The 113,860-nt window shown below is 46.1% G+C and carries 89 protein-coding genes, 5 tRNA genes and 1 pseudogene; 59 read left to right on the forward strand and 36 right to left on the reverse strand.

From position 1 onward, the window contains the following. A partial coding sequence (locus NHN17_RS06840) for an IS66 family transposase (protein ID WP_255041441.1) occupies positions 1–414 on the forward strand: 414 nt, incomplete at its 5' end. Positions 415–557: 143 nt separating this feature from the next. Here NHN17_RS06840 and NHN17_RS06845 read toward each other — a convergent pair. Both NHN17_RS06845 and NHN17_RS06850 read right to left on the reverse strand, forming a co-directional pair. Next, a complete protein-coding gene (locus NHN17_RS06845) occupies positions 558–5,684 on the reverse strand; it encodes a beta strand repeat-containing protein (protein ID WP_255041442.1) in 5,127 nt (1,708 codons plus the stop codon). Positions 5,685–5,942: 258 nt separating this feature from the next. Continuing rightward, a complete protein-coding gene (locus NHN17_RS06850; RefSeq protein WP_255041443.1) occupies positions 5,943–6,872 on the reverse strand; it encodes a hypothetical protein in 930 nt (309 codons plus the stop codon). Between the two features lie 311 nt (positions 6,873–7,183). Here NHN17_RS06850 and NHN17_RS06855 point away from each other — a divergent pair, with 311 nt between their 5' ends. From NHN17_RS06855 to NHN17_RS06910, 12 genes are all read left to right on the forward strand, one after another. Beyond that, positions 7,184–8,443, forward strand: coding sequence for a PP2C family protein-serine/threonine phosphatase (locus NHN17_RS06855; RefSeq protein ID WP_255041444.1), 1,260 nt, complete (start codon positions 7,184–7,186; stop codon positions 8,441–8,443). After that, positions 8,395–8,727, forward strand: a complete 333-nt coding sequence (locus NHN17_RS06860) for an STAS domain-containing protein (RefSeq protein ID WP_255041446.1) — start codon at positions 8,395–8,397, stop codon at positions 8,725–8,727. Before NHN17_RS06855 ends, NHN17_RS06860 begins: the two co-directional genes overlap by 49 nt. A gap of 11 nt (positions 8,728–8,738) precedes the next feature. After that, positions 8,739–9,920: a nucleotidyltransferase family protein gene (locus tag NHN17_RS06865; RefSeq protein ID WP_255041447.1), complete on the forward strand. Its 1,182-nt coding sequence runs from the start codon at positions 8,739–8,741 to the stop codon at positions 9,918–9,920. Between the two features lie 18 nt (positions 9,921–9,938). After that, positions 9,939–10,388, forward strand: coding sequence for an ATP-binding protein (locus NHN17_RS06870; RefSeq protein ID WP_255041449.1), 450 nt, complete (start codon positions 9,939–9,941; stop codon positions 10,386–10,388). Positions 10,389–10,407: 19 nt separating this feature from the next. Then, positions 10,408–12,558, forward strand: a complete 2,151-nt coding sequence (locus tag NHN17_RS06875) for a glycoside hydrolase family 2 protein (RefSeq protein ID WP_255041450.1) — start codon at positions 10,408–10,410, stop codon at positions 12,556–12,558. A 39-nt stretch (positions 12,559–12,597) separates the two neighbouring features. Next, entirely contained in the window at positions 12,598–14,229 is a 1,632-nt protein-coding gene (locus NHN17_RS06880; protein ID WP_255041451.1) for a glycoside hydrolase family 9 protein, read from the forward strand. Positions 14,230–14,244: 15 nt separating this feature from the next. Next, positions 14,245–16,110, forward strand: coding sequence for a glycosyltransferase family 2 protein (locus NHN17_RS06885; RefSeq protein WP_255041452.1), 1,866 nt, complete (start codon positions 14,245–14,247; stop codon positions 16,108–16,110). After that, entirely contained in the window at positions 16,100–17,422 is a 1,323-nt protein-coding gene (locus tag NHN17_RS06890) for a DUF3131 domain-containing protein (RefSeq protein ID WP_255041454.1), read from the forward strand. Before NHN17_RS06885 ends, NHN17_RS06890 begins: the two co-directional genes overlap by 11 nt. A gap of 26 nt (positions 17,423–17,448) precedes the next feature. Continuing rightward, a complete protein-coding gene (locus NHN17_RS06895; protein WP_255041455.1) occupies positions 17,449–18,852 on the forward strand; it encodes a DUF3131 domain-containing protein in 1,404 nt (467 codons plus the stop codon). 20 nt (positions 18,853–18,872) lie between these two features. After that, positions 18,873–20,255, forward strand: coding sequence for a DUF3131 domain-containing protein (locus tag NHN17_RS06900; RefSeq protein ID WP_255041456.1), 1,383 nt, complete (start codon positions 18,873–18,875; stop codon positions 20,253–20,255). Further along, the gene (locus tag NHN17_RS06905; protein ID WP_255041457.1) at positions 20,252–21,472 is read left to right on the forward strand and encodes a hypothetical protein; all 1,221 of its coding nucleotides are present in this window, start codon (positions 20,252–20,254) and stop codon (positions 21,470–21,472) included. Before NHN17_RS06900 ends, NHN17_RS06905 begins: the two co-directional genes overlap by 4 nt. 242 nt (positions 21,473–21,714) lie before the next feature. Continuing rightward, positions 21,715–22,992: a glycosyltransferase gene (locus tag NHN17_RS06910; RefSeq protein WP_255041458.1), complete on the forward strand. Its 1,278-nt coding sequence runs from the start codon at positions 21,715–21,717 to the stop codon at positions 22,990–22,992. Between the two features lie 135 nt (positions 22,993–23,127). On the opposite strand, the gene NHN17_RS06915 is transcribed toward NHN17_RS06910, so the two are convergent. After that, positions 23,128–25,986 (reverse strand): FAD-binding and (Fe-S)-binding domain-containing protein, encoded by a 2,859-nt coding sequence (locus NHN17_RS06915; protein ID WP_255041459.1) that lies wholly within the window; start codon positions 25,984–25,986, stop codon positions 23,128–23,130. 200 nt (positions 25,987–26,186) lie between these two features. Here NHN17_RS06915 and NHN17_RS26120 point away from each other — a divergent pair. Beyond that, positions 26,187–26,294 (forward strand): annotated as a pseudogene (locus tag NHN17_RS26120) (LysR family transcriptional regulator); the annotation flags it as partial. A gap of 29 nt (positions 26,295–26,323) precedes the next feature. Here NHN17_RS26120 and NHN17_RS06925 read toward each other — a convergent pair. Further along, complete coding sequence (locus NHN17_RS06925; RefSeq protein WP_255041460.1) at positions 26,324–26,680, reverse strand: YcgJ family protein; 357 nt, start codon at positions 26,678–26,680, stop codon at positions 26,324–26,326. 199 nt (positions 26,681–26,879) lie between these two features. Here NHN17_RS06925 and NHN17_RS06930 point away from each other — a divergent pair, with 199 nt between their 5' ends. After that, a complete protein-coding gene (locus NHN17_RS06930; protein ID WP_255041461.1) occupies positions 26,880–27,266 on the forward strand; it encodes a DUF805 domain-containing protein in 387 nt (128 codons plus the stop codon). A 311-nt stretch (positions 27,267–27,577) separates the two neighbouring features. After that, a complete protein-coding gene (locus NHN17_RS06935; protein WP_255041463.1) occupies positions 27,578–28,720 on the forward strand; it encodes a hypothetical protein in 1,143 nt (380 codons plus the stop codon). A 91-nt stretch (positions 28,721–28,811) separates the two neighbouring features. Here NHN17_RS06935 and NHN17_RS06940 read toward each other — a convergent pair whose 3' ends face one another. Further along, complete coding sequence (locus NHN17_RS06940) at positions 28,812–30,515, reverse strand: FAD-dependent oxidoreductase (RefSeq protein ID WP_255041464.1); 1,704 nt, start codon at positions 30,513–30,515, stop codon at positions 28,812–28,814. A 177-nt stretch (positions 30,516–30,692) separates the two neighbouring features. Here NHN17_RS06940 and NHN17_RS06945 point away from each other — a divergent pair, with 177 nt between their 5' ends. Together NHN17_RS06945 and NHN17_RS06950 are read left to right on the forward strand one after the other, a co-directional pair. Further along, the gene (locus NHN17_RS06945; RefSeq protein WP_255041465.1) at positions 30,693–31,112 is read left to right on the forward strand and encodes a YeeE/YedE family protein; all 420 of its coding nucleotides are present in this window, start codon (positions 30,693–30,695) and stop codon (positions 31,110–31,112) included. Positions 31,113–31,125: 13 nt separating this feature from the next. After that, positions 31,126–31,551 carry a DUF6691 family protein gene (locus tag NHN17_RS06950; RefSeq protein WP_255041466.1) on the forward strand — a complete coding sequence of 142 codons (426 nt, stop codon included), beginning with the start codon at positions 31,126–31,128 and terminating at the stop codon, positions 31,549–31,551. 63 nt (positions 31,552–31,614) lie between these two features. Here NHN17_RS06950 and cobA read toward each other — a convergent pair whose 3' ends face one another. The 4 genes from cobA to nirB all read right to left on the reverse strand — a co-directional run bounded on the left by cobA (position 31,615) and on the right by nirB (position 36,398). Then, positions 31,615–32,376: a uroporphyrinogen-III C-methyltransferase gene (cobA, locus tag NHN17_RS06955; protein WP_255041467.1), complete on the reverse strand. Its 762-nt coding sequence runs from the start codon at positions 32,374–32,376 to the stop codon at positions 31,615–31,617. A gap of 169 nt (positions 32,377–32,545) precedes the next feature. Then, entirely contained in the window at positions 32,546–33,400 is an 855-nt protein-coding gene (locus NHN17_RS06960) for a formate/nitrite transporter family protein (RefSeq protein WP_255041556.1), read from the reverse strand. Between the two features lie 113 nt (positions 33,401–33,513). Then, the gene (nirD, locus tag NHN17_RS06965) at positions 33,514–33,837 is read right to left on the reverse strand and encodes a nitrite reductase small subunit NirD (protein ID WP_255041469.1); all 324 of its coding nucleotides are present in this window, start codon (positions 33,835–33,837) and stop codon (positions 33,514–33,516) included. 2 nt (positions 33,838–33,839) lie between these two features. Further along, complete coding sequence (nirB, locus tag NHN17_RS06970) at positions 33,840–36,398, reverse strand: nitrite reductase large subunit NirB (RefSeq protein WP_255041470.1); 2,559 nt, start codon at positions 36,396–36,398, stop codon at positions 33,840–33,842. Between the two features lie 386 nt (positions 36,399–36,784). On the opposite strand from nirB, the gene NHN17_RS06975 reads away from it, so the two are divergent. From NHN17_RS06975 to NHN17_RS06985, 3 genes are all read left to right on the forward strand, one after another. Then, positions 36,785–37,042 (forward strand): hypothetical protein, encoded by a 258-nt coding sequence (locus NHN17_RS06975; protein ID WP_255041472.1) that lies wholly within the window; start codon positions 36,785–36,787, stop codon positions 37,040–37,042. Positions 37,043–37,500: 458 nt separating this feature from the next. Further along, positions 37,501–38,676, forward strand: coding sequence for an amino acid permease (locus NHN17_RS06980; protein WP_255041474.1), 1,176 nt, complete (start codon positions 37,501–37,503; stop codon positions 38,674–38,676). A gap of 465 nt (positions 38,677–39,141) precedes the next feature. After that, positions 39,142–39,933 carry a DUF4922 domain-containing protein gene (locus tag NHN17_RS06985; RefSeq protein WP_255041475.1) on the forward strand — a complete coding sequence of 264 codons (792 nt, stop codon included), beginning with the start codon at positions 39,142–39,144 and terminating at the stop codon, positions 39,931–39,933. A gap of 110 nt (positions 39,934–40,043) precedes the next feature. Here the strand turns inward: NHN17_RS06985 and fusA are convergent, their stop codons facing one another. Further along, entirely contained in the window at positions 40,044–42,131 is a 2,088-nt protein-coding gene (gene fusA / locus NHN17_RS06990; protein WP_255041476.1) for an elongation factor G, read from the reverse strand. 841 nt (positions 42,132–42,972) lie between these two features. Here fusA and NHN17_RS06995 point away from each other — a divergent pair. Together NHN17_RS06995 and NHN17_RS07000 are read left to right on the forward strand one after the other, a co-directional pair. Then, the gene (locus NHN17_RS06995) at positions 42,973–43,515 is read left to right on the forward strand and encodes a heme NO-binding domain-containing protein (protein WP_255041478.1); all 543 of its coding nucleotides are present in this window, start codon (positions 42,973–42,975) and stop codon (positions 43,513–43,515) included. Positions 43,516–43,517: 2 nt separating this feature from the next. Continuing rightward, positions 43,518–45,248, forward strand: a complete 1,731-nt coding sequence (locus tag NHN17_RS07000) for an ATP-binding protein (RefSeq protein ID WP_255041480.1) — start codon at positions 43,518–43,520, stop codon at positions 45,246–45,248. A gap of 51 nt (positions 45,249–45,299) precedes the next feature. On the opposite strand, the gene NHN17_RS07005 is transcribed toward NHN17_RS07000, so the two are convergent. Beyond that, positions 45,300–45,755 carry an RNA methyltransferase gene (locus NHN17_RS07005; RefSeq protein ID WP_255041482.1) on the reverse strand — a complete coding sequence of 152 codons (456 nt, stop codon included), beginning with the start codon at positions 45,753–45,755 and terminating at the stop codon, positions 45,300–45,302. A gap of 161 nt (positions 45,756–45,916) precedes the next feature. Continuing rightward, positions 45,917–46,249, reverse strand: a complete 333-nt coding sequence (locus NHN17_RS07010; RefSeq protein WP_255041483.1) for a PBPRA1643 family SWIM/SEC-C metal-binding motif protein — start codon at positions 46,247–46,249, stop codon at positions 45,917–45,919. 277 nt (positions 46,250–46,526) lie between these two features. Here NHN17_RS07010 and NHN17_RS07015 point away from each other — a divergent pair, with 277 nt between their 5' ends. The 11 genes from NHN17_RS07015 to NHN17_RS07065 all read left to right on the forward strand — a co-directional run bounded on the left by NHN17_RS07015 (position 46,527) and on the right by NHN17_RS07065 (position 59,921). Next, positions 46,527–48,308 carry an extracellular solute-binding protein gene (locus NHN17_RS07015; protein WP_373689546.1) on the forward strand — a complete coding sequence of 594 codons (1,782 nt, stop codon included), beginning with the start codon at positions 46,527–46,529 and terminating at the stop codon, positions 48,306–48,308. 2 nt (positions 48,309–48,310) lie between these two features. Further along, entirely contained in the window at positions 48,311–49,396 is a 1,086-nt protein-coding gene (locus NHN17_RS07020) for a microcin C ABC transporter permease YejB (RefSeq protein WP_255041485.1), read from the forward strand. Beyond that, positions 49,396–50,418: an ABC transporter permease gene (locus NHN17_RS07025; RefSeq protein ID WP_255041487.1), complete on the forward strand. Its 1,023-nt coding sequence runs from the start codon at positions 49,396–49,398 to the stop codon at positions 50,416–50,418. The genes NHN17_RS07020 and NHN17_RS07025 overlap by 1 nt, the downstream gene beginning before the upstream one ends. A gap of 2 nt (positions 50,419–50,420) precedes the next feature. Then, positions 50,421–52,013 (forward strand): ABC transporter ATP-binding protein, encoded by a 1,593-nt coding sequence (locus NHN17_RS07030; protein WP_255041488.1) that lies wholly within the window; start codon positions 50,421–50,423, stop codon positions 52,011–52,013. Between the two features lie 233 nt (positions 52,014–52,246). Next, a complete protein-coding gene (zwf, locus tag NHN17_RS07035) occupies positions 52,247–53,746 on the forward strand; it encodes a glucose-6-phosphate dehydrogenase (protein ID WP_255041490.1) in 1,500 nt (499 codons plus the stop codon). Between the two features lie 5 nt (positions 53,747–53,751). Next, the gene (gene pgl, locus NHN17_RS07040) at positions 53,752–54,465 is read left to right on the forward strand and encodes a 6-phosphogluconolactonase (protein ID WP_255041491.1); all 714 of its coding nucleotides are present in this window, start codon (positions 53,752–53,754) and stop codon (positions 54,463–54,465) included. Positions 54,466–54,477: 12 nt separating this feature from the next. Continuing rightward, the gene (gene gnd / locus NHN17_RS07045; RefSeq protein WP_255041492.1) at positions 54,478–55,926 is read left to right on the forward strand and encodes a decarboxylating NADP(+)-dependent phosphogluconate dehydrogenase; all 1,449 of its coding nucleotides are present in this window, start codon (positions 54,478–54,480) and stop codon (positions 55,924–55,926) included. A 509-nt stretch (positions 55,927–56,435) separates the two neighbouring features. Then, complete coding sequence (locus NHN17_RS07050; protein WP_255041493.1) at positions 56,436–57,974, forward strand: alanine/glycine:cation symporter family protein; 1,539 nt, start codon at positions 56,436–56,438, stop codon at positions 57,972–57,974. A 257-nt stretch (positions 57,975–58,231) separates the two neighbouring features. Next, positions 58,232–58,708 (forward strand): GNAT family N-acetyltransferase, encoded by a 477-nt coding sequence (locus tag NHN17_RS07055; RefSeq protein ID WP_255041494.1) that lies wholly within the window; start codon positions 58,232–58,234, stop codon positions 58,706–58,708. Positions 58,709–58,818: 110 nt separating this feature from the next. Beyond that, positions 58,819–59,289, forward strand: a complete 471-nt coding sequence (locus NHN17_RS07060; protein WP_255041495.1) for a hypothetical protein — start codon at positions 58,819–58,821, stop codon at positions 59,287–59,289. A gap of 143 nt (positions 59,290–59,432) precedes the next feature. Beyond that, on the forward strand, positions 59,433–59,921 hold the full coding sequence (locus NHN17_RS07065; RefSeq protein WP_255041496.1) for a 2-thiouracil desulfurase family protein: 489 nt from the start codon (positions 59,433–59,435) through the stop codon (positions 59,919–59,921). A 302-nt stretch (positions 59,922–60,223) separates the two neighbouring features. On the opposite strand, the gene NHN17_RS07070 is transcribed toward NHN17_RS07065, so the two are convergent. Next, positions 60,224–61,327, reverse strand: a complete 1,104-nt coding sequence (locus NHN17_RS07070; protein ID WP_255041498.1) for a phosphoribosylaminoimidazolesuccinocarboxamide synthase — start codon at positions 61,325–61,327, stop codon at positions 60,224–60,226. A gap of 270 nt (positions 61,328–61,597) precedes the next feature. Here NHN17_RS07070 and NHN17_RS07075 point away from each other — a divergent pair, with 270 nt between their 5' ends. Next, entirely contained in the window at positions 61,598–63,967 is a 2,370-nt protein-coding gene (locus NHN17_RS07075; RefSeq protein WP_255041500.1) for an ATP-dependent helicase, read from the forward strand. 89 nt (positions 63,968–64,056) lie between these two features. Here the strand turns inward: NHN17_RS07075 and NHN17_RS07080 are convergent, their stop codons facing one another. Next, positions 64,057–64,986: a carbamate kinase gene (locus NHN17_RS07080; protein WP_255041502.1), complete on the reverse strand. Its 930-nt coding sequence runs from the start codon at positions 64,984–64,986 to the stop codon at positions 64,057–64,059. 631 nt (positions 64,987–65,617) lie between these two features. Between NHN17_RS07080 and NHN17_RS07085 the strand changes: the two genes are divergently transcribed. After that, positions 65,618–66,307: a GNAT family N-acetyltransferase gene (locus tag NHN17_RS07085; protein WP_255041504.1), complete on the forward strand. Its 690-nt coding sequence runs from the start codon at positions 65,618–65,620 to the stop codon at positions 66,305–66,307. Between the two features lie 67 nt (positions 66,308–66,374). On the opposite strand, the gene NHN17_RS07090 is transcribed toward NHN17_RS07085, so the two are convergent. Then, a complete protein-coding gene (locus tag NHN17_RS07090; RefSeq protein WP_255041505.1) occupies positions 66,375–67,616 on the reverse strand; it encodes an NADH:ubiquinone reductase (Na(+)-transporting) subunit B in 1,242 nt (413 codons plus the stop codon). Between the two features lie 226 nt (positions 67,617–67,842). On the opposite strand from NHN17_RS07090, the gene NHN17_RS07095 reads away from it, so the two are divergent. Both NHN17_RS07095 and cydB read left to right on the forward strand, forming a co-directional pair. Next, the gene (locus NHN17_RS07095; RefSeq protein ID WP_255041507.1) at positions 67,843–69,246 is read left to right on the forward strand and encodes a cytochrome ubiquinol oxidase subunit I; all 1,404 of its coding nucleotides are present in this window, start codon (positions 67,843–67,845) and stop codon (positions 69,244–69,246) included. A 10-nt stretch (positions 69,247–69,256) separates the two neighbouring features. Next, positions 69,257–70,255 carry a cytochrome d ubiquinol oxidase subunit II gene (gene cydB, locus NHN17_RS07100; protein ID WP_255041508.1) on the forward strand — a complete coding sequence of 333 codons (999 nt, stop codon included), beginning with the start codon at positions 69,257–69,259 and terminating at the stop codon, positions 70,253–70,255. Positions 70,256–70,425: 170 nt separating this feature from the next. On the opposite strand, the gene NHN17_RS07105 is transcribed toward cydB, so the two are convergent. Beyond that, the gene (locus NHN17_RS07105) at positions 70,426–73,665 is read right to left on the reverse strand and encodes an efflux RND transporter permease subunit (protein ID WP_255041510.1); all 3,240 of its coding nucleotides are present in this window, start codon (positions 73,663–73,665) and stop codon (positions 70,426–70,428) included. Next, positions 73,665–74,783 (reverse strand): efflux RND transporter periplasmic adaptor subunit, encoded by a 1,119-nt coding sequence (locus NHN17_RS07110; RefSeq protein ID WP_255041512.1) that lies wholly within the window; start codon positions 74,781–74,783, stop codon positions 73,665–73,667. The genes NHN17_RS07105 and NHN17_RS07110 overlap by 1 nt, the downstream gene beginning before the upstream one ends. A gap of 197 nt (positions 74,784–74,980) precedes the next feature. Between NHN17_RS07110 and NHN17_RS07115 the strand changes: the two genes are divergently transcribed. After that, the gene (locus tag NHN17_RS07115) at positions 74,981–75,934 is read left to right on the forward strand and encodes a M23 family metallopeptidase (RefSeq protein ID WP_255041513.1); all 954 of its coding nucleotides are present in this window, start codon (positions 74,981–74,983) and stop codon (positions 75,932–75,934) included. 8 nt (positions 75,935–75,942) lie between these two features. After that, positions 75,943–76,281 (forward strand): bactofilin family protein, encoded by a 339-nt coding sequence (locus tag NHN17_RS07120; protein WP_255041514.1) that lies wholly within the window; start codon positions 75,943–75,945, stop codon positions 76,279–76,281. A gap of 78 nt (positions 76,282–76,359) precedes the next feature. Here the strand turns inward: NHN17_RS07120 and NHN17_RS07125 are convergent, their stop codons facing one another. The 10 genes from NHN17_RS07125 to NHN17_RS07170 form a co-directional block, all read right to left on the reverse strand. After that, positions 76,360–77,115 carry a glutathione S-transferase N-terminal domain-containing protein gene (locus NHN17_RS07125; RefSeq protein ID WP_255041515.1) on the reverse strand — a complete coding sequence of 252 codons (756 nt, stop codon included), beginning with the start codon at positions 77,113–77,115 and terminating at the stop codon, positions 76,360–76,362. Between the two features lie 189 nt (positions 77,116–77,304). Then, positions 77,305–77,380 (reverse strand) — tRNA-Val (locus NHN17_RS07130). 48 nt (positions 77,381–77,428) lie between these two features. Further along, positions 77,429–77,505: transfer RNA gene (locus NHN17_RS07135), tRNA-Val, on the reverse strand. 34 nt (positions 77,506–77,539) lie between these two features. Continuing rightward, positions 77,540–77,616: transfer RNA gene (locus tag NHN17_RS07140), tRNA-Val, on the reverse strand. A gap of 20 nt (positions 77,617–77,636) precedes the next feature. After that, a tRNA-Val gene (locus tag NHN17_RS07145) sits at positions 77,637–77,713 on the reverse strand. A 27-nt stretch (positions 77,714–77,740) separates the two neighbouring features. Continuing rightward, positions 77,741–77,817 (reverse strand) — tRNA-Val (locus NHN17_RS07150). A 270-nt stretch (positions 77,818–78,087) separates the two neighbouring features. Further along, positions 78,088–78,876 carry a ParA family protein gene (locus NHN17_RS07155; protein WP_255041516.1) on the reverse strand — a complete coding sequence of 263 codons (789 nt, stop codon included), beginning with the start codon at positions 78,874–78,876 and terminating at the stop codon, positions 78,088–78,090. A gap of 67 nt (positions 78,877–78,943) precedes the next feature. After that, a complete protein-coding gene (locus NHN17_RS07160) occupies positions 78,944–79,204 on the reverse strand; it encodes a DUF5062 family protein (protein ID WP_255041517.1) in 261 nt (86 codons plus the stop codon). Between the two features lie 113 nt (positions 79,205–79,317). Then, positions 79,318–80,421: a DUF3080 domain-containing protein gene (locus tag NHN17_RS07165; RefSeq protein WP_255041518.1), complete on the reverse strand. Its 1,104-nt coding sequence runs from the start codon at positions 80,419–80,421 to the stop codon at positions 79,318–79,320. A gap of 99 nt (positions 80,422–80,520) precedes the next feature. Beyond that, positions 80,521–81,891 (reverse strand): MATE family efflux transporter, encoded by a 1,371-nt coding sequence (locus NHN17_RS07170; protein WP_255041520.1) that lies wholly within the window; start codon positions 81,889–81,891, stop codon positions 80,521–80,523. A 294-nt stretch (positions 81,892–82,185) separates the two neighbouring features. On the opposite strand from NHN17_RS07170, the gene NHN17_RS07175 reads away from it, so the two are divergent. Continuing rightward, entirely contained in the window at positions 82,186–82,800 is a 615-nt protein-coding gene (locus tag NHN17_RS07175) for a riboflavin synthase subunit alpha (protein ID WP_255041522.1), read from the forward strand. A 121-nt stretch (positions 82,801–82,921) separates the two neighbouring features. On the opposite strand, the gene NHN17_RS07180 is transcribed toward NHN17_RS07175, so the two are convergent. The 3 genes from NHN17_RS07180 to NHN17_RS07190 all read right to left on the reverse strand — a co-directional run bounded on the left by NHN17_RS07180 (position 82,922) and on the right by NHN17_RS07190 (position 85,647). Next, positions 82,922–83,125, reverse strand: a complete 204-nt coding sequence (locus tag NHN17_RS07180; protein ID WP_107348212.1) for a CPXCG motif-containing cysteine-rich protein — start codon at positions 83,123–83,125, stop codon at positions 82,922–82,924. A 531-nt stretch (positions 83,126–83,656) separates the two neighbouring features. Continuing rightward, complete coding sequence (locus NHN17_RS07185; RefSeq protein WP_255041524.1) at positions 83,657–84,520, reverse strand: fructosamine kinase family protein; 864 nt, start codon at positions 84,518–84,520, stop codon at positions 83,657–83,659. A gap of 218 nt (positions 84,521–84,738) precedes the next feature. Beyond that, positions 84,739–85,647 (reverse strand): LysR family transcriptional regulator, encoded by a 909-nt coding sequence (locus tag NHN17_RS07190; RefSeq protein WP_255041525.1) that lies wholly within the window; start codon positions 85,645–85,647, stop codon positions 84,739–84,741. Positions 85,648–85,800: 153 nt separating this feature from the next. Between NHN17_RS07190 and NHN17_RS07195 the strand changes: the two genes are divergently transcribed. The 6 genes from NHN17_RS07195 to NHN17_RS07220 all read left to right on the forward strand — a co-directional run bounded on the left by NHN17_RS07195 (position 85,801) and on the right by NHN17_RS07220 (position 92,959). Then, positions 85,801–86,193 carry a RidA family protein gene (locus NHN17_RS07195; protein ID WP_255041526.1) on the forward strand — a complete coding sequence of 131 codons (393 nt, stop codon included), beginning with the start codon at positions 85,801–85,803 and terminating at the stop codon, positions 86,191–86,193. A gap of 7 nt (positions 86,194–86,200) precedes the next feature. Then, entirely contained in the window at positions 86,201–87,652 is a 1,452-nt protein-coding gene (locus NHN17_RS07200) for an aldehyde dehydrogenase family protein (RefSeq protein ID WP_255041527.1), read from the forward strand. Positions 87,653–87,662: 10 nt separating this feature from the next. Next, positions 87,663–88,652: a membrane dipeptidase gene (locus NHN17_RS07205; protein ID WP_255041529.1), complete on the forward strand. Its 990-nt coding sequence runs from the start codon at positions 87,663–87,665 to the stop codon at positions 88,650–88,652. A gap of 130 nt (positions 88,653–88,782) precedes the next feature. Then, positions 88,783–90,372 carry a BCCT family transporter gene (locus NHN17_RS07210; RefSeq protein WP_255041530.1) on the forward strand — a complete coding sequence of 530 codons (1,590 nt, stop codon included), beginning with the start codon at positions 88,783–88,785 and terminating at the stop codon, positions 90,370–90,372. 155 nt (positions 90,373–90,527) lie between these two features. Next, positions 90,528–92,228, forward strand: coding sequence for a hypothetical protein (locus tag NHN17_RS07215; RefSeq protein WP_255041531.1), 1,701 nt, complete (start codon positions 90,528–90,530; stop codon positions 92,226–92,228). After that, positions 92,225–92,959: a DUF3726 domain-containing protein gene (locus NHN17_RS07220; RefSeq protein WP_255041532.1), complete on the forward strand. Its 735-nt coding sequence runs from the start codon at positions 92,225–92,227 to the stop codon at positions 92,957–92,959. The genes NHN17_RS07215 and NHN17_RS07220 overlap by 4 nt, the downstream gene beginning before the upstream one ends. 87 nt (positions 92,960–93,046) lie before the next feature. Here the strand turns inward: NHN17_RS07220 and hutH are convergent, their stop codons facing one another. From hutH to hutC, 5 genes are all read right to left on the reverse strand, one after another. Continuing rightward, positions 93,047–94,579 carry a histidine ammonia-lyase gene (gene hutH, locus NHN17_RS07225; RefSeq protein WP_255041533.1) on the reverse strand — a complete coding sequence of 511 codons (1,533 nt, stop codon included), beginning with the start codon at positions 94,577–94,579 and terminating at the stop codon, positions 93,047–93,049. Between the two features lie 74 nt (positions 94,580–94,653). Further along, positions 94,654–96,348 (reverse strand): urocanate hydratase, encoded by a 1,695-nt coding sequence (gene hutU, locus NHN17_RS07230; protein WP_255041535.1) that lies wholly within the window; start codon positions 96,346–96,348, stop codon positions 94,654–94,656. Between the two features lie 55 nt (positions 96,349–96,403). Next, positions 96,404–97,447, reverse strand: a complete 1,044-nt coding sequence (locus tag NHN17_RS07235) for a formimidoylglutamase (RefSeq protein WP_255041537.1) — start codon at positions 97,445–97,447, stop codon at positions 96,404–96,406. A 10-nt stretch (positions 97,448–97,457) separates the two neighbouring features. Next, the gene (gene hutI, locus NHN17_RS07240) at positions 97,458–98,681 is read right to left on the reverse strand and encodes an imidazolonepropionase (protein WP_255041539.1); all 1,224 of its coding nucleotides are present in this window, start codon (positions 98,679–98,681) and stop codon (positions 97,458–97,460) included. A 257-nt stretch (positions 98,682–98,938) separates the two neighbouring features. Continuing rightward, complete coding sequence (gene hutC / locus NHN17_RS07245) at positions 98,939–99,661, reverse strand: histidine utilization transcriptional repressor HutC (protein WP_255041540.1); 723 nt, start codon at positions 99,659–99,661, stop codon at positions 98,939–98,941. A 397-nt stretch (positions 99,662–100,058) separates the two neighbouring features. Here hutC and thrS point away from each other — a divergent pair, with 397 nt between their 5' ends. From thrS to btuD, 11 genes are all read left to right on the forward strand, one after another. Next, positions 100,059–101,990 (forward strand): threonine--tRNA ligase, encoded by a 1,932-nt coding sequence (gene thrS / locus NHN17_RS07250; RefSeq protein WP_255041541.1) that lies wholly within the window; start codon positions 100,059–100,061, stop codon positions 101,988–101,990. A 3-nt stretch (positions 101,991–101,993) separates the two neighbouring features. Next, on the forward strand, positions 101,994–102,545 hold the full coding sequence (gene infC, locus NHN17_RS07255; RefSeq protein WP_107348196.1) for a translation initiation factor IF-3: 552 nt from the start codon (positions 101,994–101,996) through the stop codon (positions 102,543–102,545). A 96-nt stretch (positions 102,546–102,641) separates the two neighbouring features. After that, on the forward strand, positions 102,642–102,836 hold the full coding sequence (rpmI, locus tag NHN17_RS07260; RefSeq protein WP_036832349.1) for a 50S ribosomal protein L35: 195 nt from the start codon (positions 102,642–102,644) through the stop codon (positions 102,834–102,836). 43 nt (positions 102,837–102,879) lie between these two features. Further along, a complete protein-coding gene (rplT, locus tag NHN17_RS07265) occupies positions 102,880–103,233 on the forward strand; it encodes a 50S ribosomal protein L20 (RefSeq protein WP_107348195.1) in 354 nt (117 codons plus the stop codon). A 438-nt stretch (positions 103,234–103,671) separates the two neighbouring features. Then, the gene (gene pheS, locus NHN17_RS07270) at positions 103,672–104,655 is read left to right on the forward strand and encodes a phenylalanine--tRNA ligase subunit alpha (RefSeq protein WP_107297789.1); all 984 of its coding nucleotides are present in this window, start codon (positions 103,672–103,674) and stop codon (positions 104,653–104,655) included. An 18-nt stretch (positions 104,656–104,673) separates the two neighbouring features. Continuing rightward, complete coding sequence (gene pheT / locus NHN17_RS07275; RefSeq protein ID WP_255041549.1) at positions 104,674–107,079, forward strand: phenylalanine--tRNA ligase subunit beta; 2,406 nt, start codon at positions 104,674–104,676, stop codon at positions 107,077–107,079. A gap of 721 nt (positions 107,080–107,800) precedes the next feature. Further along, a complete protein-coding gene (gene ihfA, locus NHN17_RS07280) occupies positions 107,801–108,100 on the forward strand; it encodes an integration host factor subunit alpha (protein ID WP_255041551.1) in 300 nt (99 codons plus the stop codon). A gap of 292 nt (positions 108,101–108,392) precedes the next feature. After that, a complete protein-coding gene (locus NHN17_RS07285; protein WP_255041552.1) occupies positions 108,393–109,439 on the forward strand; it encodes a succinylglutamate desuccinylase in 1,047 nt (348 codons plus the stop codon). 184 nt (positions 109,440–109,623) lie between these two features. Beyond that, positions 109,624–110,205 (forward strand): sugar O-acetyltransferase, encoded by a 582-nt coding sequence (locus NHN17_RS07290; protein WP_255041558.1) that lies wholly within the window; start codon positions 109,624–109,626, stop codon positions 110,203–110,205. Positions 110,206–110,328: 123 nt separating this feature from the next. Then, on the forward strand, positions 110,329–111,321 hold the full coding sequence (gene btuC, locus NHN17_RS07295; RefSeq protein WP_255041553.1) for a vitamin B12 ABC transporter permease BtuC: 993 nt from the start codon (positions 110,329–110,331) through the stop codon (positions 111,319–111,321). A gap of 38 nt (positions 111,322–111,359) precedes the next feature. Beyond that, positions 111,360–112,121, forward strand: a complete 762-nt coding sequence (gene btuD, locus NHN17_RS07300) for a vitamin B12 ABC transporter ATP-binding protein BtuD (RefSeq protein ID WP_255041560.1) — start codon at positions 111,360–111,362, stop codon at positions 112,119–112,121. 653 nt (positions 112,122–112,774) lie between these two features. Here btuD and NHN17_RS07305 read toward each other — a convergent pair. Then, entirely contained in the window at positions 112,775–113,197 is a 423-nt protein-coding gene (locus tag NHN17_RS07305) for a hypothetical protein (protein WP_255041554.1), read from the reverse strand. A gap of 218 nt (positions 113,198–113,415) precedes the next feature. Between NHN17_RS07305 and NHN17_RS07310 the strand changes: the two genes are divergently transcribed. After that, positions 113,416–113,860 (forward strand): helix-turn-helix domain-containing protein (locus NHN17_RS07310; RefSeq protein WP_255041555.1); only part of this gene is annotated, 445 nt, incomplete at its 3' end.

The following is a 113,860-nucleotide window of genomic DNA, read 5'->3' on the forward strand; positions in this document are numbered from 1 at the left end:
ACACGTCATCGGTTTGAAAATAGAGCCATCGAGTACAGTTGCTATCTCCACCGCATGAACCGACTTCGAAAGTCGTTTGATCACTGGCTTCAAAAAGGCAGTGGCCTGGTTGTTCAGAGATATAAAGGTCGCTGTGAAAAGCTACAAGCCCATCGGCAAAGTCTATGGTTGTTCCTGACCAGCGCTTCTATACCACTAACCAACAATGAAGCTGAGCGACGAATACGTGGTTGTGTCATCCAACGCAAGATTAGCTTTGGTACTACATCTGATGCCGGTGAGAAGTTCAGAGGTCGGATGCACTCGCTTGTTGAAACTTGTAATAAACGAGGCATGTCCACTTTGTCAGCATTGATGGAGATCGTACAGGCTGTTACTGCTCGCCAGCCTTATCCAAACGTATTTAGCTTGTAACCCCTAAATCAAGTACCTACTGGTGAACGCTTACTAATACCGTACCGAAAAAGAGTACGCCCAGTTCTTTGAGTATAAAAAGAGACCCCGGCAATACCGGGGTCTGAATTAAACATTATTGGAATGGTTAGTAGCTCAATAGTCTAGAGCTCAGAGCCATTGAAGCTGATTTCGTCGCTCTCGTTATCACTCCAGATAGTGACCTCTTTACCCTCGTCATTGGAGAAGGTATAGCCCTGAAGTGATGCTGTATCGATATTGCTGGCTTCGTAGGCCGCACGAAGGTCTGCTGACATCTCAGGTGCCTCGGTGGCCATTTCCCAACCGTACCCTTCAAGATCCAACTTACCCGCACCGGTACAGACAAATTGACTATTACTTGTATCGTCTGCCGTGTTATTGGCAAGGATTTTATCGAGACCGACTTTGAGCTCTGCATCTGATGCATCGACGACAACGGCTTCAAGTTCTTGGTATGCCGTTGCGGTCATATCGATGATTTGACCATCACCAGCGCTACCGACTTGTAGCAAGTCAAAGCCTTCACCACCACTGAAGTGGACGCTGACACCATCGGTATTGTCGATATCTTCTTTGTCGAACACCAGAATATCGTTACCACTACCTGCATACAGCTGGTCGAGGCCCGCACCGCCGTCTAAGATGTCATCGCCTTCTTGACCAAACAGAATGTCATCACCAGTGCCGCCATCAAGCTTATCGTTGCCGATACCACCATCAAGGTTATCGTTGTTGCTTCCACCTAGCAGGGTATCATTACCTTCACCACCTGAGAGGGTATCGTTACCTCCGTCACCGATGAGCTTATCGTCACCTTCGGCACCAAACAAAGTATCGTTACCGCCATCGCCATCGAGGGTATCGTTACCCGTTTCACCAAAGAGGGTGTCATCGTTACCGCCGCCTCGAAGCGTATCGGCACCATCGCCACCGTAGAGGGTATCGTCTCCGCTATCTCCCTTCATGAAGTCATTACCGGCCTCGCCACGTAGCAAATCGTTACCTGCGCCTCCGTACATGGCGTCGTTGCCTTCGCCGCCTTCAAGGACGTCGTTGCCTGACTCGCCATAAAGTTTATCGCTTCCGAGCCCTCCTTTCAGTACGTCATCGCCACTACCGGCCTTGAGGGTATCGTTGCCTTCACCGCCTTCTAGGGTATCGATGCCGCCACCGGTAGTAATGCTGTCATTACCTAGACCACCGATAACCTTATTATCACCATCTCCAGCGTTGATGTTGTCGTTACCATCGCCACCTCCAATGACATCATGACCAGAGCCAGCAACAATCACGTCGTCACCTTCACCACCATCGATCACATTGTTGCCTTCGCCTGCATCAATGGTGTCATTCCCGGTGTTACCCTGGATATTGTCATCGCCTGCGAACGTTTCAATTTTATCGTCATCACTGCCACCATCGACAGTGTCGTTTCCAGTACCACCGTAAATAGTATCTTGGCCAGCACCACCTGAGAGAGTGTTGCTGCCTGCTGTTCCGTGAAGTTCATCATCTCCTTCACCGCCGATTAGGGTGTCGTTACCTTCGCCTGCGAAAAGCTTGTCATTACCAAGGCCGCCGCTGATGTGGTCATTACCCTCACCGCCGACCAAGGTATCAGCCCCTTCACCGCCGGAAAGGGTATCATTACCTTCGCCGCCTTCAAGAAGGTCGTCACCGGCACCACCGGATAAATTATCATTACCCGCCGCGCCATACATAGTGTCGTTGCCGCTGCCAGCTGTTGCTGTGTCATTGCCTGCGCCGCCGAATAGGGTGTTGGTTCCCTCACCAAGTTCAATCGTGTTGTTACCATTTTCACCGTAGACAGTATCATCACCAGCACCGGCATCAATACGGTCATTACCTTCACCTGCGTAAAGGGTATCGGCACCACCGCCACCGGTGATGGTATCATCGTCAGCACCACCATAAAGGGTATCGCTGGCTTCACTACCAATGAGGGTGTCGTCACCTTCGCCACCATAAATTTGATGGCTACCACCAGTTGCAGCGGTAAGCGTATCGTTGCCACCTTCACCAAGAACGGTATCAGTGCCATCATCGGTAATGGTATCGTCACCATCACCACCGGCTAGGTAGTCGGCACCTGCACCCCCAATCAGCGTATCGTTACCTGCGCCACCGAACACGCTATCATCACCGTCGCCGGCATCGATAATATCGTTACCTGCACCGGCATCAATGTGATCAGAACCCGCCCCTGCATTAATGGTGTCAGCACCTGCACCAGCGAAGATCTGATCATCTCCTGTACCTGTTGTAATGCTATCGGCATCAATACCGCCGTATACAGTGTCATTGCCTTCGCCAGTATTGATAGTGTTGGCGCCTGACTCACCGTAAACGGTGTCGTCACCTGCTCCGGCATCAATCGTATCGGCCCCAGCACCTGCATAGATGATGTCATCACCGGCATTAGCCATGATGGTGTCGTCACCTGCACCGCCTCCGAGGATATCACTGTCATCGCCACTGATGAGGGTATCGTTACCGTCTTCGCCGTAAAGCTCAGATACACCTGTTCCGCCGTCTAAGATGTCGTTACCTGTGCCACCGATCAGTACATCTTTACCGGCACCCCCTGAAATAACGTCGTCACCTGCATCACCTAAGATAACGTCATCACCTTCCCCAGCGGTGATAGCATCGTTGCCACTGCCAGCTTCTACATAATCATTGCCGATACCTGTATCAATTTTGTCATCACCATCACCGGCAAGAACGGTATCGTTACCTTCGCCAGTGTTGATGTCATCTTCATCGATGCCGCCGTAGACAGTATCAGCGCCATCACCGGTGGTAATGGTATTCTGACCAGCATCACCGAATACGGTGTCGTCCCCTGTACCGGTATCGATTACATCGTTACCAGCGCCTGCAAATACCGTGTCGTTACCAGCGTTGGAGGTGATGGTGTCATTACCTTCGCCGCCACTAAGAAGGTCGTTGTCGTCAGCGCTAAGTAGGGTGTCGTCTCCGTCATCGCCATATAGCTCAGAGACACCTGTGCCACCGTCGAGTACATCGTCACCCGCACCGCCGACTAAAATATCTTTGCCGTCTTCACCAAGCAGGATGTCATCACCGGTACCACCGACTAATATATCGTCGCCGGTGCCACCAGAGACTTTATCATCACCGGTACCAGCCAGTAGGATGTCATTGCCTTCGCCCCCGGACAGTTCATCGTTGCCCGCAGCGCCTTCGAGGGTATCATTACCTTTATTGCCGATTAGCACATCGCTGTCTGCTCCGCCGTGAAGGTAATCATTTTCATCAGAACCCGTTAGCGTATCTTCGCCCTGGCCGCCATAAAGGGTTGAGGCATTAAGGCCAGCGTTGATGGTATCGTTACCCGCTTCACCAAAGAGTTCGTTATTGCCACTGACACCTTCGATAACATCATCGCCATCGCCGGCGTAGACTTTATCGCTGCCTGTACCGGCGTTGATGGTATCATTACCTGCTCCGGTAAAGACCTCATCATTACCCGCACCAGCTTGAATGTTATCGGCACCCGTCCCCGCGAAAATATCATCGTCACCACTGCCGGCTGCTACCGTGTTGTCGCCATCGCCGGCGTAAACAATGTTGTGGCCTTCACCTGCATCTATTTGGTCATTTCCGTCTTCGGCATAAACAGTATCGTTGTCAGCACCTGTGCTAATAACATTATTACCCGTGCCTGCATACACTGTATCGTGGCCATCACCGGTGTCGATGGTGTCGTTACCGGCATCGGCATAAACGGTATCATCACCGGCACCTGTTGTAATTTGGTTATTCCCAGCTTCACCGAAGATGGTGTCGTTACCTTCGCCACCGTCGATGATGTCATTACCGTCTCCGGCATAAACGAAGTCATCACCGGCGCCGGCGTTGATGATGTCGTCGCCTTCATTCGCGTGTAGATTATCGCTGCCAGTACCGCCATCGAGTACATCGCTGCCTTCACCGCCGAATAAGCTATCGTGGCCTTCACCACCAACTAGAACATCGTTACCAATACCACCATAGATTTCATCATCGCCAGTACCGCCATCAAGATTATCGTCACCGACTTCACCGAAGAGCTTGTCATTACCTTCACCACCAGTCAGGGTATCGTTATCATCACCACCGAGAAGAAGGTCATTATCCGCACCACCATCGATAATATCGTCACCGGTGCCCCCCATGATAAAGTCATCACCAGCCCCCCCAGAGAGCTTATCAATACCGGCATCACCATGGATTTCATCTTTGCCTTCATCGCCAGAGATGACATCTTCACCCTGACCACCGAACAGTTTGTCGTCACCAGTACCACCAGAGAGGACGTCATTACCATCATCACCAACGAGGATATCGGCACCGGCTCCGCCTTCGAGAGTGTCATCGCCTAATTCGCCAAGCAGGGTGTCATCACCGTCACCACCATAGAGGGTGTCGTCGCCATCACTCCCCAGTAAGGTGTCATTGCCTTCATCACCATAAAGGACGTCATCGCCGCTACCCCCGATCAATACATCATCGCCAGTGCCACCGTGAAGTGTATCGTCGTTGATATCGCCATCTAAAAAGTCATTGCCTTCGTCACCGAAAATAGTGTCGGAGCCCTGTTGGCCAAAAATAGTATCGTCGCCGCTGCCACCACTAATGGTGTCGTCATAGATGTTGTTGGCGATCACTTCGACAGTGTCGATATCAGAAACAGGATTACCATCGGGATCAACAAGCTCTAAAGATATCAACTCGTCAGAGCTGAATTTGTCACTGTTATAGGTGTATTCCAACACAATTTCACCGGATTCAGTGACCGTAGCTGGAACCTTGTCGACCACGGTACCACTACTATCAACAAGTTGGATAAATACGGCATCGTACGCCTGGCTGGTTGTGAATTTTGCGTTGATTGAGCCAGAGTTATCAACTAAATAGTTACCCAAACGGACACTGTGTGTGATGGTCTCTTCTGGCTCATCAGATGCAGTATACTGGTAAACAGTTTGCGCATTCCCCCAGTTATCATCAGTAGCAGGCTCCGCAGGAGGTTCTTCTCCATACTGCACGTCACCAAATATGGTGTCAGCTCCTTCGTTACCAGAAAGCTTATCGCTGCCTTCACCACCAACAACAAAGTCGTCACCGCCTTTTGCTTCCACTTCATCACTACCGGAAAGTACATCGATGCTGTCATCGCTTTCTGTTCCAGTTACTTTGTCGTCGTACTTAGTCCCTTCCATACTAACCTCACTGTGAATATTGGTAACTCGGTAATAGTTAATCTTTGTACGGCATGATGCATGCCAACTTATTGCTCATACCCATACTAGAAAGTTGATGATATTTAACTGGCTGTTTTTAAATGCAAAAATAGTTTAAGAAAATGAAGTTGTTATGCATTCGAGTTTATATTGTGCTGTAACATCAAGAATAGACGGATTTGTAGGCATTGCTGTATTGATTTTTGCAATGTGCAGCTGCAGATTGCGAAATGTGATTTAGAAAGAGAATGAGTAAGCGATAGTGATTGAGCCGTCTTTGAAGCGGCCTGTATCTTCAGCACGATCAGAGGAATTCCAACGGTTACCAGAATAGTTGTTGTATTGAATGGTTATGGTTCCAGGTCGCCAGTCAAAGTAGCCAAAGCCATAGGTGTAATCAGGGTTCCAAGGCTGTTTTTGCGAACTATCAAAGTAATAAAAGGCTGTACCGTTGATATACCAATTGCCAAAAATGGAGTACTTACAACCCAGGCTAAGGGTTTGGTGTCCCGTCATATAAGAGGTGGTGGCGAGGTCGAAATACTCAGGTGTGTAATTAAAGTCAAGTTGACAGCCAATGGCACCTTCATCGGTAAACGTTAGCCAGCTTTTGACCGGATCCACGACCGGAAACTTCCAGCCCAATGACCAGGTTCCCTGATTAAAGTTGGTGATAGGCTGTTCGTCGGTTGCTTTAAAGCGGTTACCCCCGTAATTGGCGTACATTAGGCTGAAGGTATAAGGACGCCAGTCACTGTAACCAAAGACATAAGTGAAGTCGGGATTCCAAGGCTGTTTTTGTTCACTATCCCAATAGTAATAGAGGGTACCGGAGACAAACCAGTTGCCTAAAATGGTGTATTTGAGTGAAAGGGTCGTGGTCATGTTGGTATTGGCAGGCCCATTGGTTGCGTTGGTCGGGATATTAGCCGCTGGTGTTTCCAGTAAGGGATAGCCGAAACCAAGGTTGCCACTCAAACCATGCAAAAATGACTTGTCTTTGTTTGCTTCCCATTCTTCGAAAGGGAGATCGAATGAGCTTGAGACTCCTTTCCAAATTAAATCCGCTTCTGATGGATCTTTGTCTTCTTCAAATGCTGGGATTTTACTTGAAGGTGTCAGCGAAGGAGAGGAGGGGCCGGGGGCATGCTTGCGCGTTTCACTCATATACTCATCACCCTCGCAGGGCACAGCAAGGCATAGAGAAAAAATTATTAAACTAAAACAACGCAAGCCCATCATCCTTGTGTGCCTATGTATGATCAACCACTAGTAGTGGCCCTTTTTATATGTAAAGTAAATATATTACGAGTAAATATTTGAGGTAACGAACAGAAAAAACACATTTTTTTGTTGTGTCTAATAAACCTTACTAGAATGTAGTTGTACATAAAAGTTATTGCATATCAGTTTTGCTTGTAAAAATTGTTGTGCAACAATATGTTTATGCTTGGGTGGCATCATTTGCGGGTGACGTAATGAAGAAAATCTTATTGGTTGATGATAACAGAACCATGCTTCTATTCACGGATAAAGTCTTATCCAAGCGCGGGTTTGAAGTTATTACAGCCAGTGATGGTATGCATGCTTTGCAAGTGCTGGAGGAGCGTCCAGATATTCAATTTGTGCTGAGTGATTGGATGATGCCTGAAATGGACGGCATTGAATTGTGTTCAAGGGTGAAATCAGCAGATTACGGACGTTACCTGTTTTTCATGTTGTTGTCTGGTAAGGATGACAAAGAGTCGATAGTGAGTGGTATTAATGCCGGTGCTGATGACTTTGTTGTGAAAGACACCCATGTTGATGAGTTGGTTGCTCGTATTCAAGCTGGGTTCCGAACGCTGGCACTGCACAATGAAATAACAAGTAAAAATGATGCCTTAGACAGTGCTTACGCCACCATGAAAAAAGATTTGGAATCGGCTGGTGAGCTATTGAAGAGGTTATTGCCGACAGAAAAGTCCATGTCAGGTGTTGAGCTGAGTTATGTCTCTATACCCAGTGCGCAAATCGGTGGGGATATGCTGGGCTACATGAACTTAGATGAAGAACATGTAGCCCTTTACCTATTAGACGTCGCAGGGCATGGGGTTTCATCGGCTTTGTTATCATTTTCGGTACAGCAGAGCATTGCTGTGAGTTCTGGGCATAGCTCGATAGTGAAAACGGCAATTAAAGATCCGCCCTATTACCGGATAAACCAGCCCCATGAGGTATTAAAGCGCCTAAATGATCAATATCTCAGTGATGAGCAGAATTTACTGTATTTCACCATGGTCTATGCCGTGTTGAATATAAAAACCGGAAAGATGGCGTTTTCCAGTGCCGGCCATCCGCCTTTGGTTTGGCTGCATTCTCAGCGTGCAGATGCTGAATTTATTGGCCAAGAAAGTTTTGTTGTTGGGGCTTTTGACTTTGTTGAATACGAAACCTCCTATATTCAGCTAGAGCCGGGCGATAAAGTGTGGATGTATTCCGACGGGATCACTGAAGCGGAAAAAGGCAGTGAAATGTTTTCGGAAGAAGGTTTTCGAAAGGCGGTGGTTCAATTGAATGAACAGCCAACCACGTTACAAACAGAGTTGTTAGTGAACAGTGTTAGAGATTGGCAGCAGGCTGAGCAGTTTGATGATGATGTCAGCGTGCTTGTTGTTGAATGGAAAGGTAATCCAGAAAGGGAGCAGCTATGCAATATGAAACTATCAACCAAGGTCAATGCACAATTCTTCAAGTAAAAGAAGAGCGCTTTGATGCGAAATTAGCACCAAGTTTCAGGGATGTGGTCGAGAAACTGTCGGAGGATATTGGTAGCCATCTCGTACTGGATTTATCCGAAGTCCGTTTTATGGATAGCAGCGGCTTGGGTGCTGTAATGGCTGTTTATAAAATGCTGCGTGGTAAAAAAATCAGCGTAGTCAATCCACAGCGTGCCGTTAAAGAACTACTGAAGTTAACACGTATGGACAAGCTGATCACCAGTTACGATACCGTTGAAGATGCCGTCGCGACTATGGCGTAAAGGAGTATGGTATGAAAGGAATGATCCTCGCCGCAGGGAAAGGAACACGGGTTAGACCGATTACCCAGATAATCCCTAAACCGATGATCCCTATACTGGGCAAGCCGGTTATGGAATCTATGATTCAGCTTTTTGCCGCCCATGGCATTGATAAAATTGTTGTTAATACTAGCCACTTGGCTGAAGTGATTGAGAATTACTTTGGTGATGGGCATCATTTTAATGTCCAGCTTTCATTTTCTTATGAAGGTGAAATTGTAGATGGCAATTTTGTCAGTAAGGCTCTGGGCTCTGCGGGGGGCATGAGGAAGATTCAGGATTTTTCTGGCTTTTTTAATGAAACCTTCGTTGTTGTGTGTGGGGATGCATGGATTGATCTGGATTTGACCGAAGCAGTAAGGCGCCATAAGCAAAATGGCGGTATTGCGACTATCGTGACACGTGATGTCGATTTGGAAGAGGTATCTAAATACGGTGTGGTTGTTACCGATAATTACGGAAAGGTAACGAGTTTCCAAGAAAAACCGTCAGTAGAAGAAGCGCTATCGACGCAAATTAACACGGGTATTTATATCTTTGAACCAGCCATTTTCGATTTTATTCCTGCTGAACAGGAGTACGATATTGGAAGTGAACTCTTCCCTAAATTGGTCGAAAAAAATGTAGATTTCTTTGCAACCAGTATGGAATTTCAGTGGCTCGATGTTGGTAATATCAGTGATATATGGACGGTAACCAGTGACATCATGAAAGGCAAGGTACCGGGTTATCCCATACCGGGTACACAAGTCAAGCCGGGAGTATGGGTCGGAATTAATACTGTATTTGATTTCGATAGTTGCAATATTACGCCTCCAATTATTATTAGTAGCGGGTGTGAAATTCAACCCGGGTCAACGATTGAAGGCCCTGTTGTGATTGGTGCAAATAGTAAAGTGGAATCGGGCGCAATTATCAAACAGAGTTTGGTGAGTGAATACATCCATGTCGCGTCAGCAGCCTTTGTTGAAGATAAAACAGTGTTTGGTGACTACTTCATTAGCCATGATGGGTACACACAATCGTTAAGTGAGTTGAACGCTGTAAATATACTCAATGACAGGCGTCAAGTGCAGCCAATGATGGGCGCGATAGGCAGTATTTCGACGTATGTACCCTCTGCACCTGATGAAGAGGAACAGATTCTTAACTAGTTAAGTGGGGCTTACCTGATGGATTTAGTCACTGAGCGGTTTAGTAAGCAATACAGTAGTTCTCCAGATGTATCCCGTGATATTGCTGATGATATGCAGCAATATCTGCGGAGTAATCAAGTTTCACAAGAGGTCATTGATCAAGTAGAGCTATGTCTTGTCGAAGTGGTTAATAATGCGTATGAGCATGCTTATCAATACTCAGATAAATTGCCGATAGAATGTTCATGCTTTTTTAACTCGGATAATGAATTGGTCTTTGAAGTGTCAGATTATGGAAAGTCGATGACCAAAGATGAGTTTAACCGAGTTGTTAATGGTGAGTTTATTGAACCGGACCCAGAAGATCCTGAAACTTGGACGACATCGGGGCGAGGGTTCATTATTGTTGTGCAGCTAACTGATGATCTTGAATATATTCAAAGTGGTAATAAAAATACCTTTAAAATTTTAAAACGCGCGAAATAATAACGTCTATAAGGAAAATATGAGAATAATATTACTATTGACGTTATTCTCATTATCTTCTTGCGCCTCTGTTTCAGATAATAATGATTGGATTGTTAATAAGCAATCATTAAATGGAAACTGGCGCCTCGAGATAATTGATGAAAATGACAATTGGGCAGGGCAATATAATGTCACTGTCCCAGGGCATTGGAAAACGTCTGGAGTCAATTATGCTGGAGTTGCGTATTATCATCGGCAATTCAATGTTGACCGCCTTTTCGATTCGGGCCGGGTTTGGCTTGAGTTAGATGGTGTTGACTATGAATCTGCCGTGACGGTTAATAGTAAATATATTTCTCGTAATGTTGGGTATTTTATCCCTCATCAGGTGGAGCTTACTGGCCATCTTCAGGCTGGCACAAATGCATTGAATGTATGGGTGAATAGCCCTGATGAGCAACAAACAGCCGATTGGTCACTGCATAAAACACTCATAAAAGGCGTCTTGAATCATCATGACACCCGACCTGGTGGTGCTTGGTCTGATAAAGGCCAAGATTGGAACTCAGGGGGGATATGGGGCGATGTAACAATCAGGCAAACCGGCCCGATTGCGTTGCAGGCAGTAAAAGTTCGCCCCCAAGTGAATAATATTGAAAAGAAAGTCACATCAGCAGACATCCGGCTCGTTGTGGATTCAATTCGTGAGGCTTCGGCGACCATAGAGATGGTACTGCAGCACCAAGGTGGTAACGACTCTGAGCACTACGTTATTGAAGAGCAAATTAAGTCAGGACAAACGACAGTTGAACTTGCTTTACCTCAAGTACCCCGAGCGTTGTGGTGGCCTTGGGATTGGGGTAAACCCAACCTTTACGATCTTTCAATTTCCGTTTTCATTGATGGTCAACTGACTGATCAGAAAACAGTGCCTGTCGGCTTCAGGGAAATAAGACTTGATAGCGAGAATAAACAGTTTCTGGTAAACGGACAGCCCTATTTTATCAGGGGAACCAATTATATTGCCAGTCAATGGCTTGGTGAAGTAACGGCTGGGCAATATCAGCAAGATCTTACCTTGATGAAAGATGCCAATATCAATAGTGTTCGGGTACATGCCCATGTTGCCGGCAAAGCGTTTTATGATTTAGCCGATAAGTCGGGTTTGGTTATCTGGCAAGACTTCCCTTTGCAGTGGGGCTACAGTGACACACCGAGTTTTGCTTTTGAAGCTGCTCGTCAAGCCAAAGCGATGACCGACTTATTGTATAACCATCCTTCAATTGCATTCTGGTCGGGGCATAATGAGCCGCCTTGGGATGCACCATGGATGCAGTATAAATACCCTTCATATCAGCCGAATCAAAACAAACAGTTAACTGAGAGCGTCTATCAAGCACTTACCAGAGCAGGAGACGGAAGGGTGGTGCGTAAAGCCTCATACACCCACGAGCACCCATGGCTAGGCTGGTATTCAGGCTCATACAAAGATTACCGTACTTACCAGCCCTCAATGATTGTCAGTGAGTTCGGTGCGCAGGCCATGCCTAGCTGGGCCCTGATGGAAGAGATCCTACAAGGCCAGATGGAGTGGCCCCTGAGAGAGGGTGTTTTAAACACACTCAAATATCACAATTACCAGCATCATGAAACCCTGAATGTTGCCCATGTGCAACAAGGTGAATCTCTATCACATTTTTGGAATAATTCTCAGGAATATCAAAGGTTAGTAACCAAATTTGCAGCTGAGCATCTAAGGTTGAATAAAGGTGAAGGGGTCGCTGCAATTTATCAATTTATGTTTGTTGATAGTTGGCCATCGGTTACTTGGTCTGTATTGGATGTTGAACGTACTCCTAAGCCGGGTTACCAGGCGTTGAAGATGTCATATCAGCCTTTGTTGGCGGTAGCCGACGCAGAGTTATTATCAGGACGTTCATCAGTGACCCTGACGATTATTAATGACTCTCTAAACCGATTTGAAGATGCCACCTTGGTTGTAACTAACCGCTATAACCAAGCGCGCTGGGAGTTTAATGGCTTGTTGATTGAAGCAAACTCGAAATTGGTTGTGGCAACTGATCAACCTCTAAATGGGCTGGCATCATACCTAACACTTGAAGTTAAGGACAACAACGGCAAGACGGTCAGTATCAATCGCTATCTTGCAGAGGATTTGGAAGGCTAAATTATGACAAAAATACTTAGCTATCTACTGGGAGCTACAATGGTATTTTCTGCACATAGTGCCGATATCATGGTTAATCAAATGGGATATCTGCCGAGTGGAGATAAATATGCCTATCTCTTGGCGGAAGAGCCTTCCGACATCCAACTGTTATCTGTGCTAGATGGCCGCTTAGTTGCCAAGCTAGAAAGCGCAGATGCCGTTTCATTGCCTGACGAACGCAGGGTTCGCGCGATTGATTTTAGTCAAGTGAAGACTCCTGGTTGGTATAAGCTGGTGAGTGATAACGGTCAATCAGTTCCGTTTCCCATCGAAGCTGATGCTTATGAGCCGCTCAATGAACGCTTGGTCCATGCCCTTTACCTGCAGCGATCTGGCATGGTGGTGAATGACCGTGCGACGGGGATGAACCGTCCGCAAAGCCATATGCAAGATGGTCAAATTTTCCGAACTGATGCTTTCCATAAAGCCGGTACCCATTTAGATGTGGTTGGTGGTTGGTATGATGCTGGAGATTTTGGTAAATATGTCGCGACGACAACGATCACGGTGGCGAGGTTGTTGGAAGCTTACCGACAAACCCCTCAGTTGTATTCTGATACCAAGCAACCGGGTAGTGACAAGCCAGCCATCATCGATGAATCTATTTATGCCCTGGATTGGCTGCTTAAAATGCAGCGTGAAGATGGGGCAGTGTACCGTAAAGTCTCTGGTGCGAGTTGGCCTGCAAAAATTGGCCCATGGCAAGACAACCAGACCCGCTTTATATATGGCGTTAGTACACCAGAGACGGCGAAGTTTGCTGCGACCATGGCGTTTGCGGCAAGAACGATAAAGCCGTTCGATGCCGATCTTTCCCGACAATATCTTAGTGCAGCTATCCATGCGGCTAACTACCTTGCAAGCCAGGATGGACAGTACTTTGATTGGCAGGAGGGTGATGATTCGGGCTCTGGCCCTTATATGGCGAATAAATTCGACAAGGAAGCGTCATTGGAAACTGATGTTGATGATCGGCTTTGGGCTTATGCCGAGCTTTATATCACGACAGGGCAAGATAAATTTAAACGCGCCTTCCAAGATAACTATGACCCGCAGTGGATAGATATTTTTGAATGGAAGAACCCAGCATTAATGGGGGTCTGGCACCTTATTCTTGCCGAGGAAAAAGGGGCGTTTAGAGATCAACTAGCCAATGACCTGGATCAGGTGGCTTCGCGTTATCTCCAACAGTCTCAGCAGTCTCCATTTAGGGTTGCTAACCAGCGCTTTATTTGGGGCTCTAACAAGATGACTGCCGAAGCGGGAATATTGATTGCTTGGGCTGATTTTGCCAAAGGACGGTTGGACAATCGTACGTCTGTTCAATCTCAAATAGATTATCTACTTGGGGCAAATGCGTTTGATATGAGTTTTGTCACTAACAGTGGTACTTACTCGGTACGAAACCTTCATCATTTGTACCGCATTGCGACTGGAGTTAGCTTGCCTGGTTACCTAGTCGGCGGGCCTAATGAAATGGCGCAAGCCGGAGTTGCACCGAAAAATATGGGGATGCTGAGCTACATAGATAGTGAGAAGTCGTATGCAGTAAATGAATTCGCTATTGACTATAACGCCAGTCTGATTGGTTTGATTGCCGTGCATCACGCTTACTTTAATCATTATTAACCGGAGTGAGAGCTCATGGATTTTTATTTCAAGGAATTCGAACATCGTAAGCCACCGGGTCCGGTGCCTTATAGTATGTCGAGAGAATTACTTTATCAGTACCTTGCCACGTGTAATCTCACTTTGGGTATTTGGTACCTGTGGTGGCGTTGGTCATATGCGTTGAACTATGACGCAATGTGGTTTTCATTTCCGCTGGTCTTTGCTGAATCCTGTGCTTTTATTGGCTCGGTCTTATTTACCTTCAACTTATGGAAGACCAAGGACGAGCCGAAGAAGACGCCCCCGCATACGATAAATGAATGTGTGGCTAAAGACAGTCCAGAGGGTTCTGAAACAAGACCTATCAGCATTGACGTCTTCTTCCCGAGCTATGACGAAGAACCAGAATTGGTTAGGCTGAGCATTGAAGATGCGCAGAAGATCCGCTACCCCCATGACATCGAAATTAAGATATTCATTCTCGATGATGGCAAGCGTCCGGCAATGAAAGCCCTGGCGGAAGAGATGGGCGTCGAGTACATAACTCGGGAAAATAACATCGGCTTTAAGGCCGGTAACCTACGTAATGCTCTAGAGCAAACCTATGGCGACTTTATTGTTATCTGTGATGCCGATACCCGCCCGTTCCCAACTATCCTTGAACATACCATGGGATACTTCCGCGATCCTGATGTTGCCTGGGTTCAGACTCCACAATGGTTTTTTGACTTACCGGAGGGCGAGCGTCTACCTAATTGGCTGCAGCGTAAACTGGGTAAATGGGCTGCGCCTATTGGCCGTGGGTTTGAGAAATTTTATGGGCCGGTGAAAATTGGTGAGGATCCTTATGTTAATGATCCGCAAATGTTCTATGACGTTATTCAGCGTCGTCGTAACTGGGTGAACGCTTCATTTTGTTGTGGTGCAGGCTCGATCCACCGTCGTGAAGCTGTTATGGAAGCGGCGCTTCGTAGTTACAGTGAGCAAATCAGCAAAGAGCATAAGGAAATCGAGAAACAGATCCGTAAGATCACTAAAGAGAAAGCGGTTGATCAAGACGTCTCTGATAACCTTCGCCAAGAAATTATCTTCGATACCGAATTTACCCCGTATAAATTCCATGTATCGGAAGATATTTATACCTCTATTGTTCTGCACTCAGATACCGAAAGGAACTGGCGTTCGGTTCAACACCCTGAGGTAGAAAGCAAGATGTTATCACCACAGGATCTTCAAACCTGGACCGTGCAGCGCTTCAAGTATTCCGGTGGCTCAATTGATATTTTCATGAATGATAATCCTCTGTTTAGAAAAGGGATGAACCTGAAACAGAAGCTGATGTACGGTGCCAGCTTCTGGTCAAATTTGTCGGCAGTGTGGAATATTATTTTCCTTACTTGCCCAATCATTTATTTCCTAACCAGTATCGCACCAGTCAGCGCTTATGATGTGACTTTTTACTTGCACTTTATTCCGTTCGTACTAACGGCTGAACTTGCCATGATGGTTGGTACCTGGGGAGTCGCAGGCTACAAAGGGAAAACCAACTTCCTCTCCTTCTTCCCAGTCAACATGAGGGCATTGTGGACGGTACTACGTGGTCGTAAGATCAGTTTCCCTGCGACACCAAAAGAAAGGCAGGATGGCTTTTTTGGTCACTTGGTTATACCGCAGATACTCGTCTTTGGCTTGAGCTTCTTTAGCATGTGCTTTGCTTGGTTTAGTTATTTCACCGGCATGTTTGGCAGTTATTCTATCGGCGGGCTGGTATTTAATAGTTTTTGGACCATTAACAACATGATGGCGATGTGGGGGATGATTGCTGCCGCTTATTGGACGCCACCACCAGCAGATAAGAAGCAGGAACAGGAATCTGAGGAATTAGAATATGGAATTTAAGCAAGCAGTCGTAAATGCACGGCATCATATCGTCTTTTTATTCGGACTTTTAACGGCACTGGTCATTGCGTTCAATATTGAAACTCGTGACTACGGGCATATTTTGGGCAACATTACTTTCGAAGCAACGGAAGAGATCCCGGTGCGTGAAAGCCGCGTGCTTTCTGAAGAAGAATTTGTTTGGGCTAATACGGCGTGGACCTACTTTGAAAATAACTATCAGGAAAATACCGGTTTAGTGAACTCGGTTGATGGCTACCCCTCGACGACCATGTGGGATACCGCTTCTTATCTAATGGGCCTACTGGCGGCGGAAAAGCTGAATATAATCAGCCAGAGCACATTTGAATTACGCATGGAAAAAGTGTTGCACACCCTTGCGCGCCTTCCGTTAATTGATGGCAAACTGCCTAATAAAGCGTATAACACCCAAACGGTTCAAATGGTGGATTACCAGAACCAACCTGTTGAAAACGGGATTGGTTGGTCAGCCATTGATATTGGCCGAATTCTGGTACCTCTGAATATTATGGTTTGGCAATATCCGAAATTTAACACCCATGTGAATGCGGTGCTAAATCACTGGGATGTTGGCGTGATGATTAAAGACGGTTACCTGTATGGGTCGCGCCCTCAACAAGATGGCGGGACTGAGATGGAATTGGTTCAGGAAGGGCGTATTGGTTACGAAGAATATGCTTCGAAAGCGATGTCGTTGATGGGACGAGATGTCTTCAATGCAATGAAATATATCGACTACCTTGAGATGCGAAATATCGATGGTGTCGAGATCCCAACTGACTTGCGTGATCCTGCGAAATTCCATGCTCACAATTATGTGGTGAGTGAGTCTTATATTCTGGATAGCTTGGAGTTTGGTGCCGACAGTGTGTCGAAGATTTTTGCCCACCGTGTTTATAAAGCGCAGGAAAACCGTTATGAACGTACTGGTATTCTGACGGCGGTCAGTGAGGATAACGTCGATGAGGCCCCTTACTTTGTCTACAACACCGTATTTTCTGATGGTAAAGAGTGGAATGCGATCACCGACCAGGGTGATGATGCCTCACACCTTAAAACGCTTTCAACAAAAGCAGCGTTTGGTTGGTATGCCTTATATGAAACGGCTTATACCGATTTGCTGATTGAAGATGCTAAAGACTTATTCTCAGAAGAGAAAGGTTGGTATTCAGGTCGTTATGAAGATGACGGCCGAGTGAACAAAGCCATTACAGCCAATACTAACGGGATTGTTCTGGAATCACTTGCTTATATTGAAAATGGAGCCTTGCTGAGCGTAGGCGTGAAGTAAACCGCAACTTTGATAGGGAGTATCGAATGCGTTATATCATTGTTGGCCTTTTAGGGGTTTTGGCTACCGGTTGCGGTAACAAATACAATAGCTTTTCTGAAGATGTCGTCGATAGGAAAAGTCACTGGAGTGTTCCGAAGGCGCGTCAGGGCGCGCTGACGGAACAAGAAATGGATATGGCTCGAATCGCCTGGAAGTATTTTGAAAATAACTACCAGGAACCAACCGGGCTTGTTAATGCGGTAAACAATTACCCCTCAGTAACATGGTGGGATTCAGCGTCTTATATGGCGGGTATGGTAAGTGCGTATGAGTTAGGGATCATTGAAAAAGAAGAATTTAACCGGCGCCTTATTCGTATATTGACAACCTTGAACACGCTAGACCTGTTCATGAATGAGTTACCAAATAAGGCTTACAACACCCAAACTGCGGCTAAGGTGGATTACGGTAACCAACCTGGTGAGATTGGCTATTCAGCCCTCGACTTAGGTCGTTTATTGATTTGGCTACACATTATCAAGCACCGTTACCCTGAGTATGCGACCAGTATTGATTCTGCCATTTTGCGTTGGAACTTCTGTAACGTTGTTGATGAAAACGGCACTATGTTTGGCGCTTTGCTGGAGAAAGACAAGCCTGTGCAGTACCTGCAAGAAGGCCGGTTGGGTTATGAAGAATATGCAGCTAAAGGCTTCCAGTTATGGGGGTTTGATACCACCCAAGCTTCGATGGCTGAACCGTATAGTACGATTAACCTCTATGGCTATGATGTCCCTTACGATACCCGTGATCCGCGTAAGCTAAAAGCCCACAGCTATGTGGTAACGGAAAGCTATGTATTGGATGGTATCGAGTTAGGTTGGGATTTGGTCGAAGACCGTTCTGGCCATGACTATAACTATTCTAATGACTGGATTGCGGAATTCGCCTTACAGATTTATCGCGTTCAAGAAGAGCGTTATAAGCAAACGGGTATTATCACTGCACGTACTGAACATCAGTTGGCTGGACCTCCGTATTTTGTCTATGACACCATTTATACCGATGGATTTGCGTGGAATACCATTTCGGAGGCCGGTGAATATCTGCCTCAATATTCCGCTGTCGCTATTAAAGGTGCGATAGGGATGTGGGTGTTGTGGGATACCGAGTACACCGATTTGCTGTTTGATCATATTGCACATCTATATGATCGGGAAAAGGGCTTTTATGAAGGGATCTTTGAGAATGGTACTGGCTTGATTAATACCTTCACCTCGAATAATAACGGTATCACCCTCGAGATCCTTCTCTACAAACAAGAAGGAAAGCTGCTGAAGTATAAAGACAATGTTGCACCAAGCCTGTGGGAAAAAGCGCTTGAATCACCGTTTGGCTATGAAGGGCAGTGCTTGCCACGTAAAGGGGCTTTTAATAGCAAGCTCTAACTGCCTTTGAAAGGAAATAGATGTTGAGAAATATGGTGATTGCGGTCTCTTTGTTCTGCCTTACTTCTTGTGGGGTGGTGTACCAAGGAGTTCAAAGTGGGATGACTTCGGTTAATGAGTCGCAGATGCTGCGTCAGGGCCGTTACGGCTCGTTAACCGAGCAAGAACTTGAATGGGCGCAAATTGCTTGGACTTATGTTGAAAACAACACCAACCTCACTACCGGGTTGGTGAATGCGCTCGATAACTACCCAACGACTAACCTTTCGAATTTGGCCGACTACCTTATCGCCTTGATAGCTGCACGGGAATTTGGGTTTATCACCAGCAAGGAGCACGATGAGCGATTAACATTAGTGCTCTCGTTTCTTAATGAAATGCCTTTGGGGCTGACTGGTGTGCCGAATAAGGTCTATAGCACCAGTACCAGAATGATGGTTGATTATGCTAATCAGCCGGGTGAACTCGGCTGGTCCTCGATTGATATTGGTCGGTTACTTATCGCTCTGGCGATGGTCAAGCAGCGTAACCCTGAATTTTCTGAGTATGTAGATAAAGCGGTGCTGCGCTGGAACTTCTGTGAATTAGTGACCGAAGAGGGTGAACTGTATGGGGCGGCGATCAATGACGGTAATGTCCACCGCTATAAAGAAGGGCGGCTGGGTGTCGAAGAGTATACCGCCTATGGTTATCTTGATTGGCAAATCGTACCTGAAAAGGCAATGATGCTAGATCCGTACGAAGTGGTGACGATAAACGGTATCGACTTGTTGTTCGATGGCCGTGATCCTCGTGATTACGATGTGCTACGTCCGGTCTATAGTACACCGTACCTATTACTTGGTCTGGAATTTAACTGGGATGGTATTGACGATCGACGCTCATCCGACTCTGATCACACTAATGAGGTATTGGCGGCCATGGCAGATTCTGTCTACCGTATTCAGGAGTCTCGCTGGGACGTTGATCGTATCTATACTGCTCGGGGAGAGCATGTCGTCAGCGGCGAACCTTATTTTCTCTACGACGCTATCTATGCGTTGGGTACGCCGTGGATCTCGGTGGCGGAAGACGGCAGTGATCATGATGAAAAAGCGCTGGTGTCCACCCGAGTCGCTTTTCAAATGTGGGCTCTCTGGAAAACTGATTATACCGATCGCTTGTTGACTCTCGTGCGTGAGCTATATGATCCCGATCGTGGTTGGTATGAAGGACGCTATGAGCTGACAAGTAGTTATGAAAAGAGCATTTCATTGCAAACCAATGCAGGTGTACTCGAAGCATTGCTCTACAAAGCCAATGGCAAGTTGTATCAACCAAGAAAAGCCCGTGAATACCGTGATGTCCAGTTTGACTCTCGTTTTTACCACCCACAAAAATGCTTGGTGGAGACATTCAGATGAGAAAATTATATCGGTTTGTGATAGCTGTGAGTTTGTTTGTCCTATTGCCAATACAGGTTAACGCTGCTGCGGTTGATGTAGAGTTAAATTACTATTCCAAAGCGAGTCACTTGGTCAATTCTGGACGTTATCAGCAAGCTTCAAAGCAGTGGCACCGGTTAACGATTTTGTTTTTGAGTTCAGAAGCCAAACTTGGGCGAAAGAAAATGTGGCAATATGCAGGCCTTTCTGAGGCGCTGGCTGCCATTTCTGCCGATATGGCCAACGATGCTATGGCTTATCAATATTGGGCTGATAGTACCCGATACTTGATGACAGGAGGCACTAACTGGAAACAGATGAAGAAGAAACTTCATCGGCGCTACGAGCATGCCAACACCTTGCTTTCCACCCAGCTTCAAGTTGCTGATTTGGCCGCAAGTATTGATAGCGAGTGGGAAAATGAGCTGGCAGTGTTACAAACGTGGGATGAGAAACTGTCAATATTCCGCTTTGAAAGCCCGAAGCTGGGGTTAGCCGATAGGCAAGAGAAGGTTGCAAGTAACCAGCCATTGAACACCCGACCTACAGTGATCCCGGCTTATCAACCCCCGCAGGGAGGAAAGAAGTTAAGTGGGTTGAACACCTCTTACAGTAAAGAGCAGCATGTTCTGCCAACAGGAGAGCAAAACGTGGTGCCCACTAAGAATGCGTCTTCCTTAGAGGGTGACTCTGAAGAAACCGTTTCCCAAGCGATAGGGGCTGACTCAAGCAGTAGGACGATTCAACCGTCTGCGGAGTCATCGGTAAGCCGTCATTTAGTTGTCTCGGGTGCTGAAGTTAAGCTGGATACTGCGCCGGTGATGAGTAAAGGGATAGATATATCAGGGGCAAGCTCAGTAAAAGTGACGCAATCCCCTGATCCCCAAAAAACTCAAATGTTATCTGAGACAGTCCCTGTTACTGTGCCGCTCACTGAGCCTGTTATAGAAATAAAAGAACCTGAAGTCCCCCCACCTGTTGATGCCTCAGGTAGGGTGATCGTTACTCCTCTTGAAGCAATTGAGTACGAGGAGCAAGATTTAAAGCAAATGGCAACGCCGAACAAGCAGAGTCATAATCATCAGTTAGACATTAAGTCGGAACAAATGACTTTTCCCTCTGGACATTTTGAACAACCTGAAAAACACACGGTTGCCCCTTTGCAGCGTAGAAGTTTTGCTCCTATTTCTCAGTAAATATTTCCAGCATGACGCACACTAAAACAGGTTTGCGTGGTTATACCAACCTGTCGTTTGAAGCTATAGGAGCATAGGTACGAGTAAATGTTCACTTTGTGATATATAGCACCTCAAACCCATGCCTTTAATGCAATTGATTGCGTAAAAAATTTGTCATTGTTATTTCCGTTACTAAGCTTTATTTAAGCCCTGTTGTCGTTGTGGGTGAGTACTTAAGGAGTAACTAAGAGGGTTTAGCAATGACAGCATCAGATAAAATTGTTCAACAAGCTTTTAATGGCGCCAGTGATTTTTTTGATTTAACGGAAAAGCAGCATCAAAAGCGATTATTACAACTGGCCAACACCTTATATTGTTTAACGGATATTTCCACGACGTATTATCAGCAGCTGGCATCTTCAGACAATTGCCCTCTTGAGTTTCGCCTAGCCGTTAAATTAGTTGAGTCCAAACGTTATGTTCTCAAATTAAAACGGCCATTAATGGTTGCTGTCGTTTTCGCCATGTGGGGAGAGCATAACCGGTTAAATGAAAAAACATCGCTGAATCCGAATGGTGAAGATTCGCTACGGATGAAAATTGACCAGTTAAATTGGATCGTTCAAGGATCTGTTGTGGACTGGCATTTGTATCCGGTTGACGATGGTTGCCCACATAATAGTGCGGGTATTGCAGAGCATATTCTCGAAAATCATCCGGATAAAGAGAAAGTTTCAGTGTTGCGCCTTGCTGATGCATTACCTGTGTCTTCTGGACCATTGAAGAACTTGGCATCGGCGGATGACTCTCGTAAAGGTGGGGCAATTATTTTGGGTTGTCAGCAAGCGATGGCCGACAGAGCAGACTGTGTTATGTATACCGATGCGGATAATTCGGTGCATTTAGGCCAGTTGGGCTTATTGCTTAAACCTTACGTCTCGGAAAACGCTAAAGTCGTCTTGGGTAACCGCAAGCATCCAGATTCAATTTTAGTGAAGCAAGAAGAGCGATGGGGGGTTGGCATTAAAACATTACGTCACATGCAGAGAATGATTGGCCGGGCAATTTTCAGTAATAACATTAAAGATACCCAGGCGGCATTTAAGTTATATGATCGTGATGTCATTAGATATATTCTCGCTAAGCCGTCGGTCTATGATTTTTCATTTGATACTGATTGGATCTTTGCTGCAATGAAGGGTGAATATCCGTTGCTAACAGTACCATTTGCCTTTATTGATTCTGATGCGGAATCAGCATCAATAACACAGGGGCCAATGACGACTTGGTATACTTTATTGAGTGGTTTGGCGATCGCTGCAAAGGCGAGAGATATCGATCATAACCATGAGATGGTTAGGATTTTTGAGGACCATATCCATAGCCATGAAGATCTTGAGCTAATTATTGATATCTTACCTGAGCAACTTAAGGATATTGAAGAGGTGGATATCGGTGATCCACTGATTTTTGCCCCGCGTGAAATCGAACATTGGTTGGTCGAACAGAAGCAGGCCGCTCTGGAAAGTATTTCTTAACTCAATATCACAGGGTAATTATCAATCCGGTGTACTAGAAAAGCCCAAACTGTGCGTTAGCTGGTTTGGGCTTTATCATTGGTCAATGATACCAACCTACATAAATATTTGATCAACTACTTATCCAGATTGGTATTAGACTGCTGCCTCATCGACAAGATAGAGAATTGATTGGTACGGAATACCGCTATGGTGTGACAAGCCGATCTCACATGTCCGGCTGTTGCTGAACCCCCGGGTGCAGCCTGGCGGTACTTGCTGTTTGAGCGGCGCAACGGCGGCTTGATTAAGTTCAGGGGTCGTAAATCCTTTGTCACCCGCCCAGCCACAGCACTGGATATGTTCTGGCAGGATGACATCTTCAGCGCAAGCTTTTGCCAGAGAGAGCATATCGGATTCTAGCCCCATTCGGCGTGAACTACAGGTTACGTGCAGCATGACGGTTTCTTGAACAGGCGATAGAGTGAGGTGTGGCAGCAAGTGGTGTGACACAAAGCCAACCGGTTCGAGTATGTTCAATGGTTTGCTGACATTTTCAATGCTGCGTTTGGCACAAGGGCTAGTATCCATTAACACCGGATATGTGCCTTGCTCGCTGGCCTGCCACAGCAAGCCTTCTAACTCTTGTGCTTTTTGTGTGGCAATATCATTCATGCCTTTGCTGTTATAGGGCATACCGCAACATTGGCTATTGAGTTTTTCTGGGATGATCACCTCGAAGCCTGCTTTTTTCAGTAAGGACAGCGTCACTTCTGTTAACGGACGTTGATCTTTGGCTGAATCCTGCTGTCCCATGGTGCGACTGGCACAAGAGGGGACGTAGACAACCTTTTTCGTCGAAGCTATCGGTGGCTGGTTGTTATCTGAATTTCCAGTAGCCAGTACTGTAGTACCTATTTTATGTGGGTTTGATGTGGGGATCTCTGGCATCCAAATTGGTGTTGCGCCACCGGTGATTTTACGTAGGCTATCGGTAATCGTTGCTACTACTTTGTCTCCGACGATCTTGCGGGCAATTTGATTGCTCTTAAGGCCAGCCTTGACCATGTTAGTCGTGGCGCCAAAGTGATCGGCAGTCCAGCGGGCGATAGGGGTAAAGCGTTGGTATTTTTCGATACGGAGTTTCTTAATAAGCTCGCCAGTATTGATCCCTACAGGACAACGGTCGGCACAAAGCCCAGTTGCCGCACAGGTATCTATGCCTTGATACTCAAACACAGTCTTCAATTCGTCAACCGGTGGTCGTTGGCTGTTACCAGCCAGATATTGACGTTCGCGATATTGCAACTCGCGGTATAATACGATTCGCTGACGCGGAGAGAGGGTGAGTGTCCGAGACGGGCAGACCGGTTCACAAAACCCACATTCTATACAGCGATCAACGATTTCATCAGCCGCTGGCATTGGTTTGAGGTTAGAAACATGCGCCCGCTCATCATCATTGATGATCACCCCTGGGTTCAATAGCCTTTCAGGGTCGAACAGGGTTTTGATTTGCTTCATCAAGGTATAGCCGTCGTTGCCCCATTCCAGTTCAACATATGGAGCCATGTTACGGCCCGTGCCGTGCTCCGCTTTGAGCGATCCTTGATATTTGACCGCCACTAGCTCGGCGACGTCATCCATAAAGCTGCCGTAACGATTGATTTCTGATTGCTCATCAAACCCTTGGGTGAAAACGAAATGCAGATTTCCTTCCAGAGCATGGCCGAAAATAATTGCTTCGTTGTAATGGTACTTATCGAACAGTTGTTGCAGCTCTCTAACGCCCATTGCAAGGTGCTCAACAGGAAACGCGACATCTTCAATGATCACCGTGGTACCGGTTTCCCGGACAGCACCGACAGCAGGAAACATACCTTTGCGGATAGCCCATAGACTCGCAACGGTATTGGCGTCAGTGGTAAATGGCGTGGAGTGGGTAACGGTAAAGTCAGCCAACGATGCCATAACCTCAAGGCACTGTTGTTCAAGTTGGTGGCTGCAACTGGAGCGGGTTTCAACGAGCAGTGCAGCCGATTCAAGATCAAGAGCTTGAATATAATCAGGCATTCCCGGCTTATCGGCGACAGAACGCAACGCTCGGCCATCCATCATTTCGACAGCTGACACATTTGTTTTGGCAATTATCGAGACCACCTGACTGGCCGTTTCGATATCTTGGAAAACCAAAAGGGCAGAGGCTTTATGCGGATGTTCGATAACAGTGTTATAAGTAATATCGGCAATAAAGCCCAAGGTACCTTCAGACCCAATCATCAGACGTTCAATGACATCTACTGGGTCGTGATAGTCAACCAGAGCGTTGAGAGCGTAACCTGTGGTATTTTTTAGCCGATACTTGTGACGGATTTTTTCGGACAATTTGGTGTTGCGCTGGGTTGCCTGTATAAGCTCAGTTAAGCCACTAATCAGATCTGGCCGGTTGACTTTGAATGCGCTAATACTCTCTTCGCTGCCCGTATCGAGCACAGTACCGTCAGTAAAGACAATGGTCATGCTATCGACGGTTTGATAGGAATTTTGCGCGGTACCGCAGCACATGCCGCTGGCATTATTGGCTGCGATACCGCCGATCTTACAGGTGTTGATTGACGCTGGATCTGGGCCTATTTTCCGTTGGTACGGGCCAAGGTAGCGATTGGCATCAGCACCAATAACGCCGGGCTGCAAGCGGATTTTTTTTCCTTGATCAAGAACAGTGTGTCCGCGCCAGTCATCTGTCAGGGTGATGAGCACAGAATCAGATATGGCTTGGCCTGATAAGCTGGTTCCTGCTGCGCGAAACGTGAAAGGCACATCCAATTGACGGCAAGTTTGAATGGTGAAAATGACTTCATCTAAATGATTCAGGCGCAGAATGAGCTCAGGGATCAGGCGGTAGAAACTCGCATCGGTGCCATAAGCAAGGCGCTTGGCTTCTTCTGTGATGATCCGCTCTTTATCGATCTTGGTCGCGAGTAGGGCTTCTAGCTGTTGATATCTGTTTTCCATTGCCAATCCTACATCAGTCAGTGGTACTGAATGGTTTAATGCTTTGTTTATATTACTGTTACCAATCACTATTGTTGGAATGTTAGGTTGGGATTGAGAGTTAGCGCTATAAATTATTTTATTCGTTGTACTTGCTGTGTGTGCATTTGATAACCGTTTTGTTAACCTCATTGAAGACGTTTAAGGTTTGGTGAGCCGTACTGGGTATCTATGTTGTCTATCCCTATACTCGCTAACTTTCGCAAAAAATTAAGCTGCTGATTGAGCACGTCAGAGCCCGCTACCTTGCTATTAAGCATGTCTTCTAGCAGGCTACTTGCTTTGTAAGGAGGTGAGTTTAGTCAAATAAGATGCTGGTATAATCTGCCAATTGCTCTTCAGAGAATCGGTCGACAAAACAAGCTTTTTGTTCAGAGTCGCAATACACCTTATTGCTGAACGAATAGCGGGTGGTGTCGAAGTTATTGCTACCCACTCTGTTGATCAATTCCATCATGTTGTCTTGAGCTTGCTGGCCCAAGAATTCTTTGGTAAAGCCCATCGAAATCCCGTAACTATCGACACAGAACCCTGCTTGTCGATCGCAAAGCACGCCTTTATCTGGGGAGAAGAGCGGCTCGTGCATGGTGTGTTGTGCCCCAAACGATGACGGGCTAGCGAACAATAAACTGAGTGAAAGCAGAAGTGGTTTCATGACGGGCACCTTGCCGTAATGGGTTTCAACTAGTATTGCTCAGAAGCGACCAATACCCAAGTTGCAGTTTGTATTCCCAAATAGTTTATTTTTATTACAAAGCCATACAGATTTCTTGGTCATATTTTTGCGATGGTTGGCAGAAAGTTGCTTTTTAACACAATATTATATTCTAAAACTGTTTCTACTAAGGTCAGCTATGAATTGGTATATCCACGTATTGAAAAAATATGCCGTATTTAAAGGTCGGGCGAGACGCCAAGAGTATTGGTATTTCTTCTTGTTTAACATCATTATCAGTATCGCTTTGTCGATGATTGATTCGGCCTTGGGTAACCCCGGTGCAGGAGAAGGTGCTGGGATTATCGGTACGATTTACTCCCTTGCTATACTTATCCCGAGTATCGCGGTTGGTGTGCGACGTCTGCATGATACTGGCCGTACCGGCTGGTGGATGTTGATTGGTTTGATCCCGTTAATCGGTGTCTTAGTACTGCTGTATTTCTTTGTGCTGGATAGCCAACCAGCGGTTAACGAATATGGCCCTAACCCGAAAGATCCCTCTTCGATAAACCTTTCGATGTAAATTTGATGTGGTAGCCGGGTAAGGTTTCAGGCTGCCACAATCTTATGGGACTGTATTATTTTTAAGAACTGATACAGGTTTCTTGCATCTGAAATACAGGGTATTTAAGACTAAAGCCAATTCATTTAATAGTTTAGGCCGTTATGGCTTTTAAACGACATTCCGAAGTAATCCTCTAACTATTCTACAATTAAACCCGACATTTAGTGATTTTGTCTGGATTACATGTGTTTTCCAGGTGGTGGTAAATCTCTTACAACATATTGGTTGGCTATAAATTTAAGTGATACCACAGCGTTACGTGGAGTAGCATGATGAGAATGAATAAGATAGCACTCTCGGTGTTGGCGGTTTGTGTTGGGTTCTCTGCGGGGAGCTTAGCGTCAGGAAAATATGATGATGATGACGATGATGATAAGTATTACTCGTCGTATTCAGATTCAAAATATGATGACCATGATGATTCCTCGTCCTATTCAAGTAAAGGGGATGATGATTCATACTCGAAAAGTGATAGCCATAGTTATACATCAAGCTATCAGTCAAACAGCGGAGGAGGTCACTCTGGTGGTGGCTATTCCAGTGGTGGTGGCCATTCCAGTGGTGGTGGTTATTCCAGTGGTGGTGGTTATTCCAGTGGTGGTGGTTATTCCAGTGGCGATGGCTATTCTAATAATGATGACTCGGGTGACTACAAAGACGATGATGCTAAAAAGCGACTGGCTTTAAATCTAGTAGGCACAGGAGAGAAGTACACAACAACGGTTCCGCCTCTAGAAAAATATGGGCCACCATTGGATGCGGAATGTTTTGATGTTGAGTTGAAGAATATCCACGATGGAGAACACATTGGTTGGGCGACAGATTGTTTATCGCCAATTGATGGATCTCCTGAAACAGGGCTTCAATTAATCGGAACCACGTTTTTTTATCTACCTGATGGACTGCTAGTGATCAGGGGGGATACCACGGTCCAGCCAGTGCTGACACCGATAGTGACATCCAAAGGTCAATCTATTTCCCATATTACCGGTGCTTCTAGCGATGAAAATGCGGTAATCAAGGGTTCCGGTGAATATCAGTGGCACAAAGGTACTGCCCGCCTTTCAGGTATGGTTGACCTATCAAACTTTGACGGCTCGGAAGGCTCGCCAATCTTTTTTGACTGCTTGTTTATCATTGAACTAGAAGAGTATCAGCCGAAGTTTAACTCTTGGTATGATAGATATCGCTATCGCTATGAACATAATAGTTATTATGAAGAACATCAGAGTGATAACTATTATGGTAAAGATGATGATAGCGGTCATGATGACTCTTATAACAGCTATGGCTCAGGTGATGGCTATGATTCTGATGATAGCGATGAGAAGAGCGATAAAGGTAACAATGGTAATCAATATGGCAAAGATCGTTATGACAACAACAGCGGTCGAGGAAATAAATCCTATTAAGTCATAGCATTGATTATCGAAAGCAGTGAAGCCTGAAATTACCTTCAGGCTTCACTGTTATAATACCTCTATTTCGTAGAAGTATTCGTCACTATTTTTGAGCAAACGTGTAGGTGCGGTATCCACCCATTACGTTGCGAGCTTTGAATCCATTATTGACCAACTGGCGGTATGCGACATTGCCCCGTAGGCCAACAGCACAATAGATAATGATTTCTTTGTCTTTCGGTAGTTCCGTCATACGCTGACGAAGTTGATCGACAGGGATATTCACTGCCCCTTTCAAATAACCTGCATTCTTGAGCTCACCTGGATTGCGAACATCGAGCAACAGTTGGTTCTCAGTAAGGGCATCAATTTCATCGTAGTGGATCGGTGTTGCATCACCTTTAATGATGTTGTTAGCGACAAATGCTGCTTGGTTAATCACATCTTTGGCACTGCCATAAGGTGGCGCATAGGTAAGTTCAATGTGCTGTAACTGTTCTACGGTCATGCCTGCACGCTGGGCAACCGCCAGCACATCGATACGTTTATCTACGCCGTCTTTACCTACAGCCTGTGCGCCAAAAATCTTGCCAGTACTTGGCGCAAACAATAATTTCAGTGAAACAGTTTCAGCGCCCGGGTAGTAGCTGGCGTGGCTTGCCGTATGTACATAGACCTTCTCGTACTCGATAGCCTCGTGCTTTAGCTGTTTCTCGTTCTTACCTGTCGACGCAACGGCAAGATCGAAGACTTTGCAAATCGCAGTCCCCTGAGTACCTTGATAGGTTTCGTTGCGGCCAAGCATATTGTCTGCCGCCATGCGCCCCTGACGGTTGGCTGGGCCAGCTAGTGGCACCAAGGCTTGATTACCGGTGACAAAATCAGTTTCTTCTACGGCATCTCCGACCGCGTAAATTGACGGGTCACTGGTCTGCATGCTTGCGTTGGTGTAGATGCCGCCAAGTTCACCAATCTGTAGGCCGGCCTCTGCAGCCAGGGTTGTTTCAGGGCGGACGCCGATGGCCATAATCAGGATATCAGTGTTCAACGTATCGCCATTATTAAGGCTGAGGCTAAGTTCACCGCATAGGTGTTGGTGCTCAGTACTCTCGCCTGCATCTTCGTTTGCAATCGAGGTACTAGGGCGGTATTCAACAGATTCGAGTGCAACCCCCAATCGAAGATCAACGCCCTTGTCTCGGATTTCCTGGTGGACAAAACCGGCCATCTCACGATCAACAGGTGTCATGACTTGTTCCGCCATTTCAACCAGTGTGGTTTTGATCCCTAGCTGGTGGAAGGCTTCCATCATTTCAAGGCCAATAAAGCCACCGCCGACAACCGTCGCATGTTCAGGCTTGTTCATTTCGATCGTTTTAAGGATCTTATCCATGTCAGGAATGTTGCGCAAAGAGTGCGTCAGCGGATTATCTATGCCCTGAATGGGGGGAATGATAGGTGCAGCTCCTGGGCTTAATAGGAGGAAATCATACGTTTCGTTATATTCTGAGCCATCGAGCAGATTCTTTACCGTAACGCTTTTTGCTTTACGATCAATGGCGACCACTTCATTCATTACCCTGACATCGACATTGAAGCGGGCAAGGAAGCTTTCTGGTGTTTGTAGTAACAGCTTACTACGGTCTGTAATGTCACCACCAATATGATAGGGCAGGCCACAGTTGGCAAAAGAGACAAATTCGCCTCGTTCAAACATGATGATTTCAGCATCTTCACTTAATCGGCGAGCTCGCGCGGCAGCGGATGCTCCGCCAGCGACACCACCTACAATCAAAATTTTGGTCATTGCATTCTCCGTCTGCCCCAAGATTAGGGAGCTACAGTATCTCTATTCATGATGGCTTCCAATATAAACAATTAAATTAGTAATTGCTAATTTAATTTATCCTAAATTAGTGTTGACTGAATTCTATACTTTAGTATTCTCTAATTAAATTACGAAAGTGAATTGCTAGGAGAAGATATGGCACTTGAAATCCCATGGGATGCACTGGCGGGAGGAGTGTTGCTTGGGGTATCTGCCTCAGTGCTGCTACTACTGAATGGCCGGATCGCAGGCATCAGCGGTATTGTCTCGGGGCTATTGGCTCCTAAAAAAGGGGAGGTGTCGTGGCGGTTATTGTTCATTATTGGCATGCTGGTCAGCGGCTTGTTGGCACCAGCATTAGGGTTTTCTTTGCCTGAAACCTTACCAGTATCTTCTTTCCTGTGGGTCGGGATAGCGGGGTTATTGGTTGGCGTCGGTACTAAAATCGGAAACGGTTGTACCAGTGGCCATGGTATCTGCGGGATGGGACGGTTATCCAAACGTTCAATTGTCGCTACCTGTATCTTCATGGGCGTGGCGGTAGCTACTGTCTTTGTTCGTTTACATGTACTGTAACAGGAGCCCAAAGATGAAAGGGTTATCGCAACTTGTAGCATTACTTACAGGGCTACTGTTTGGCTTGGGGATGATGATATCTGGTATGGTCGATCCCCATCGTGTGCTGGGCTTTTTAGACATTGCTGGCGCTTGGGATCCGAGTTTGATGTTTGTGATGGGGGGCGCACTCGCTGTATTTCTTCCGGTATATCTATTGGTGATAAAAAAACGTTCAGCTCCGGTATGTGCTGAGACGTTTGAGGTCTCAAACAACAAAGTGATTGATAAAAAGCTTGTCGGTGGCGCGGTACTGTTTGGCTTAGGCTGGGGGATTGCGGGTATTTGCCCTGGTCCAGCAGTGACTTCGACCTTTGGGCTTAACCCATCGATGTTAGTTTTTATTGTGATGATGCTGATTGGGATGGGGGCTGGTGCTGCTCTGGTCAAACGCCAATGAGGACAAGGTCGGACACGGAATAAAGGAAGGGCGCCTATAAGTGCCCTTTTTTGACTGGTTGAATTACTCTTGATTGAACCATTGCAAGGTTTCACTCAGTGACGCCACACTGCCAATAACAATTAATGCGGGACTAACAGCGCCTTCTGCCAGTTCAGGTAAGGTTGCAAGTGTACCGGTAAGCACGCGTTGGTCATGGCGTGTGCCGTTTTCAATAATGGCACAAGGTGTTTCAGCGGCAAGGCCATGGGTGATCAGCTTGTCGCAAATATGGCCACTCTGTTTCAAACCCATATAGAAGACGAGGGTGTTGTTGGACTGTGCCAGTGACCCCCACTCGATTTCGCGACCGTCTTTCTGGACATGGCCTGTGATGAACTGGACACTTTGAGCGTGGTCTCGATGGGTCAGCGGGATGCCCGCATAGGCGGTAGCGCCTGCTGCAGCAGTGATCCCCGGTACCACCTCATATTTGATACCAAATTTGGCTAACTCTTCGAGTTCTTCACCACCACGGCCAAAGATGAATGAGTCACCACCTTTCAGGCGAACAACACGCTTACCTTCTTGCGCTTTTTGAACCAAAATCTGGTTGATTTGATCTTGTGGGACGCAATGGAAATCGAGTTTTTTACCGACGTAAATCATCTCTGCTGATGCATCTGCCAGTGCAAGGATATCTTTTGAAACCAGACGGTCGTACACCACGACGTCTGCAGCTTGGATAACCTTTAGGCCCTTTACTGTCAGTAGATCTGGATCACCCGGTCCGGCACCGACAAGGGAGACAAAGCCGCTGTTTGGTAGTGCGTGGTTGGTGGTCATAAGCAACGCCTTTTAAAAATTTGGATATAAAAAGTAGCACTCGTCCGGCTAATTTCACCCTAAGGAGTTATTACTTTTTATAGCCAAAACAATAGAATAGATTTATTGATACATTAGCTTTGTGGTTAAGTGTTGGCCCCGAGTATTCACCCGGGACCAAATGAAATGCTTACTTCGCGCTTAATGCCGGCTTTGCATTAACCGCTGAATCATTTTCTATGTTAATCGCTGGTGCTGTTTTAGCGTGAGTCAGGTATAGCGGAACACACGTAAACAGCAGGCCACCGACTAGGTTGCCCAGGATGGTTGGGATAAGGTTGAAGTTCAACCAAGTCGCAATACCAAAATCAGCGCCTAGCATCATGCCCAGTGGGAACAGGAACATGTTTACCACTGCGTGCTCAAATACTAATGCGAAGAAAATAAAGATAGGTAGCCACATTGCTGCAATTTTACCTGCTACGGTACGGGCTGTCATGTTGCCAATTACACCCAAGCAAACCATTAGGTTACAAAGAATGCCGCGAACAAAACAGGTGATCCAGCCGTTTGCGCCGAGTTCTTCGAAGCCAACGGTACGTGCGGTTGCTGCTTTAATAAACGTTTGACCTACTGCACCAGGTTCAACACTGAAGTTCATGGTGAATGAGAGAGCGATAAGGAAAGCAACGATAAGTGAGCCTAGCAGGTTACCAAAGCCTACCAGTCCCCAACAACGCAGAACATGACGCCAAGTAATACCTTTACGGTTGTCGAATTTTGCCAGAGGGGCAAGACCGAACACGCCGGTAACTAGGTCATAGCCCATCAGGCTCAAAATACAGAAGCCAACAGGGAAGACTAGCGCGCCGACAATGCCAATGCCGGTTTGTGTAATCGCGGTGATCGCCACAACAACGGCTAGCGAGAGAATAATACCCGCCATTGTGCCACGTAATATCAAATCACGTGTAGAGGTGCGTATTTTTGCTTCGCCAGTATCAACCATTGTCTGAACGAATTCCATCGGTTTTGAATAGGACATCATGTCACTCCAAAAAGTTAAAATAAAAATTGAATAGTCAAAGGCTCACATTCCCATTCTGGGCTGGGAGCCTTTTAGCTATTAAATCTTTGGTGGCTTAACTATTTCTTGGGTTACGCCGCGATTTCAACCTTGCCGTTGGATACGCGCGCATTGAAGGTTTTAACGTTGAAACGTTCATCTTCCATGCACACACCGGTAGACAGGTTGAAGCGTTGTTTTTTTAGCGGACTAGCAACCCAAAGCGCATCTTGGTGCTGACAAATCAGACCGCGAGAGAGTACGTTCGAACGAGCAAACGGGTCCATATTGCTGATTGCGAACACTTCTTCGGCAACGCTCGGGCGGAAAACAGCAACTTGCTGGCCGTTGAATAGCGCACAAACGCCTGTCCCCGGGGTAATATCTTGGATATCGCAGATTAGCTCAAAAGCCATGATTAGTTCTCCAATTCAACGTGCAGGATATCGCCAACGGCATCAGGGTGTTTTTCGGTGAACGTCGCAGGCCGGTGCTGGTCACGCTCGGCAACAAATACCACGTTGTCATCACGAAGATCAGCGTTGATGAAATGGGCAAATCGCGTTAGCTGCGATTCGTCATTGATAGTGGCTGTCCACTCACATTCATACTCATCAACTAACTTGGCAACGTCCATTTCGAGCTGGGTGTTGATGCCAAGTTTGTCATCAACAATCACTTCTCGTAAGTAGTCCACACCACCTTCCATGTTGTCCATCCATACAGAGGTGCGCTGTAGTGGCGCAGCTGTGCGGATGTAAAACATCATGAAGCGGTCGATGTACTTGATGAGCGTTTCTTGGTCTAAGTCGCTGGCCAGTAGATCGGCGTGGCGAGGCTTCATACCACCGTTACCGCATACGTACATGTTCCAGCCAGCGTCGGTTGCGATAATGCCAAGATCTTTACCCTGAGCTTCAGCACATTCACGGGTACAGCCAGAGACACCAAACTTCATCTTGTGAGGAGTTCGGATCCCTTTGTAGCGGTTCTCAATGTAAGAGCCCAGACCGACAGAGTCTTGAACACCGTATCGACACCATGTCGAACCCACACAGGTTTTCGCCATACGCAGCGCTTTTGCGTAGGCTTGGCCTGTTTCGAAACCAGCGTCAATTAGCTTGCGCCAGATCACTGGAAGATCATCTTTCTGAGCACCAAATAGGCCGATACGCTGAGCTCCGGTTACCTTGGTGTACAGGTTATATTCTTCGGCAACCGCAGCAAGTGCACCAAGGGCTTGTGGAGTAACTTCACCACCGGCCATACGCGGAATAACCGAATAGGTACCGTCTTTTTGGATGTTACCAAGGAAGTTATCATTGGTATCGTGCAGCTTAACCAATTGAGGTTTGAGGATATGTTCACCCCAGCACGAAGCCAGAAGAGAGCCTGCTAGTGGTTTACAAACTTCACAGCCGTAGCCTTTACCGTATTTCTCTAGTAGCTCATCAAAGGTTTTGATTTCTTCGATGCGGATCAGATGGAAAAGCTCCTGGCGTGAATAGGCGAAGTGCTCACACACATCGTTTTTCACTTCGATACCTGATTTAGCCAATTCAGCATTGAGCACTGACGTGACCAACGGAATACAACCACCACAGCCAGTACCGGCACCGGTGACGGCTTTGATATCAGCTAAAGTATGGTTGCCGTCAGTGACAGCTTGGGCAATTTTTGCCTTGGTCACATCGAAGCAAGAACAGATCACGGCAGTATCAGGTAGCGAATCTGCACCTAACGCGGGTTTTTCAGCACCGGCGTGGGCAGGCAGGATCAATGTGTCCGGGTGTTCTGGCAGGTCGATTTCGTTGAGCATTAACTGAAGCAGGTCGCCATAGTCAGAGGTATCACCCACCATTACAGCACCGAGTAGCTTCTTGTTGTCCTCGGAGACAATGATGCGCTTGTAAACTTCTTGCTCTTCGTTCTGGTATACAAAGCTCTTACAGCCAGGCGTGCGACCATTGGCATCACCAATTGAGCCAACTTTTACCCCAAGCAGTTTCAGCTTGGCGCTCATATCAGCGCCTTCAAATTGGTTATCTTCACCAATAATATGCGAAACAGCGACCTGTGCCATTTTGTAACCTGGTGCAACTAGGCCATAGAACATTTCATTCCAAGAGGCACATTCACCAATAGCATAGATGTTGTTGTCTGACGTCTGGCAGGTGTTATTGATAGCGATACCGCCACGAGGAGCAACATCAAGCTCCATTTGACGAGCCAGCTTGTCTTGTGGACGGATACCTGCAGAAAAAACAATAAAATCAGTCTCTAGTTCAGTACCATCAGCAAAGCGCATCACATTACGAGCATTGGTACCTTCCGGAGCAATTTCCAGTGTGTTCTTGCTGGTATGGACATTTACACCCATACGCTCAATCTTCTGGCGAAGCTGATTACCACCAGCCATGTCTAGCTGTTCAGCCATTAGCTTTGGCGCGAACTCAACAACGTGGGTTTGTACACCTAATGCCTTTAGAGCACCAGCGGCTTCAAGGCCGAGTAGGCCACCACCGACTACAACACCGACGTTGCTATTTTTCGCAGATGCTTCAATTGCTTTGAGATCTTCAATAGTGCGGTAGACAAAGCAGTCTTTGCTTTCATTGCCTTTGATCGGTGGAACAAACGGGAAGGAGCCAGTAGCGAGGATTAACTTGTCGTATTGAACTTCACGCCCCGTGCTGGAGTGTACGATGCGTTTTTCTCGGTTGATATTAATGGCGCGTTCACCGAGGAGGATATTGATGGCGTGTTTTTGGTAGAAACCTTCTTTAACGAGCGAAAGTTCTTCAGCGGTATGGTGGGAAAAATACGATGACAAGTGAACCCGATCATAGGCGACACGAGGTTCTTCGCAAAATACCGTTACCTCGTAATTGTCCATATTGGCTTTATCGACTAATTCCTCGATAAAGCGATGGCCCACCATTCCGTTGCCGATGATGGCCAATCTCACTTTGCTCATACGATCCTCTATTACAAAGTCATAAATTCTGAATGGAATCTTAATGAGACAGTATGTGAATAAATATGACGTAAATCAATTACAGTTTTGAATAGCCCTAAAGGGGTAGTAATATATAAATCAATGATTTATATAATATAATATTGTATTACAAGAATAAATATGAAGAATTAAAACAATAAATATGAAGGAGATACTACTTATTTTGTGTTTATTTCGGTTAGCAATCGCATAACAAATGAGTACCACTATGTGTTTTGATAGTTAGGGAAAATAACAGTCAATTGCTTAATTTATCAGCGTACATCGAGATGTTGTGATATTTGTACTTGAATCTAAGTTTGGTTTTGGTACAAACAAGTAACGAAGAGGTTCCGGAGACAGGGATGACAACAGATAAATCGGTGGCCGAGAAATTACTGAGCCAAGACATTATGGATCAGGTGCAAAAACTAGGTGCCATTAATGTCCTCGAGGAGGTTTACAGTAAAGCTCGCTATGCACGTTTCACCCGTGTGAAATGGAGTGGTAACTTTTATGATGGCCTTCTTTTTGACGATGGCAGTACCATCAGCGTTTATCCCGCATCCTTTAACAAGCTCACGCTAATTGCGGCTAAATCAGGTGTCGCTGTGTCAGCATAAGTTGATAATTACCCCTTTGAAGTAATCTCAAAGGGGTTTTATTTACCCCAAACTCATCATTTCGTTTTTGGAATATAAGATTTCAGGTGTGAGTGTTGAAGTGCTTCTAATGACCATATAAGTTGCTAGCTGACCAAACAAAATTAGGGTAGTCAATGGACGGTTGCCTTTTTGATAGGGATTTATCGTTGTTGGAGTACGATTAATGAACCATAAAACTACGGGGATGATCCATCTGTCCTCTGCTGATACCTTGACGCACGCTTGTGCCTGCCATTCTTATCCCGCTATACCTTCCGAAAGCCTTCAGTTTTACGGCTATTTTGCCGCATTCCGATTTACTCACTAATTATCTATTGCTGCATTTTCATCTGCAGTGCATTGATAAATAGATTATTTAAACCTTTTCGTTGTCTGCCTTATCTATAGGCGGAGACACATTATTACGAGACAAAATTGTGAATGTAAAACTGCTTGGTAGCTCTCTCATTATTGCGGGTACGGCACTGGGGGCCGGTATGTTGGCTATTCCTATGGTATTGGCCCAGTTTGGCCTGCTATGGGGTACGTTGTTGATGCTAGTGATCTGGCTGGGTACGACGTATGCCGCACTGTTGTTGTTAGAAGCCAGTATTAAGGCCGGTGGTGGCCTTGGCATGAACACGATAGCCCGTAAAACCCTTGGAAAGGGGGGCCAGTTGGTGACTAACGGTCTGCTTTACGCGCTATTGGTTTGCCTACTGATGGCGTACATCATTGGGGCGGGTGACTTGGTTATGAAACTCTTATCCAGTATCGGCCTCAACCTGAGCCTAATGCAAAGCCAAATTGCCTTTACTCTTCTGGCGGGCGTAGTAGTTGCTGCGGGGACGGCAGTTATTGATAAACTAAACCGTGCATTATTTGCAGTGATGGTCGTCATGTTAGTGCTGACATTGCTTTCTTTGGTTCCTACCATTTCAATCGAAAATTTAATGGTTGCCACCAGTGATAGTAAAATAGATCTGATTAAAACCAGTTCGGTGTTGTTCACCAGCTTCGGGTTCATGGTAGTGATCCCATCGTTGGTGACATACAACAAAGAAGCCACACACCAGCAACTGCGGAATATGGTTGTGATTGGCTCTCTGGTCCCGCTGTTCAGTTACCTGCTGTGGCTATATGCAGCGATGGGTAACCTGAGTGCTGAGCAGATGGTCGATTTCAATAGTGTATCTGAGTTAATCGCTGTTTTGGGGTCAAACCACAGCATGATTAACTTTATCTTGTCAGTATTCACAGGGCTGGCATTGCTGACATCTTTCTTGGGTGTTGCGATGGCATTGTTTGACCAGAACGTTGATACATTCCGCCAAAACCGTGCTGTTACTTATGTAATGACTTTTATCTTACCACTTGGTGGTGCTTTGTTCGCTGCCGATCAATTCCTGTCAGTATTAGGATACGCAGGTATTATTTTGGTATTCCTTGCGGTGTTCATTCCAATGGCGATGACCATAAAGCTCCGCAAAGAAGACGACAGCGCGTTTGACGTTGATGCTTCCGGTGTGTTGTATCAAGCATCTGGTGGGCAATTGGCGATGGGTTTGAGCTTCCTGTTCGGGTGCTTCTTGCTCGCGGCGGAGTTGGTTTAATACCAATCTGGATAAGTAGTTGATCAAATATTGATGTAGGTTGGTATAAGCGCAGCGGATAACAATAGATAGACAGTACTAGAAGAGGGGCGTTTACTAAGTAAACGCCCTTTTTGTTTCTACCTGATTAATGCACAAGGCAAATAGGCTGGATCGGTAGGATGCGACCAAACAAAACTACCTGTTGAAGTTTTAGCGACCAAACAAAAACTTCTAACTGCTTTATGGAGTACTATTGGAAATAGATTAAAGCAGTGTTTTCCAATGGCATTGATAATACAAACTTTCGTGGTTGGCAGCTATATCTAGCCTTCATCCTGTTTATGCTGAAAAGACGGTTTATTGTAAACTTTAGTGTACACTTCAACAATGGTGTCTACAGGGGGTAACATGGCAAAAGAGCGTTATTGAAATAAGCAACTTGATGTTAAATGGGTGTATAAACGGGGTGGAGAGGAGGGAGATATGTCTGATAAAACTGAAACGCTTTGGGATAAGGCGAGCCGAGTTTCTGAACGCGCATTGGCTGCAGGTAGCTTGATGCCTATAGTCACGGATGCCCAGCTGATAGAAGAAGAAGGGGTTTCGTACTTTGCCCATGTTGTTACAGCCAATGCTACGGAAAAGTTTCGGGCAACCTCGACCCAAGGTAATCCGTTCTTACCCTATGAACAATCACTTTATGTTGATGAAGCCGGCCAACAGCATGTCTGCTTGTTGAACAAGTTTCCCGTCCTGTCTCCGCATTTGCTCATTTGTTCTAAAGCCTTTATCCCACAACAATCTTGTTTAACCCTGCATGATTTCCAAGCTTGGGTGACAGGTTTTGACCATCCCGATGTTTTTGGTTTTTATAACAGTGGCCCACAGGCAGGAGCGAGCCAAGCTCACCGACATATGCAGTTAGTTCGATCGCCGATACCGCTGGAGAAGGTTATCTCACAAGGGGAGCTGCCTTTTGTACATTGCCTCGCACTATTGCACACCCTGGATGCTGCGGAACTGTATAAACACTATCTATCAATGATGACGCAGTTAGGGCTGTTAGCTGATAACGTGGGTGGGGACTGTACCCCCTATAACCTCTTACTCACCGAGCGTTGGATGTTATTGTTTCCCCGAAGCACAAATAATATCGAAGGTATATTTGCCAATGGGCTCAACTATTCAGGACGTTTTCTGGTTAAGCAGGCTGAGCAATTAGAGTGGCTTCAGCAATATGGGCTAATGAACTACCTAGCCAACTGCAGCCTTTAGGCAAGTCACGCGGGGGCGGGGAGTGATGATTCTGTCTGATATTAAAGGTATAAAAAAACCCGATAGCCAAGCTATCGGGTTTTTATCAGCCATTAAAGCTTAAGAAAGAATTACTTCTTCTCGTTAGCAGCTTTAACGTCAGCAATAACCTGCTCTGCAACGTTTGCAGGACATGGTGAGTAGTGCGCGAACTCCATAGAGAACTGACCACGACCAGAAGTCATTGTACGTAGGTGACCGATGTAGCCGAACATTTCTGAAAGAGGAACGTCTGCTTTAATACGAACACCAGTAGTACCAGCCATCTGATCTTTGATCATGCCGCGACGACGGTTAAGGTCACCGATAACATCACCAACGTGATCTTCAGGAGTGAACACGTCTACAGCCATGATTGGCTCAAGAAGCTGTGCACCTGCTTTAGGCATAGACTGACGGAATGCACCTTTCGCTGCGATTTCGAATGCTACTGCAGATGAATCGACTGCGTGGAAACCACCGTCGAATAGTTCAACTTCTACGTCAAGAACAGGGAAACCAGCAAGGACACCAGTGTCCATCATGCCAGCAAAACCTTTCTCAACAGCAGGCCAGAATTCTTTAGGTACGTTACCACCAACAACAGATGATGTGAACTTGAAGCCAGAACCAACTTCACCTGGCTTGATACGGTAGTCGATCTTACCGAACTGACCAGAACCACCAGACTGCTTCTTGTGCGTGTAGCTATCTTCAATTGCTTGAGTGATAGTTTCACGGTAAGCAACCTGAGGTTGACCAACGATTAGGTCTACACCGTAAGTACGCTTAAGGATATCAACCTTGATGTCTAGGTGAAGTTCACCCATACCTTTAAGGATGGTTTCGCCAGTTTCTTCGTCAGTTTCAACCTGGAATGATGGATCTTCTGCAACCATCTTACCGATAGCGATACCCATCTTCTCAGAACCGCCTTTGTCTTTCGGCGTAACTGCGATAGAGATTACTGGAGTTGGGAAGATCATTGGCTCAAGCGTACACTCGTGCTTAACATCACATAGAGTGTGACCAGTTTGAACGTTCTTCATACCAACAACAGCGATGATGTCACCAGCTTGTGCTTCAGTTAGCTCGTTACGGTCATCTGCTTGCATCTCAACCATACGGCCGATACGCTCAGTTTTACCAGTCGCAGAGTTAAGGATGGTGTCACCCTTCTTCATGCGGCCAGAGTAGATACGGATGAACGTTAGGGCACCGAAACGATCGTCCATAATTTTGAACGCAAGCGCTTTTAGTGGCTCATCAGCAGATACTGTAGCTACTTCACCAGTTGCTTCACCAGTTTCTGGATCTGTTAGCGGCTGAGGATCAACTTCTGTTGGTGCTGGTAGGTAATCTACAACAGCATCAAGGATAAGTTGCATACCTTTGTTTTTGAACGCAGAACCACAGTATGTTGGGAAGAACGCGATGTCACGAGTACCCTTACGGATACAACGCTTGATGTCTTCAATAGAAGGCTCTTCACCTTCCATGTAAGCTTCCATCAGGTCATCGTCCTGCTCAACAGCAGTCTCGATTAGCTCTTCACGGTACTGTTCTACGTCATCAACCATGTCCGCTGGAACATCTTTGATTTCGTAGTTTTCTGGAAGACCAGTTTCGTCCCAAACGTAAGCTTTACGGCTTAGTAGGTCAACAACACCAACGAAGTCGTCTTCACGACCGATTGGTAGAACCATGATTAGAGGAGTAGCACCAAGAACGCTCTTAACTTGATCAACAACGTTGAAGAAGTCTGCACCCATACGGTCGAGTTTGTTAACGAAGATCAGACGAGATACTTCTGATTCGTTCGCGTAACGCCAGTTAGTTTCTGACTGAGGCTCAACACCACCAGAACCACAGAATACACCGATACCACCGTCAAGTACTTTAAGAGAACGGTATACTTCAACTGTGAAGTCAACGTGTCCAGGAGTATCGATAACGTTTAGGCGGTGGTCGTTCCAGAAACAGCTAACTGCTGCAGACTGGATAGTAATACCACGCTCAGCTTCCTGCTCCATGAAGTCAGTAGTTGATTCGCCGTCGTGAACTTCACCAGTCTTGTGGATCTGACCAGTAAGCTTAAGGATACGCTCAGTAGTAGTGGTTTTACCCGCATCAACGTGCGCGAAAATACCAATGTTTCTGTATTTAGATAAATCTGCCATTGTTTTTCTCTATAAACAATTACTGTCACTATTCGGTGGGGGAGTATATCACTGATTCCAACAAACATTACATAGGTCATTTAAGATAAAATGAACATTTGCTTGTTTTTGCTCCGTCTTTTGGGGTTTTCTGGCGCAAACGCTCAATAAACCCACAAGGCTAGCCGGTCACAACATACTCTGTTCCTTCATACACTGTCAAAATGTGCTTTGATGTGACATGTAAAAACAGAGAACACGGTATTTTACCGGCTCATTGTTCACTGAATGTGAACGATGATGATGTGAAAATGGCAGCTTGCCAGCGACCAAATCGGCTTAATTCTAGTATCAATCGATAAAAGCTACCAGTGGCTTACTGCAAATTGCTTTGAACTTGGTGTTGAGCGTAGGCTTAGGGTTGTGCGGAAAAGTAGACTGCAATGATAACTAGATCTTGTTCATTGAGTACGGATAACAGCTGCTTCAGCATTTCTCCATACGCCCCGCAATGTCCACCATTTTGTCAGTATTTCATCGAGTTATAAAGATGCAGGGCACTTTGGTTATTGATATGTGCGGTAGGGCTGACTGAGGCATGGTATTGGCATTAGAGAAGGCACGGATAAATAGATTGAGTATGTAAAAGAGTGAAAGTATAAAAGTGCGACTCACTGTCAGCACTATTATAATGTTGCCTGGCCGCAAAATAATCCTAATCATTAATTTTTCACAATCCGTAGAACACGTCTGTGTACTTAATAACTGACTGTATTTTCCTTAAATGAAATGAGTTGAATAATTTTGACCATTAGAGATTCGTTTCCCATACTCAAATCAAGGGTTAAGGGAGAGTAAACCTATGAAAGGAATTATTTTTACTGAGTTTCTAGATGTTGTTGAAAGCCGTTTTGGATTAGAGGTTTGCCAGCAGATGCTCGATGATGCCGATGTTGACGGTATCTACACGGCGGTAGGGAGTTATGATCACCGCGTTCTGGTAAAGATGATAGTCTGTTTGAGTAAGATTACTGGTGTATCTCCTGAATCATTACAAGAGGTATACGGTGAAGCATTGTTCATGCGTTTGCTAGCGACGATGCCAATGGCTAATGGTGACAAGCCGAATGGTACTTTTAGCTTTATTGAGTGTGTTGAACGTCATATCCATATCGAAGTGAAAAAGCTGTATCCCAATGCGAATCCGCCACAATTTGACTTCATTTCACAAACGACCGCCCAAATGGTGCTCGACTACATTTCAGCTCGTTGCTTTTCCCATGTTTGTCTCGGTTTGATTCGTGGTTGTGTCCAGCACTTCAACGAAGATATGGATATTGAAATGGAGCCTGTAAACCAGGATCAGAGTCATGTCCGATTTACGCTGACGCTAAACGCGGAGTAACTATGGGCCTTGAACGCATGGATCCGGAACGTCACGTTGCATTAATGCAGAAGAAAATTGACCGTGAGCGAGAAGCCAGAAAGATGGCTGAAATGCTACTTGAGTCAAAAAGCTTAGAGCTCTATCAGACGAAACAATTGGTTGAGCAAAACCTTGAGCAAATGAGAGATAAGGTAGCCAGTGGCTCTGAATTTTTGTCATATCAGCAAAAGATGGACAATTTACTGCTCCGCTTTGGTCATACGTTCCTTAAATACCAACCTTCTTTCGGTATCATCAAAGAGCTGCTAGATGCATTGATAGCGAGTAATGCTGCTAGCTATTGTGGAATAAACATAGGTTGTGATTCCACACCAGCGCTTAATATTAGCTATTTTTCTGGTATCGATGAGAAGTTAGTTCCCCCAGCCAAATTGGCGTCAGTCGGTGAGTGTTGGGATGAACATCATCAATTGCATTGGTTTTCGCTTAGTAATTCGGTCGTGAAAGGGTATTTTGTAACGCGAATCGATGAAAGGAGAGAATGGCACACCACAATTCGTAAGCATATGAACTTGATTGGTGAAATGCTTCGTACATCTATTGATCGTCAATTGAAATTGGAAGAGGCTATTCGGGCGAGGAAGTCTGCGGAAGAGTCGGAGAAGTCGACCCGTGATTTTTTGGCGATGATAAATCACGAGCTGAGAACACCGCTAAATGGTTTACTGGGTACTGCAGAGTTGCTGTCGGATACAGAGCTCGATTGTCACCAGAGGGGATTGCTTTCTACATTGCATCATTCAGGGGAGCTACTTCGGGCTATTATTAATGACTTGCTGGATTACAGTAAAATCAATGCGGGGATGATGGAATTGACGGTTAAAGCTTTCGACAGCCGTTTGATGACCAATATGCTAAAAGACATCTTCCAGCATCCCGCCAATGAAAAGCAACTCGATTTTTCTATTCATTTTTTACCTGATACACCGCAACACCTGCTGGGCGATGAAGATAGGATCAAGCAGATCTTTGTAAATCTTATTGGCAATGCGATTAAGTTTACTCAGAAAGGCTTTGTTTCTGTCACGATTGGTTGGCAAGACGAAGCACTTAAATTTATAGTGCGGGATTCAGGTTGCGGTATTCCTAAAGACAAAGTGGGCACGTTGTTCCAGCCATTTACTCAAGTCGATAATTCTAGTAACCGGCAGCATGAAGGCACTGGTTTGGGGCTGGCCATTTGTAAAAAGCTCGCTGAGCAGATGAAAGGTTGGATAGAGGTGGACAGTGACTATGGTCGCGGAACCACCTTTACCGTTACTCTTCCATTAGCAGTGAACGTCTCAACGGTAGATGAGGCGACAGCTCAGCAAGGTGGTGCCCACTCTATAGATGATTTGACTATTCTGGTGGTGGAAGATTTAAAAACCAACCAGATGATTATTAAACTTATGTTAGGTAAGTTCGGTATTACTCCTGCTATCGCAGATAACGGGCAGAAGGCATTAGATATTTTAGAACAGCAGAATTTTGATATTGTGCTGATGGATTGTCGTATGCCGGTACTTGACGGTTATGCAACTACCGAGCGGTTACGCAATGACGGTTACAGTAAGCCGATTATTGCCCTGACAGCTGGAACGACCAAAGCTGAGCGTGAGGAGTGCTTTAATGCTGGTATGGACGATATTCTGTGCAAGCCTTATCAAAGTACCGAGCTTAGAGAAATGATCGAAAAATGGGGCACATAAATTGTCCCCCAAAGAGCAGATTTTGCTCATTTTTTGTTTAGATCTGTTGTGCTAGTGGTTAGAAAAACTTTCACCTTTAGCCATGCGATCATAAAGAATGACATTGACTGCTGCGGCCAGGTTCATACAACCCTTGGTTGGTACGTAGATCGTTTCCCGGCAGAATTCGGTGATCTCTTTTTTTAACGTGCCGTCTTCAGGGCCAAAGATATAAAAAGCCCGCTGTGGGTGCTTGTAATCAGGCAGCGGTTTGGCTCCCTCAACCAGATCGACGGCAACCGGTACGCAATCGTGTGGAATGATGTTTTTGAGATCTTCAACGCCAATTAACGGAATATCGAGAATGCTATTTTTGGTGTCAGTACAAAACTTCTTAGCAAGGTCATAGCGTGTGCCTGTGTAAAACACACTATTGACGCCATAGCAGCCAGCGGCACGCATGACAGAACCAACATTTTCAGGGGTTTTGGGATTGAATAGCCCAACACAGGCGTAACCTTTGCTCATAACACGTATCTTTCCGAAATTTTCAACAGCGCGAGATTATACGGATTCTGACGGAAAATGGCAGGGGAAGAGGTTAATGAAGTATCGGTGCGTATAAAAGTGGGACACCCCGGCACGAAGAGGGTACCGGGGTCATTAACCCTGCTTACTGGGTTACCACGTTAGCCGCAGCACTTTTTGTATTTTTTGCCACTACCGCATGAACATGGATCATTACGGTTTGGTGTCTTCTCAAAAACAGTGGTTTTTGGTTTGTTGATCAGCGTCTCAAGCTCCACAAGGTTTTCTTCTGCCTCACTGTTTACTGTTATCGTGGCAAATAGTTCATGTTGCTTGAGTAAAGCTTCGGTCTCTGTTTTTTTCTCATCGCTATTCACGACTAGTTGTAGCGGGTTGATTTCAGTTCCCAGTTTTTTGGCCTGATTAGTATTGAAGCCGTAGCTTTCGTGCTTAGGCTTTTTCTCAATGCGACCTTTAAAGAAGAACTTAGACATATGATGATCCTGGCTTAAATAAGATAGTTTCAAGCTCTTAAAGCATGAAAGCGGGCGATATTAACGACTTCAACAGCTTGCCGCAAGTGATCACACCTTTTCATATTGCTCATTGAGTGGTTGTTCATTTTTCATTAGTGTCCTATCGTAAACATATATCATAAAATAATTATATCTAATTCAACGAGTAAGATAGCGGACAGTAAACGCTGTCTGAAAAATAGATTTATGCATGGAGGCCTAGATGTACAAATGCGTCTCATCGTTGTTGGTGGCGATGGTTATAGCTGGTTCTGTCTCTGCTAACGAGGTGATTGAGAGTCGCTCGTTAGTCGGGTTTGGTAGTGCTAAGTACCCAGCCGACTTTTCCCACTTTGACTACGTAAACCCTGATGCACCTAAAGGAGGGCAGGTGACCTATGCTCAAGTAGGCACCTACGACAGCTTTAACCGTTTTGCTTCACGTGGTGTTTCTGTTGCTGGCAGTGAGGCTATCTACGATACCTTATTTGTCTCATCTGAAGATGAGATCGACAGCTATTACCCCTTGATTGCCGAAAAGGTTCGTTATCCTGATGATTACGCCTGGATGGAAATTGATATCAATCCTGATGCCAAGTTTCATGATGGTAAACCGATCACCGCTGCTGATGTTGCCTTTACCTTTGATAAGTTTATGAAGGAAGGGGTCGCCCAGTACAAGGTGTACTTCAAGGATGTTAAATCAGTAACGGCCCAGTCTGAGCGCACCGCAAGGATAGAGATGGTAAAACCAAATCGTGAGGTGCTGTTAGCTTTAGTGCAGGGAATGAATGTGCTGCCTGAGCATTTTTGGAAAGACAAGAACCTAAGTGAGCCTCTTAATGCCCCTCCTGTTGGCAGCAGTGCGTACAAAATCACTGATTACAAGCCTGGTCAAAGCGCGACCTATTCCTTGGTCAAGGATTATTGGGCCAAAGATTTGCCAGTAAATGTTGGCAGACATAACTTCCAAACCATCAAATACGATTATTATCGGGATGAAACGGTCACGCTGGAAGCGTTCAAGGCTGGCGAGTATGACATCCGGGAAGAGAACGTGGCCAAGTTTTGGGCGACCTTGTATCAAGGGACGAACTTTGACAAAGGCTACATAGTAAAAGAAGAAATTCCACATCAAATTCCTCAATCAATGCAGGCGTTTGTCTTTAATACCGAGCGAAGCTACTTTAGTGATCCCAAAGTTCGTGAAGCCTTGTCTTACGCGATGGACTTTGAATGGATGAACAAAAGCCTGTTCTATAACCAGTACACCCGTACCCGCAGTTACTTCCAAAACACCGACTATGAAGCTAAGGGCTTGCCATCTGAAGAAGAAGCAGCGGTCTTGGCACCGATAAAAGATAAAGTGCCAGCCAGAGTGTTTACCGAAGAATACCAGCCTCCTAAGTCTGACGGTTCCGGCCGTATACGTGTTCAGCTACGTAAAGCCCTTGCGTTGATGAAAGAAGCCGGCTGGGAGGTGCAGAACAAGGTAATGACCAATGTCGAGACTGGCGAAACCTTTACCTTTGAATTGCTGATGTACAGTCCGACCACCGAGCGTCTAGCTATTCCGCTACAGAAGAACCTGAAGTTGCTGGGTATTGATATGCGCTTACGCACAGTGGATACCACGCAATATATCAAGCGCTTGAGAGACCGTGATTTCGATATGGTGTCGGCTGGCTACGGTGCCAACCCATACCCAAGCCCGAATTTAATGATCGCTTGGAACAGTAATTTTATAGACAGCACTTACAATACGGCTGGGGTAAAAGATCCGGCGGTTGATTACCTAACCGAGCAAATTGCCGAAAATCAGGAAGATCCTGACAAGTTATTAAGCCTAGGCAGGGCGCTTGATAGAGTATTGCAGTGGAACTTTTATGTGATCCCGCAGTGGCATATCAGCATGTTCCGGGTGTCGAGCTGGGACAAGTTTTCCCGTCCCGAGCTACGACCAAAATATACCCTAGGTAAAGATACGTGGTGGCTTGATACTGAAAAAGCGGCCAAGTTACCTGAGAAACGGCGGTAATTATGTCGGCTTATATAATTCGACGATTGTTGCTGGTGATCCCCACTCTGTGGGCGATCATCACCATCAACTTCTTTGTGATTCAAATTGCACCCGGTGGGCCAGTTGAGCAGGCGGTAGCCCAGCTTGAAGGTCATAGCTCCGGGATCATGGAGCGCTTTACTGGTGGAGGGCAGGAAGTCGGCTCGCTCGAACCTTCGGATAATGGTTCCGGCTATCGTGGTTCCCGTGGCCTAGATCCTGAAGTGGTCGACGCTATTAAGAAGCAATTTGGCTTTGATAAGCCATTGCTCGAACGTTATCTCGATATGCTCAAAGATTACGCGACCTTCAATTTTGGCGAAAGCCTGTTCAAGGGCGGTAATGTCATCGATCTGATCATCGATCGTTTGCCGGTATCTATTTCGCTTGGCCTGTGGAGTACCTTGATCATTTATTTGGTCTCTATTCCACTGGGTATCAGCAAAGCCATAAAACATGGCTCACGGTTTGATGTGTGGAGTAGTGCGGTGGTGATTGTGGGCTATGCGATCCCCGGTTTTCTATTCGCAATTTTGTTGATCATTTTCTTTGCGAGCGGCAACTATTTCAGTTGGTTCCCGCTACGCGGATTAGTGTCATCGAATTTTGATCAACTGAACTGGTACCAGCAAATTATCGACTACTTTTGGCATTTGGCGCTGCCTATTCTGGCCATGGTCATTGGCGGTTTTGCGACCCTGACCATGCTGACAAAAAACTCGTTTCTTGATGAAATCAATAAACAATATGTTGTAACGGCTCGGGCCAAAGGGCTGGATGAAAGCAGCATTTTGTACCGTCACGTTTTCCGTAATGCCATGCTGATCATTATTGCGGGCTTCCCTGCTGCATTTATTAGTATCTTTTTTACCGGGGCAATGTTGATTGAGGTGATGTTTTCTTTAGAAGGGATAGGGTTGCTGGGTTTTGAGTCGACCATACAGCGCGATTATCCTGTGGTATTTAGCTCCCTGTATATCATGACCCTGTTGGGGCTAGTGATGAATATAATTTCGGATATCACCTACACATTGGTCGATCCCCGGATAGATTTTGAGGCACGTTAGTGAAACTTAACCCATTAACCATGGAACGTTGGGCAAGATTTCGAGCACATAAGCGGGGCTACTGGTCGCTATGGATCTTCTCATTACTGTTTGTCTGCAGCTTGTTTGCAGAAATTGTAGCCAATGATAAACCGCTGGTGATCCAATTTGATTCACAGTGGTATTTCCCGATTGTGACTCCCTACGCCGAGACTGAATTTGGCGGCGAGTTCGATGCCGAAGCCGACTATACCGACCCTTATGTCGCAGACTTGATCGAGGCTAACGGCTTTATGATCTGGCCGATCATCCGCTTTAGTTACGATACCATTAACTACGATTTATCCGGACCTGCACCGTCGCCGCCAGACCGTGTTAACTGGTTGGGTACCGATGACAAAGGGCGGGATGTCTTGGCACGGATCATCTACGGATTTCGGATATCGGTGTTATTTGGCTTTGCCCTTACTGTTATCTCTACCGTCATTGGTGTCATCGTCGGGGCCTGCCAAGGGTATTACGGTGGGTGGATAGACTTGTTTGGACAGCGCTTTATTGAAGTGTGGTCTGGTATGCCAACGCTATTTTTGCTGATTATTTTGTCGAGTTTTGTCGAGCCAAATTTCTGGTGGCTACTGGGGATTATGGTGTTGTTTAGCTGGATGGGATTGGTGGGGGTTGTTCGTGCTGAATTCCTCCGTTGTCGAAACCTTGATTATGTTAGGGCTGCGCAAGCAATGGGAGTCGGTGATGGGCGTATCATGCTACGCCACATGCTGCCCAATGCCATGGTGGCGTCACTTACCATGATGCCGTTTATTCTTAGTGGTTCGGTGACAACATTAACGTCATTGGACTTTCTCGGGTTCGGTTTGCCTGCCGGCTCGCCGTCACTGGGGGAATTACTGGCGCAAGGTAAAACCAATTTGCAGGCACCATGGTTAGGCTTGTCTGCCTTTGTCGTTCTTTCAATCATGCTGAGCTTGCTGGTGTTTGTTGGTGAAGCTGTGCGTGATGCATTTGATCCCCACCATCAGAGGTAACCATGTCGCAACCTATTATTACCATTGAAAACCTGTCGGTGGGCTTTCAAAGCGGAAAAGCTGTCAATCAGGTGACTTACAACGTGAGTTTGGATATCCGACGCGGTGAAACACTGGCGCTGGTGGGGGAAAGTGGTTCAGGGAAGTCTGTGACGGCCAATGCCATTTTGCGATTGTTGCCTAAATCTTCGACGCACTATATGAGTGGTCATATCCATTATGATGGCATTGATATGATGCGGTGTAGCGAGCGTGAGATGCGTGGCCTTCGGGGCAATCGTATCGGTATGATTTTCCAAGAGCCGATGATGTCTCTCAATCCGTTGCATAAGGTTGGTCGTCAGCTGTGCGAAACACTGGCTATACACCGAGGTACCCGACAACGTGAAGCGCAGAATAAAGCGCTAGAATGGTTGAAAAAAGTAGGGATAAGGAACCCCGAGCAACGCTTAGAGTCTTATCCTCATGAGCTCTCAGGTGGTGAACGGCAACGGGTGATGATAGCTATGGCCCTCATTAACGAGCCGGAGTTGTTGATTGCTGATGAACCGACCACCGCATTGGATGTCTCGGTTCAGGCCCAGATCTTGGATCTGCTCAACGATCTGCAGCGGGAAATGGGGATGGCGATACTGTTTATTACCCATGATCTCAGTATTGTTCGCAAGATTGCCGACCGTGTTGCCGTCATGCAAATGGGCCGGTTGGTTGAGACCAATACGATGACCGAAGTATTTGAACGCCCTCAAGATCCCTATACCATTAAACTGATCAACTCAGATCCAAGTGGCGAGCCGGTACCTGTTGATATGGCGGCAAGCCCGATGTTTGAAATCAAGGATTTAAGGGTATGGTTTCCGATTAAGGGCGGTATCCTCAAGCGAGTAAAAGATCATATCAAGGCCGTGACTGATGTGAGCTTTCTACTGCGTACAGGTCACAGTGTAGGCTTGGTCGGGGAGAGTGGTTCGGGAAAGTCGACAACAGGTATGGCTATTCTTAAGCTACTAGAAAGTACAGGGGAAATAGTGTTTTGCGGTGAGGATATTTCGGCATTTAATCGTAAGCAGATGCTACCCCTACGCAGTAAGTTTCAAGTGGTTTTTCAAGACCCATTTTCTGCTTTGAATCCAAGAATGTCAGTGGCACAAATCATTGGTGAGGGGTCAAGAGTTCATCAAGATTTAACACCAGAACAAGAAGAAAAAATGATTTGTAATGTGATGCGTGATGTGGAACTGGATCCTGAAACACGTCACCGCTATCCCAATGAATTTTCCGGTGGCCAGCGCCAGCGCGTTGCGATTGCACGGGCGCTGGTACTAAAACCGTCATTCATTCTATTAGATGAACCGACATCATCACTGGACAGAACGGTTCAATTTCAAGTGCTTACACTGCTTAAGCATTTACAGCAGAAGTATAATTTAACTTACCTTTTTATTAGCCATGATCTTAATGTGGTGAAATCACTCTGTCACTATACCTTGGTGCTTCGCCAAGGGCAGGTAGTGGAGCAAGGCGAAACCCAAACCTTGTTCAGTGAGCCGCAGCAAGACTATACCAAGCAATTAGTATCTCTTTCAGTTGTTTAGAAGTGTCTGGTAATACCAGCTAATTGTAGCTGGGATGTAATGTGCTTCTCCTACATAATGAGTCGCCCAAAAGGCGTGGTTCTCATAATCGACTAGAATGTGACCAGTTGACGGTTTTGCCTATTGCTGTGATAGGTAAAACCTTCTGGTGCTTTTGAGTCGTGTTGATTACATTCACAACACAATAAAATGAATAACTTGTCCTGATTGATTCAGGCGAGTGGGAAAGCATTATGGTTAAGCCTGAAAATAATTGTATCGTCATCTTCGGCGCGTCGGGTGACTTGACCCATCGCAAGTTGATCCCAGCCTTTTACCACCTTTTCGCGAATGGATTGCTCTCAGAAGAATTCGCAATTTTAGGGGTAAGCCGAACTCACTATTCTGATACTGAGTTCCAACAGAAGCTCAAAGAGTCGCTGACTGCCAACGAAAAAGTTGACCCTCAGGTACTAGATGCTTTCTGCCAACGTCTCCATTACCAAGCCATTGATACCAAAAGTGTTGAAGATTACGCCAAGCTGAAAATGCGTTTGGATGATATCGAGCAGAAGTGTCAGACTAAAGGCAATACCACCTTCTATTTGGCGACACCGCCGAGCCTGTACAGTGTGATCCCAGAGTGTCTTGCTGCGCATGGTTTGAACAACGAACACAATGGCTGGAAACGCCTGATTGTTGAGAAGCCGTTCGGGTATGATTTGGCAACCGCCGAGCAGCTTGATAAAGACCTGCACGCACATTTCCAAGAACACCAGATCTACCGTATCGATCACTACCTCGGTAAAGAAACGGTTCAAAACCTGCTGGTGTTCCGTTTTGCCAATACCATGTTCGAACCGCTTTGGAATCGTAACTTCATCGATTATGTTGAGATCACTGCTGCTGAATTTCTTGGCGTTGAAGAGCGTGGTGGTTACTACGATGGTGCAGGTGCGGTTCGTGATATGTTCCAAAACCATTTGCTACAAGTACTGGCAATGGTGGGTATGGAGCCGCCGGCAGCTATAAATGCCGACTCTATGCGTGATGAGGTGATGAAGGTCTTCAAGAGCCTTCAGCCATTGTCCGACAATGATCTTCAAAATAACTTAGTACTGGGCCAGTACACTGAATCAGATGTCCGTGGTAACCACCTTGACGGTTATCGTGAAGAGCCCGGTGTGGCGGAAGATTCGCGTACTGAAACGTACGTCGGTTTGAAGATGTTTATCGATAACTGGCGCTGGAACGGCGTACCTTTCTATGTCCGTACCGGTAAGCGTTTGCCAACCCGCGTTACTGAAGTTGTTATTCATTTCAAGAAGACACCGCACCCAGTCTTTGGTGCCGATGCGCCTGAAAATAAACTGATCATCCGTATCCAGCCTGATGAAGGCATTCTAATGAGCTTCGGCCTTAAGCAGCCTGGTGCTGGATTTGAGGCTAAGGAAGTGAGTATGGACTTCCACTACGAAAGCCTTGAAGAAACACATATGCTGACGGCTTATGAGCGCCTATTGCTTGATTCGATGAAAGGTGATGCCACCTTGTTTGCGCGTACCGATGCGGTGAAAGCGTGTTGGCAGTTTGTTCAGCCAATTCTGGATTATAAAGAAAACCCAGAACACCTTTATGGTTATGCCGCGGGGACTTGGGGGCCTAAAGAAGCCGACGAGCTATTATCTCGTGACGGTCGTGAATGGCGCTTCCCATGTAAGAACCTGACTAATACTGATTACTGCGAGCTATAAGTGACATGAATTACCACATATTTGAAAGCGCTGAACAGGTTGTTCAAGCTCTAGCAAAAAGCTTGAAAGAATACAGTGAGCTTGGTCGTCCAGTCCATATTTCACTGCCCGGTGGTAGTACGCCATCTCAGCTTTTTGCCTATTTGGCTGACTCGGAATTTGCCCAATCCATTCAATGGCAGAACCTCCACTTTTGGTGGGGGGACGAGCGTTGCGTGGCGCCGGACAATGATCAGAGCAATTACGGCCAGGCCAAAACCTTGTTGTTTGACCACATTTCGATCCCGGCTGAGAATATCCACCGCATTCGTGGTGAAGATTTTGCAGCAATGGAAGTGCTCCGTTTTGCCGAAGAGATGATCTCGGAAATTCCTGAGCACAATGGGACCCCAGAGTTTGATTGGATCTTGCTCGGTATGGGAACAGATGGCCACACTGCATCATTGTTTCCAGGGCAAACCGATTACGAGACAACGGAAGTTGCAGCCATCGCTGCACATCCAGAGACTCGCCAGCTCCGCGTGACGAAAACAGCACATCTGCTGGCAAATGCTAAACGTATTACTTACTTGGTTTTAGGTGCAAGTAAAGCGTCGGTAATCAAAGAGATTGCCGATAATGCACCAGCTGCACAAACGTATCCCGCAGCCAAAGTCAGCTCAACGGCTGGCAAGACCGAGTGGTATTTAGATTCAGAGGCAGCCAAAGAGCTGGCATAAGGAGAGAAGTAAATGAAAGCAGATATTGGTGTTATCGGGTTGGCTGTCATGGGTCAAAACCTGATCCTAAACATGAATGACAACGGGTTTAAAGTCGTTGCTTACAACCGTACTGTTGCGAAAGTTGATGAGTTTTTGCAAGGACCGGCGAAAGGTACCAACATTGTCGGTGCGACATCTCTTGAAGATCTGGTTAGCCAGCTGGAATCACCACGTAAGGTGATGCTGATGGTTCGTGCCGGTGACGTTGTTGATCAGTTTATCGACAACCTAGTCCCACTGCTAGACAAAGGCGATATTATCATTGATGGTGGTAACACGAACTACCCAGATACTAACCGCCGTGTGGCAGCACTACGCGAAAAAGGTATTCGCTATGTTGGTGCCGGTGTATCAGGTGGTGAAGAAGGTGCACGTTTCGGACCGTCTATTATGCCCGGCGGTGATCCAGAAGCATGGCCGCATGTGAAGCCAATTTTCCAAGCTATTGCCGCTAAGACCGAACAGGGCGAAGCGTGTTGTGACTGGGTCGGTAACGAAGGTGCTGGCCACTTTGTTAAGATGGTCCACAACGGTATCGAATATGGCGATATGCAGCTGATCAGTGAAGCCTACCACTTCATGAAAGAAGGTCTAGGCATGTCGCATGACGAGATGCAGGCGACGTTCGCTGATTGGAACAAAACCGAACTGGACAGCTACCTGATTGAAATAACTGCTGATATTCTTGGCTACCGTGATGAAGACGGTGAGCCGCTAGTGGAAAAGATCCTTGATACTGCTGGCCAAAAAGGCACCGGCAAATGGACAGGTATCAACGCCCTGGACCACGGTATTCCGCTCACACTGATCACTGACTCAGTGTTTGCCCGTTGCCTATCTTCACTGAAAGAGCAGCGTGAGCACGCAGCGTCACTATTCAACAACCCAATTACAGCTGTTGAAGGTGATAAGTCTGCGTGGTTGGATGCCCTTCGTCAGGCACTGCTTGCGTCTAAGATCATTTCTTACGCACAGGGCTTTATGCTGATCCGCGAAGCATCTGAGTCTAACAACTGGGATTTGAACTACGGCAATGTTGCTCTAATGTGGCGTGGTGGCTGTATCATCCGCAGTGCATTCCTTGGCAATATCCGTGACGCGTTTGAAGCAAACCCAGAGCTGGCTTTCCTTGGTTTGGATAACTACTTCAAGGACATCCTAGAAAGCTGCCTGCCAGCATGGCGTAAAGTTGTGGCTAAGTCATTCGAGACCGGCCTGCCAATGCCTTGTATGTCTTCTGCGCTGACGTTCCTTAATGGTTACACGACTGCTCGTCTACCAGCTAATATGCTGCAGGCACAGCGTGATTACTTTGGTGCTCATACTTATGAGCGTACCGACAAGCCACGTGGTGAGTTCTACCACACCAACTGGACCGGTACCGGTGGTGATATTTCTTCAACAACTTACGATGTGTAATTTGTAACCTAAAGAAGAATGACGTAAATATTAGGCGCTGATGATTCAGCGCCTTTTTTTATGGGCAGCCGGTGCCAGATATCAGCGAAAAGCTAATACCAACCTGGATAAGTAGTTGATCAAGTATTTATGTAGGTCGGTATAAGCCAGGCCGTAATTTTTAAATGCAACCTATTGCTCTTGGTTGTAATTGTTGAGCTGCGTAATAAATGCTCGGGGATAAGTGATGCAGCTGGTTAAACAGAGCAAAATTGTGAGCAAAGGAGGGTTTTTGGGTTTGTTTGCTTGGTTTTTAAACACTTGGGTAACAACCTCGTAGCAACAAATTTGGGTTAATCGACCTAGATCACGCTATCAGGTAGGGGCTTTAACTGCCAACTGTCAGCAACGCTCGATTTATGAGCTATAGATCACGCCAAATTGAATGATGAAATAAAATATTTAACAATCGGGTTACAATGTGATTATTATACTGACGAGCATTAACCAATCATACAGGGAGTTTTTTAATGCAGTCGTTAGTAGATTTTCTCAATGGAATAATTTGGAGCCCAGTGCTGATTTATCTGTGTCTGGGTGCCGGTCTGTTTTATTCCATTACCACACGTTTTGTACAGCTTCGTCACTTCAGAGAGATGTGGCGCCTATTGTTATCGGGTAAAAGTTCCGCTCAGGGTATCTCCTCTTTTCAGGCACTAGCCGTTTCTCTTTCTGGGCGTGTAGGTACAGGTAACATCGCTGGTGTTGCTGCGGCTATCGGTTTTGGTGGTCCGGGTGCGGTGTTCTGGATGTGGGTTGTTGCTTTCCTTGGGGCTGCAACAGCTTACAGTGAATCTGCCTTGGCTCAAATTTATAAAGAAGAAGATGAAGATGGCCAGTTCCGTGGTGGTCCTGCTTACTACATTGAGAAGGCCATGGGGCAGAAGTGGTATGCTTGGATTTTCGCTATTGCGACTATCTTTGCCTGTGGTGTACTTCTTCCAGGTGTTCAGTCCAACAGTATTGGTAATGCGGTTGAAGCAGCCTTTGGCTCAGGCCAGATGATTGAAACAGCCATAGGTACAATCAGCCTCGCGAAGATTGTTACTGGTACGTTTGTTTCTATTATCCTAGCGTTCATTATCTTTGGTGGCGTAAAGCGTATTGCTAACTTCACTCAGATAGTTGTACCTTTCATGGCGCTTGCCTACATTGTGATCGCCTTTGTTATCATCCTACTGAATATCAACATGGTACCTAGTATCTTTATGATGATTATCGGTGATGCCTTCACACCGATGGCGGGAGTGGGTGCGGCAATTGGTTGGGGTGTTAAGCGGGGCGTCTACTCGAACGAAGCGGGTCAGGGAACAGGCCCTCATGCCGCCGCTGCTGCAGATGTACAGCACCCAGCTCAGCAAGGCTTGGTACAGTCGTTCTCTATCTATATCGATACCTTGCTAGTGTGTTCGGCAACAGCGTTCATGATTTTGATTACAGGTGCATACAACGTACACGGTGGTGCAGAGGGCATGTTCCTTATTCAGAACTTGGCGGCTGATATTGGCGCTAACGGTCCGGTATTCACCCAAATGGCTATTGAGAGCGCAATGCCAGGTATAGGCAAACCATTCATTGCCTTTGCACTGTTCTTCTTCGCCTTTACGACTATTCTTGCTTACTACTACATTGCAGAAACCAACATTGCTTACATTCGCCGCTCAGTAAAAGTACCAGGCATGATGTTTATCCTAAAAGCGGTATTGATTGTTGCGGTATTCTACGGAACGGTAAAAACCGCTAACCTTGCTTGGGCAATGGGTGATGTGGGTGTGGGTTTGATGGCCTGGTTGAATATTGTCGGTATCTTGATTATTTTCTTCCTATCTAAACCCGCTCTAAAAGCGCTGAAAGATTATGAAGAACAGCAAAAAGCGGGCGTGACAGACTTTACGTTTGACCCGGTTAAGCTTGGTATCAAGAACGCTGGTTTCTGGGAGAAGAAACTTCACGGAAAGGTGACATCGGAAGAGGTTGAAGACGCAGAACCTGCGAAGACAACCATCTAATCGATTGATCATTAAATAGTAAAAGGCCATTGGGTAATACCCAATGGCCTTTTTTGCTGATAAGAAATGTTGTGAAGCGAAATGGGAAACAGAACGTACGTTTACGAGTGGTGGCATCATATTGCCTGTCGATTGACGTGTATGACGTATCGGTCAACAAAGACAACTGATTAACCCGATTGGTTGATATGATGAATTGTAAAGATGAAGTTGTCTTTATATAAAGCTGTTAGCTGTACCCACAAAAGGATAGTACGATGATCAAAATTAGAGATTATGTTGAAGCCGATGCGCAGGCGCTATGGGATATACATTTCCATACTATTCGTAACATAAATATCCGTGACTATACTCAAGAACAAGTCGAAGCATGGGCTCCTGAGTGTTTGGATTTGTCTATCTGGAAAAAACGCCTGAAAGGCTTGACCCCATTTGTAGCGGAAATTGATGGTGTCGTTGTTGGCTACACAGATCTTCAAGCTGATGGTTTAATTGATCACTTCTTTTGCCATCACAAGTATCAAGGGCAGGGTGTTGGTAAGACATTAATGAATCACGTGTTTAATGTTGGTAAAGAACGAGGAATTTCTCTTTTTTATTCAGAAGTTAGCATTACAGCTAAACCATTTTATGAGTACTTTGGCTTTAAAGTAGTGCAGGCTCAAGAAATGGATGTTCGTGGACAAAGGCTAAACAACTTCGTAATGGAAAAATACAGCTTACAAAGAATTTAAGACGGATTCCCAACGCTTGGCACTTTTGGTTCAATTTGGGTTAAATGATTTACTAATCAATGCTTTGAGTGCATTTTCACCACTTGATACGGCGTTGGAAGCAAGAATGTATGAGCACTATAGAATATCTAAAGTTAGACGATGTAGATTTAACGGAGTTAATGTTTACATTAAACGAAGATTCACTGAGATCACATTTGATTGATCATCCATATTTCGATGAGAAGTCCATCCGTTCGTGGGTGGAGGGCAAAATCGATACGGATTCGATGACAGGCTGTAAAGTTCGTGCCGTTATAATCGATGGTGTTCTCTCGGGCTGGTGTGGAATTCAACCGGACGAGTGTGGCTTTGAAGTAGCCATTGTTATCTCAAAAAAATTTTGGGGTTCTGGCGTCTCAATCTTCAGAACTCTTTTACTCTGGGCCGGTCAACTTGGGCATAAAGAGGTTGTTTTTCACCTTTTAGATTCGCGGCGCGAATACAAGTCGCTTGCAAAAAAAGCAAATAGAGTTCGTAGTAGTCAGTTGTTGGGTCGTAGGTTTAATACTTACTATTTTCCAGTAGATTCGGTGGGGTAAATTGCTTCTAACAAGACGGTCAAACTGACGTCTATTCCATCGCTTGTTTATGTGTGGCGTTCGCTACGCTGCCACAACACAATCAACTACATAGCCGCAGCTTACCGCGGCGTTAGCTATTTCTCGTATATAAAGGAGTTTCAGTGGTAAAAGTTCTCGTTAGTTCGTGCTTGGTTGGAAATAAAGTTAGATACAATGCAAGTTGTTTATCAATCCCAGAGCCTGAGTTGCACTGGCTTAAATCAAACGTAGATCTAGTGGTCTTTTGCCCTGAGGTGTCGGCAGGTCTACCTACTCCGAGAGCTCCTGCTGAAATAATCACAGGGAAAGGCGTTGATGTGCTTGATGGTTTGGCGAACGTTGTTGGAAATGATGGCATTGATGTTACTACACCATTTGTAAGTGGGGCGGAGAACGCTTTGGAACTCTGCCAAAAACAGCAAATAAAGTATGCGGTACTCGCAGAGGGTAGCCCTTCTTGTGGTAGTTCAAAGATTTACGATGGTACATTCAACGGGATTAAAATCGATGGCTCAGGGGTAGCTACGGCATTGTTAGAGCGGAATGGTATTAAAGTCTACAGTCAGCATACGATAGCTAAACTCCAAAGTACGTTGGAAAAACAGAGCTAACAAGAAATTTAAGAGTGATTCACAACGCTTGGCGCCGTCACTTTTAAGTAAGTTTAGTGTTATATAGTGACCTGCCCCCAATAACTAATCCAGATTGGTATAACAAACGCTTCAAGTCGTGTTTTTACACGTATGCCGAACTTGCTGCGCTCAGAAGGTCAAAAAATACGTTAAAGTGCACTCTTAACACTACTTATGCCTAATCGGGGGACATGTTGCGCAGTTGACAGCTTTTCCGGTTCGAATGATCGCAAAAAGGCAGCCTTGTGGCTGCCTTTTGTCATTGCGGAGGTAGCAAATGGTTAGTCAATCAAACCGTACTGCTCGCGAAGTACTGAGACGATTTCAGCCTTCGGGTTTTCAGACAACTGGATTTTCTGGCCCGTGATTTTCTCGGCAATCTCGGTGTAGACCTTAGATAAATTCATCAGCGCATCTACCGGGAGTTCGTTGTCGCGGGCGAGGGCGAAACGCTCGTCCATACGATCTTTGTTTAGCATGATGTCTGGATCTGGGAAGTGGTTGAGCAACATCTGGCGGAAGCCTTCTTTCGAGTTCTCAACGATTTCACCGTTGCGGTATGCTTCACCATCCCAAATACGGGAAGAATCCGGTGTACCAACTTCATCCATGTAAATCAGCTTTTCTTTACCTTCGGCATCTGTCACGTAACCAAATTCAAATTTGGTATCGACGAAGATTTGATCCAGCGAGGCCAGCTCTTTGCTGATCACATCAAAACCTTCCTTGAGTAGTTGCTCATAGCGACTGATGTCATCGGTGCTGCGGAAGTTGAATGCTTCGAAATTGTTCATAAGATCAGAACGGGTGACGTTGACATCGTCGACTTCAGGCACGCCCGGAATACCGGTAAGAATGCCCTTGGTTGATGGTGTCATCAGTAGCTCAGGTAGTTTCTGATCCTTCTCTAGTCCTTTTGGCAGTTCGATACCACAGAAGTTGCGTTCGCCTTGGCTGTATGCACGCCACATAGAACCGGTAATGTACTGGCGGCAAATTGCCTCGACCATAACAGGTTTGGCTTTTTGTACAATCCACACAAACGGGTGGGGGATATCAAGGATGTGGCTGTCGGCCAGACCATTTTCGCGGAACAATTTGAACCAATGGTTAGAAATAGCATTAAGAGCCGCACCTTTCCCCGGTACACCTTTCAGGCCGCCTTCTGCGTGCCAGATGCAGTCAAATGCAGAAATGCGATCACTGATCACCATGATTGCCAGTGGCGCATCAGGTTGAACGTTGTAGCCTTTCTCTTTTATCAAGCGACGGCTATCTTCTTCGGTTAACCAGTAGACGGAACGAACTTTACCGCTATGAACGGGTTTATCAGTTCGGATTGGCAGGTCATCATTTACAGCGAGAACTTGATCAGCAAGGCTCATGGCGAATTCCTATTTCAAAAGTTAAACGAAGGTAAACCGTAGTGACATGACAAGAATAGTTGTTCATGCCAAGGTCTTAAGACCTATAATGGGGGCGATAATAACAGAACTCGGGTGGCCTTTCAGCTAGAAAAGCAAACGTTTGCGCAAATTTATTTTTCATTCTAAGAGTGAATTTTTGTGAAGCGATTTCAAGTGGTCATATTTTATTCAGGAGACAGGGCATAAGTATGGCAAAATCAGTCTCCATTTTTCGATGCAAGGCCCATCATGACCCGTTATACCAGTGAACAATCGGCATTTATTCATCATCAAAGCGGGAATGCCCTTTGTATTGCCGGTGCCGGGACGGGCAAGACCACCACCTTGGTGGGGTTAATCGAGCAGAAAATGGCGACAATACCGGCCCAAGAAATGCTGGTGTTGATGTTCAACCGCGATATTCGCACTGATTTTCAGACCAAATTGCGCGATAACGGCATCCAAGCGCAGGCACCGGTACATACCTTTCACAGTTTTTGCCTGAAGTTTCTTAACCAAACCGGTTTTATCCGCAATACCGGGTATCGGGTCAACTTTCAAAGCGGAGAAAGTGATAAGGCGCTGGTGAAGGCTATCTTAAGGGAGCTTTCTGGACTGGAAAAGACCTACCAGCGTCAGCAGATGATCAAAGATCCGAAAACCATTGAGTTACTGCTGAGTTTTATTGGTTTGGTCAAAGCCTACATGCTATCGCCGCATGAAGTTTTCAGGCTGGCTGAAATCAACCGTGACTACCTGTTTATTATTGACGCTTATGAGCAGTTTGAAACACTGAGAAAAAAACAGCGCTTGTTGTTTTTTGATGATTGGCTGGTGGAAACGGTCAAGCTGCTCGAAAGTGATGATGCGATTCGTGAACACTTTCATCAGCATTGCAAGCTGGTGGTGGTCGATGAGTTCCAGGATATTAATACTGCCCAGTACCGTTTGCTGAAACAATTGTTGGGGCCGCAAACCCAGTTGCTGGCGGTTGGCGATGTTGACCAGTGCATCTATAAATGGCGGGGCAGTGCGCCGCAGTTTATGCTCAACTTTGAACAGGATTTTGCCCCTGCGAAGACTTACACCCTGTCACAAACATTTCGCTTTGGTCATAGTCTCGCGTTGGCAGCAAGCCATTTGATTGCCAATAACAAAGAGCGCTTCAGTGAGTTTTTGACGGTTTCGGGAGAAGGCGTTTCTGATACTCAAGTCATAGAGTGCGGCTCTTCCCGACAGGTCGGTGAAATTGCCAATACAATAGGAAAGTTCCTAGCGGATGGTGGTCAGCCTTCCGACGTGGCAATTTTGGTACGACGCTGGTCGCAAACCTTGTTGTTTGAGCTGGCTTTTCTGAGTAAGCAACTGCCTTATCACATGCCTGTGCCTTCTGTGCTGGCCCATAGCCGAGAAGTAAAGTTACTGATGGAGTTGGCCACCTTAGTCACTCCACGCTTCACTGATCTCTCTGTGGCGCAAAAGTCTGGCTTGCTGTTTAGTCTGATGTGTTTTCCGCATTGTTACGTACCTAACAAATCATTGAAGCCTCTGTGCGAGCAATTGGCAGGCATGGAGCCTTCACAGTGGCTAACGTTCATAGGGCGTTATGAAAAGGCCAATGCGACACTCAAGCTGGATAATTTGATCGAGCGTGTAGAGTTGTTGCAAAGGTTCATGCGTAAGGGGAGCTTCAAAGCGTCACAAGTCTACAAGCAGTATCGTAGTGAAAGTGGATTGGATAGTTGGATCTGGAAGACAGAAGCAACCGCATCAGAAATTGAGGAAGCGGTTGAGCGGTTGGACAGTGTGGCAACCGTACTGGAAGCGATGGATCAGACCTGTGAAAAAGCGTTGCAGTACTTTGAGTATTACACTCAACAATCAGGTCAGAAAAGCGATAATACAAAGACACGTGCTTCAGAAAATGAAGAGCAAGATAGTATTCAGCTAACAACTATTTTTCGTGCCAAGGGGTGTGAATACCATCATGTTCACCTGCCTTTTTGGGACAAAGAGGCTTTTCCCTATGTTAATCGTGCGTCCGGTACTGTGGGCGCGGATCTGGAAGAAGAGCGTCGATTGGCCTATGTGGCATTGACCCGAGCAAAAGAAAAGGCCTTTGTCTATTACACCACACCAGATAAACCCACAGTGAAAACGACCAATGCCAGCCGTTTTGTATTGGAAGGAAAAATAAACATAGCACAGGATTTGGGATCAAAACTGTATCAGCAAGGTGAGTTGCCGTATTACTCAAGCCCTGTTGCTGAAGAATACTGCCGCCGTATGGGGCGTGAACAGGATGTTGTTGAGCCTCCGATAAAAAAAGTTAAAAATAAGCTTGTAGCGAAAGCGGTGAGTATTGATGGCAGTAAGAAAACCGCTACGGGGTCGGATGGTAGTGGTGATTACAGCTACAAATGGGCAATGCAGCAACCTTTACCGGATAACGCAGAGAAAGTGATCAGGGCGATGGTGAAAACCAAAAATGCCAAATATTTAGATGGTGAGATAAGCCGTATTGTCAGGGAGTTGCAATCGGTGTCCGAGACTAAGAAAAAAGTGTTGGTAAACCGCCTCATCGTTGCCGCCAATGCGAGAAGCATGGTTCGTCGATAAGGTAGTGGCTCGCAGGTGAAATTATTAATGCCTAATATAAACTAAGCCTCATCAGAGGCTTAGTTTATAAGACTTATACGCGGTTCAGTTTAGTAGTACTCGATGCCTTCGCCTGCTTTGACCAAGGTACCAGCTTCGTTGGTTAAGATCTTATCAAGCTCGAACAGAGATCCGATAGCGGCATTACCACGGCCGCTGTTGACGAACTGACACACAGCATCCACTTTGGGACTCATAGAGCCTGCTGGAAAGTTGAAGTGAGACAGGCCTTCAGGTGTAGCAACTTTCATCTCAGCTTGATCTTCTTTACCGTAATTACGGTAAATTGACCCGTCGGTTAAAATGACAAACAAGTCAGCATTGATGGTTTCAGCCAGCAGTTCAGCGGTTAGATCTTTGTCGATAACACACTCTACGCCTTCCATTCGTCCTTCTTCACGGCACACTGGCACGCCGCCACCACCGCAAGCGATAACCACATTACCGCTTGTTAGCAAGGTTTCAATTTGCTGTTGCTCGATAATGGCTTTCGGCATTGGCGATGGCACAACACGGCGGAAGTATTGGCCGTCGGCTTTGAATTGCTTGTTACTAACAGCCATGATCTCTTTGGCGCTTTCTTCGGTGTAAACCGGGCCGACAAACTTCGTTGGGTTTGCAAAAGCTGGATCATCTTTGCTGACTTCGGTCTGTGTAACTAGCGTCGCGACAGATAAGTTGGCATCGATATTACGTAGCTCTTGCTGAAGCATGTAACCTACCATGCCGCAGGTTTGAGAGCCTAGAACATCCATAGGGTAAGGGGTCGTTTCTGGGGAATACTCTTGATAAGCGCTGTTTTGTTCCATTAGTAGGCCAACCTGAGGGCCGTTACCATGTACGATGACGACTTCATTATCGGTGGCAATAGCAGCAATGCTGGCTGCTGCTTTTTGAATATTGATTCTCTGATTTTCTGCTGTTAGGGCTTGGCCACGAGCCAATAGAGCATTACCGCCGAGTGCTAGAACTATGCGCATGATCGTATCTCCATTAAATATTCTTTGTTTTATTTTTTGTGGTTTACTTTGGTTAAAGCATGAAAATAGGTTAAGAGAATTATGTATTTCTAACTGTGATAATTATCCGGTTTTATTGTTATCTTTATTAGATAAATTTTTATGGTTGTAAGCTTATTATGATTATTTATCCAATAATTAAAATGTACTTCATATTTATATTGCTATATGCGGTATAGGTTTTGATAAAAATAGAATAAATTTTCCGTGAAATAATTGTCAAAAATTGCTATCAACCTCACATGTCAAATGCTGGCTTAAAAGCGAAAGTGAGTTTCTGTCTATGGTGTACGTGTATATTTTGTTTCAAACTTGTAATCAGCTGGGGGTGGTTTTTATTACCCTTTCTTTAGATTTCATCAAAGCACTGTTGGATGTGACGTAATCATGGAAGACGTCGATTTTTTCTCTTTTAGTTCTTTCCCTATTTATTTCGAGTTAATGCTGAATCAAGCCTGAGACGATATTGTTGAAATATGTGCCACTCTACGCCTACATAGTGAAATGTGGATCACAGATATTTAATTGAAGAGACGTGGTTTGAAGGTGTTTTGGTACAATCCGGTTTTGAAAAATGTCAGGGAGTTTTCACATGGAATTTTTACGCGGCTCATCTTCACCTCCCCATCCTGACCCCTTGAACTTAGCGCTACTTACTACGGCTGAATTAGCGATGCTAGGTATTACGCCATCGTTACCAAAACAAGATTGGCAGTTAGCGATTAAACCTTTGTCTCAGTTAACAAAAGAGGTTAATTGCTTAGATGATGATTATCATCAGGTACAGGCTGTGATTGAAGAAAATCAGATGACAGCCTCATTAAATAATCAACAGCATAATCGCCAGTCTGATGACGTGAGCGATGTTGCCTTGGAAGTTTATGCCCAAGGTGAAATTGTTGCAGTGGCAACATTTAGCCGATGTTTGGAAGACTATAAAAATCCACGTAAATCGACCGAGTTGTTCTATGAACTGACCTTGCATAGTATTTATGTGAAAAAGGCGTTTCGGGAACTAGGGCTTGCGACTTGCTTGTGCGAGTTAATTATCAATATTGCCCGAACGGATTGTGATGACTTGTTCCGAAAGTTGGCACAGCGATCTATTCAATTGAAACTCTGGTTCTCTGCGTTGGCAATCACTCAAGGTGGTGAAGCGATTTGCGATTTACTCAGTGAGTCGTTTGTAGAAATGGCCGATGATGTCATTGACGACTTGATCGAAGAGGGGGTCCCTGTCCGCTATCAGGAACCCATGATCTTTGTTGATTGCCTGGCTTAAAGCCTTTCACCTATCAATGCATTGCTAGGGGAAGACAATATGACAGCAATTCAAGCTTAGCAGTGTGCTAATTATGGCGACTCAATCGTCGTTTGGCATTGGATCGAGAAACCAAATTATCAAACAACGGGGCAAACAGGTTGGCAAACAAAATGGCTAACATGATGCCTTCTGGGTAGGCGGGGTTTACAACTCGGATAAACACCGTCATGACACCGATGAGGATCCCGTATGCCCATTTACCATTGTTGGTAAATGCTGCCGAAACGGGGTCGGTGGCCATGAAAAACATCCCGAATGCGAAGCCACCCAATACCAGATGCCACCAGAACGGCATGTCAAACATGGGGTTGGTATCAGAGCCAACAAGATTGAGTAGTGTTGCGGTGACTATCATCCCCACCATAACCCCGGTGACGATGCGCCAAGAAGCAATCCCCATCAGCATGATCATCAAGCCACCAAGTAGTAGGAACAGAGTAGAAACCTCACCAATGGAGCCTGGAATATTGCCGACAAACGCATCCATCCAAGTGATCGCTTCCCCTGTTGCATTGTGCACCATTGCGGTTGAACCACTCTCGGCCCATTGGCTCAATGCGGTTGCTCCGGTGTAACCATCTGCTGCGGTCCAGACCATCCCCCCGGAGATCTCAGCCGGATACGCAAAATACAAGAATGCTCGACCAGCTAGTGCAGGGTTAAGAAAGTTTCGGCCTGTGCCGCCGAACACTTCCTTGGCGACAACTATCCCGAACGTGATCCCCAGTGCGGCCTGCCACAAGGGTAACGTTGGTGGCAAGATGAGAGCGAATAAGATGGAAGAGACAAAGAAGCCCTCGTTGATTTCATGCTTTCGCACGATGGCAAACAAGACTTCCCAGAAGCCACCAACAATGAACACAATGATATAGAGTGGTAAAAAGTAGAATGCCCCAAGAAGCATATTACTGGCCCAACCGGCAGAATCGGCAAGACTGCCACCGAGAGCAAGTGTCGCGGAGTACTGCCAATTCTCACTGATCAGTTGCTGGATCTCTTGCTGAGTATATAAGCTGTTGAGGGCAATAACAGTTTGTTGCCCCACATTGTACATCCCCCAGAACATGGCAGGAAAAACAGCCAGCCAGACCATAATCATGATCCGCTTGAGGTCGATACTGTCTTTGACATGGGTAGATCGTTGGGTCACTTGTCCCGGTGTGTAAAGCAAGGTTGCGAATGCTTCATAGAGCGGGAACCACTTTTGGTATTTGCCTCCTGGCTCAAAGACGTGTTCAAGTTTCTCTAGTGTCGATTTTAGACTCATTGTTTAGCCCTCACGAATAGCTGGCAAGGTGGATGCCAGCATAACTACTGCTACGGGCTGAGTGGCAAATTCGATTAGCAATGATCTAACTATAACGCACCTTACGTGCTGAGCAAGATGAACCATACTGTTAAGCAACGCGTAAAACAAAAGGCATTATTTTCATTATTTCCGTAGCCCTGCTTATTCGGTAACAAGCTTTCAGAATAGGTACTAAGGAGAATCCATGAATGAACTCGCGGTCGATCTCGCTAGATTTCAGTTTGCGTTCACAGTCTCGTTCCATATTATTTTTCCTGCTTTTACTATCGGACTCGCCAGTTACCTTGCTGTATTAGAAGGGTTGTACCTCAAGACCGGTAAACACAAATATATCGAGCTGTATCAATACTGGATAAAAATTTTTGCTATCAGTTTCGGGATGGGGGTTGTTAGCGGTATCGTCATGAGCTACCAATTTGGCACCAATTGGAGTGTCTTTTCCGATAAAACCGGCCCAATTCTTGGGCCACTCATGGGTTATGAGGTTTTCACTGCATTTTTCCTGGAAGCGGGTTTCTTGGGTGTCATGTTGTTCGGTATGAACCGGGTCGGCAAGAAACTGCATTTTATGGCGACAGTGATTGTGGCTATCGGAACCTTGATGTCGGCGTTTTGGATCCTTTCTGTCAACAGTTGGATGCAGACACCTGCCGGATATTCAATGAATGAACTTGGGCAGTTCATTCCCGAAGATTGGTGGGCGGTGGTGTTTAATCCGTCGTTCCCATACCGGCTTGTACACATGGTTCTTGCTGCTTTCTTGACGACGGCTTTTGTGGTCGGCGGTGTAGGCGCATACCATCTACTGCGTTCGCAGAATAATCATTTAGCGAGAACCATGTTTTCCATGGCGTTATGGATGGCGGCAATCGTCACACCGATCCAGATTGTGGTGGGTGATTTGCACGGTTTGAATACGTTAGAACATCAGCCGGCAAAAGTGGCGGCAATGGAAGGGCATTTTGAAACCCAGCAAGGCGCGCCATTGATTTTGTTTGGATTACCTAACGAAGAAACGAAAGAAGTTGATTACAAGGTTGCTATCCCACATTTGGGTAGCCTGATATTAACCCATGAATGGAATGGTGAAGTGAAAGGGTTGGATGCTTTTCCAGACGATGAGCACCCACCAGTTTCTATTGTGTTCTGGAGCTTTAGGATCATGGTTGGCTTAGGCTTTATGATGTTGGCGATAGGGCTTTACAGCTTGTGGCTACGCAAAAAAGGAGAGCTCTATTACCATACCTTGTTCCATCGTTGTTGTGTCGCGATGGCACCAACAGGGTTTATTGCCTTGCTGTGTGGTTGGATAACCACTGAGGTGGGGCGGCAGCCTTATACAGTTTATGGTCTGCTAAGAACAGCTGATTCTATTTCTCCTGTGAATGCGGCGGCGGTTAGTGTTTCTGTCGCTGCGTTTGTGGTGGTTTACTTCTCGGTATTTGGCGCCGGTATTTTTTACTTACTTCGCTTAATGCGCAAACCTCCGACCAAGTATGTTCTACCGCCTACAGCGAGCCTTCCTGATGTTGGGGATGAAGACAACGAGAAGCAATCATTGGCTGCTTCTAACAAATTGAATATGTGAGGGTTCGGTTATGGATTACGCATTAATTTGGTACATCCTCATTGCATTTGCTGTATTTGCTTATGTCATCCTTGATGGTTTCGATTTAGGTATCGGTATTCTGTTTATCTCTGCAGAGTCCACCAAAGAGCGGGATTTGATGATGAACAGCATCGCCCCGGTTTGGGATGGCAATGAGACTTGGCTTGTCCTTGGCGGTGGTGGTCTTTTTGCGGTATTTCCTTTGGCTTATGCGGTAGCAATGCCAGCTTTGTATGCGCCGCTCATCATGATGTTGCTCGGTTTGATTTTCAGAGGTGTCGCCTTTGAATACCGTTTTAGAACCAAGCGCGGTCAGTTCTTGTGGGACAGTTCGTTTTTCCTCGGCTCGCTGATTGCGACATTTACCCAGGGAATGATCCTCGGTACGTTGCTTCAAGGGGTTGAAGTTACAGGCCGTGCATATAGCGGTGGCTGGTTCGACTGGTTTACACCGTTCAGTGTGTATTGTGGTTTTGTCACCATTGCGGCATATACCTTGTTGGGCGCATGCTGGTTGCTGATAAAGATGCCAGAAGGCATGTATCAGCGATTTTATGTGATTGCCAAGCGGTGTGCGCTGATCATGGTCGTGATGGTTGGGATCCTCAGTTTATGGCTACCATTGGGCAACGAAGTTATAGCTGACCGGTGGTTTAGTTTCCCTCAAGCACTGCTATTTTTATTGATACCAGGCTGTTCAGCCTTTCTGGTTTATTTATTATTTAAAGACTTAATGGAGCATAAGCCCGTGCAGGCTTACTTGGTGGTGCTTGGTTTGTTCTTCTTGGCATTCCTAGGGTTTGGAGTCAGTACTTATCCATACATTGTTCCTCATGCCATAACATATGCTGATGCCGCAGCGCCAGATACCAGTTTGAAATTCTTGCTCAGTGGCGCAGTGTTCTTGTTGCCATTGATCATTGCTTACACGGCTTATTCATACTGGGTATTCAGAGGCAAGCTGAAAGAAGATGAGGGGTACCACTAATGATCAATCCGTGCTTCAAAAGATGGTTGTGGTTTGTGGTGCTTTACCTTGGTGGCATCTTGGCTGTTAGTTTGCTTGCTGCTGCAATTAAGTGGGCATTAGGTTAGAGAGCGTTCTCCGAAAGCCGCCAAGCTGGCGGCTTTCTTATTCTCTTAAGCGGTTCACTGCACTTAGCTATGCCTATCTAACTCGTTAGACGTTGCACTTGTTACTGGCATTGGTGGTGGAGAAAAAACGTTACCTAAATGTTTCTCAACCACATCTTCGGGATCAACCATTTGGGATTGGTCGTCTTTTTGCGGTGCTATTGCGTCGCGTTCATCTAACCGTTGTTTATGGTCTCTCCCTAGCATGAGCAGGCATGGGGTGAGTATCAATGTCAATAGAGTGGCAAAGGCAAGGCCCCCAGAGACAGCCGTTGCTAACTGTGACCACCACTGAGTGCTAGGAGCACCAAACTCGACTAATCGGTTAATTAAGTCAATGTTCATTTCAAGCACCATAGGCAACAGGCCTAAAATAGTGGTAATTGTGGTTAGCATAACAGGGCGTAAACGTTGTGTGCCAGTGTGCATGATGGCGGTGATTTTATCCAATCCGCTATGACGCAACTGGTTATAAGTATCAATCAGTACGATATTGTTGTTGACCACAATTCCCGCTAATGAAATGACTCCGATACCTGACATAATGATGCCAAAGGGGCGTTGGAAAATAAGTAGCCCAAGGAAGACACCAACAGTGGAAAACAAGACTGCGCTAAGTATCAGCAGTGCTTGATAGAAGCTATTGAACTGGGTAACCAATATCAGTCCCATCACTGCAAGTGCGACCAAAAAGGCATTTTGTAGGAAGGCAGAAGACTTCTCTTGATCTTCATTCTGACCTCTAACGATAACCTGTGTTCCCTTGGCGAGGGGCATTTCTGCGATAGCCGAGTTAATGACGGGCAATTGTAAGCTTAAGTTGTAACCCGTTGCCATATCGGCCATAACTTCAATGACTCGCTTGCCATCAAGGCGGTTGATGGTGCCTTGTTTCGGAGAGGGAGTAATACTGGCAAAGTTGGTAATTGGAACCATACCATACCGTGTTTTGACCCTCAGTTCATCAAAGCGGCCAATATCACGCTTGTCTACTGGGTATCGAACAAGAATATCGACTTCTTCATCGGTGTCATCGGGCAGGAAGTCACCGATTTTGAGTCCGTTTGTGACAAACTGAACAGTATTACCCACCAAGGTTGCGTCCCCGCCAAAGCGGGCGGCGTCATCACGGTTGATATTGATTTCCCAGTCTATCCCCTCTTTATCCGCAGAATCAGAGATATTGGTGAAAGCTTGGTGCGACTCAAGCCAGTAACGGACTTGGCGAACAGCATCATTCATGTCGTCGGTATTGTTACCGGACACTTCAATGATGACATCATGCTCGCTAGGCGGACCGGCTTGCGGAAATTTAAACTCGAGCTCTATACCGGCAATATCGGCTGTTTTTTCCCGCATTTCAGCAATGATGTCTTTGATGGGGCGGCGGTCTTGCCAATCCATCGGGTTGAGCTGGATTTGGCCGATTTCATTGCTGCCTCCCGTTCGGGTATAGACACTTTTAATCCCCTCGGTACCCATAATTCGCTGCTCTATTTGGCTCATTAGCACATCTTTTTCATAGATAGACAAGTCACCATGGGAGCGAGCTTTGATGGTAAAGTGGGGTGGATCAACCTCAGGAAAGAAGACGACACCTAACCCGGCCTTGCTGTAGGCAACACCAACAGCAATGGCAAAAAGACAGGCGGCAATTAGTATTTTAATTGGGTGTTTAATGGCAATGGCCAAGCTCGAAAGGTAAAGCTTGGTGAGCCCTTTTGCTTGGCTAAAGTCGCCTTTTTCTAGGGCGATTTTCCGTTGTTGTTCAGCCTTTGTGGTGTACTGCGGTTTACCGACAACGCTCCCCAAAACCGGTACGAAGAGTAGTGCCATCAATAATGATGCCGATAAGGTCGCAATTAAAGTCAGTGGTAAGTAACGCATGAACTCCCCGGTAGTATCTGGCCAAAATAGCAATGGCGCAAAAGCGGCGAGGGTAGTTGCTGTCGAGGCGGTAATTGGCCAGGCCATGCGCTTGGCGGCTTCTCGGTAAGCTTGCCTGCGTCCGGTTCCCTCCTGCATTTTTCGGTCAGCATATTCGGTGACGACAATGGCACCGTCTACCAGCATGCCGACAGCCATAATAAGCGCAAAGAGGACTATCATGTTAACTGTGATGCCGCTAACGGCCAGCATTAATAAACCGGTAAGGAAAGCGCCGGGAATAGACACACCGACTAAGAAGGCGGTACGAGTCCCTAAAATGGCCAAAATCACAATGACAACCAAGATAATGGCCGACATAATGTTGTTCTGAAGATCGTTGAGCATGGTGTTGACATCTTCAGATTGGTCGAGGGTATACTCCACCAACAGGTTATCCGGCCACTCATCCCTTTTCTTTGCTTCCTCGACAACCGCCTTGACGACGCTGACGGTCTCGATGATATTTTCGCCAGCGCGTTTTTTGACATCAAGCACGACGGCAGTATCACCATTGAGGCGAGCAAAGCTGTCAGGATCACGATAAGCACGGCGTATTGTGGCGACATCGCTGAAGGTCACGACTTTGTTGCCATCCACCTTTATCGGCAGTTCAAGAATATCTTTCAACGAATCGAATACTGAAGGAACCTTGACCGAAAATCGACCATATCCGGTATCGACAAACCCTGCTGCTACCACGCGGTTATTACGGGCAACCAAGTTAAAGACATCTTCTTGGTCAAGGCCGTAGCTCTCCATCAATAGCGGCTCGACAATCACTTCAACAACATCTTCCCGATCCCCGGCGATATCCACCTCAAGGACTTGCTTGAAACTTTCCAACTTGTCTTGCAGTTCACGTGCAATCTGAATCGTGGTCCGCTCTGGTACGGTGCCGTAGAGTACCAGTGATAGCACGGGTTCATAGCTGGCTAGAGTCACTTCATTAACCGTCGGCTCGTCGGCATCGTCGGGCAGTCTGGTTTTAGCGAGATCAACCGCCTCGCGAACATCAGTCAGGGCAACATTGATATCTGAGCCCACAATAAACTCAAGGGTTACTGAGGCATGGCCTTCAGAGGCGATGGCGCTCATTTCCTTGACCCCTTCGATAGAGCGTAGCTCTTTTTCCAGTGGCCTCACTAACAGGCGTTCTGCATCAACAGGACTAATCCCCTGATGGCCGACAGAGACGTAAATAACTGGAATCGTGATATCCGGGTTGGACTCTTTAGGAATGATTCGGTATGTGATGACTCCTGCCAATAAGATCAGAACGAGCAAGGTGAGTATGGTGCGTGAGCGATTTATCGCTGCGTCAATAATGGCAAACATTATTCACTCCCGCCAAGGTCAACTGAATTGTGTCGAACAGGTATGACAGTATCGCCATCCCTGACAAATCCTTGGCCTGTAGTGATGACTTCTACGGTATTCTCAGTACCGCCAAGCCAGACACCATCAGGCTCAACTTTGACGATTGAAATAGGCACGAAATGTACTTTATCGTCAGCAGCTAAGGTTTTGATCCCAAGGTTACCAGCTTCATCCAGCGCCAGCATGGAAGGTGTAATTTTGATTGCAGACTCGGTCGCTAAAATCAATTCGAGGTTGGCACTGGAACCTGCCGTCAGTGTCATCTCTGGATTACTGATCTCTACCTCGATAGGGTAGGTATTGGTTGACTCGCTGGCAACTGCACCGCGAAAACTGAGGGTACCTGTTGCGGCAAAACCGGTAACCAGTTTGACTTCAGCCTGCTGGCTTTTGTAGATTTTATCGATGTGACGCTCGCTGACATCGGCGCTGATTACCAGCGGGTCTAAATCAACAATTGAAATGATGGGATCACCAACACCTAAGTAGTCGCCTTTTTCAATATAGAGCAGCTCAATGACGCCATCGAAAGGAGCATAGATTTCGGTATTGGCCAATGCAAGTTCCAAGCTTCTGACTTGTGCTTTGGCTTCAATCAGGTTGGCTTCGGCCTGACTAAAGGCCACCTCGCCCTGCAGGCCACGCTTTTTCAGTGATTTTGACGCATTGAATTCCTGATTTCTGACTTTAAGAATGGCATTAGCACGAGCAAGTTGAAGCTCTCGGTCTGCCTTATCGAGTTGGATCAGGGGTTGACCGGTTTTAACACGTTGTCCTTTACGTATTAATAAATTATCAACTTTGCCGGCAACTTCTGCACCTAGGGTGGCCTTGCGGTTAGGGGCAGTACGCCCGTATAGCGAAAGAGTACGAGTGACAGGCTGCACCGTAAACTGTTCGGTGACCACCTTGGCCAATGGCGGTGGAGTGGATGCATTGTCTTTTGCTGCTTGGGATTCAGGTGTTTCATCGGGATGGAGCTGGTGGCCACTGAACAACCAAAGGCTTAGTCCGAACAAAATCAATGCGGAGATTATCCAAGGTTTACGCCGAAAAAGTGCCTTGATTGATGTCATCTGTTACCGTCCCTAGTAATCAAATTATTAGTATACATTGTTAAAAATGGGTAACCAAAAGCGCTTTAACAACAGTCAATTGCATACTAACAATAAACGGCTCGAATGTTAATTTGAAGAATTTGAACTGAGTCGCTTAATAAAAATAGTACGTCGGTCGCTTACAAAAAAAGTGATTTATCAAAAGCGGTCTCTCTATGAAGGAACAAATCACGATATCGGTTTCCTCGATCCACGGGTCAAAACATTTTCAACTGAGTAATATGGCTCAACGTAACCTGCGTTGGTTGGCCATTACTGTTGTGACGATTACTGTGACGACGGTTGGTTGGATGATGTATTTAAAATCTGAAGCCGATGATGCGAAATATAAACAAATGGAATTGGAAGCCCGGTCATCATCGTTGACTGAAGAGCTTGATCAACTGAACACGCTAAAATTTGACCTCGAAGCGGATTTGGATGCTCGTGAAAATCGGTTGAGTGGGGTTTCGGATAGGCTTCGCGAACTCGAAACCTTGTTAGGTGTTGATGTGACTGTTGAAGCCAAAGAAATTGAACAGCGTTTGGATGTTGCAGCCATCAATTCAGCCGTCCGGGTTACCATTCTCGAGGGGTTACCTAATGGGTCCCCGGTGGGAAATGTGAGGCAGTCCTCTCAATATGGTTATCGGACTCACCCTATCACGGGTCGAAGAACGCTGCACCGCGGGTTGGATTTTGCGGTTAATACCGGCACGCCGATTTATGCACCGGCTGACGGGGTAGTCGAAACAATACGTCCGAGTAATGAAGGTTCAGGTAACTTCCTTCGCCTTCAGCATACTTTTGGCTTTTCGTCGTCTTATTCCCATTTACACAAATTTGCTGTGAAGTCCGGTGAATTCGTTAATAAAGGTGATCTTATTGCGTACTCCGGTAATTCAGGTTTGTCATCTGGGCCGCATTTGCATTACGAAATACGCTTCGTTGGACGGGCATTGAACCCTCGGCCGTTCGTCGATTGGAGCTTGGATAACTTTGAACATATTTTTGAAAAAGAGAGAAATATTCAATGGGCATCTTTAATAAAGAAAGTGGAGCAGCAGGTCAGCAAACAATTACAACTGTCATCGCAGCGGGATGTGACATCCAAGGCGAACTCAAACTAAGTTGTGATATGCAGGTTGACGGGATAATTGATGGCACAATGAAGCTGGAAAAAAGCCTGGTTGTCAGCCGCACTGGCCGAATCAAAGGAGAGGTGTGGGCTGATAAGATTATCGTTAATGGTCAGGTAGAAGGTATCTGCCATGCTAATTCCATCGAGATTTTGGATAAAGGTGTCGTATCAGGCAGCATTTACTGTGATAACTTGAGTATTGATCGCGGTGGTAAGTTCTTTGGTACGACATTCCCGGCAGAAACCCAGCATGTCGTCGAGTTTACCCCGAAAGCGAAGACCGATGACAAAAAGGAAAAACCGGTAACTGAGCAAAAATTGAAAAAGGCACAGTAGCAAGCAAACCACTGTCCATGAGAAGCTTTAATCCAGTTATTTCAATGAGGCCGTGAAGGGAACTTCACAGCTTCTTTATTATCGCTCATATGTCTGTTCAAGATACCCCACAATGTCTTTCGACTCGAACATGGCCTTATTGGTGTTGGGATCCATCAAGAAGGGGACCTGTACGTTGCCGTATAGCTTAAAGAATTCATCCCGTTTGGTATTAGGAAGGGGATGATAAGGTTTTAGGCTCCATCGCATGTTGGCCGGCCCCATGTCGGAGATCTGCTGCTTGCCAATATTAATCAAAATATAAGTTAGTTCCAGTACGCAGAGTTTTTCACGAACTAGTCTTGCGAATGGACTTGATTCAAAACTATATAAAATTAGTGGAAGCTCAGGTTGATAAGAGGGGCGAGCGTTAACCCCTGACCTCAATCGTACTGTTGTCGCCATGGTCGAACTCAGTTGGTTGGTCACTTTTCCCAGTAAAGACGTCGACACGCTTACGTTGCCGTAGTAGCGGTTTAAATAGGTGAGTATTGATTGCGCTCCATACATCGCTTTTGATTGGTTGTTATCGACAAAAAGAGGAAGGCGAATATCACCGTATTCGGATTGTAGTGACGCTAAATTTTTACCGCCCTTTGGGCAGGGTACAATGAGAATATCTAAGTTTAGCTGGGTTAGTGCTTCGCGTACCTGTCGGCATTCGGCATCATTCTCTTGGTCAAACAGCATCAGTGTTTGCTCTGGCTGCTCGGTTTTCTTATCTGCAACTGTCCCGTGCCAACATCGGTAAGTAGAAGCAAGGAGTGAACTTGTAACATTTAAAAGATGATTCATTTACCTACAATCCCTGTAGAAGAAGGGCATAATTCCCATCTGCCATTTTAAGCATTAAAATCGATTATAGTCAGTGACTAATATTGCATATTTAATGCAATTAAGGCATTGAAATACTGGAAGGGTAGATAAGTCTAACGCAAAAAAGCCTGCTCAATGAGCAGGCTTTTGCTTCTTACGAAAAGAAAGTGGTGGGCGATACCGGGCTCGAACCAGTGACCCCCTCCTTGTAAGGGAGGTGCTCTCCCAACTGAGCTAATCACCCGAATAAACGCTTGGGATCCTCAAATGAGGTAGTGCGTTTACTGGAATTTGGTGGGTCCGGGCGAACTCGAATCGCCGACCCCTACCATGTCAAGGTAGTACTCTAACCAACTGAGCTACGGACCCAAATTTTGTTCTTCTTAGTGGTTAAGTAAGAAGTTGGTACGACCGAGTGGATTCGAACCACCGACCCCCACCATGTCAAGGTGGTGCTCTAACCAGCTGAGCTACGGTCGTACTGTATCTTCAAAAGAAGATGGTGCGTCTGAGTGGATTCGAACCACCGACCCCCACCATGTCAAGGTGGTGCTCTAACCAGCTGAGCTACAGGCGCATATTGCGTTCTAGTAAAACTAGAAGTTGGTACGACCGAGTGGATTCGAACCACCGACCCCCACCATGTCAAGGTGGTGCTCTAACCAGCTGAGCTACGGTCGTACTATGTTCTCTCAGAGAACGAGGAGCATATTAGCGATTGATGATCCCTCGTGCAAGCCTTTGAGCAGGCTTTTTTAAGTTATGGTGACTGTTTGCTTATGCTTTGAGCGCGGCGGATTAATTTTCACCGTAATTGGGAATAAAAGTGTGATTTCAATCACTTTAATTCAATGGGACGCTCAGCGAATAGTTATGGATACAGTTAAGCCAGCATGTCATAGCAGTGACGAATGCTGGCTTAACTGTGATATTACCCAATAAAAAGAGTACTTAACTGACTGTGGCCTTTTCCGTATGCTCCAGCGTTGCGAATAGGTCGATGAACGATTGGCTGAGCTTATGATTAGGCAATAAGTGAATTAATGGCTGTTGGTGGTAATGGGATTCTTTCATTTTAATCGACAACGGCAGGTAAGGCTCCAGAATAGGTAAACCAATGTCCTTCAGATCTTCAATGATTTTTGCCGGAAACTTCGCTTGTGAATTGAACATATTGACAATAACACCTTCAACCTCAAGTTTGGGGTTATGGTCGTCGCGTAGTTCCGACACATTGTTGAGCAAGGTCATTAGAGCTTGCTGTGAAAAACTGTCGCAGTCAAATGGAATCAATAGCTTATGAGCACCAATTAAAGCGGCCTTACTGAAAAAATTCAAATTTGGTGGCGTATCAATATAAATACGATCATATTCCTTTTCCAATTCGTCTAGGGCATCACGCAGCTTGTATATTTTGTAGCGACGTTCCAGCTCAGATTCGATTTTTTCCAACTTTGGACTGGATGGAATTATATCTAAATTTTCGAAGGAAGTAGGTTGCGGATAGGATTTGATCGGCGTTGAAACAGAGAACCATCCGACGGTTTGGTTGAGCAATTCAGCAATATTATTGTCGTTGTCGGCATTGATATCAAAACCGAGGTAATGGCTACTATTTCCCTGAACATCTAAGTCGATCAGCAGTGTTTTATAGCCTTTAGCGGCACTGATGGCAGCGAGGTTGGCTGAAATGCTGGATTTTCCCACCCCACCTTTTTGATTGAAGACAACACGACGCATAATGCTTAAACCTACCTTGGTAACAATTTGGAAAAAGAATACATTAGCCTAATATGAGCTGCAATGCTTATTGTAGCAACTCATGATCAGGCGGTAACAGTCGAGAAATCCACAATATGAGCTTATGTTTCATGTTCGGACCATCTACTTTGTCTTCAGGAAGCGGTGTGATTTGCTTGAATTCAACCAGTAAGCGGTAAACACATTCGACTTTATCTTTCGATGAAACAGACTTGTCTAGATCATCAAACCCTTGTTTTTTAGCAAAGGACATGCCTAGCTCTAGTGCTTTTTTCAAAAGCTTTGGGTCGTTTTTGTTTTTCTTCATGTTAGGCTCCTTCAGATATTTATCGTTTCATCTTAGAGCCTGTTGACTTGCATTTATAGCAATACAGGACATTTCTTTGCACTAAGTCTGTGAATTTATATAAAGAGCGTAAACTAACGAACGCCGATTTTGATGTTGCAGCGTTTGAACGTTCGTTTCCAGAATTCAACATGTTGAAGCGTCGCCAGTCTAAAGTGTTCGTGTAAACTGCTGCCGAGGTATTGCTCATAATATAAAGTTAATGTGCTGCTCTCAGAGGGGGCGGGGGAGAGAAGCTTGATCAAGGCGGGCGAAATTTGTCTGTACTGGGAATCAAGTTCAGCAAGATACGGTTGAATTTCGTTGATGAAGAACGTGTAGAAAACATTGCTCATGTATTCGGCTTTTTGCTGGTTACGGTTTGGTCCACAGATGAGTGTTGTTTCATTCTGTTCGAGCATGCCGGTAATCGCTTCTAGCCACAATGTAGAGAGGTGCATTGAGTACATCAGTTGACCAAAATAATGGTGGGTGTGGAGTTGCTCTTGGTGATGTATCAGCCTATCAGCTTGTTTCTCTTCAATACTGGTATCTGCACGGATATGTTGTTGGATAAACGTTAAATAGTTAAACGCGCTCATGCTCTCATCGAACCCGTAGAAAGCATCATGTTCAAAGGGAGACCGATGTATTGTTAGTTGCTGCCGCCACTCTTTTTCTGTGGTGAGCATATTCCAGAGGTAGTTACTAATTTGGGTTTGCTTCTGCAGCTTAAAACCTTCCAGTAGAGGGAGAACGTCTGAGTTTTCAGGCAGTACTTTTTGGCAGTGGTTGAGACCACTTAAGAGTATGAGTTCGTAGCGAAGTTGACGCGTTTTGTCCTGCACCTTGCCGAGGATAGAGTTACGCTCGGCAATTAAATGAAATAATCCACACTTCCTTAGCTCGTAAGCATCCAGTAGATCAATTCGAATATCTTCGATAGGCAGTAATAACTCGCGAGGCTCAGGAAAAGCGTTGAGATCACTGCCATTAATGTTAATGGTAACCGGTGAGGTATCAAGGACGTTGGCTAACCTGGTGGTATAGGTTTCGAAGCTTCGTATTGTGGTATTGGGTTCACATCCAACTAAAACAAGAATAAGCAGTACGAAACCATAACGACAACATACTCGATGGGCCGGTTGCCAAAGGGATAAAAATAGAGATATGTGTGTAAATGTAAGCCGTGTCTGCATGCTAGCTAATCAGTACAAAGAGTATGATAAGTATACGCAGCAAAACAAAAAGGCGACCATAGACCGCCCTTAATTATTGAACTTGAAGTGCCTTATTGCTTATTGCAACGACATCTGAAGTTGTGCATCTTTATCTTGTTTTTGCACCCAAAACATACGGGATGCAAGCATAATTGCTGCTGAGGTTAAGCCTACAATATTACCGATCCAGAAACCGTGTGGCCCCATGGGTTCAACAAGCCAATCCGTCATACCTAGTACATAGCCAATTGGCAGCCCTAGGATCCAGTAAGCAATAAATGTACGAATAAATATGGCACGCATATCCTTATAGCCTCTCAGTGCGCCCGCAGCAACAACTTGGATGGCATCTGTACATTGATAAATAGCTGCGAGGAACAACAACTGACCAGCAATGAAAATGACTTCGCTGTTATTGGTGTACATCTGGGCAATAGGTTCACGTAATACAATGGTCAGTACTGCTGTTAGAGCAGCGACACAAAATGCCACAATCAAACCGCAGCGACTGGCGATTTTGGCTTCGGTGAAGTCTTGTCGTCCTAATAAATGACCGACTCGGATACTTAGTGCAGCCCCTAAACTCATAGGTATCATGAAAATCAGCGATGAAAAGTTACTGGCGACCTGGTGGGCGGCCACGATGGTTGAACCAAGCGGAGAGATCAGCAATGCGATAGCCGCGAAAAGAGAGACTTCAAAGAAAATTGAAGCAGCAACAGGAAAGCCCAAGCGGAATAAGCGAATAACAGCCTTGAATTCAGGTTTGTGCCAATGAGCGAAGATGCCGACATTACGTAACTTTTTGTTCAGTCGGATATACACCAGCATCGAGAAGAACATCAGCCAATAGACAATTGCGGTCGCGACACCACAGCCGACACCACCTAAAGCTGGGGCACCGAATTGACCATATACAAAAATCCAGTTAAGTGGAATATTGGCTGCAAGACCGATAAATCCGATCACCATGGCGGGCACGGTCATCGACACCCCTTCAGTGAAGCTCTTTAGGGTCTGGAAGAAAAGAAAGCCTGGTACCGCGAAAAGGACGGCAAAAAGGTAGCCATTGGTTTTTTCAGCCAAGGCTTCTTCAACGTCCATCATATCGATGAGGGTTCCCGCATTGTAGAGCACTAATATGATCGGAACAGAGATTAATGCGGCAAGTAAGAAGCCATGCTGAACCTCGAAAGGAATATTCTCACGTTTCCCTGATCCGTTCAGTGTCGCGACAATAGGTACAAGCGCAATAAGCAAGCCGACGCCGAATAGAATCGCGGGTAGCCAGATACTCGCAGCCACAGATACGGCGGCCATATCTGTGGCACTGACACCGCCAGCCATAACGGTATCAACGAACCCCATCGAGGTTTGTGCGACAGAAGCAATCAGTACGGGAATCGCAAGTTTGAGTAAATGGCGTGTTTCACGCCGGTAGTTATGCACAGATGCGCTCCAGAAAATAAGAGGGGAAACAACGCGGGAATTATAACGGTAAAGGGGACCGACACAATTCACATTGAATGAAAATATGTAAAATTATTACTTTATTCCTAAATTCATGAGCTTATGTCGGTGATTTTGCGCTTGCCCTGTTTGGCAAAGGATACATGTCAGGCGGTACTGGCGGTTGTTAGAGCATGAGTGCGCTCTTGATGGCGGACAGTGCAATTTAGCTTACTTTTTACCAAGTTAGTTTACTGTTAACATGCTGAAGTTAGCTTACCAGCAGGAGTTGTTATGTTTACCGGAATTGTTCAGGGTACAGCCGAAGTTATAGCCATCAATAAAAAAGAAGCGTTTCAAACCCACATTGTTCGCTTGTTTGGCAAAATGCGAGAAGGTTTGGAAATTAGTGCATCTGTTGCCCATAACGGTTGTTGTCTGACCGTGACGCAATTGGAGGGAGACAATGTTTCTTTTGATTTGATGCAAGAAACGTTAGCGGTAACAAATCTTGGTGAACTCAGTGTTGGTGATAGTGTCAATATTGAGCGTGCAGCAAAGTTTGGTGATGAAATTGGTGGTCATTCAATGTCTGGACACATTAACGTTGTGACCCAAATTGTTGATATTGAAGTCTCGCCAAATAACACCACGATTTGGTTTGAAATCCCTAGGTCATTCAATAAATATATATTAAGAAAGGGGTATATTGGCTTGGACGGTTGTTCGTTAACCATTGGAACGGTGGAAGATAATCGTTTTTGTGTGCACTTAATTCCTGAAACATTAGAACGAACACTATTTGGTGTAAAGCAGGTAGGCGCTAAAGTAAATATTGAAATCGACCCGCAAACTCAAGCAATCGTCGACACAGTAGAAAGGGTGCTAGCTGAAAGAGGTCTAGGATAAATATTCCAAGATACAATATATAAAAAAAACGCCCCGTTCTAAAGAGAATCCCCCCGACTTATTAGTAGGGGGATTTTGTTGCTTGGTATTTATTTATTGCAATTTAACCGGAGAGGAAAATTTAGAATATTTGCTCATCATCGGCATCGACAAATAAATTGATAGTTTTGTGTAAGTCATCAACTTGCATATTGAGATGAATGGCGTGACAACAAGCTGGACAGTCATCATAAAACTCTTGGCTGCCAGCACTAGCGTCAAGGGTTATATGGATGTTGTGGCCGCAATGCGGGCAGGCTACCGTCTGCTCTGTAAAGTTATTCATTGTGTACTCCTTGCAAACTTACGACAAGAATGGGCATCCATGTTGCAATCATTCCTGTGAACGCGACAGGTTTAGTTCAATGATTTAACTTTAGCGTTAAGCATTCGTTTTCGCCTCAAATTAACTATAAAGTTTGAAGTGCTAGAAAATTATGGAAAATAACGAAGAGGTAACGATCCGATATCGAAAAAAGACTGGACGGATAAATTTATGTTTTTTTTGAAAAAATAAATATTAGGTCAGAACAGGTACATTTTTGGTAAGAGTCTGTTGGGTGAAAAGGTACAAAAATTATAGTGGTTATATTTACGCCATTTTGAAAATGTGATGCATAAACAACAATGCAATAAATTGCTTATTTACTTCGAGTAACGAGTTAAGTTTTCGGTCGATAACATTTCCTTTCCGCTTTTTCCTGAACTGAGCTCATGATGCGGCTCCGAACTCTGCCATTAGGCGTAATGTTTAAAGCTGGAGCAGGTGTCTGCATCCAGCTTTATATTATATTTAGTGCGTAGTGCGGAAAGATGGTTATCTCAGCCCTAACTTTTCCATCATTTGCTCAGCTTGGGTGATATAGCTGCCACCAAACAAATTACAATGGTTGAGTACATGATACAGGTTGTAGAGTGTCTTACGTTCTTCATAACCATCATCTAACGGCCAGACTGACAGGTACCCTTCGTAGAAACTTGGTGGGAAGCCACCAAATAGTTCTGTCATAGCGATATCGCATTCACGATCTCCCCAGTAGCTGGCAGGATCAAAAATGATCGGTCCAGTAACGGTGAGGGCAGTATTGCCATGCCAAAGATCACCATGGAGCAATGAAGGTTTAGGCTGGTGATGGACAAGAAGATCGATCACTTTGCTGGTGATCGTGTCAATATTGCCAAAGTCGATGCCTTTTTCGGAGCAGAGTTGGAGCTGCCAGGCAATACGTTGTTCAGCAAAGAAGCGACACCATTTTCGGCACCATTGGTTGGGCTGTGGGGTTAATCCGATGTAGTTGTCGAGGTCAAATCCGTATTCCCCTTGTTCTCCCCAAGCGTGCATACGCGCCAGTTGTTCGCCAAGGGTATAAGCAGACTGATTATCAATGACTTTGGTCGGTAGATAATTGAGAACAATAAATGCCCGATCTTTACTTGCGCCAAGATGGACAAACTGCGGTACTTGAATGCAGTCCGTCTCGTTGAGCATCCTTAAGCTTTCTGCTTCTGTTTCGAAGGTAACAAGCCGCTCGCGGTCGTTAAGTTTGACGAAGTAACGTTCGTTACCGTCTCCGATGCAGTAGCACTCATTAATGTCACCGCCTTCAAGAGCTTCCTTTTCGCTGATTTTGAACGGTCTATCCAATACCTCAGAAAGTTGGTGAGAAATTGCTTGCCACATAGCATCCTCCACGACACATCAATATGCAGTTGGGCTCGTTGCCTCTTCAACATAGTAGTCTATTTATTGAACAAATAACTGGGTATTTATCAAGGTTTTAAAGATCGAGCCACAAATTCGGGCGCCAAAATCAAGGTTTAATTTTTCAACGACCTGATAAGACTCCTCTTTGTTGTATTTAGCTGATTCGTAAAAGGGCCTTGAAATGTATTTATCTTTTATTGAGTTGGAGATTCATCAAGCGCTTCCCCGGTATACATAAGGTACTCGATGCAAAGCGAATAGAATGCATTCGCCTGTGGTGAGATAGTCCGGTCGCTAAGGCGGAAAATACCTATATTCCGCTTGAGCGGTGGGTCGATAAGCGGTCGCCAGACAAGCTTGGTTTCGTTGGTCGGGAAGGCCAGCTTGGGCAAGGTAGTGATACCGATACCTAGCTCCAAGACTGAGAATAACGAAGTAATATTCTCTACAGAATAGAGTGCTTTTTCACTGAGTACCCGGGCTGGGGTGGGTTCTAACAGCGTACAGGTTCCATTGCGAATAAAAGGTTGTTTGAGCAAGGCTTCCCAACTGATCCCCTCTTCAGACTTCGCTAACGGGTTGTCTTGCAGGCAGACCACACCGAGTGGGTCTGAGAGCAGTGGAGTAAAAGAAATCGCTTTATAATCAAATTGCGAGCAATTTCCTAAGGCCAAATCCACTTCTCCCGCCAGTAGCCGGGCTTCGACACCAGCGGCATTATCATCTATCAAGCTGACTTCGACTTTGGGGTAGCGTTCACAAAATGTGGCCAAAACGCTGGGAATGAGTTTCGCAGCCACTGAAGGAACACATGCAATCCGTACTTTTCCTTGTTGGCCAGAGGCAATGGCTTTTAGATCATTATCAAGATCATTATAAATGTTGAGAAACTGGGTGATTTTAGGGTAGGAGATTTTACCGAATGGAGTGAGCTGAGCTTTATGACCGGTCTCAAACAGTGTTTGCCCCAACGTTCGCTCCAGCTCTTTAACTGAACTAGAAAGTGCCGCTTGCGACCTGTTTGCGCGTTTTGCAGCAGCGCGAAACCCGCCTTCTTCGACCACCATCACAAAATGGATCATTTGCTGAAGCTTAATTCCCATGCTCGCCTCCTTTTGAGCCCTGTAATCATCATGCCTGAAACCAAGTGTTAAATAAAATCTATCAATTGTAAAAAATTAACCGTTAGATATATCAGTGTAGGTAGTGCATGATTTAACCAGCCTGAAACACTTTGATTACAAAGAGAGTTAAATGTGATCCGTACAGATGAAAAGCAAGCTGTTAAGACCTCCCTTTTTGCGTCGAAAGCGCCGCTTGAGTGGGCTATCACGCACAATGGAACACTCTATACCGCGCAGATCCCGATAGATCAAAGCGGCGCAGTCGTTGAAGGAGGGATCGACGCTCAGACTCGCCAGACATTGGACAACTTGGTTCACACCTTGGAGTGCGCCGGTGAGTCGTTAGATTCTGTGCTACAGGTGCTGATCTACGTGACGGATCGCGAGTATCTCGCCACAGTTAATAAACTTTACGCTGAATATTTCAATGCCCCATATCCCAATCGTGCTGCCATGGTCGTCGCCGGGCTGGCACGGGAAGATATGTTAGTTGAGCTAGTGGTTTACGCCGCAGTGAAGGAATAAGGAAGTGATGATGACAATTAAAGCAGAGCAATCTCTCTATATCGCTGGGGAATGGCAATCTGGCCAGCATACTGTGGCTAACATTAACCCATCGGACATTAGCCAGAACCTGGGGTATTTTGCCCAAGCCAGTCAAGCACAGGTATTGCAGGCAATTGCTGCGGCCAACAATGCTCAACCTGAGTGGGAAAAGACACCTTTAGAGCGTAAGTTAGCGGTACTGCAAGCTATTGGTGATGAGCTTATTGCCCGTTGTGATGAGCTAGGGCGTTTACTTTCAAGCGAAGAAGGCAAACCTTTTGCAGAAGGTCGCGGTGAAATTTACCGTGCCGGTCAGTTCTTTCAATACTATGCCGCAGAAGTATTGCGTCAGGTGGGCGATAACGCCGCGTCTGTACGTCCGGGCGTTTCTGTTGAGGTAACCCGCGAAGCCGTGGGGACTGTGGCTATTATTTCACCTTGGAACTTCCCGACAGCGACAGCGGCTTGGAAAATTGCCCCAGCTTTGGCATTTGGTAACAGCGTGATTTGGAAGCCCGCCAATCTGACCCCGGCCAGTGCAGTTGCGCTAACCGACATCATCGCCCGGCAAGACCTGCCAGCAGGCACATTTAACCTTGTATTAGGCAGCGGTGCTGAGGTCGGCGATACATTGATTAATTCAACGCAAATCCAAGCGGTGAGTTTTACCGGATCGGTGGATACTGGCCGTAAAGTGGCTGCTGCTACTGCGCCGAACTTTGTTCGTTGTCAGCTAGAGATGGGCAGTAAGAACGCGCTTATCATTGCTGATGATGCCGATATTCATACCGCTGTGGAAGCCACTATTGCTGGCTCATATTCTGGCGCGGGTCAGAAATGCACGGCCTCATCGCGCTTGGTCGTGATGGATAGCATTCATGATGCTTACGTAGAGGCGCTAATCAAACGCATGAGCGAGCTAAAAGTGGGTCATGCTTTGGAAGAGGGTGTCTTTATGGGACCAGTGGTTGACAGCAAGCAGCTGGAAGCCAACTTGGGCTGGGTAGAAACAGTCCGACAAAGTGGTGCTGAGTTAGCTGTTGGTGGCGAGCGTTTGAGCCTGAAACATGACGGTTACTATATGTCACCTACGCTGTTCCTCGATACTCAAAACAGCTGGGAAGTAAATCAAGAAGAAGTTTTTGCCCCGATGGCCTGTGTTATCAAGGTATCGGATCTGGACGAGGCTATTGCAACCGCTAACGATACCCGCTTTGGCCTGACAGGCGGCATTATCACCCAAAGCCTGCGCACCAGCGCATTGTTCAAAGAGCAGATCCAAACCGGTTGTGCGATGGTGAACTTGCCAACTGCCGGAACGGATTATCACGTACCGTTCGGTGGCCGTAAACAGTCAAGTTTTGGCCCTCGTGAACAAGGCCAGTATGCCAAAGAGTTCTACACCGTTGTGAAAACGGCGTACCAGCGTCCTTACTAAGGAGTGGCCTATGTATCAGCAGCAAATAGTCATTGATGGGTTGCAGTACTGTCACTGGGATCGTGAATATTTCCAAACGCTGAAAGCAAGTGGGATCCATGCGGTTCATGCCACCTTGGTGTATCACGAGAATGCACGAGAAACGCTAACCCGCTTTGCCGAATGGAACCTGTTATTCGAGAAAAATGCGGATTTAATTATACCCGTGATGTCGATGGCAGATGTCGAAGCGGCAAAAGCACAAGGTAAAGTCGGAGTCTTGTTTGGGGCGCAAAACTGCTCGCCGATTGATGATGAAATTGGCTTAGTTGAAGTGATGCGTCGTCAGGGCTTATTGATTATGCAGTTGACCTATAACAACCAAAGCCTGCTGGCGACAGGTTGTTATGAGCAAAACGACAACGGTGTGACCCGTTTTGGTAAGCAGGTTATTGATGAAATGAATCGTGTCGGCATGGTCATTGATATGTCGCACAGTGCTGAGCGTTCGACGCTGGAGGCGATAGATTTATCTTCAAGGCCGATCTGTATTAGCCATGCTAATCTGACGTTTGCTCATGATGCGCTGCGTAATAAATCTGATACGGTTATCAAGGCATTAACTAACCGTGGTGGTTTACTTGGCTTTAGCTTGTACCCGTTCCACTTGCCAAATGGCAGTCAGTGCTCATTGGAAGACTTCTGCCAAGTGGTTGCCCGTACTGCTGATATGGTCGGGGTCGAACATTTGGGGATCGGTAGTGACTTGTGCCTGAACCAGCCACAGTCAGTGTTGGAGTGGATGCGTAATGGCCGTTGGTCGAAAGCGATGGATTATGGTGAGGGTTCGGCCGGTAATTCAGGCTGGCCTGATGCTTTACCTTGGTTTAGCGGTAGTCGTGGGATGGAAAACATCTACAACGGGCTGATCAAGACTGGATTCAATGAAGCGGAAGCAGGCCAGATCATTGGGGGTAACTGGTTCAACTTCTTGCAGAGCGGCCTACAGTCTGCGGAGTAAGAACAGAAAGGGCCTATCACTCCTATAATCTCAAGGGCCCGTTTGCTTTCTTCGGCGAAAGCAAATTGATCTTAGTTAAGCTATTTATTCATTTATTCCAGACAAATCCACTCACAGCTGGAGACACTTGATGTCTGACCTCACGAATACAATAAAGCCAGAAGCAACCAACACTGGATCTTTACAATCAGAGAAAAACAAACATGAATCCTTGATCGATAAATTGGGTGTTAACAATCCTGTTCTGTGGCTAAGCGGCGGATTTATAGCACTTTTTGTCGCGCTGGCGATATTTGACCACGAATTACTTTCCACTATTGTCAACACGGGTTTTTCATGGGCGGTGAAATACTTCGGCCCGTACTGGCAAATATTGCTGTTAATGACTTTCTTATTAGCCATCGCTTTAGCTGTAGGTAGAACAGGGCAAGTTAGGCTGGGTAATTTAGATAAACCAGAAATAGATGCTTTCCGCTGGATTGCAATACTGCTCTGTACCTTACTAGCGGGTGGTGGGGTATTTTGGGCTGCGGCTGAGCCAATAGCTCATTTTGTTAGTGCGCCACCTTTATATGGTGAGGGGGCGACGCCATGGCAGCAGGCCATTAACAGCCTGTCGCAATCTTTCATGCATTGGGGATTTTTGGCTTGGTCGATTACAGGCTGCTTGACGTCTATCGTGTTCATGCACCTGCATTATGATAAAGGTCTACCGCTGAGGCCTCGTACCTTGCTTTATCCTTTATTGGGTGAGCGTGCGCTGAAAGGTGGCATTGGTGCCACTATCGATGCATGCTGCATTATTGCCGTGGCAGCCGGTACCATCGGACCTATCGGCTTTCTGGGTTTGCAGATCAGTTATGCCCTTAATGTGTTGTTTGCTATTCCTGATGGCTTTACCACCCAGTTAATCATCATATTGTTTGCCATCACTATTTATACCATTTCTGCTCTGAGTGGTTTGAATCGAGGCATTCAAATTCTCAGTCGCTGGAACATTATTCTGGCTGTCGGTCTGATGGCTTACATTTTGTTGGTCGGCCCAACAAGCTTTATTGTCAATGGTTACCTGCAAGGAGTGGGTACCATGCTGGACAACTTTATACCAATGTCTACTTACCGTGGTGATGAAGGTTGGTTAAGTTGGTGGACTGTCTTTTTTTGGGGTTGGTTCCTCGGCTACGGCCCGATGATGGCTATTTTTATCTCGCGTATATCCCGTGGACGTACGATCCGCCAATTGGTATTGACTCTTGGTGTGATTGCACCTTTGGTGACTTGTTTTTGGTTTACCATCGTCGGTGGTACTGGGGTGGCCTTTGAAATTGCCGACCCAGGCACAGTCAGTAAAGGGTTCGAAGGCTTTAATTTGCCTGGTGCTTTATTGGCTATCACTCAGCAACTGCCTTTCCCGACAATTGTATCGCTCCTGTTCCTGATACTGACAACCATTTTTATTGTCACTACCGGTGACTCAATGACCTATACCATCAGTGTGGTGATCAGCGGAGAAACTGAACCTAATGCCTTTATCCGTTCTTTCTGGGGCGTAATGATGGGTTTGATTGCCTTAATTTTGATTTCCCTTGGTTCCGGTGGGGTGTCGGCCCTGCAATCTTTTATCGTTATTACTGCCGTACCGGTATCGCTGATTTTACTGCCGTCGCTATGGGATGCACCGAAAATTGCGATGAAGATGGCCAAAGAGCAAGGGGTTTAATACCAAGCGTTATAAGTACTTATTCTAGATAGATATAGATCCATCATGCCTCGAAAGGGGCATGAAAAACAGCAGCTAATATATGAGTAACATTCCCGGGCGGTAGTTGGACGCCTATAACCAGAAACATAATTATAAAATTGATGGTGAGCAATATGGATGCACATCGTTCCTTGAAATCTGATGACACTCTACGTCAACCAGAAGTCGTTATGGCGCCTGAAAGGTTGGGGGCTATGCACCAAAACCGTATTAGTTTTGTTCGTTACTTGGTTCGTCAAATGGCCCAAAAAAACTGGCAGGTTAATCAACATGATTGGCAATTGTCGCCTGAAGGTTATGGCTACGCTATCTACCGGCTTGAAACACAAGAAAACCAATATCATCTTGTGGTGTTCTGTGACGAAATCAGTGACGAAGAACGCAACGATCGTGTGATTGCCGAAAAGTGGGACGTGACGCTCGCCTTGGTTCATGGTGAAGTCACTCCGCAACTGCTAGCGCAACTTCAAGCAAATGTGCCTTTGCAGGAGGCCGGTCGCAATCCAAACCGTGCCTTGGTATTGGCACGTGCCAACAAGAGTGTGCGGGTGTTCGATCACCTAGTTTCGAGCCTTGCCCAAGGCCAACAACCTGATCCGCAACAGTTAGCAAATGTTGGCTATATTCTGCGCACGACGGCGGTGTATGGTAACGGCAAGTTTGGTATTGCAGATTTCAAATTGCTGGAAGACAACCCAGATTTTAACCAGTCTTTCAGTGCCCAGATGTGTGCAGTTTATTTGCTACGTGAATTTAGCTTGGATTGGGTCGATTACCTAGCCAAGCAGCGCGGTGGAGAAATAGCTGTATCTCTTCACCGTTCGTTGCAGCGTTATCTTGGTGTGGGTAATGCAACGGGATTGGGTATGGCACCATATCTGATCAATCACCCTTGTATCGTTGATAATTGGATGACTACTCGTGAAGAAGCATTAGCAGAGATCTTGAGTCAGCCATTTGATGAAACCAAAGTCATTGTATTATGCCAACTGCTTGCGCAGGCCAAGACTCACCTTTCCCAGGTAGTAACGAGTGATGAACATCAGCGTGAGTTGAACAAGCTGGCAGTAGAGGAGTTGGTGATCTTCCGCAATATAGTTACAGGCTTGGCGGTTGATCAGACTCCGGATTGGCAGGCTGTTGTCGCCCAATCTCAGGCAATGAGTTTGGAAACGCAGGAAATCCTCCTTTCTTGTGTGATGGAGCTTTACCCTGACATTGCCGATTCATATCAAGATAAAATGAACGGTGATGAAACTTTGTCACTGACCAGTGGTAAGAAAGTACAAGATCTCATACAGCTGCTTGAAAGCAGGTATCGCTGGGCCATTGAAACGGATTTTCAACAACCAGAGAACAATTACTGGTTCTGGTATCGCTCACAAGATAAAGAGGAGCCCCGACTTGGAGTGCGTGGAGTAGAAGCTGGGGAGGAGCGTGAGCTGCCTTTGGATATTGGTCGTCAGGTATACTGTTTATATGGTGCTTTGCTTAAGGCCGATTCTGAACACACTCTTGCTGAGTTCTTATTATCAAATCCTGAGTATCGTGGTATTGCAAAGCGGGCCTGGACACTTGGCAACAAAGTGATGGGTGACATCCAGATGAACGTACTGCACAAGGCTTCACTTCCTATGCACCTGCTACGCTGCAAGTTAGCTGTATTCGGTGCGACGAAATTCGACCCGCGCTCAGATCGTTGGGTTCAAGTGACTTTTTTCCAAGGTGCGCCACTTTTGGATGAAATCCACGATGGCGGATGGTTATTTCCTATTCTGCCATCGGCACAAGAGCTAGCAGGAGAGGCAAAATGATTGTATCCCATAACGAGCTTGTCACTGCTGTTTACAAGGCATTTTTAGGATTACGCCGTTGTTGTGGTGAAGCGGATGTCATTGCCAATATGGTGGCTGATTTGCAGATGGTCGGCCTTAATGGTGTTGGACACTTTAATAAGGCGCTCCCTTATCTTGCCGGCGAAAAAGATGGCCCGATCACATTAACTAAGCCAGCCTCTGACCGTATTGATGTCGATATGCATGGTTCCAGCTTGGTTTGTCATTTACCTAACATCCTTGATTATGCTGTTGAGCAATTGGTACACACTAAGTCATTAACCATCCATGTCCGCCATTGCCATAACCGTTGGCTCGCTTACAGCGAGTTGGTTAAGTTAGCGGCCAAAGGTCTAGCATGCAAAGCACAATGGAAAAATGGCTCTGATGCCAAGCAGACACGTTACATATTGAATAAGGGCTGTGTGTTCCCAGAGCTGTTTCAGTCTGAGGAAGTAACTAGTAGCGATGAAAGCCATCATGACATGATAATTGAATTGTCGGTTGCTGATTTCAGCGTGTCTTCATCGGGTGTTACTGGTTTTGTTCGACTTGACTCAACAAGCTTGCGGGATACTTATGTCACGGCGTGGAAAGAAGGCATTGAGGTTGACGACGTTGGCTGGCAACAGCTTAAGCAAGCAGCAAAGGTATTCTTGGTTGAAAACAGTGAAACATCGGCCAAAGGTGCTGGAGAGCTGATTGTGTAATTAGCGACTCAAGAATAAAGAAAACGCCCCTTATTGAATCTTAATAAGGGGCGTTTTTATATCATTGGGCGATTTGCCTTAATGCGCTTATAAACTCGGTAGTAGTTGCGAAGGCATCAAGGTGTTGTAATGTGCTTCCAGTAGGAGCTCGTTGGCTTTTTCAATATCTGGCGCAAAGTAGCGGTCCTTATCGTAAAAGCTCACACGGGCCCGTAACATTTCTTTGGCTTGCTCTACGCGCTCTGAACTGTGGTTCGGCGAGCGGAAATCCAAGCCTTGAGCAGCAGCCAGTAATTCGACGGCTAAGATCCCGCGGGTATTTTCTGCCATGTCCTTGAGTCTTCTACCCGCAAAGGTTGCCATCGAGACATGATCTTCCTGGTTGGCGGACGTCGGCAAACTATCAACAGAAGCTGGATGGGCGAGAGTTTTGTTTTCACTTGCCAGTGCTGCAGCGGTAACTTGGGCTATCATAAAGCCGGAATTTACGCCGCCATTATCGACCAAGAAGGGAGGTAATTTACTCAAGCCGCTATCAATTAACAGCGCCATTCTGCGTTCTGACAAACTCCCGATCTCGGCAATGGCCAATGCAAGGCTATCTGCAGCCATTGCAACTGGCTCGGCATGGAAGTTACCACCCGAAATAATGTCACCATCATCGGCAAATACCAGTGGGTTGTCCGAAACGGCATTGGCTTCAATTTCAAGAATATCGGCAGAATGGCGGATTTGTTGTAAGCAGGCCCCCATTACTTGCGGTTGGCAGCGAAGTGAATAGGGATCTTGGACCTTGTCACATTGCTGATGTGATAAGCCAATCTCACTGTCTTTGTCTAGCATATGGCGGTAAGCTGTTGCTGCATCAATTTGACTACGATGGCCTCGTACTCGGTGGATACGCGGATCGAAAGGTCGTCGGCTACCAAGTGCAGCATCTACCGACATCGCACCACAGACGGTGCCTGAGGCATACAGATCTTCAGCGGCAAATAAGCCTTCAAGAGCAAAAGCGGTTGAGGCTTGGGTGCCATTGAGCAAAGCCAGCCCTTCTTTTGGTGCCAGCGTAATAGGCTCAAGCCCGGCTATCTTGAGTGCTGCAGCACCGCTGATGATTTCGCCATTGTGGCGAGCCTGGCCTTCACCGAGTAATACCGTGCTCATATGTGCCAGCGGGGCGAGATCTCCCGACGCACCGACGGATCCTTTTTGTGGAATACACGGGTACACTTCGGCATTGACCAGCGTTATTAGTGCATCAACGACTTTAGGACGGATCCCCGAGTAGCCTCGAGCAAGGCTGTTGATCTTCAAGGCCATCATGAGCCTGACAGTATGATCTTCCATTAATTTGCCGATGCCAGCGGCGTGAGAGAGAACGATACTGCGCTGTAGTGTTTCTAAGTCTTCGACCGCGATACGGGTATTGGCAAGTAGCCCAAAGCCGGTGTTGATCCCATAAACGACTCTGTCTTCTGTGATCACTAGTTCTACGGCTTTGGTACTTACCAACATATCGTCATAGGCAGATTTGTTTAGTGACAATGTCACTTTATGGCGATTGATGTGTCGCAGCTGTTTGAGCGATAATTTTCCCGGGTTGATTTCAATTTGGTACATACAACGTCCTTAGGGTGTTATACCCAAGTAATTCTCGCTGAACCAAGCATCATGAATTTACTTGGGTATATTTATTATTTTTTTTGGGTTGATGGGATCATTGGTAAATCTAAGCCTTGTTCCTCGGCACAGCTAACTGCGATGTCATAACCGGCATCGGCGTGGCGCATCACACCTGTGGCTGGGTCATTGCGAAGTACCCGGCCGACACGTTCAGCAGCATCTTCAGTACCATCACAAACAATAACCATGCCCGAATGTTGCGAGAAGCCCATACCAACGCCACCACCATGGTGTAGGGATACCCAAGTCGCACCGGACGCGGTGTTGAGAAGGGCGTTGAGCAATGGCCAATCTGATACGGCATCGGATCCATCCATCATGCCTTCTGTTTCACGGTTCGGGCTAGCGACAGAGCCTGAGTCGAGGTGATCACGGCCAATAACGATTGGCGCTTTAAGCTCGCCATTTTTAACCATTTCGTTGAAGGCTTTACCTAGACGGGCACGGTCTTTTAGCCCCACCCAGCAGATACGGGAAGGCAAGCCTTGGAACTGGATCTTTTCGCGGGCCATATCGAGCCAGTTGTGGAGATGAGGGTTATCAGGGATCAGCTCTTTGACTTTTTGGTCTGTCTTGTAGATGTCTTCCGGATCGCCTGATAGTGCCGCCCAGCGGAACGGACCAACACCTTCACAGAACAATGGGCGAATATAAGCTGGCACAAAGCCGGGGAAATCAAAGGCATTTTCAACACCGACCTCAAAGGCCATCTGGCGGATATTATTACCGTAATCGACAGTCGCTGAACCTGCTTTTTGCAAAGCCAACATCGCTTTGACCTGAACGGCCATCGATGCCTTGGCGGCTCTGACCACTTCAGCTTCGTCTTGCTGGCGCATCTCTGCTGCATGCTTCATGGTCCAGCCCTGTGGCAGGTAACCATTTAGCGGATCATGGGCCGACGTTTGGTCAGTGGTGCCATCTGGAACAATGCCACGGCGGGCAATTTCAGGGAACACATCTGCAGCATTGCCAAGTAGACCAACAGAAACGGGTTTACCTGTTTGCTTGGCTTCCTCGATGATAGCTAAGGCTTCATCTAATGAGGTTGCTTTACAATCAACATAGCCAGTACGCAAGCGGTAGTCGATTCGGCTTTCATCACACTCAACAGCTAGCATTGAGAAGCCCGCCATGGTTGCGGCTAATGGTTGAGCGCCGCCCATACCGCCAAGGCCACCGGTGAGGATCCAGCGACCCTTACTGTCACCATTAAAGTGCTGTTTTGCCATGGCAACAAAGGTCTCGTAGGTGCCCTGAACAATGCCTTGTGAGCCGATATAGATCCAGCTGCCCGCGGTCATCTGGCCGTACATCATTAAGCCTTCTTTATCGAGTTCGTTGAAGTGTTCCCAGTTAGCCCAGTGTGGGACTAAGTTTGAGTTGGCAATGAGTACCCTTGGCGCATTACTGTGGGTTTTGAATACACCGACAGGCTTACCAGATTGCACCAGCAAGGTTTCATCTTCTTCAAGGCGCTTTAACACCTCAACAATTTTGTCATAGCACTGCCAATTCCTTGCAGCACGACCAATGCCGCCATATACCACCAAAGCGTGTGGGTGTTCCGCGACATCGGGATGCAGATTGTTCATCAGCATTCTTAGCGGGGCTTCGGTTAACCATGACTTGGTATTTAGCGTAGTGCCTGTTGGGGCAATGATAGTCCGGCTTTCGTCCAAGCGTGGTTGGGTATCTTGTGTCATATGGCTCTCCTTGCAAAGCTGTCAATGTAATAGTTTAAGAAGACAGCGGTGTTCATTAACGTAGGGCACGGGCGATGGTCCAAGCCAATCGCGCAGCGAGTCGTGCGGTTTGGTTGTCTATATCAAAACGCGGATTGTATTCCGCCATATCGGCAACCAGTACTTTCTTTCTTCCTGTGGTGGTTTCGGCAGAAAGCACCGTGTTGAGCAATGGTTCGATGATTTCCTGTGGGACGCCTCGCGCGGCAGGCGCACTGACTCCCGGTGCGGTACTGGCAGGGAATACATCAATATCTATGGTGAGGTAGAGGTAGTCGCACTGGTCAATAAAGTGCTCCAGCGATTCGATAATCAGCGGCAATCGCTGGTGGGTAAGTTCGCAATCATCGAAATACAACACGCCCATTCTGTCGGCTTTGTCATAAAGCGCTTGGGTATTACTGGCTCGACTCAAGCCAAGACAGGCATAGTTGAAAGGCCAGCCTTGTAATTCACAAAAGCGAGCGATTTGCTGGAAAGGCGTACCAGAACTGCCTTGCTCTGCAGATGAACCAGAAGGGGGGTTACGCAGATCAAAATGGGCATCAAAGTTGATGACGCCTATTTTCGGTGCTTTAGTGACAATACCCAACTCTTCAGGTTCTAGCTCATCTTTTGGGGTCTGTTGCTTTTGCAATACGTGCTGTTTTTGTAATAAATAGTTACCAAGCCCCTGGAAAGTACCCCAAGCGACTTCGTGACCACCTCCAAGCACAATCACTTTGTGGTTTTGGCGAAGGGCGCGGCATACATCTTCTCCGAGGCGTTGCTGGGCAAGTTCGAGATTACCGTCGTTGCAAAGAATATCACCACCATCATAGGCGGGTTCGGTATGGTGCCAAGCTAGATTCGCCAACGCTCTTCGAATCGTTATTGGTGCATCAAAGGCACCGGTGCGGCCTTTATTACGCGATACGCCTTCATCACAGGCAAAACCGAGTAGCATGATACCGGGCTCATTCACTTCATCAGCAGGCTTGATCACTTCATGCCAACGTAGTCCGAGGCTACCATCTTCTGGATCGCTACGACCTTGCCAGACCGTCATATCAACTGGCATATGATGCTCCTTATCGCTCTGAGTGTTGGTGAATAAATAGATCACCATTGACTACCCGCGCTTTGAGATCTGGCACACCAATGCGGTATGACAGCTCAGCTGGATGAGATAGATTCCAAATTGCTAAATCGGCTTGCATTCCTTCGCGGATTTGTCCGCGAAATTCGCTCATCCCAAGTGCTTGGGCGGCATTTGTGGTGACGCCTTGTAGACATTCTTCCGGTGTCATTCGGAAGAATGTGCACGCCATATTCATCATGGTGCGGATAGACGCGATAGGGGATGTACCGGGGTTGAAGTCGGTGGCAATCGCCATTGGAACATTAAGTTGACGTAACTGATCAATCGGTGGCATTTGGTTCTCCCGGAGAAAGTAAAAGGCTCCAGGAAGTAGGGTGGCAACGGTGCCGCAGGCCGCTAGTGCTGCAACGCCTTCGTTATCAAGGTATTCAATATGATCGACAGACAAGGCGCCCATTCGGGCTGCCATTGCGCTGCCGCCTAGGTTGGAAAGTTGTTCAGTATGTCCCTTGAGAGCAAGGCCGTGTTTTTGGGCCGCGCGGAATACTTGCTGACACTGTTGTGTACTGAAACCGATGCCTTCACAGAAGACATCAACGGCGTCGGCTAAGTTTTCTTGGGCGGCGGCCGGGATAATTTCATCACAGACGAACTGGATGTAGCTGTTGGGATCATCGGAATATTCTGGAGGTAGAGCATGGGCTGCCAGCAAGGTGGTAGATACGTTGATGTCAGGCATCTCCCCAATACGTCGGGCAACTCTGAGCATTTTTAGTTCGTCATCAAGGGTAAGGCCATAGCCTGATTTGATTTCAACGGTTGTTACCCCGTCATTCTTCAACCCTTGCAAGCGCTGGCGGGCCAGCCTGTACAGGGTATCTTCCGATGCTTCACGGGTGGCCTTGACGGTCGACAGGATCCCGCCGCCGGCCTTGGCTATTTCTTCGTAGGGCACGCCGTTGAGTCGCTGCTCAAATTCAGTTGCCCGATTGCCGGCGAAAACGAGGTGGGTATGACAATCAATCAGGCCAGGAGTCACCAGTGCTCCCTGGCAATCAACCACATCAGGGTGCCCATGGCAGTCAAAATGTTCCTTGTGGCCGGCAAAGGCGATACGGTCTTTTTCGATACCGATCATGGCATCGTTGATGACTTGGTAGCCAGTATCGCCATCGAGGGTGATCATATTGATATTTGTCAGCACTCTATCCATTCCGTGACCCTGAAGTTATTGACTATTTTTAGTGGTTGTTTCTAGAAGCGGTTTCTAGAGTTCATAATGTATATACAAATAAATAGGCAATTTGATATTGGAATTCAAGGTGGGATGTAAATGAAATGTGATCGTACTTGTAATTAATTGCTGACAATTGTTGGGTTATGAGAGGGATCGCACGTTTGATCTTGGTCTAGCCAGCACAAAATAAAAATGAGCAACAGATTACGTGCATAGGAGCTGTATGAGTTGTTCTAGCTACTTTCCACCGCACCTACTTGAGCTCGCGAACTGAGTTTGTACTTGTTGCCCGGGTGATAGAGTAGGGCGGTACTGATTAAGTTTTTGTTGCTCCAGGTGCGACGGTTGAGCAGCAAGCAGGGTGAGTACTGACTGACGTTGAGCAGCTCGGCAATACGTTGAGGAGGTAATAGTGCTTCGACAACATGCTCAATATCGCTGAGCGGACAGGCTTTGACCAAGTATTCATTGGGTGTTTGTGTACTGAAGTCTTGTTTGATATAGGCCGGTGCGTGTTCAGGGTTGACCCAGCGCTCTTCGAGCTGGATCGGCAAGCTATTTTCGAAATGGACGATTTGGGTGAAATATACCTCTGTGCCTTGGCGCACACCCAGTCGAAGAGCAATATCTTCGGTTGCGTGAATTGTCGACTGTGAGATCACATCGGATGAATAGCGATGCCCACGATTTTTGACCTCATCGGCAATATTGCGGATTTCCATCAATGGCGATTCAGCTTTTTTATTACAGACAAACGTGCCTAACCGTGGGGTCCGTTCGAGGAAACCTTCCTTTACCAGTTCGGTAATGGCTTTATTGGCTGTCATACGACTGACCGAAAATTGCTCGGAGAGTGCCATCTCGGTGGGGATTTTATGACCGGGTGGCCATTGGCGAGCATGAATCCGTTCCAATAGGTAAGTCTTGATTTGCTGATAACGAGGTGACTGAGCCATAACACTTTCCTAATTGCCTATACAAATCAAAGCAACTTTCTTCCTTAATTTCAAGTATTGATTGCTACAACCGTGAAATGACTACAGTTTGCTTAGGCTAACCCAATGCGGATAATCATTATGACGTTGGGATCCGTATCAATGCGGTGATTTATCTCTATGTCGTTAGCTTTTGCCTTGTACCCAAGCGAGTTGGGAATATAAGAAAATAATTGAGGCGTGGCTTTGCAAAGTGTCACAGGCGTTTGTTATAGTTGCTGCTTCGCTCAGCCATTTTGGTCTGCTCAGTATTGCAGCTCCGGATTTCTGAGCTTCTTTTATTTAGCTCTCATAGCTTTATATTGTTAATTCAACATGTCTTGCTTGGTGTGCAAGACCACTGTGAAAGGATATTTACATGCCTGTAATTACTCTTCCTGACGGCAGTCAGCGTCAGTTTGACAACCCAGTATCTACAATGGAAGTCGCGCAATCGATCGGTCCTGGTCTTGCGAAGGCAACTATTGCCGGTCGCGTTAATGGTAACCGTGTCGACGCGTGTGACCTTATCGAAGAAGATGCTAGCCTTGAAATCATCACTGCCAAAGATGAAGTAGACGGCCTTGAGATTGTTCGTCACTCTTGTGCTCACCTTCTTGGCCACGCGATTAAGCAGCTTTACCCTGAAGCGAAAATGGCGATTGGTCCAACGATCGACAACGGCTTCTACTACGACATCGACCTCGATGAGTCGCTTACGCAAGAAGATCTTGAAAAGATTGAAAAGCGTATGAAAGAGCTGGCGAAAACCAAATACCAAGTTATCAAGAAAAAGGTAAGCTGGCAGGAAGCACGTGATACGTTTGAATCACGTGGCGAACCGTACAAAGTGGAAATCCTTGACGAGAACGTTTCTCGTGATGACCGCCCGGGCCTATACCACCATGAAGAATACATCGACATGTGTCGTGGTCCACACGTACCGCACATGGGCTTCTGTCAGCACTTTACACTGCTGAACGTTGCTGGTGCTTACTGGCGTGGTAACAGCGACAACAAGATGCTTCAGCGTATCTACGGTACGGCTTTCCATGATAAGAAAGCACTTAAAGCGCACCTTACTCGCCTAGAAGAAGCGGCTAAGCGTGACCACCGTAAAATCGGTAAGCAGCTAGACCTGTTCCACATGCAGCAAGAAGCACCGGGTATGGTGTTCTGGCACCACAATGGTTGGTCTATCTTCCGTGACCTTGAAGTATTCATCCGTGAAAAACTGACTGAATACGGTTACCAAGAAGTGAAAGGTCCGCTAATGATGGATCGCGTGCTTTGGGAACGCTCAGGTCACTGGGACAAGTACGCAGAAGCAATGTTCACGACGTCTTCTGAGAACCGTGAATATGCTATTAAGCCGATGAACTGCCCAGGCCACGTTCAGATCTTTAACCAAGGTCTGAAATCATACCGTGACCTACCGCTACGTATGGCTGAGTTCGGCTCATGTCACCGTAACGAACCATCTGGCGCACTACACGGCATCATGCGTGTACGTGGCTTTACTCAGGATGATGCCCACGTCTTCTGTACAGAAGAGCAGGTTCAGGCTGAAGTAACCAGCTGTATCGAGATGGTTTACGATACATATCAGACATTTGGCTTCGATAACATCGTTGTTAAGCTGTCTACACGCCCTGAGAAGCGCGTAGGTTCTGATGAAATGTGGGATAAAGCAGAGTCAGATCTAAAACTTGCGCTAGAATCAATGGAGATCCCTTACGAGATTCAAGAGGGTGAAGGTGCGTTCTACGGACCGAAAATTGAATTTACTTTGCATGATTGTCTAGATAGGGCTTGGCAGTGCGGCACAGTTCAGTTAGACTTCGCACTCCCTGAACGTCTAGGTGCAACTTACGTTGGTGAAGATAACGAGCGTCATACGCCTGTTATGATCCACCGTGCTATTCTAGGTTCACTAGAGCGTTTCATCGGTATCCTTATTGAAGAATATGCTGGCTTCTTCCCAACTTGGTTGGCGCCTCAGCAGGCGGTTGTGATGAATATCACAGATAGCCAGGCAGAATATGTTCAACAAGTAGTCGAAAAACTTCAAAAATCTGGAATTCGTGTCAATGCGGACTTGAGAAATGAGAAGATTGGCTTTAAAATTCGCGAACATACTTTGAAGCGTGTACCATACATGCTCGTGTGCGGTGACAAAGAAGTCGAAGCAGGCGAAATTGCAGTACGTACTCGCAAGGGTAAAGATTTGGGTAAATTTAAGATTGACGATCTTGTTGCATACTTGCAGCAAGAAGTTAGCAGTCGCAAGCTCAATGTTGTGGAGGAATAAGGTATTAAAGGCGGAAGAAGAACCCAAGCACCAGTTAAGCAAAATGCACATCGCTTAAATGGTGAAATTCGTGGCGTACGTGAAGTACGTTTAACTGGTCTAGACGGTGAATCAGTTGGTGTTGTTTCTATTGAAGAAGCAGTAAATCTTGCTAATGAAGCTGGTGTAGACCTAGTTGAAATCAGCCCGAATGCCGAGCCACCAGTTTGTCGTGTGATGGACTATGGCAAGTACCTGTTCGAAAAGAGCAAGGCTGCTAAAGAGCAAAAGAAAAAGCAGAAACAAATCCAGATCAAGGAAGTTAAATTCCGACCTGGTACAGACGAAGGCGATTATCAGGTAAAACTGCGCAACCTGAGTCGCTTTTTAGAAGAGGGCAACAAGGGCAAGGTCACACTGCGTTTCCGCGGTCGTGAAATGGCCCACCAGAGTCTTGGTATCGAGCTTCTAAATCGTATTAAGGAAGACCTAATCGACCTAGCGGTTGTTGAAAGTTTCCCTAATCGAGTAGAAGGTCGTCAAATGACGATGATGCTTGCTCCAAAGAAGAAGTAATTAAGGCATTCAAGTAGCTAAAAGCGCTGCTTTATAGCAGCGCTTTTGTTCGCCTTACTACTATGTTATTAACTATCAACAATGCGGAGTCTCATCATGCCTAAGATGAAATCCAACAAAGGTGCTGCTAAGCGTTTCAAGAAAACTGCTGGTGGCTTCAAGTTTAAGCACGCAACTAAGCGTCACATCCTGACTAAACGTACTACTAAGAACAAACGTCAGCTTCGTCCAAACGCTATCCTTCCTAAGTGTGAAGTGGCAGCTGTTGCACGTATGCTTCCGTTCGCTTAATCGTTTTTAGTTTTATTTTTTTAATTTTAGTTAGGAGTCTCCTATGCCTCGCGTAAAACGTGGTGTACAAGCACGTGCACGTCACAAGAAAGTTCTTAAACAAGCTAAAGGTTACTACGGTGCACGTTCACGTGTTTACCGCGTAGCTTTCCAAGCTGTTACTAAAGCTGGTCAATACGCTTACCGTGACCGTCGCAACAAGAAACGTACTTTCCGTCAACTATGGATTGCACGTATCAATGCTGCTGCTCGTCAGAACGGTATGTCTTACAGCCGTTTCATCAACGGTCTTAAGAAAGCATCTATCGAAATCGATCGTAAGATCCTTGCTGATATCGCTGTATTCGACAAAGCTACTTTCGCGGTACTAGTTGAAAAAGCAAAAGCTGCACAGTAATTAATTACTGTTTAGTTTGATGTTGAAAGGAGAGCCTAGGCTCTCCTTTTTTCGTTTGGTTATAATAATACCAACCTACATAAATATTTGATCAACGACTTATCTTGATTGGTATTATCCATGCCACTTTGTTGTCGGATCAGGTTGATCCTGATCTGCAATAACCGACTCAACCTCTCTCCCTTCAATGATGCTAGAGACGATGCTTAAGGGTATCGTGAGTGCGATAATGTGCGCTGTCGGTTTCCCTCCAGAGCAACAAGTCACAGCCGGTACCATCAATTAAGCCAGCCTTGAGAGAAAATGGTGTTTTTTTCACGCAATCCAACGGTTTTCTTACGATTGGGTTTGGATTTAGACGCATGTTTCTTTAGTATGTATCGTTACGCGAATTTATATCTCCCTAAAGGACGCCACCTGTAGGTGGATGAGGAAACGATGCAACATCTAGACGAGATTATTGCCAACGCAACGGCAGCTATCGAGCAGGCTGATTCATTAGTCGCTCTGGACGAAGTGCGTGTCCAATATTTGGGCAAAAAGGGTGAATTGACCCTTCAACTTCAAGGTTTGGGTAAACTTCCACCAGAAGAGCGTCGCTCTGCTGGTCAGGAAATTAACAAGGCTAAAGGTGCCGTTCAGCAAGCGATTGTCGCTCGTAAAGACGCACTTCAGCGTGCTGAGCTTGAAGCTAAACTAGCGGCTGAAACGATTGATGTGACCCTTCCTGGTCGTCGCATTGAAAACGGTGGCCTACACCCAGTAACACGTACTGTTGAGCGTATTGAGCAGTTCTTCGGCGAGCTAGGCTTTAACACTGAGTCTGGTCCGGAAATCGAAGACGCATTCCATAACTTCGATGCGTTGAACATTGCTGAAGATCACCCAGCACGTACTGACCACGATACTTTCTTCTTCAACCCTGATCTAATGTTGCGTACTCACACGTCTGGCGTTCAGATCCGTACGATGGAAAATGGCAAGCCTCCTTTCCGTTTCATCGCTCCGGGCCGTGTTTACCGTAACGATTACGATCAGACACATACTCCAATGTTCCACCAAGTGGAAGGTATGCTGGTTGATGAGAATGTAAACTTCGCGCAACTTAAAGGCATTCTTCACGACTTCCTATGTAACTTCTTCGAAGAAGAAGTGGAAGTGCGTTTCCGTCCTTCTTACTTCCCGTTTACTGAGCCTTCTGCAGAAGTTGACGTTAAAGGTAAAAACGGTAAATGGCTTGAGGTACTAGGCTGCGGTATGGTTCACCCGAACGTACTTCGTAGTGTGGGTATCGACCCTGAGAAATACTCTGGTTTTGCATTTGGTATGGGCGTTGAGCGTCTAACCATGCTTCGTTACGGCGTAAACGACTTACGTGCGTTCTTCGAGAACGACCTTCGTTTCCTAAAACAATTTAAGTAATCCAGAGGTTCATACACTATGAAATTTAGCGAATCTTGGCTTCGTGAGTGGGTAAACCCTGCGGTTACAACTGACGAGCTAACTCACCAAATCACTATGGCTGGCCTTGAGGTAGACGACGTACTACCTGTTGCTGGTACATTTACTGGCGTTAAAGTTGGTCAGGTTGTTGAGTGCGGCCAGCACCCAGATGCTGACAAACTACGCGTTACCAAAGTTGATGTTGGTGCTGAAGAACTACTAGACATCGTTTGTGGTGCTTCTAACTGTCGTCTTGGCCTGAAAGTGGCTGTCGCGACGGTGGGTGCAGTATTACCAGGCGACTTCAAAATCAAGAAAGCTAAGCTACGTGGCCAGCCTTCTCACGGCATGCTTTGTTCATTTACTGAACTAGGCATCGACGTTGAGTCTGACGGTATCATGGAGCTTGCTGACGACGCGGTAAACGGTACTGATTTCCGCGAATTCCTAGGTCTAGATGACGTAACTGTTGACGTTGACCTAACGGCAAACCGTGCTGATTGTTTCAGCATCCGTGGTCTTGCTCGTGAAGTTGGCGTATTGAACCGCGCTGACGTGACAGAACCAACTGCAGAAGCAGTGGCTCCATCTATCGACGACACTGTTTCTATTGAAGTGAAAGCACCTGCTGCGTGTCCACGTTACCTTGGCCGTGTGGTTAAGAACGTAAACGTTCAGGCACAAACGCCGCTTTGGATGCAAGAGAAGCTACGTCGTTGTGGTATTCGTTCAATTGATCCAGTTGTTGATATCACAAACTTTGTTCTGCTAGAGCAGGGCCAGCCAATGCACGCGTTTGATCTAGCGAAGATCGACGGTGGCATCGTGGTTCGTATGGCAGAGCAGGGTGAGAAGCTAACTCTTCTAGACGGCACTGACGCTGAGCTAAACGCAGATACGCTAGTTGTGGCTGACCACAGCAAAGCGCTTGCGATTGCCGGTATTTTCGGTGGCGAAGAGTCTGGTGTAACCACCGAGACTAAAGACGTGCTGCTAGAGTGTGCGTTCTTCGCACCAGACCACATCCGTGGTCGTGCTCGTAGCTACGGTCTACACACTGATTCTTCAATGCGTTTCGAGCGTGGTGTGGATTACGCACTGCAAGTGAACGCGATGGAGCGTGCCACACAGCTTCTAGTTGAAATCTGTGGTGGTGAAGTTGCCCCTGTTGTTGCTCAGGAATCTGAAGCAGATCTTCCTAAGCCAAACACAGTCGCATTACGTCGCACAAAACTCGACAACCTACTAGGCCACCACATTGCAGATAGCGATGTTGTTGAGATCCTTGAGCGTCTAGGCCTGAGCGTTGAAGCAACAGAAGCGGGTTGGACTGCAACTGCACCGACATGGCGTTTCGATATCGCCATCGAGCAGGATCTGATTGAAGAAGTTGGCCGTATCTACGGTTACGACAACATTCCAAACCAGAACCCAGCCGCTGCTCTTAAGATGCACAATCATGTTGAAGCGAATCTTCCGCTTAAGCGTGTACGCAACTTGCTTGTTGACCGTGGTTACCAAGAAGCGATCACATACAGTTTTGTTGAACCAGAACAGCAGAAACTGATTGTTCCTGGTGTTGAGCCGCTAATCCTGCCATTCCCAATTTCTGCGGACATGTCAGCTATGCGCCTTGGCCTAATCCAAGGCTTGCTAAACACTGTTGTTCACAACCAGAAGCGCCAGCAGCCACGTGTTCGCCTGTTCGAATACGGCCTACGTTTCATTCCTTGTGAAAACGCTGAGAACGGCATGCGCCAAGAGCCTATGCTAGCGGGTGTTATCGCGGGAACGCGTAGCGAAGAGCATTGGGACATCGAAACCAACACCGTTGATTTCTTTGACCTAAAAGGTGATCTGGAAGCTGTTCTTGAGCTTTCTGCTAACGAGAAGGCATACAGCTTTGCGGCCCTTTCTTCTGAAAATAAAGAGCACAACCCTGCGCTTCATCCTGGCCAATCTGCTGCAATCATTGTAGATGGCAAAGAAGTGGGTGTGATCGGTACAGTACACCCAGAGCTTGAGCGCAAGTTCGGTCTGAACGGCCGCACTATCGTGTTCGAAATCGAGTGGTCAGCGATCAACACTAAAGTGATCCCAGAAGCTGTTGCTCTTTCTAAGTTCCCTGCTAACCGTCGTGACATTGCGGTTGTTGTTGATGAAGCTGTCGCTTCTGGCGACATCGTTAACGCTTGTCTAGAAGCGGGCGGTGAATTCCTAACTGACGCTAAGCTGTTTGATGTTTACGTAGGTAAAGGCGTTGAAGAAGGCAAGAAGAGCTTGGCTATCGCCCTAACACTTCAGTCTCTTGAGCGTACACTGGAAGACGCTGACATCGCAGGCTCTGTTGATGCGATTGTTGCCCATGTATCAGAGAAGTTTGGTGCGTCACTTCGTGACTAATTAAGCTGATGGATTGCTAAAAACCCTGCCAGTTAGGCAGGGTTTTTTTTGCCTTGAATTTGCCAGATGAATAAACCTGATAACGATAGGGGGGAAATCATACCTATCTGGATAAGTCGTTGATCAAGTATTTGCACTGGAAAAATCGTTGTTATCAAGGCAGAGATTTTGTAATTAGTGGCTCTAATTACAAAATCTCTAACGCAGAGAGCAGCGATTTTAACCTGCAAGACTGATCAAATATTTATGTCGGTTGGTATAATGTTCCGGCCGAATTGAGATGAAGCAGAAAAAGGCGTGTTTTTAAGTCATTGTTTTATAAATTTATCCCGAACGTTGTAATTTTTTTGATCTGGGTCTAAATACTGTAACTTTCTGATAGGTAGAGGTAATTTCTACCTCGAGGTGAAATTCCAGCAATATATGTCGCTTTTTTGGTGTTTTTTAGCAAATCTTACCAGTAGTTATTCGAATTAAGCACAACAAGGTGCATGGAATGCGTCTATTTGTGTTAGTGAAAATCAATTATTTAAAGATAAGTTGACATAAAAAAGTTGGCGGAAATCAGCAAGTTGGCATAAACTTGTCTCTAGTTAGGATTGAGCGCGGAGAAGCAGGCTATTTTAGCGTTTTCTGGCTTCTGTCTGACTCGACTAATTCGCTGTAGGAATGACTGATGTCACCCTACAATCCATTCAATATAGTCTTGAGGGAATTATCTATGGCGCTCACAAAAGCCGATTTGGCTGAGAACCTGTTTGAAAATGTTGGATTGAGCAAACGGGACGCCAAGGATACGGTGGAAGTCTTCTTTGAAGAAATTAGGAAAGCGCTTGAATGTGGTGAACAGGTTAAGCTATCAGGTTTTGGTAACTTTGATCTTCGCGACAAGAATGAGCGTCCGGGAAGAAATCCCAAAACGGGTGAAGATATTCCTATCTCGGCCCGCCGTGTTGTGACTTTCCGTCCAGGTCAGAAATTGAAAGCTCGCGTAGAAAATATCGAAATCGAACAACAGTAATCGCGAATTCATTGACAAAACAGAGCCCGGGTAAGGTGTGTAGAACTTGCCCGGGTTTTTTATGACTATCACTCTCCCCATCGCGATACTTGAACCTCTCCTCAGGTCAGCAATTTACCCTTGATAACATTATCATCAATCACCCTGCATTTAGGGCTACTTATCCAGATTGGTATAAGTTGTGCGTGTGATGTTAAATTTATGTTTTTATATGGTTTCAATATGAAAAATGCAGCGGTAAAATGAATGCATTCCATTAGCGCTAAACGAGCTAATAATATGGAGGTGGTTAATGGGAATGCTACAGCTGGTTAAAGAAGGGAAGTTTCTTGAAGCAACATTGGATATGACCTTGCCGGAAGAGTGGGGGCGCTGGCAGACAGAGTCAGGCATCGAGTGTATTCTCGTAGGGCGGGGTATTCTTCAGATCACGCCAGCTGATATCCCCTCATACTCTAAAGATATTGTGCTGTCATCTGGCGTACATGGCGATGAAACCAGCCCCATTGAGCTGCTGCAGCGTCTTGTAAGCTCAGTTTTGTCAGGTGAAATACAGCCAGTCCATCGTCTGTTAGTCATCATTGGTCACCCTGAGGCTATCAATCTTCATCGACGTTTTGTCGAGGAGAACATGAACAGATTGTTCCGGGCTAGCAATGAAGCAATAAATCCTGACTGTGTTCGAGCCAATCAATTGCAACTTGCTGTCAGTGAGTTTTATCAGCAAGGTGGCAAGTCAGAGCAATACCGTTGGCACCTTGATCTGCACTGTGCAATAAGAAGCTCTACCCACTATACGTTTGTGGTCAGCCCATCCTCGACCAACCAAACTCGCCAACGTGATTTGTTTGTATTTTTGCAGCAGGCTGAAATCGAAGCGGCGTTATTGTCAAACGCACCATCGCCGACGTTCAGTTGGTATAGCGCTGAGTACTTTGGTGCCCAAGCCTTAACCGTTGAGTTGGGCAAAGTGGCTGCATTTGGTCACAATGATCTGCAGCGCTTATCACCGTTCTATAACGCTATGGTTGAGCTTGTCACCCAGTTAAAACCTGATTATTTATGGCAGCAAGATAAGCTTGTTGTTTACAAGGTGACAAGAACTTTGATGAAGCAGACCGAGCATTTCATGTTGAACTTTCCTGATGACCAAGCCAATTTTACCATGTACCCACAAGGGACTTTATTGGGGAGTGATAAAGATATTGAATATTATGTGCTGGAAGAAGGAGAGACGATCGTTTTTCCTAACGCGAAAGTGGCTATTGGGCAACGAGCCTGTCTACTGGTGAAAGAAGTGCAAGTTAGTACTGATGGGCAAGTTAAAGCTATTACTTAACTGCTTGTTCTTAAATGTATGCTTAATAAAACTCACGAGAATCACAAAGGCGTACTTTGATTGTGTGATTCGCTTTTCTTCATGAGGTTATCTCGGCATAGTAATGCCAGAATTCGATAACTGGAGTGATAAAATGTCGGCTACCGAGCAGGAGAAACAGCCAGCTTTGGCGCTAAGAGAAAGGATGCAAAACCAGAAGATTTATTGTTCTGATGATGACGATTTGCTCGCTGAGCAAACACTGTGTTTAGAAAAGCTGTATGACTTTAATCAGACTCGTCCTTCTGAGACAAAAAAGCGGGCAGGCTTATTGAAGGAGTTGCTCGCCGAAGTGGGTGAGGGGTGCTATATCGAGCCACCTCTGAGGGCCAATTGGGGTAAGCATACCCACCTAGGTAAGTTTGTTTACGCCAACTTCAATCTCACTTTGGTTGATGATACCGACATATATATTGGTGATCATGTGATGATTGCCCCCAATGTCGTGATAGCAACCGCTGGCCATCCTATTGAACCGACGTTGCGTAAGAAGGTTGCCCAGTTCAATATTCCTGTTCGTATTGGCAACAATGTTTGGATTGGGGCGGGTGCGATTGTTTTGCCAGGAGTGACAATTGGGGAAAACAGTGTGATTGGTGCGGGTAGTGTCGTGACCAAAAATATCCCAGCTAATGTGGTCGCAGTAGGTAACCCTTGCCAAGTGATGAGAGAAATAGGCGAACATGATAAAGAGTTCTACTATAAGGACATGAAAATAGACATTTAGCGCTATTCGCAGTACGTGTTATCCGTTAGGAGAATTTGTTACCGCATTCTATGAAAGCTAGCTTTCCATTTATAGAGTGAGACGGTATGGTAAAGCGTCGTTACTTATTATGCCTTCTCACTCATGCTCTTAAATGATCTTTTACTTCGCCGCCAAACAAGATGGCGTATGGGTTTTGCCATCGCGGCTATAGCCTTAATCATCGCCTGCTTTCTCTCCCTTTCTGTTGGTGAAATTTTCATCTGGCCGTGGTCAGCCCAGAGCGGTCTTGAGCAGCAATTGTTGCTTCAGCTTCGAATGCCACGGTTATTAGCCGCGATTGCTGTTGGTGCCTCGCTGGCGGCTTCTGGTGCGGTGCTACAAGTATTACTCGGTAACCCTCTGGCCGAGCCGGGAGTACTCGGTATTTCCGGAGGTGCAAGCCTTGCGCTTGTAATCTTGCTGTTTGTTTTACCCTTTGCGCCAACGCCACTGCTGATGATGGTGGCTGCGATGGCGGGCGCATTCCTATTTACCCTTATTCTTGTGGGCTTATCACGGCGTAAGCGGGTTTCAACCGCACGTTTGCTGCTTATTGGGGTAGCGCTAGGCATATTGTCGGGTGCTGCTGTTACTTGGGCTTTTTATTTCAGTGATGACTTGAACCTTCGAATGCTAATGTATTGGTTGATGGGAAGTGTTGCAGGGGTGAGCTGGCATCAACTGACATTATTGTTGTTTGTCCTGCCGGTACTGCTTTGGCTGTGCCTTCAAGGTCGCAAATTAGATTTATTGATGTTAGGTGAGCATCAGGCAAAACAACTCGGTTTAGATGTGGAAGCGAGCCGCTGGCGTTTAATTCTGGTGGTATCGTTATTGGTGGGCGCCTCGGTTGCTATCTCTGGCGTGATCGGTTTCATTGGTCTGGTTATCCCGCATCTATTGCGTTTGGCGCTTGGGACCGAGAACCGTTATTTACTCCCGCTCTCTGCGCTGTGCGGTGCGTTGCTATTGGCTTTAGCGGATACCCTTGCCAGGGTTATGTTACCTGCCGCTGAATTACCCGTCGGGGTGGTGATCACCAGCTTAGGTGCCCCTGTGTTTATTTGGATGCTTTTGCGTTCGCACATTGATTAGGAAGGTTGTGAATGGAAACAATATCAGAATCACAACCTGTGATCCTTTATGCTCAAAACTTGGCGATGCCTCCGCGATTATTACCGGTTTCATTTTCGGTCCGGCGCGGTGAAATCGTTTATTTAATTGGTCCAAATGGTAGCGGGAAAAGCAGTGCAATTTCCATGCTGTCTGGTTTGGTTGAGGCTCAGGGTGACGTTACTTTGGCTGGTGAACCTATTGCTACGTTGGATCTTCCCCGCCTTGCCCGCATGCGCAGTTACTTGTCGCAGCAGGATAAGCCAGCGTTTGCGGTTGGGGTATACCACTACCTGTCGCTTGCGCTATCACCTCTTGGTGAACTCGCTGCCAATGATGTCCAAGAAGCATTAGATGAGGTATGTGGAGCGCTAAAAGTTACCGACAAGCTTAACCGTAATATCCAGCAATTGTCCGGGGGGGAATGGCAAAGGGTGAGATTGGCTGCTGCCTGCCTTCAGGTCTGGCCAACATTGAATCCCGATGCGCAGTTGCTGTTATTGGATGAACCAGCTTCGGCGTTGGATATTGGTCAAGAAGCGATTATGTACCAGCTTATCCGCCGCCTTGCGAATAAAGGAATAGCGGTTGTTATGGCGAACCACGACCTAAACCGCACTCTGAGGGAGGCGGATAAAGTTATTTTATTGAACAACGGTTCTTGTGTGGTGAAGGGAAAACCGGAAGACGTAATGACAGTGGAGACACTGGAGGCTGTCTTTTCTACGCAAGTTCAGCGTATTGAGCATGAAGGCAAATCTTGTCTATTGTTTACTGATTAACGCTGTTTGCGAATTAAGCATATCGAGTATAGGTCTTTAGATTATACGCAGGATGTCCTCTAAACAATTCGAATCGTTCGGCTTGTCAGACAATATTGGACCCGCCAAAGGTAAATTTTGTTCTAGTCGACACCCAACAGGAATCTTACTTTGGGAGTGACGCTTGCCTCGATCTGCGTCGCTTGTCGACTTTAATGTTGATGTTCGACATAAATAAACATACCTTTCTTTTCTTACAAGGCTAAGTTTCTATATGGTAATTTTCACTCAAAAGACCAATCGTACTATTGCCAAGATAAGTTTATATACTGTAGCTATCCTTCTTCAATTTAGCTCATTCTTTACTGCTGAAAGAATTATCGGCTTTCCGTTTAATTTCCTCTCTTATAGTAGTAAATCTGATACTTACTTTTTTTCCCTCTCTAGATTCTCTTGCTCATTCTTGTTTTGGGCTTTCACCATTCTTATTATTCTAACGTTCACCAAAAGGTGGCTTTCTGACCATGACGTTGCTTAGGTCATACCTTTCACCACTCAAGGTCAAATGGCGATGAAAAAGGTTAAAAAGTATGTCAAGACGCACTCTTAAAACTGTATATCAATTCAAGCTGCCTCGAATGTATTATTGCTCCTAAGTCTGTTGATGACGGATATCAGGTTGTTAACGTCGCAGTGATGACCATCAGTAGGTTAGCTATAATTAAGGTGCTAGGCGGGCAGGATAAGTGCTCTTCGTTATTTCTGTAGTAGGTGGTCAAGTAAAACCGGTAAAACGAGTAGATATAAATAGCACTAGCGGTCACCAGCAACAGGTACCAGTTGTTGTCTTCGTGAAAAACGATATCTAGAGCTAGCCATGAGTGCATTAGCGTAGCAAAAGAGTAGAGGCCCAATGGTAGTTTTGGTTTTCCATCGGTGACCGGGTTGATTCCAACCCAAGTGAGCACGATTAAGGATGCAGCTGCTGTTATATAGACTAATTCTATACTGTTGCTCGGATCCTTAGCAATAATGCACCACATCCCACCAGCTCGAAAGGTGGCTGAAAGCAAGATCAGTGCTAAGTAAGTAAGCATTGATAGCCTGTTGTGCCAACACAACTCAGATATTTCGTGCGCAATTGTAGTTATCAATGATAGCTGCAACGCAAAAGTTAGCGGTTCGTTTGTGCCTTCGTACGAGATAAAAATAAGAAGTACAACCCAAGTTAGGATTCGAAGCCAGGTCTGTGTTATACCAATCTAAGTAAAAATATGATCTAATTGAGGTTACTCTTTCAGACAGTCACATCGCTATGGATAGCCTCAATAATATCGACTTCAAAAAGTTAGCAAGCCAACAAAAATCTATTCAAATGAAAATGAGGCTGCTCGCACTTGCCCACTTCAAAGATGGCCACTCACGAACACAAATTGCTCAGTTTCTTAAAGTCAGTAGAACCAGTGTGAATAAATGGGTTCACACCTTTCTCGAAGAAGGTCTCGAAGGGCTACAAGAAAAGCCAAGGACAGGCAGACCCGCATTCTTAACATCAGCACAAAAAGAGCAACTCGGCCAATACATCAAAGACAAAGCCCATGACCCTCAAGGTGGCCGGTTAACTGGAGCCGATATTCATGCTTATATAGTGCAGAGGTTTGGCAAACACTATCATCCTGATTCTATTTATTATTTATTGGATCATATGGGCTTCTCATGGATAACATCTCGTTCCAAACATCCAAAGCAGTGCCAAGCAA

It is taken from the genome of Photobacterium pectinilyticum (assembly GCF_024357955.1).
GTDB lineage: Bacteria > Pseudomonadota > Gammaproteobacteria > Enterobacterales > Vibrionaceae > Photobacterium > Photobacterium pectinilyticum.

What these genes read in the sequence shown, in the direction of transcription:
- NHN17_RS07190 (WP_255041525.1), bottom strand. Translation starts at nt 85,647, where the DNA reads ATGGGAATTAAGCTTCAGCAAATGATCCATTTTGTGATGGTGGTCGAA.
- NHN17_RS06875 (WP_255041450.1), top strand. Translation starts at nt 10,408, where the DNA reads ATGAGAATAATATTACTATTGACGTTATTCTCATTATCTTCTTGCGCC.
- NHN17_RS07165 (WP_255041518.1), bottom strand. Translation starts at nt 80,421, where the DNA reads ATGCAGACACGGCTTACATTTACACACATATCTCTATTTTTATCCCTT.
- NHN17_RS07305 (WP_255041554.1), bottom strand. Translation starts at nt 113,197, where the DNA reads ATGCTTACTTACTTAGCACTGATCTTGCTTTCAGCCACCTTTCGAGCT.
- NHN17_RS07185 (WP_255041524.1), bottom strand. Translation starts at nt 84,520, where the DNA reads ATGTGGCAAGCAATTTCTCACCAACTTTCTGAGGTATTGGATAGACCG.
- NHN17_RS06845 (WP_255041442.1), bottom strand. Translation starts at nt 5,684, where the DNA reads ATGGAAGGGACTAAGTACGACGACAAAGTAACTGGAACAGAAAGCGAT.
- NHN17_RS06925 (WP_255041460.1), bottom strand. Translation starts at nt 26,680, where the DNA reads ATGAAACCACTTCTGCTTTCACTCAGTTTATTGTTCGCTAGCCCGTCA.
- hutC (WP_255041540.1), bottom strand. Translation starts at nt 99,661, where the DNA reads ATGGCTCAGTCACCTCGTTATCAGCAAATCAAGACTTACCTATTGGAA.
- NHN17_RS06880 (WP_255041451.1), top strand. Translation starts at nt 12,598, where the DNA reads ATGGTATTTTCTGCACATAGTGCCGATATCATGGTTAATCAAATGGGA.
- NHN17_RS06910 (WP_255041458.1), top strand. Translation starts at nt 21,715, where the DNA reads ATGACAGCATCAGATAAAATTGTTCAACAAGCTTTTAATGGCGCCAGT.
- NHN17_RS07010 (WP_255041483.1), bottom strand. Translation starts at nt 46,249, where the DNA reads ATGTCTAAGTTCTTCTTTAAAGGTCGCATTGAGAAAAAGCCTAAGCAC.
- NHN17_RS06935 (WP_255041463.1), top strand. Translation starts at nt 27,578, where the DNA reads ATGATGAGAATGAATAAGATAGCACTCTCGGTGTTGGCGGTTTGTGTT.
- NHN17_RS07090 (WP_255041505.1), bottom strand. Translation starts at nt 67,616, where the DNA reads ATGAGTCTAAAATCGACACTAGAGAAACTTGAACACGTCTTTGAGCCA.
- NHN17_RS07055 (WP_255041494.1), top strand. Translation starts at nt 58,232, where the DNA reads ATGATCAAAATTAGAGATTATGTTGAAGCCGATGCGCAGGCGCTATGG.
- NHN17_RS07115 (WP_255041513.1), top strand. Translation starts at nt 74,981, where the DNA reads ATGAAGGAACAAATCACGATATCGGTTTCCTCGATCCACGGGTCAAAA.
- NHN17_RS07205 (WP_255041529.1), top strand. Translation starts at nt 87,663, where the DNA reads ATGTATCAGCAGCAAATAGTCATTGATGGGTTGCAGTACTGTCACTGG.
- fusA (WP_255041476.1), bottom strand. Translation starts at nt 42,131, where the DNA reads ATGGCAGATTTATCTAAATACAGAAACATTGGTATTTTCGCGCACGTT.
- NHN17_RS06975 (WP_255041472.1), top strand. Translation starts at nt 36,785, where the DNA reads ATGACAACAGATAAATCGGTGGCCGAGAAATTACTGAGCCAAGACATT.
- btuC (WP_255041553.1), top strand. Translation starts at nt 110,329, where the DNA reads ATGCTCTTAAATGATCTTTTACTTCGCCGCCAAACAAGATGGCGTATG.
- NHN17_RS06885 (WP_255041452.1), top strand. Translation starts at nt 14,245, where the DNA reads ATGGATTTTTATTTCAAGGAATTCGAACATCGTAAGCCACCGGGTCCG.
- nirD (WP_255041469.1), bottom strand. Translation starts at nt 33,837, where the DNA reads ATGGCTTTTGAGCTAATCTGCGATATCCAAGATATTACCCCGGGGACA.
- NHN17_RS06900 (WP_255041456.1), top strand. Translation starts at nt 18,873, where the DNA reads ATGTTGAGAAATATGGTGATTGCGGTCTCTTTGTTCTGCCTTACTTCT.
- NHN17_RS07125 (WP_255041515.1), bottom strand. Translation starts at nt 77,115, where the DNA reads ATGAATCATCTTTTAAATGTTACAAGTTCACTCCTTGCTTCTACTTAC.
- NHN17_RS07020 (WP_255041485.1), top strand. Translation starts at nt 48,311, where the DNA reads ATGTCGGCTTATATAATTCGACGATTGTTGCTGGTGATCCCCACTCTG.
- gnd (WP_255041492.1), top strand. Translation starts at nt 54,478, where the DNA reads ATGAAAGCAGATATTGGTGTTATCGGGTTGGCTGTCATGGGTCAAAAC.
- NHN17_RS07210 (WP_255041530.1), top strand. Translation starts at nt 88,783, where the DNA reads ATGTCTGACCTCACGAATACAATAAAGCCAGAAGCAACCAACACTGGA.
- ihfA (WP_255041551.1), top strand. Translation starts at nt 107,801, where the DNA reads ATGGCGCTCACAAAAGCCGATTTGGCTGAGAACCTGTTTGAAAATGTT.
- NHN17_RS06895 (WP_255041455.1), top strand. Translation starts at nt 17,449, where the DNA reads ATGCGTTATATCATTGTTGGCCTTTTAGGGGTTTTGGCTACCGGTTGC.
- NHN17_RS07160 (WP_255041517.1), bottom strand. Translation starts at nt 79,204, where the DNA reads ATGAAGAAAAACAAAAACGACCCAAAGCTTTTGAAAAAAGCACTAGAG.
- NHN17_RS06865 (WP_255041447.1), top strand. Translation starts at nt 8,739, where the DNA reads ATGAAAGGAATGATCCTCGCCGCAGGGAAAGGAACACGGGTTAGACCG.
- NHN17_RS06915 (WP_255041459.1), bottom strand. Translation starts at nt 25,986, where the DNA reads ATGGAAAACAGATATCAACAGCTAGAAGCCCTACTCGCGACCAAGATC.
- NHN17_RS07235 (WP_255041537.1), bottom strand. Translation starts at nt 97,447, where the DNA reads ATGCCAGTTGATATGACGGTCTGGCAAGGTCGTAGCGATCCAGAAGAT.
- NHN17_RS06905 (WP_255041457.1), top strand. Translation starts at nt 20,252, where the DNA reads ATGAGAAAATTATATCGGTTTGTGATAGCTGTGAGTTTGTTTGTCCTA.
- NHN17_RS07285 (WP_255041552.1), top strand. Translation starts at nt 108,393, where the DNA reads ATGGGAATGCTACAGCTGGTTAAAGAAGGGAAGTTTCTTGAAGCAACA.
- NHN17_RS07220 (WP_255041532.1), top strand. Translation starts at nt 92,225, where the DNA reads ATGATTGTATCCCATAACGAGCTTGTCACTGCTGTTTACAAGGCATTT.
- NHN17_RS07070 (WP_255041498.1), bottom strand. Translation starts at nt 61,327, where the DNA reads ATGAGCCTTGCTGATCAAGTTCTCGCTGTAAATGATGACCTGCCAATC.
- NHN17_RS07215 (WP_255041531.1), top strand. Translation starts at nt 90,528, where the DNA reads ATGGATGCACATCGTTCCTTGAAATCTGATGACACTCTACGTCAACCA.
- hutU (WP_255041535.1), bottom strand. Translation starts at nt 96,348, where the DNA reads ATGACACAAGATACCCAACCACGCTTGGACGAAAGCCGGACTATCATT.
- zwf (WP_255041490.1), top strand. Translation starts at nt 52,247, where the DNA reads ATGGTTAAGCCTGAAAATAATTGTATCGTCATCTTCGGCGCGTCGGGT.
- NHN17_RS07005 (WP_255041482.1), bottom strand. Translation starts at nt 45,755, where the DNA reads ATGAGCAAAGGTTACGCCTGTGTTGGGCTATTCAATCCCAAAACCCCT.
- rpmI (WP_036832349.1), top strand. Translation starts at nt 102,642, where the DNA reads ATGCCTAAGATGAAATCCAACAAAGGTGCTGCTAAGCGTTTCAAGAAA.
- NHN17_RS07075 (WP_255041500.1), top strand. Translation starts at nt 61,598, where the DNA reads ATGACCCGTTATACCAGTGAACAATCGGCATTTATTCATCATCAAAGC.
- NHN17_RS06855 (WP_255041444.1), top strand. Translation starts at nt 7,184, where the DNA reads ATGAAGAAAATCTTATTGGTTGATGATAACAGAACCATGCTTCTATTC.
- cobA (WP_255041467.1), bottom strand. Translation starts at nt 32,376, where the DNA reads ATGACCACCAACCACGCACTACCAAACAGCGGCTTTGTCTCCCTTGTC.
- NHN17_RS06945 (WP_255041465.1), top strand. Translation starts at nt 30,693, where the DNA reads ATGGCACTTGAAATCCCATGGGATGCACTGGCGGGAGGAGTGTTGCTT.
- NHN17_RS06995 (WP_255041478.1), top strand. Translation starts at nt 42,973, where the DNA reads ATGAAAGGAATTATTTTTACTGAGTTTCTAGATGTTGTTGAAAGCCGT.
- NHN17_RS07200 (WP_255041527.1), top strand. Translation starts at nt 86,201, where the DNA reads ATGATGACAATTAAAGCAGAGCAATCTCTCTATATCGCTGGGGAATGG.
- NHN17_RS06860 (WP_255041446.1), top strand. Translation starts at nt 8,395, where the DNA reads ATGCAATATGAAACTATCAACCAAGGTCAATGCACAATTCTTCAAGTA.
- NHN17_RS07060 (WP_255041495.1), top strand. Translation starts at nt 58,819, where the DNA reads ATGAGCACTATAGAATATCTAAAGTTAGACGATGTAGATTTAACGGAG.
- NHN17_RS06985 (WP_255041475.1), top strand. Translation starts at nt 39,142, where the DNA reads ATGTCTGATAAAACTGAAACGCTTTGGGATAAGGCGAGCCGAGTTTCT.
- NHN17_RS07080 (WP_255041502.1), bottom strand. Translation starts at nt 64,986, where the DNA reads ATGCGCATAGTTCTAGCACTCGGCGGTAATGCTCTATTGGCTCGTGGC.
- NHN17_RS07180 (WP_107348212.1), bottom strand. Translation starts at nt 83,125, where the DNA reads ATGAATAACTTTACAGAGCAGACGGTAGCCTGCCCGCATTGCGGCCAC.
- NHN17_RS06870 (WP_255041449.1), top strand. Translation starts at nt 9,939, where the DNA reads ATGGATTTAGTCACTGAGCGGTTTAGTAAGCAATACAGTAGTTCTCCA.
- NHN17_RS07015 (WP_373689546.1), top strand. Translation starts at nt 46,527, where the DNA reads ATGGTTATAGCTGGTTCTGTCTCTGCTAACGAGGTGATTGAGAGTCGC.
- NHN17_RS07050 (WP_255041493.1), top strand. Translation starts at nt 56,436, where the DNA reads ATGCAGTCGTTAGTAGATTTTCTCAATGGAATAATTTGGAGCCCAGTG.
- pheT (WP_255041549.1), top strand. Translation starts at nt 104,674, where the DNA reads ATGAAATTTAGCGAATCTTGGCTTCGTGAGTGGGTAAACCCTGCGGTT.
- NHN17_RS07000 (WP_255041480.1), top strand. Translation starts at nt 43,518, where the DNA reads ATGGGCCTTGAACGCATGGATCCGGAACGTCACGTTGCATTAATGCAG.
- NHN17_RS07095 (WP_255041507.1), top strand. Translation starts at nt 67,843, where the DNA reads ATGAATGAACTCGCGGTCGATCTCGCTAGATTTCAGTTTGCGTTCACA.
- hutI (WP_255041539.1), bottom strand. Translation starts at nt 98,681, where the DNA reads ATGGATAGAGTGCTGACAAATATCAATATGATCACCCTCGATGGCGAT.
- NHN17_RS06930 (WP_255041461.1), top strand. Translation starts at nt 26,880, where the DNA reads ATGAATTGGTATATCCACGTATTGAAAAAATATGCCGTATTTAAAGGT.
- cydB (WP_255041508.1), top strand. Translation starts at nt 69,257, where the DNA reads ATGGATTACGCATTAATTTGGTACATCCTCATTGCATTTGCTGTATTT.
- pheS (WP_107297789.1), top strand. Translation starts at nt 103,672, where the DNA reads ATGCAACATCTAGACGAGATTATTGCCAACGCAACGGCAGCTATCGAG.
- NHN17_RS06950 (WP_255041466.1), top strand. Translation starts at nt 31,126, where the DNA reads ATGAAAGGGTTATCGCAACTTGTAGCATTACTTACAGGGCTACTGTTT.
- NHN17_RS07290 (WP_255041558.1), top strand. Translation starts at nt 109,624, where the DNA reads ATGCAAAACCAGAAGATTTATTGTTCTGATGATGACGATTTGCTCGCT.
- pgl (WP_255041491.1), top strand. Translation starts at nt 53,752, where the DNA reads ATGAATTACCACATATTTGAAAGCGCTGAACAGGTTGTTCAAGCTCTA.
- NHN17_RS07120 (WP_255041514.1), top strand. Translation starts at nt 75,943, where the DNA reads ATGCAGGTTGACGGGATAATTGATGGCACAATGAAGCTGGAAAAAAGC.
- NHN17_RS07085 (WP_255041504.1), top strand. Translation starts at nt 65,618, where the DNA reads ATGGAATTTTTACGCGGCTCATCTTCACCTCCCCATCCTGACCCCTTG.
- NHN17_RS07110 (WP_255041512.1), bottom strand. Translation starts at nt 74,783, where the DNA reads ATGACATCAATCAAGGCACTTTTTCGGCGTAAACCTTGGATAATCTCC.
- NHN17_RS07175 (WP_255041522.1), top strand. Translation starts at nt 82,186, where the DNA reads ATGTTTACCGGAATTGTTCAGGGTACAGCCGAAGTTATAGCCATCAAT.
- NHN17_RS06890 (WP_255041454.1), top strand. Translation starts at nt 16,100, where the DNA reads ATGGAATTTAAGCAAGCAGTCGTAAATGCACGGCATCATATCGTCTTT.
- thrS (WP_255041541.1), top strand. Translation starts at nt 100,059, where the DNA reads ATGCCTGTAATTACTCTTCCTGACGGCAGTCAGCGTCAGTTTGACAAC.
- NHN17_RS07030 (WP_255041488.1), top strand. Translation starts at nt 50,421, where the DNA reads ATGTCGCAACCTATTATTACCATTGAAAACCTGTCGGTGGGCTTTCAA.
- NHN17_RS07105 (WP_255041510.1), bottom strand. Translation starts at nt 73,665, where the DNA reads ATGTTTGCCATTATTGACGCAGCGATAAATCGCTCACGCACCATACTC.
- NHN17_RS07155 (WP_255041516.1), bottom strand. Translation starts at nt 78,876, where the DNA reads ATGCGTCGTGTTGTCTTCAATCAAAAAGGTGGGGTGGGAAAATCCAGC.
- hutH (WP_255041533.1), bottom strand. Translation starts at nt 94,579, where the DNA reads ATGTACCAAATTGAAATCAACCCGGGAAAATTATCGCTCAAACAGCTG.
- NHN17_RS06960 (WP_255041556.1), bottom strand. Translation starts at nt 33,400, where the DNA reads ATGTCCTATTCAAAACCGATGGAATTCGTTCAGACAATGGTTGATACT.
- NHN17_RS06850 (WP_255041443.1), bottom strand. Translation starts at nt 6,872, where the DNA reads ATGAGTGAAACGCGCAAGCATGCCCCCGGCCCCTCCTCTCCTTCGCTG.
- rplT (WP_107348195.1), top strand. Translation starts at nt 102,880, where the DNA reads ATGCCTCGCGTAAAACGTGGTGTACAAGCACGTGCACGTCACAAGAAA.
- NHN17_RS06940 (WP_255041464.1), bottom strand. Translation starts at nt 30,515, where the DNA reads ATGACCAAAATTTTGATTGTAGGTGGTGTCGCTGGCGGAGCATCCGCT.
- nirB (WP_255041470.1), bottom strand. Translation starts at nt 36,398, where the DNA reads ATGAGCAAAGTGAGATTGGCCATCATCGGCAACGGAATGGTGGGCCAT.